This is a genomic window from Sulfurospirillum diekertiae, assembly GCF_002309535.1.
GTDB classification, from domain to species: Bacteria; Campylobacterota; Campylobacteria; order Campylobacterales; family Sulfurospirillaceae; genus Sulfurospirillum; species Sulfurospirillum diekertiae.
Window position 1 is genome coordinate 2476552 of the sequence record NZ_CP023275.1, and the last position, 115343, is coordinate 2591894.

118 protein-coding genes, 5 tRNA genes and 1 riboswitch (1 of these 124 running past the window's edge) are annotated in these 115343 nt (G+C 41.0%); of the genes, 54 read left to right on the plus strand and 69 right to left on the minus strand.

From position 1 onward, the window contains the following. The 10 genes from SJPD1_RS12720 to SJPD1_RS12765 all read right to left on the minus strand — a co-directional run. Positions 1-77, minus strand: partial view of a TorD/DmsD family molecular chaperone gene (locus SJPD1_RS12720; RefSeq protein WP_096047474.1) — the 5' end (the start) only. The gene continues 667 nt to the left of window position 1, outside the view; 77 of the gene's 744 nt are visible here — the first part of the coding sequence; the start codon lies at positions 75-77; its stop codon lies off the left edge, out of view. A 350-nt stretch (positions 78-427) separates the two neighbouring features. Next, the gene (locus SJPD1_RS12725) at positions 428-2425 is read right to left on the minus strand and encodes a TonB-dependent receptor plug domain-containing protein (protein ID WP_168171366.1); all 1998 of its coding nucleotides are present in this window, start codon (positions 2423-2425) and stop codon (positions 428-430) included. A gap of 91 nt (positions 2426-2516) precedes the next feature. Next, positions 2517-3302 carry an ABC transporter ATP-binding protein gene (locus tag SJPD1_RS12730; RefSeq protein ID WP_096047476.1) on the minus strand — a complete coding sequence of 262 codons (786 nt, stop codon included), beginning with the start codon at positions 3300-3302 and terminating at the stop codon, positions 2517-2519. After that, positions 3299-4315 carry a FecCD family ABC transporter permease gene (locus tag SJPD1_RS12735; protein WP_096047477.1) on the minus strand — a complete coding sequence of 339 codons (1017 nt, stop codon included), beginning with the start codon at positions 4313-4315 and terminating at the stop codon, positions 3299-3301. The genes SJPD1_RS12730 and SJPD1_RS12735 overlap by 4 nt, the downstream gene beginning before the upstream one ends. Next, on the minus strand, positions 4312-5328 hold the full coding sequence (locus SJPD1_RS12740; protein WP_096047478.1) for an ABC transporter substrate-binding protein: 1017 nt from the start codon (positions 5326-5328) through the stop codon (positions 4312-4314). Before SJPD1_RS12740 ends, SJPD1_RS12735 begins: the two co-directional genes overlap by 4 nt. Further along, complete coding sequence (locus SJPD1_RS12745) at positions 5325-6359, minus strand: LLM class flavin-dependent oxidoreductase (protein WP_096047479.1); 1035 nt, start codon at positions 6357-6359, stop codon at positions 5325-5327. The genes SJPD1_RS12740 and SJPD1_RS12745 overlap by 4 nt, the downstream gene beginning before the upstream one ends. Then, a complete protein-coding gene (locus SJPD1_RS12750) occupies positions 6356-6901 on the minus strand; it encodes a globin domain-containing protein (RefSeq protein WP_087439496.1) in 546 nt (181 codons plus the stop codon). The genes SJPD1_RS12745 and SJPD1_RS12750 overlap by 4 nt, the downstream gene beginning before the upstream one ends. A 9-nt stretch (positions 6902-6910) precedes the next feature. Further along, the gene (locus SJPD1_RS12755) at positions 6911-7606 is read right to left on the minus strand and encodes an energy transducer TonB (RefSeq protein ID WP_096047480.1); all 696 of its coding nucleotides are present in this window, start codon (positions 7604-7606) and stop codon (positions 6911-6913) included. Then, entirely contained in the window at positions 7603-8010 is a 408-nt protein-coding gene (locus SJPD1_RS12760) for an ExbD/TolR family protein (protein ID WP_087439498.1), read from the minus strand. Before SJPD1_RS12760 ends, SJPD1_RS12755 begins: the two co-directional genes overlap by 4 nt. After that, positions 8000-8446: a MotA/TolQ/ExbB proton channel family protein gene (locus SJPD1_RS12765; RefSeq protein ID WP_087439499.1), complete on the minus strand. Its 447-nt coding sequence runs from the start codon at positions 8444-8446 to the stop codon at positions 8000-8002. The genes SJPD1_RS12760 and SJPD1_RS12765 overlap by 11 nt, the downstream gene beginning before the upstream one ends. 274 nt (positions 8447-8720) lie before the next feature. Here SJPD1_RS12765 and SJPD1_RS12770 point away from each other — a divergent pair, with 274 nt between their 5' ends. The 5 genes from SJPD1_RS12770 (at position 8721) to SJPD1_RS12790 (ending at position 13951) form a co-directional block, all read left to right on the plus strand. Continuing rightward, positions 8721-9494, plus strand: coding sequence for a TOBE domain-containing protein (locus tag SJPD1_RS12770; RefSeq protein ID WP_087439500.1), 774 nt, complete (start codon positions 8721-8723; stop codon positions 9492-9494). Positions 9495-9715: 221 nt separating this feature from the next. After that, positions 9716-10285 (plus strand): globin domain-containing protein, encoded by a 570-nt coding sequence (locus tag SJPD1_RS12775; protein WP_087439501.1) that lies wholly within the window; start codon positions 9716-9718, stop codon positions 10283-10285. Positions 10286-10323: 38 nt separating this feature from the next. Next, a complete protein-coding gene (locus SJPD1_RS12780) occupies positions 10324-11346 on the plus strand; it encodes an ABC transporter substrate-binding protein (protein WP_087439502.1) in 1023 nt (340 codons plus the stop codon). Positions 11347-11424: 78 nt separating this feature from the next. Then, the gene (locus tag SJPD1_RS12785) at positions 11425-13206 is read left to right on the plus strand and encodes a radical SAM protein (protein WP_096047481.1); all 1782 of its coding nucleotides are present in this window, start codon (positions 11425-11427) and stop codon (positions 13204-13206) included. A gap of 70 nt (positions 13207-13276) precedes the next feature. Further along, the gene (locus tag SJPD1_RS12790; protein ID WP_210394375.1) at positions 13277-13951 is read left to right on the plus strand and encodes a class I SAM-dependent methyltransferase; all 675 of its coding nucleotides are present in this window, start codon (positions 13277-13279) and stop codon (positions 13949-13951) included. Between the two features lie 123 nt (positions 13952-14074). On the opposite strand, the gene SJPD1_RS12795 is transcribed toward SJPD1_RS12790, so the two are convergent. From SJPD1_RS12795 to SJPD1_RS12815, 5 genes are all read right to left on the minus strand, one after another. Then, a complete protein-coding gene (locus SJPD1_RS12795) occupies positions 14075-14284 on the minus strand; it encodes a TOBE domain-containing protein (protein WP_096047483.1) in 210 nt (69 codons plus the stop codon). 86 nt (positions 14285-14370) lie between these two features. After that, the gene (locus tag SJPD1_RS12800) at positions 14371-15450 is read right to left on the minus strand and encodes a sulfate/molybdate ABC transporter ATP-binding protein (RefSeq protein WP_096047484.1); all 1080 of its coding nucleotides are present in this window, start codon (positions 15448-15450) and stop codon (positions 14371-14373) included. A 9-nt stretch (positions 15451-15459) separates the two neighbouring features. Further along, positions 15460-16296 carry a sulfate ABC transporter permease subunit CysW gene (gene cysW, locus SJPD1_RS12805; protein WP_096047485.1) on the minus strand — a complete coding sequence of 279 codons (837 nt, stop codon included), beginning with the start codon at positions 16294-16296 and terminating at the stop codon, positions 15460-15462. Between the two features lie 9 nt (positions 16297-16305). Next, entirely contained in the window at positions 16306-17136 is an 831-nt protein-coding gene (gene cysT, locus SJPD1_RS12810) for a sulfate ABC transporter permease subunit CysT (protein WP_096047486.1), read from the minus strand. Beyond that, on the minus strand, positions 17133-18152 hold the full coding sequence (locus tag SJPD1_RS12815) for a sulfate ABC transporter substrate-binding protein (protein ID WP_096047487.1): 1020 nt from the start codon (positions 18150-18152) through the stop codon (positions 17133-17135). Before SJPD1_RS12815 ends, cysT begins: the two co-directional genes overlap by 4 nt. A gap of 372 nt (positions 18153-18524) precedes the next feature. Between SJPD1_RS12815 and crcB the strand changes: the two genes are divergently transcribed. The 3 genes from crcB to SJPD1_RS12830 all read left to right on the plus strand — a co-directional run bounded on the left by crcB (position 18525) and on the right by SJPD1_RS12830 (position 19776). Further along, complete coding sequence (gene crcB / locus SJPD1_RS12820; protein WP_096047488.1) at positions 18525-18914, plus strand: fluoride efflux transporter CrcB; 390 nt, start codon at positions 18525-18527, stop codon at positions 18912-18914. Further along, a complete protein-coding gene (locus SJPD1_RS12825) occupies positions 18911-19222 on the plus strand; it encodes a DUF190 domain-containing protein (RefSeq protein WP_096047489.1) in 312 nt (103 codons plus the stop codon). The genes crcB and SJPD1_RS12825 overlap by 4 nt, the downstream gene beginning before the upstream one ends. Before the next feature lie 101 nt (positions 19223-19323). Beyond that, positions 19324-19776 (plus strand): DoxX family protein, encoded by a 453-nt coding sequence (locus SJPD1_RS12830; RefSeq protein ID WP_226372208.1) that lies wholly within the window; start codon positions 19324-19326, stop codon positions 19774-19776. Positions 19777-19920: 144 nt separating this feature from the next. On the opposite strand, the gene SJPD1_RS12835 is transcribed toward SJPD1_RS12830, so the two are convergent. From SJPD1_RS12835 to SJPD1_RS12860, 6 genes are all read right to left on the minus strand, one after another. Continuing rightward, a complete protein-coding gene (locus SJPD1_RS12835; protein ID WP_096047491.1) occupies positions 19921-20820 on the minus strand; it encodes a formate dehydrogenase subunit gamma in 900 nt (299 codons plus the stop codon). A 10-nt stretch (positions 20821-20830) separates the two neighbouring features. Beyond that, positions 20831-21394 carry a formate dehydrogenase FDH3 subunit beta gene (gene fdh3B / locus SJPD1_RS12840; RefSeq protein ID WP_096047864.1) on the minus strand — a complete coding sequence of 188 codons (564 nt, stop codon included), beginning with the start codon at positions 21392-21394 and terminating at the stop codon, positions 20831-20833. Between the two features lie 10 nt (positions 21395-21404). Next, positions 21405-24230, minus strand: a complete 2826-nt coding sequence (locus tag SJPD1_RS12845; protein ID WP_420855363.1) for a formate dehydrogenase subunit alpha — start codon at positions 24228-24230, stop codon at positions 21405-21407. A 21-nt stretch (positions 24231-24251) separates the two neighbouring features. Next, on the minus strand, positions 24252-24455 hold the full coding sequence (locus SJPD1_RS12850) for a Tat pathway signal protein (protein WP_096047865.1): 204 nt from the start codon (positions 24453-24455) through the stop codon (positions 24252-24254). A gap of 221 nt (positions 24456-24676) precedes the next feature. Then, the gene (locus SJPD1_RS12855) at positions 24677-25390 is read right to left on the minus strand and encodes a TorD/DmsD family molecular chaperone (protein ID WP_096047493.1); all 714 of its coding nucleotides are present in this window, start codon (positions 25388-25390) and stop codon (positions 24677-24679) included. Next, complete coding sequence (locus tag SJPD1_RS12860; RefSeq protein ID WP_096047494.1) at positions 25387-27069, minus strand: 4Fe-4S binding protein; 1683 nt, start codon at positions 27067-27069, stop codon at positions 25387-25389. Before SJPD1_RS12860 ends, SJPD1_RS12855 begins: the two co-directional genes overlap by 4 nt. Positions 27070-27273: 204 nt before the next feature. Between SJPD1_RS12860 and SJPD1_RS12865 the strand changes: the two genes are divergently transcribed. The 5 genes from SJPD1_RS12865 to selB are packed head-to-tail and all read left to right on the plus strand — an operon-like array spanning position 27274 to position 33897. Beyond that, entirely contained in the window at positions 27274-28437 is a 1164-nt protein-coding gene (locus tag SJPD1_RS12865; RefSeq protein ID WP_096047495.1) for an ABC transporter substrate-binding protein, read from the plus strand. Position 28438: 1 nt separating this feature from the next. Then, positions 28439-30070, plus strand: a complete 1632-nt coding sequence (locus tag SJPD1_RS12870; RefSeq protein WP_087439521.1) for a sensor histidine kinase — start codon at positions 28439-28441, stop codon at positions 30068-30070. Beyond that, positions 30051-30725, plus strand: coding sequence for a response regulator (locus tag SJPD1_RS12875; protein WP_087439522.1), 675 nt, complete (start codon positions 30051-30053; stop codon positions 30723-30725). Before SJPD1_RS12870 ends, SJPD1_RS12875 begins: the two co-directional genes overlap by 20 nt. Continuing rightward, positions 30722-32062 (plus strand): L-seryl-tRNA(Sec) selenium transferase, encoded by a 1341-nt coding sequence (gene selA, locus SJPD1_RS12880; protein WP_096047496.1) that lies wholly within the window; start codon positions 30722-30724, stop codon positions 32060-32062. Before SJPD1_RS12875 ends, selA begins: the two co-directional genes overlap by 4 nt. Beyond that, positions 32062-33897: a selenocysteine-specific translation elongation factor gene (gene selB, locus SJPD1_RS12885; protein WP_096047497.1), complete on the plus strand. Its 1836-nt coding sequence runs from the start codon at positions 32062-32064 to the stop codon at positions 33895-33897. Before selA ends, selB begins: the two co-directional genes overlap by 1 nt. A gap of 64 nt (positions 33898-33961) precedes the next feature. Here selB and SJPD1_RS12890 read toward each other — a convergent pair whose 3' ends face one another. After that, positions 33962-34480: a hypothetical protein gene (locus tag SJPD1_RS12890; RefSeq protein WP_096047498.1), complete on the minus strand. Its 519-nt coding sequence runs from the start codon at positions 34478-34480 to the stop codon at positions 33962-33964. A 177-nt stretch (positions 34481-34657) separates the two neighbouring features. Here SJPD1_RS12890 and SJPD1_RS12895 point away from each other — a divergent pair, with 177 nt between their 5' ends. The 5 genes from SJPD1_RS12895 to SJPD1_RS12915 all read left to right on the plus strand — a co-directional run bounded on the left by SJPD1_RS12895 (position 34658) and on the right by SJPD1_RS12915 (position 37884). Beyond that, positions 34658-35113, plus strand: coding sequence for a MarR family winged helix-turn-helix transcriptional regulator (locus tag SJPD1_RS12895; protein ID WP_096047499.1), 456 nt, complete (start codon positions 34658-34660; stop codon positions 35111-35113). A gap of 61 nt (positions 35114-35174) precedes the next feature. After that, positions 35175-35741, plus strand: a complete 567-nt coding sequence (locus SJPD1_RS12900) for a YceI family protein (RefSeq protein WP_096047500.1) — start codon at positions 35175-35177, stop codon at positions 35739-35741. A 178-nt stretch (positions 35742-35919) separates the two neighbouring features. Then, positions 35920-36627: a pirin family protein gene (locus tag SJPD1_RS12905; RefSeq protein ID WP_096047501.1), complete on the plus strand. Its 708-nt coding sequence runs from the start codon at positions 35920-35922 to the stop codon at positions 36625-36627. A gap of 18 nt (positions 36628-36645) precedes the next feature. Further along, on the plus strand, positions 36646-36858 hold the full coding sequence (locus SJPD1_RS12910; protein ID WP_096047502.1) for a CDGSH iron-sulfur domain-containing protein: 213 nt from the start codon (positions 36646-36648) through the stop codon (positions 36856-36858). 111 nt (positions 36859-36969) lie between these two features. Continuing rightward, complete coding sequence (locus tag SJPD1_RS12915) at positions 36970-37884, plus strand: DUF234 domain-containing protein (RefSeq protein WP_096047503.1); 915 nt, start codon at positions 36970-36972, stop codon at positions 37882-37884. Positions 37885-38071: 187 nt separating this feature from the next. Here SJPD1_RS12915 and SJPD1_RS12920 read toward each other — a convergent pair whose 3' ends face one another. After that, positions 38072-39046 (minus strand): HD domain-containing protein, encoded by a 975-nt coding sequence (locus SJPD1_RS12920; protein WP_168171367.1) that lies wholly within the window; start codon positions 39044-39046, stop codon positions 38072-38074. Positions 39047-39074: 28 nt separating this feature from the next. After that, a complete protein-coding gene (locus tag SJPD1_RS12925) occupies positions 39075-39281 on the minus strand; it encodes a hypothetical protein (protein WP_096047504.1) in 207 nt (68 codons plus the stop codon). Between the two features lie 94 nt (positions 39282-39375). Between SJPD1_RS12925 and SJPD1_RS12930 the strand changes: the two genes are divergently transcribed. The 13 genes from SJPD1_RS12930 to SJPD1_RS12990 all read left to right on the plus strand — a co-directional run bounded on the left by SJPD1_RS12930 (position 39376) and on the right by SJPD1_RS12990 (position 50882). Further along, positions 39376-40095: a thioredoxin domain-containing protein gene (locus SJPD1_RS12930; RefSeq protein WP_096047505.1), complete on the plus strand. Its 720-nt coding sequence runs from the start codon at positions 39376-39378 to the stop codon at positions 40093-40095. 58 nt (positions 40096-40153) lie between these two features. Next, positions 40154-41293, plus strand: a complete 1140-nt coding sequence (locus SJPD1_RS12935; RefSeq protein WP_096047506.1) for a PAS domain-containing protein — start codon at positions 40154-40156, stop codon at positions 41291-41293. A gap of 107 nt (positions 41294-41400) precedes the next feature. Further along, positions 41401-42081, plus strand: a complete 681-nt coding sequence (locus SJPD1_RS12940) for a response regulator transcription factor (RefSeq protein ID WP_096047507.1) — start codon at positions 41401-41403, stop codon at positions 42079-42081. After that, complete coding sequence (locus tag SJPD1_RS12945; RefSeq protein WP_096047508.1) at positions 42078-43310, plus strand: ArsS family sensor histidine kinase; 1233 nt, start codon at positions 42078-42080, stop codon at positions 43308-43310. The genes SJPD1_RS12940 and SJPD1_RS12945 overlap by 4 nt, the downstream gene beginning before the upstream one ends. Before the next feature lie 21 nt (positions 43311-43331). Next, positions 43332-43952, plus strand: coding sequence for a DJ-1/PfpI family protein (locus SJPD1_RS12950; RefSeq protein ID WP_096047509.1), 621 nt, complete (start codon positions 43332-43334; stop codon positions 43950-43952). Between the two features lie 77 nt (positions 43953-44029). Next, positions 44030-44344: an ApeI family dehydratase gene (locus tag SJPD1_RS12955; protein ID WP_096047510.1), complete on the plus strand. Its 315-nt coding sequence runs from the start codon at positions 44030-44032 to the stop codon at positions 44342-44344. Further along, the gene (locus SJPD1_RS12960) at positions 44331-45038 is read left to right on the plus strand and encodes a glycosyltransferase family 2 protein (RefSeq protein WP_096047511.1); all 708 of its coding nucleotides are present in this window, start codon (positions 44331-44333) and stop codon (positions 45036-45038) included. The genes SJPD1_RS12955 and SJPD1_RS12960 overlap by 14 nt, the downstream gene beginning before the upstream one ends. Continuing rightward, positions 45035-45901: a lysophospholipid acyltransferase family protein gene (locus SJPD1_RS12965; protein WP_096047512.1), complete on the plus strand. Its 867-nt coding sequence runs from the start codon at positions 45035-45037 to the stop codon at positions 45899-45901. The genes SJPD1_RS12960 and SJPD1_RS12965 overlap by 4 nt, the downstream gene beginning before the upstream one ends. Further along, positions 45898-46587 (plus strand): 3-oxoacyl-ACP reductase FabG, encoded by a 690-nt coding sequence (gene fabG / locus SJPD1_RS12970; protein WP_096047513.1) that lies wholly within the window; start codon positions 45898-45900, stop codon positions 46585-46587. The genes SJPD1_RS12965 and fabG overlap by 4 nt, the downstream gene beginning before the upstream one ends. Next, positions 46587-47120, plus strand: coding sequence for a hypothetical protein (locus tag SJPD1_RS12975; protein WP_096047514.1), 534 nt, complete (start codon positions 46587-46589; stop codon positions 47118-47120). The genes fabG and SJPD1_RS12975 overlap by 1 nt, the downstream gene beginning before the upstream one ends. A gap of 3 nt (positions 47121-47123) precedes the next feature. Further along, positions 47124-47606 (plus strand): hypothetical protein, encoded by a 483-nt coding sequence (locus SJPD1_RS12980; protein WP_096047515.1) that lies wholly within the window; start codon positions 47124-47126, stop codon positions 47604-47606. After that, positions 47590-49704 carry an MMPL family transporter gene (locus tag SJPD1_RS12985; RefSeq protein WP_096047516.1) on the plus strand — a complete coding sequence of 705 codons (2115 nt, stop codon included), beginning with the start codon at positions 47590-47592 and terminating at the stop codon, positions 49702-49704. The genes SJPD1_RS12980 and SJPD1_RS12985 overlap by 17 nt, the downstream gene beginning before the upstream one ends. Before the next feature lie 2 nt (positions 49705-49706). Further along, positions 49707-50882 (plus strand): AMP-binding protein, encoded by a 1176-nt coding sequence (locus SJPD1_RS12990; protein ID WP_226372303.1) that lies wholly within the window; start codon positions 49707-49709, stop codon positions 50880-50882. 33 nt (positions 50883-50915) lie between these two features. Here SJPD1_RS12990 and SJPD1_RS12995 read toward each other — a convergent pair whose 3' ends face one another. The 6 genes from SJPD1_RS12995 to SJPD1_RS13020 form a co-directional block, all read right to left on the minus strand. Continuing rightward, positions 50916-51314 (minus strand): hypothetical protein, encoded by a 399-nt coding sequence (locus SJPD1_RS12995; RefSeq protein WP_087439545.1) that lies wholly within the window; start codon positions 51312-51314, stop codon positions 50916-50918. A gap of 98 nt (positions 51315-51412) precedes the next feature. After that, entirely contained in the window at positions 51413-52735 is a 1323-nt protein-coding gene (locus SJPD1_RS13000; RefSeq protein ID WP_096047518.1) for an alpha/beta fold hydrolase, read from the minus strand. After that, positions 52732-53094: a hypothetical protein gene (locus tag SJPD1_RS13005; protein ID WP_096047519.1), complete on the minus strand. Its 363-nt coding sequence runs from the start codon at positions 53092-53094 to the stop codon at positions 52732-52734. Before SJPD1_RS13005 ends, SJPD1_RS13000 begins: the two co-directional genes overlap by 4 nt. Then, positions 53091-53735: a beta-ketoacyl synthase chain length factor gene (locus SJPD1_RS13010; protein WP_096047520.1), complete on the minus strand. Its 645-nt coding sequence runs from the start codon at positions 53733-53735 to the stop codon at positions 53091-53093. Before SJPD1_RS13010 ends, SJPD1_RS13005 begins: the two co-directional genes overlap by 4 nt. Beyond that, complete coding sequence (locus SJPD1_RS13015) at positions 53732-54841, minus strand: beta-ketoacyl-[acyl-carrier-protein] synthase family protein (protein WP_096047521.1); 1110 nt, start codon at positions 54839-54841, stop codon at positions 53732-53734. Before SJPD1_RS13015 ends, SJPD1_RS13010 begins: the two co-directional genes overlap by 4 nt. Then, the gene (locus tag SJPD1_RS13020; RefSeq protein ID WP_096047522.1) at positions 54828-55079 is read right to left on the minus strand and encodes a phosphopantetheine-binding protein; all 252 of its coding nucleotides are present in this window, start codon (positions 55077-55079) and stop codon (positions 54828-54830) included. Before SJPD1_RS13020 ends, SJPD1_RS13015 begins: the two co-directional genes overlap by 14 nt. 391 nt (positions 55080-55470) lie before the next feature. Here SJPD1_RS13020 and SJPD1_RS13025 point away from each other — a divergent pair, with 391 nt between their 5' ends. Then, complete coding sequence (locus tag SJPD1_RS13025) at positions 55471-57261, plus strand: DEAD/DEAH box helicase (protein WP_096047523.1); 1791 nt, start codon at positions 55471-55473, stop codon at positions 57259-57261. Between the two features lie 85 nt (positions 57262-57346). Here the strand turns inward: SJPD1_RS13025 and SJPD1_RS13030 are convergent, their stop codons facing one another. After that, a complete protein-coding gene (locus SJPD1_RS13030) occupies positions 57347-57880 on the minus strand; it encodes a hypothetical protein (protein WP_096047524.1) in 534 nt (177 codons plus the stop codon). Positions 57881-57951: 71 nt separating this feature from the next. After that, positions 57952-58578 (minus strand): LysE family translocator, encoded by a 627-nt coding sequence (locus tag SJPD1_RS13035; protein ID WP_096047525.1) that lies wholly within the window; start codon positions 58576-58578, stop codon positions 57952-57954. 36 nt (positions 58579-58614) lie between these two features. On the opposite strand from SJPD1_RS13035, the gene SJPD1_RS13040 reads away from it, so the two are divergent. Further along, positions 58615-59040, plus strand: a complete 426-nt coding sequence (locus SJPD1_RS13040) for a DUF7683 domain-containing protein (RefSeq protein ID WP_138070112.1) — start codon at positions 58615-58617, stop codon at positions 59038-59040. Positions 59041-59054: 14 nt separating this feature from the next. Here the strand turns inward: SJPD1_RS13040 and SJPD1_RS13045 are convergent, their stop codons facing one another. The 5 genes from SJPD1_RS13045 to SJPD1_RS13065 all read right to left on the minus strand — a co-directional run bounded on the left by SJPD1_RS13045 (position 59055) and on the right by SJPD1_RS13065 (position 62177). Next, positions 59055-59330, minus strand: a complete 276-nt coding sequence (locus SJPD1_RS13045; protein ID WP_096047527.1) for a heavy-metal-associated domain-containing protein — start codon at positions 59328-59330, stop codon at positions 59055-59057. Beyond that, entirely contained in the window at positions 59327-59659 is a 333-nt protein-coding gene (locus tag SJPD1_RS13050) for a mercuric transporter MerT family protein (RefSeq protein WP_096047528.1), read from the minus strand. The genes SJPD1_RS13045 and SJPD1_RS13050 overlap by 4 nt, the downstream gene beginning before the upstream one ends. 3 nt (positions 59660-59662) lie before the next feature. After that, entirely contained in the window at positions 59663-60751 is a 1089-nt protein-coding gene (locus SJPD1_RS13055; protein WP_096047529.1) for a transglutaminase-like domain-containing protein, read from the minus strand. 185 nt (positions 60752-60936) lie between these two features. Then, a complete protein-coding gene (locus SJPD1_RS13060; protein WP_096047530.1) occupies positions 60937-61152 on the minus strand; it encodes a hypothetical protein in 216 nt (71 codons plus the stop codon). A 47-nt stretch (positions 61153-61199) separates the two neighbouring features. Next, positions 61200-62177, minus strand: coding sequence for a DNA adenine methylase (locus SJPD1_RS13065; RefSeq protein WP_096047531.1), 978 nt, complete (start codon positions 62175-62177; stop codon positions 61200-61202). Positions 62178-62263: 86 nt separating this feature from the next. Between SJPD1_RS13065 and SJPD1_RS13070 the strand changes: the two genes are divergently transcribed. Beyond that, positions 62264-62620, plus strand: a complete 357-nt coding sequence (locus tag SJPD1_RS13070; protein ID WP_096047532.1) for a response regulator — start codon at positions 62264-62266, stop codon at positions 62618-62620. A gap of 45 nt (positions 62621-62665) precedes the next feature. Here the strand turns inward: SJPD1_RS13070 and SJPD1_RS14590 are convergent, their stop codons facing one another. The 18 genes from SJPD1_RS14590 to nspC all read right to left on the minus strand — a co-directional run bounded on the left by SJPD1_RS14590 (position 62666) and on the right by nspC (position 85365). Further along, on the minus strand, positions 62666-63061 hold the full coding sequence (locus SJPD1_RS14590) for an allophanate hydrolase-related protein (RefSeq protein WP_096047533.1): 396 nt from the start codon (positions 63059-63061) through the stop codon (positions 62666-62668). Beyond that, entirely contained in the window at positions 63058-64386 is a 1329-nt protein-coding gene (gene atzF, locus SJPD1_RS13080) for an allophanate hydrolase (RefSeq protein ID WP_096047534.1), read from the minus strand. Before atzF ends, SJPD1_RS14590 begins: the two co-directional genes overlap by 4 nt. Next, the gene (locus tag SJPD1_RS13085; RefSeq protein ID WP_096047535.1) at positions 64383-65264 is read right to left on the minus strand and encodes a DMT family transporter; all 882 of its coding nucleotides are present in this window, start codon (positions 65262-65264) and stop codon (positions 64383-64385) included. The genes atzF and SJPD1_RS13085 overlap by 4 nt, the downstream gene beginning before the upstream one ends. A 10-nt stretch (positions 65265-65274) precedes the next feature. Continuing rightward, positions 65275-68883, minus strand: a complete 3609-nt coding sequence (uca, locus tag SJPD1_RS13090; protein WP_096047536.1) for an urea carboxylase — start codon at positions 68881-68883, stop codon at positions 65275-65277. A gap of 91 nt (positions 68884-68974) precedes the next feature. After that, positions 68975-69598: an urea amidolyase associated protein UAAP2 gene (locus SJPD1_RS13095; RefSeq protein ID WP_096047537.1), complete on the minus strand. Its 624-nt coding sequence runs from the start codon at positions 69596-69598 to the stop codon at positions 68975-68977. A gap of 9 nt (positions 69599-69607) precedes the next feature. Further along, positions 69608-70345, minus strand: a complete 738-nt coding sequence (locus tag SJPD1_RS13100) for an urea amidolyase associated protein UAAP1 (protein ID WP_096047538.1) — start codon at positions 70343-70345, stop codon at positions 69608-69610. Then, a complete protein-coding gene (locus tag SJPD1_RS13105) occupies positions 70342-71121 on the minus strand; it encodes an ATP-binding cassette domain-containing protein (protein ID WP_096047539.1) in 780 nt (259 codons plus the stop codon). The genes SJPD1_RS13100 and SJPD1_RS13105 overlap by 4 nt, the downstream gene beginning before the upstream one ends. Further along, positions 71118-71936 carry an ABC transporter permease gene (locus SJPD1_RS13110; protein WP_096047540.1) on the minus strand — a complete coding sequence of 273 codons (819 nt, stop codon included), beginning with the start codon at positions 71934-71936 and terminating at the stop codon, positions 71118-71120. The genes SJPD1_RS13105 and SJPD1_RS13110 overlap by 4 nt, the downstream gene beginning before the upstream one ends. Before the next feature lie 37 nt (positions 71937-71973). Then, positions 71974-73041 (minus strand): putative urea ABC transporter substrate-binding protein, encoded by a 1068-nt coding sequence (locus SJPD1_RS13115; protein WP_096047541.1) that lies wholly within the window; start codon positions 73039-73041, stop codon positions 71974-71976. Positions 73042-73087: 46 nt separating this feature from the next. Then, a riboswitch (guanidine-I (ykkC/yxkD leader) is annotated at positions 73088-73187 on the minus strand. A gap of 107 nt (positions 73188-73294) precedes the next feature. Beyond that, positions 73295-74581, minus strand: a complete 1287-nt coding sequence (locus SJPD1_RS13120) for an ArsS family sensor histidine kinase (RefSeq protein ID WP_096047542.1) — start codon at positions 74579-74581, stop codon at positions 73295-73297. Next, positions 74574-75245, minus strand: coding sequence for a response regulator transcription factor (locus tag SJPD1_RS13125; protein WP_096047543.1), 672 nt, complete (start codon positions 75243-75245; stop codon positions 74574-74576). The genes SJPD1_RS13120 and SJPD1_RS13125 overlap by 8 nt, the downstream gene beginning before the upstream one ends. A gap of 74 nt (positions 75246-75319) precedes the next feature. Further along, positions 75320-76267 carry an EF-hand domain-containing protein gene (locus SJPD1_RS13130; RefSeq protein ID WP_096047544.1) on the minus strand — a complete coding sequence of 316 codons (948 nt, stop codon included), beginning with the start codon at positions 76265-76267 and terminating at the stop codon, positions 75320-75322. Between the two features lie 118 nt (positions 76268-76385). Continuing rightward, a complete protein-coding gene (locus tag SJPD1_RS13135; protein WP_096047545.1) occupies positions 76386-77069 on the minus strand; it encodes a response regulator in 684 nt (227 codons plus the stop codon). After that, positions 77069-79765, minus strand: coding sequence for a sensor histidine kinase (locus SJPD1_RS13140; RefSeq protein WP_096047546.1), 2697 nt, complete (start codon positions 79763-79765; stop codon positions 77069-77071). Before SJPD1_RS13140 ends, SJPD1_RS13135 begins: the two co-directional genes overlap by 1 nt. Before the next feature lies 1 nt (position 79766). Further along, complete coding sequence (kdpC, locus tag SJPD1_RS13145; protein WP_096047547.1) at positions 79767-80345, minus strand: potassium-transporting ATPase subunit KdpC; 579 nt, start codon at positions 80343-80345, stop codon at positions 79767-79769. 10 nt (positions 80346-80355) lie between these two features. After that, positions 80356-82389 carry a potassium-transporting ATPase subunit KdpB gene (gene kdpB / locus SJPD1_RS13150; RefSeq protein ID WP_210394379.1) on the minus strand — a complete coding sequence of 678 codons (2034 nt, stop codon included), beginning with the start codon at positions 82387-82389 and terminating at the stop codon, positions 80356-80358. 9 nt (positions 82390-82398) lie between these two features. Then, entirely contained in the window at positions 82399-84096 is a 1698-nt protein-coding gene (kdpA, locus tag SJPD1_RS13155) for a potassium-transporting ATPase subunit KdpA (RefSeq protein WP_096047549.1), read from the minus strand. A 141-nt stretch (positions 84097-84237) separates the two neighbouring features. Continuing rightward, on the minus strand, positions 84238-85365 hold the full coding sequence (gene nspC, locus SJPD1_RS13160) for a carboxynorspermidine decarboxylase (protein ID WP_096047867.1): 1128 nt from the start codon (positions 85363-85365) through the stop codon (positions 84238-84240). A 146-nt stretch (positions 85366-85511) separates the two neighbouring features. On the opposite strand from nspC, the gene SJPD1_RS14900 reads away from it, so the two are divergent. Next, a complete protein-coding gene (locus tag SJPD1_RS14900; RefSeq protein WP_096047550.1) occupies positions 85512-87641 on the plus strand; it encodes a methyl-accepting chemotaxis protein in 2130 nt (709 codons plus the stop codon). 23 nt (positions 87642-87664) lie between these two features. Here SJPD1_RS14900 and SJPD1_RS13170 read toward each other — a convergent pair whose 3' ends face one another. From SJPD1_RS13170 to mltA, 5 genes are all read right to left on the minus strand, one after another. Then, complete coding sequence (locus tag SJPD1_RS13170; RefSeq protein WP_096047551.1) at positions 87665-88498, minus strand: SDR family oxidoreductase; 834 nt, start codon at positions 88496-88498, stop codon at positions 87665-87667. Then, positions 88495-88833: a DsrE family protein gene (locus SJPD1_RS13175; RefSeq protein WP_096047552.1), complete on the minus strand. Its 339-nt coding sequence runs from the start codon at positions 88831-88833 to the stop codon at positions 88495-88497. Before SJPD1_RS13175 ends, SJPD1_RS13170 begins: the two co-directional genes overlap by 4 nt. Positions 88834-89016: 183 nt before the next feature. Further along, positions 89017-90231: a saccharopine dehydrogenase family protein gene (locus SJPD1_RS13180; protein ID WP_096047553.1), complete on the minus strand. Its 1215-nt coding sequence runs from the start codon at positions 90229-90231 to the stop codon at positions 89017-89019. Between the two features lie 222 nt (positions 90232-90453). Continuing rightward, positions 90454-91044 carry an RdgB/HAM1 family non-canonical purine NTP pyrophosphatase gene (gene rdgB / locus SJPD1_RS13185; protein WP_096047554.1) on the minus strand — a complete coding sequence of 197 codons (591 nt, stop codon included), beginning with the start codon at positions 91042-91044 and terminating at the stop codon, positions 90454-90456. Between the two features lie 48 nt (positions 91045-91092). Continuing rightward, positions 91093-92163, minus strand: a complete 1071-nt coding sequence (mltA, locus tag SJPD1_RS13190; RefSeq protein WP_096047555.1) for a murein transglycosylase A — start codon at positions 92161-92163, stop codon at positions 91093-91095. Positions 92164-92384: 221 nt separating this feature from the next. On the opposite strand from mltA, the gene SJPD1_RS13195 reads away from it, so the two are divergent. The 5 genes from SJPD1_RS13195 to SJPD1_RS13215 all read left to right on the plus strand — a co-directional run bounded on the left by SJPD1_RS13195 (position 92385) and on the right by SJPD1_RS13215 (position 96665). Next, positions 92385-93701, plus strand: a complete 1317-nt coding sequence (locus SJPD1_RS13195; protein WP_096047556.1) for an MFS transporter — start codon at positions 92385-92387, stop codon at positions 93699-93701. A gap of 3 nt (positions 93702-93704) precedes the next feature. After that, positions 93705-94127 carry a YqaA family protein gene (locus SJPD1_RS13200; RefSeq protein WP_096047557.1) on the plus strand — a complete coding sequence of 141 codons (423 nt, stop codon included), beginning with the start codon at positions 93705-93707 and terminating at the stop codon, positions 94125-94127. Then, entirely contained in the window at positions 94124-94390 is a 267-nt protein-coding gene (locus SJPD1_RS13205; RefSeq protein WP_096047558.1) for a transcriptional antiterminator Rof, read from the plus strand. Before SJPD1_RS13200 ends, SJPD1_RS13205 begins: the two co-directional genes overlap by 4 nt. Positions 94391-94482: 92 nt before the next feature. Beyond that, a complete protein-coding gene (locus SJPD1_RS14460) occupies positions 94483-94926 on the plus strand; it encodes a hypothetical protein (RefSeq protein WP_138070113.1) in 444 nt (147 codons plus the stop codon). 311 nt (positions 94927-95237) lie between these two features. After that, complete coding sequence (locus tag SJPD1_RS13215; protein WP_210394381.1) at positions 95238-96665, plus strand: SLC13 family permease; 1428 nt, start codon at positions 95238-95240, stop codon at positions 96663-96665. A gap of 227 nt (positions 96666-96892) precedes the next feature. On the opposite strand, the gene SJPD1_RS13220 is transcribed toward SJPD1_RS13215, so the two are convergent. The 9 genes from SJPD1_RS13220 to folE all read right to left on the minus strand — a co-directional run bounded on the left by SJPD1_RS13220 (position 96893) and on the right by folE (position 104396). Next, positions 96893-97927 (minus strand): ABC transporter substrate-binding protein, encoded by a 1035-nt coding sequence (locus SJPD1_RS13220; protein ID WP_096047560.1) that lies wholly within the window; start codon positions 97925-97927, stop codon positions 96893-96895. A gap of 44 nt (positions 97928-97971) precedes the next feature. Continuing rightward, positions 97972-98178 carry a CPXCG motif-containing cysteine-rich protein gene (locus tag SJPD1_RS13225; protein WP_096047561.1) on the minus strand — a complete coding sequence of 69 codons (207 nt, stop codon included), beginning with the start codon at positions 98176-98178 and terminating at the stop codon, positions 97972-97974. Positions 98179-98267: 89 nt separating this feature from the next. Further along, a complete protein-coding gene (locus SJPD1_RS13230; protein ID WP_096047562.1) occupies positions 98268-99482 on the minus strand; it encodes a molybdopterin molybdotransferase MoeA in 1215 nt (404 codons plus the stop codon). Further along, positions 99479-99925, minus strand: coding sequence for a molybdopterin synthase catalytic subunit (locus SJPD1_RS13235; protein ID WP_096047563.1), 447 nt, complete (start codon positions 99923-99925; stop codon positions 99479-99481). Before SJPD1_RS13235 ends, SJPD1_RS13230 begins: the two co-directional genes overlap by 4 nt. Positions 99926-99928: 3 nt before the next feature. Further along, positions 99929-100150 (minus strand): MoaD/ThiS family protein, encoded by a 222-nt coding sequence (locus tag SJPD1_RS13240; protein ID WP_096047564.1) that lies wholly within the window; start codon positions 100148-100150, stop codon positions 99929-99931. A 68-nt stretch (positions 100151-100218) separates the two neighbouring features. Beyond that, positions 100219-101208: an iron-sulfur cluster assembly scaffold protein gene (locus SJPD1_RS13245; RefSeq protein ID WP_096047565.1), complete on the minus strand. Its 990-nt coding sequence runs from the start codon at positions 101206-101208 to the stop codon at positions 100219-100221. A 25-nt stretch (positions 101209-101233) separates the two neighbouring features. Further along, on the minus strand, positions 101234-102424 hold the full coding sequence (locus SJPD1_RS13250) for a NifS family cysteine desulfurase (protein WP_096047566.1): 1191 nt from the start codon (positions 102422-102424) through the stop codon (positions 101234-101236). Between the two features lie 92 nt (positions 102425-102516). Further along, a complete protein-coding gene (gene fliI / locus SJPD1_RS13255) occupies positions 102517-103821 on the minus strand; it encodes a flagellar protein export ATPase FliI (RefSeq protein ID WP_096047567.1) in 1305 nt (434 codons plus the stop codon). Then, entirely contained in the window at positions 103821-104396 is a 576-nt protein-coding gene (gene folE / locus SJPD1_RS13260) for a GTP cyclohydrolase I FolE (RefSeq protein ID WP_096047568.1), read from the minus strand. Before folE ends, fliI begins: the two co-directional genes overlap by 1 nt. 128 nt (positions 104397-104524) lie before the next feature. Between folE and tig the strand changes: the two genes are divergently transcribed. The 14 genes from tig (at position 104525) to SJPD1_RS13330 (ending at position 115032) form a co-directional block, all read left to right on the plus strand. Then, a complete protein-coding gene (tig, locus tag SJPD1_RS13265) occupies positions 104525-105823 on the plus strand; it encodes a trigger factor (protein WP_096047569.1) in 1299 nt (432 codons plus the stop codon). Further along, the gene (gene clpP, locus SJPD1_RS13270; protein ID WP_096047570.1) at positions 105823-106413 is read left to right on the plus strand and encodes an ATP-dependent Clp endopeptidase proteolytic subunit ClpP; all 591 of its coding nucleotides are present in this window, start codon (positions 105823-105825) and stop codon (positions 106411-106413) included. The genes tig and clpP overlap by 1 nt, the downstream gene beginning before the upstream one ends. A 20-nt stretch (positions 106414-106433) precedes the next feature. Continuing rightward, complete coding sequence (locus tag SJPD1_RS13275; RefSeq protein ID WP_096047571.1) at positions 106434-107525, plus strand: GGDEF domain-containing protein; 1092 nt, start codon at positions 106434-106436, stop codon at positions 107523-107525. Beyond that, on the plus strand, positions 107522-108037 hold the full coding sequence (gene def, locus SJPD1_RS13280; protein WP_096047572.1) for a peptide deformylase: 516 nt from the start codon (positions 107522-107524) through the stop codon (positions 108035-108037). Before SJPD1_RS13275 ends, def begins: the two co-directional genes overlap by 4 nt. A 2-nt stretch (positions 108038-108039) precedes the next feature. Continuing rightward, positions 108040-109575, plus strand: coding sequence for a YifB family Mg chelatase-like AAA ATPase (locus SJPD1_RS13285; protein WP_096047573.1), 1536 nt, complete (start codon positions 108040-108042; stop codon positions 109573-109575). A gap of 9 nt (positions 109576-109584) precedes the next feature. After that, positions 109585-110982: an NAD(P)H-hydrate dehydratase gene (locus SJPD1_RS13290; protein WP_096047574.1), complete on the plus strand. Its 1398-nt coding sequence runs from the start codon at positions 109585-109587 to the stop codon at positions 110980-110982. Continuing rightward, on the plus strand, positions 110973-111545 hold the full coding sequence (gene purN, locus SJPD1_RS13295; RefSeq protein ID WP_096047575.1) for a phosphoribosylglycinamide formyltransferase: 573 nt from the start codon (positions 110973-110975) through the stop codon (positions 111543-111545). Before SJPD1_RS13290 ends, purN begins: the two co-directional genes overlap by 10 nt. A gap of 9 nt (positions 111546-111554) precedes the next feature. Continuing rightward, entirely contained in the window at positions 111555-112346 is a 792-nt protein-coding gene (locus tag SJPD1_RS13300; protein ID WP_096047576.1) for a thiazole synthase, read from the plus strand. 76 nt (positions 112347-112422) lie between these two features. Next, positions 112423-112500, plus strand: a tRNA-Pro gene (locus SJPD1_RS13305). Between the two features lie 26 nt (positions 112501-112526). Then, a tRNA-His gene (locus SJPD1_RS13310) sits at positions 112527-112603 on the plus strand. Between the two features lie 23 nt (positions 112604-112626). Next, positions 112627-112703 (plus strand) — tRNA-Arg (locus SJPD1_RS13315). A 16-nt stretch (positions 112704-112719) separates the two neighbouring features. After that, positions 112720-112796: transfer RNA gene (locus SJPD1_RS13320), tRNA-Arg, on the plus strand. A gap of 48 nt (positions 112797-112844) precedes the next feature. Beyond that, positions 112845-112929, plus strand: a tRNA-Leu gene (locus tag SJPD1_RS13325). 267 nt (positions 112930-113196) lie between these two features. Continuing rightward, the gene (locus SJPD1_RS13330) at positions 113197-115032 is read left to right on the plus strand and encodes a hypothetical protein (protein WP_096047577.1); all 1836 of its coding nucleotides are present in this window, start codon (positions 113197-113199) and stop codon (positions 115030-115032) included. Positions 115033-115343: the final 311 nt, after the last annotated feature.

Below are 115343 nucleotides of genomic sequence, written 5' to 3' on the forward strand. Positions count from 1 at the left end.
GTTGTAAAAACAAATATTTTGCTCAAGAAGCCATAGTAGAGTGAGCGGGCTTTATTAACAGATTCTTTATTTATCACGGCTTTGTTCCTCATTTCTTAAAGTCAACAAAAGTAGACCGATATAGTCTGAATTCATTGAAATAGATAAAAAAGCTCGAAAACAAGGGAAAACACGGTATCTTTATAGAAACAAAACCCTCTTTTTACGATGCGTTATATAATTTTAGTAAACAACTGTTTACCGATTTCTAGTAAATTTACCACAGATTTGCTTAGGTGAAAATGGTAAAAAAAGAGTAGTTTAAAAACTTAAAAGTAACTTAAATATGTAAATTAAGCATATTACTTGGAGGGTTATAGCAGCGGAGGAAAGTATAGTTCAGAGAACATTAAAGCTCTCTGAACTGTTTTACATGTAAAGATTAATTTTAGAAGCTATAGCGCGCATTAGCATAGTAACTTCGACCTTCTTGAGGATAGCCGTAGCTATAGAAGTAGTCTTTATCAAAGATATTTTTGACACCAACGGCGAGTTCAAGTGCTTTGACTGGGCGATAAGCAACTTTCAAATCCATTAAGAAAAAATCTTTGGTTTGATAATCGCCATATCGGTAATCATTGCTAACATAGCGCTCACTCTCATAACGTACCTGAGGAATAATATCGACCATGGCGATTGGAGAATATTTTAAACGTCCTGCAAAACTATGTTTTGGAATATCAGTCACATAGGGATTTGCAGGATTGTCTTTAATATCTGCATCAATATAAGTATACGATACACTACTGCTTATGTACTCATCCCAAAAAGAGTCTAAAGAGACTTCAACGCCTTTATGCTCTTCTTTCCCTATATTTTGACTTTGCTTGCATTTACCGCCTGTACAAACGCCTACAACATCTGGAACATTCACAGAAGCGATATAATCATCCGATTCGGATAAGAAAAGAGCTACATGCGCCACGTGTGTATCCGTTACTTTTTGGTCAATACCCACTTCATAATTAATAGATCGTTCCGCTTTTAAATCGGGATTGGGAACATATGTACCCAGTTTAGTTGAATATCTATCTTTTAATGTAGGCATATTGCTTTTTTTAGCAATACTTCCATAAAGGGTCGTCGCATCACTTAGCTTATAGTAGAGTGCTGTTTCTGGATTGAACGCATCCGTATCATACTTTGGGAACTCTTTAATGGTTGTGCCACTGCGATATTCTGCTTTATCAATTTTATTCTCATCATAAGAGGCGCCCGTAACCCATGTAATTTGATCAGTCACTTTTAATGAATATTCTAATCCATAAGAAGTTGTTGTCCCTTCAGCTTTAATATCTTGCCCTGGTGAAGCGGAATCAATATCTTTATGATAATCTTTTTTTTGCGTAACCGATAATTTTAACATTTGGGCTTCTGTTAACTTAAAATCTAGCTCAGCATTACCACCTAATGTATAATCATTATACTCCGTTACTTCCGTTATTTTAGAACTTGTTGAAGGTAAATTATTGTACCAATTTATCTTATTATAAAACTCATCTCTGTACCAACGTGTCTTTAACATAATTGCATCATTGAGTGCTGTTTTTGTCAAGAAATAATAACTGGTTTTGTCCCAATCTGGCCAATACCAATGTCTATTTGTTGCCATAGCAACTGGTGCCGTTATATCACTAGCAAAATACGGTTGCCCTTTTTCTCCACGTTGTGCAATATAATTAAAAGCATATTCGTCCGTATCGTTAGGCGTATAACCAACTTTAATATTTATTTTTCGATCTTGGGAATCTGAGTTTTCTCGTTTGCCACCATTTTCATACCCGTTGGCAGTATAATCATTTGATAATTTAAAATAATCTCTTTCGTAGTTTGAAACTGAGATTAACCCATAATATTTCCCTTGATTGGTTCCCATGGTTAAATACTCTTCTTGCCCATTACCGCTAAAAACACCCGCACCCACTTCGCCTTCAAACTCTTTTGTTGGTTTTTTGGTAATCAGGTTAACAGCTCCACCCATTGTATTTGCCCCATACATTGGAGAAACATAGCCTTTTGATACATCAATTTCATCAATATCATAGGTTGTAAAACGACTTAAATCTGTTGTTTTATCATATGGTACATAAACGGGAATACCATCAACATAGATAGGTACACGACTTTGATTAAAGCCTCGGATACGAATACCCGTATCGTTTCTAGCACCTGTTTGTTGAATATACGTACCGGGAATACTTTCCAATGCTTGAGCAACTGTTTTACTCTCTGTATCTTTTATTGTTTGTGCATCGACAAATTCTGTCGTCTGATTTGCACTAATATCTTTTGATTCACTCACTTCAATTTTTCCAAGCTCAAATGTCTCACCCATTAACACGGACGCTGTGATCAATGAAAGAGCCAAACCAACGTTGTATTTCATATTTTCTCCTTTTAAATGTCTACCAAACATAGTATTTAATTTTATATAACGATAAAGATGCTTAACCCGAAAAAGCCCAACCAACCATCTCCTAATGATTCGTGTGAATAAACGAAGGGATACACACAGGATAACCACACGATGTCTGTTTAAGCTCAATATTGGTATGGTAAAGTTCATTGATGAGCTCTTGTGTAATTGTTTTACATGTAAGCCCATGCGCCAAAACGTGACCATCTTTAAGCGCATAGGTATAGCCACCGAGCATTAAAGCATGTTCCGGAAAATGGGTTGATTTTAAGAAGGTGTAGCCTTCCTTAGAGAGATTCATAATGGTTTCTAAAAGACGGAGCTGATTGCCGTAATCCAGCCCAGAAACCGGCTCATCCATCACCAAAATCTTTGCACCTTGTGCTAAAGAACGTGCAATTAAAACCAACTGTTTTTCTCCACCACTCAATGTTTGGAACGTACGTTTTTCCAAATGCAAAATCCCCAACCGCTCCATCGCCTCACGTGCCAAGTGTATGTCAGCTTGACTTGGCTTTTTAAACCATGTCTCAAAAGCAATGCGCCCCATAAGCACAATATCAAGCGCAAAAAAGGCAAACGCCACTTGTGTACTTTGCGGCACATAGCTTACATGTAAAGCGCGCTCTTTGATGGAATAGCTCTGTAACGTTTTGCCTTTTAAGATCACTTCACCACTTTTAGGCGTTAAAAGTCCTAAAAAGAGTTTCATCAATGTACTTTTTCCTGTGCCATTGGGACCTAAAAGCGAGACGATACTGCCTTCTTCAATGCGAAGGTCAACCCCTTGTAAAATAGGCTTGTCATTGTAAGAAAAAAAGATATTTTCCGCTTGGTAAAAACTCATGCAAATCCTTTTTTCGCATTTTTAAGCGCAAAAATAAAAATGGGAATACCAATCAGCGATGTCGCAATACCAATGGGAATTTCAACACTCATAGACGTACGGCACAATGTATCAACGATCACTAAAAATGTCGCACCCAAAAGCGCACACATCGGAAGTAAAACGCGGTTATCGGCACCGACTAAAAAACGTGCAATATGCGGAATGATGAGCCCTACCCAACCAATCATACCCGCAACGACTACCGTGAGCGTACTCAAAAGAGTTGCCAATAAAATCGCACTGTTACGCACCCATGCCACCCGTATACCCAGCGCTTTAGCGTCATCGTCGCCAAGGCTTAAAACGTTAAGGTATTTACCCATTAATGAAAGTACAATCGTGCTCAGAATCAGAGGCATTGCAACACTCGAGAGTGTTTTCATATCGACCGCACTGAAAGAACCCATCAGCCAATAAACAATAGTCGGAAGTTTATTGTAAGGATCGGCAACATATTTCACTGTAGAAAGTAGTGCAGAAAAAAGAGAGCTAGAAATAACACCGCCTAAGACTAATAGAATCGTCTGTGAGCCACTCCTACCGTAAATCTTTGCCACGCCAAGCGCCACTAAAACCGCTACAAAACCAAAGGTAAACGAGAAGAGTTGTACCCCAAGCCAGCTATTGGAAATCATAATGCCAAGAGCGGCACCAAACGAAGCACCCGCTAACACGCCCAAAATTCCAGGTGAAACCAGAGGATTCACAAACATCGCTTGAAATGCTCCACCTGAAACCGAGAGGGCTGCTCCCACAAGAACAACGGCTAAAATACGTGGTAAACGTATGTCAAAAACGATATTTGAAAGGAGTGCTACTTCATGGGGTGCTGTTCCAATGGTAAAAAATTTCCATAAAAGAAGTTGTCCTAATGTCCTAAGGTCAATCTCATAACGTCCCAAAGCCAAAGAGATAAGCAAACTTGCACCTAGCGCCACAATTATCATGCTAAAAAGAAGCGAGTTTTTCATACACGCCCCAAAATGTGATGAAGCTGCGTGTCGTTTAGATCAATGTTTAAAAAGAGTTTGTAAAATTCACGCATCTCTTGCGTAAATTGCTCTGAATTTGGCGTAGTATAAAGGATATGTGTCAACCATTTGACTCCTAAAAGACGCATAAATGATGGTGGTCGGTCGATCCAGTTAAACGGCACTTTGGGCACTAAATAAACCCTACCCTCACGAACCGCTTTGATAGAATTCCACCTCGCATCGCTTTTAACTTTTTCCACAAATTCTCGCTCTTGCGCCACAATGACATCAGGGTTATACAAAATCACCTGTTCTAAAGAGACTTTTTCAAGCCCCATACCACTTTTAGTAGTGCATAAATGAGGGTTGATACCCCCTGCAAATTTGATCGCTTCATAATGAAATGACTGGTCACACTCCGTAGAAAGTCCATCCGCACCCTCAGCATAGTAAACAACAGGGCGTTTAGATGCATTGGCTTTCACGATTTCTTTGGTATGTTCAAGTGCTTTCGTTGCATAGTCTGAGAGAATCTTTGCTCGTTGCTCTCTGCCTAAAACCTCACCAAAAAAGAGATAGGCTTTCGGTAAACTCTCAACACTTTCAAGATCAACATCAATGCTTGGAATTTTGCTACTCTCAAAGAGATACTGTGCTAGTTGACTGGAAGCATCGTTATTCCATAAAAAGACAACATCGGGATGCAAGGAGAGCAAGGTTTCACGGTTCATGCTGTTCCCTCCCCCTTGAAGACCTCCTACAACGGGAAGCGCCATGAAGCGAGGATCGAGCATGTTGGAAGACTCATTATTGCCCCGTGCATGGTTAAAGTTAAGCCCAACAATCAGTGAAGCATCAATCGTATAGATCATGTAAGTTGATGGCGGTGATGTACCAAATACCTTGGTAATAACATCAGGAATTTCAACTTTCTTACCACCCATATCAACTATTTCACGCGCACTAAGGCTTAAGAGTAAACACAAAAGGACGCAGACTATTTTTTTCATACCAATTCCTTTTTTTCATCGCAATAAGGACGTACGACTTCATTGAATGTTCGTAAAAGCGTTATATTTTCAAAAAGATCAACACCGAGTGGTTTCAATGTTATCGTGACATGATCTAAACATGCTTGAATGGCTTTGATTTTAGCAATACATGTTTTTGCATCGCCGATAATGCCACAATCAAAAAATTTCTGCCCATCAAAAAAAGTGCTCCGTTCAGCGATGAGCTGTTTGTATCTATTTTGATCAAAATGGGGTGATTTATGAAATGAAGATGCCGCACGCATGGACTTCGCAAAATGGTCAATCGTAGGACGTGCTTTATAAGCGGCTTCTTCATCACTTTTAGCAACATAAAATGTCCGCAAAAGTACGATCTGCGGTTTAAAACCAGCAATAGCTTCATATGCTTGGCTTACACGTGCACATTCGTCTAAATCAACCCCTTGCGAAAGCATCAGCCCAAAACCTTTTTTGGCAGCAAAGGCGATGGTTTCATCTGAGGCAAACGTTGCAATGTACGTGGGAATCTTCGCTTGAAACGGTTTTGGCTCGATATCAACTTCTGAAAAATGAATAAATTTACCCTCAAAACCAACGGGTTGATCCTTTACATGTAAAAGCTGTGTAACAGCATCCACACACTCAAACATCATCGGGCGCAGGTTTTCTACTGTGACATTAAAATGCTTTGAATCGGGTGCAAAAGCGCCTTTGGCAAAGCCTAGGTTGATTCTACCTTGACTTAAGTGATCTAGCGTTGCAACCTCTTCCGCTAAGCGAATAGCATCATAAAAGGGGGCTAAAAAACCAGCACATCCCAGCCTCACATACTTCGTTCGTGCCGTAGTGTACACTAAAAGAAGTGACGGAGAAGGACAAATACTAAAATCATTAAAGTGGTGTTCCCCCAGCCAAACTTCATCAAATCGCATCGCATCGACCAGTTCAATCAGTTTGAGCTGATTTTCAATCGCTTGGTTGGCATTCACATTAAAGCGCTCAAAGAGGCAAAAAATTCCCCATTTCATACGATTCCAAACTCCTCTTTCATATCTTTATATAAAAAACGCTTCATGGGCGTTGTCAAACTTCGACGGTTCACCATGCGCATCGAAAAAGGCTCAATCCAGTTCCAAAACTCTTCGATCAACTCTTTAGGAAAATTAAGATCATGGAGGGTTTGCTTGTACATCATAAGCCATACTTCCCTACTCTCATCGTCAATGGCAAAGGGAGCATGAGTACGGCACAAAGAGGGTGGACCGTAACTAAAGGTATAGGTTTTCTCGCCCCCTAAGGCCTGAATAAGAAAATGACTTGCTTTGGCAACCCCTTCCAAAAAATGAGCATCATCCGTTGGATACATCTGCGCAATAGCACTTTTTTGCAGTAAACGATGATGATGTAGCACAATTTTGGGAATGGTTTCAGCGCCTACTTTTCCTAAAAAACTGGGCGTTGGGAAAATGATCGGAGGCAATGAAGCTTTGAGATCAAAGCTACTCCATTTAAGAGGTTCACTCTTTTTAGGAGTCGTTAGTTTATGAAGAAAATGATGACCATTACACATAAAATCTCCTTAGGATTTAAGCTTGAACACAACGGGTATTGCAATTTCCAACTCCTCTTTGGGTGGAAGCTCAAAAGGGATGGCATCTAAGACAGCATCGATAGCATTGCGATCTAAAATCGCTTTGCCACTGGACTTTGCAATCTTAATGGACGATGCATCTACCATGCCATTGGAATGAATTAAAAACTGCACCACCGCCTCACCTTCCAATCCCATTTTTTTTGCCATAGAGGGATAACGAAGGCTCTCTTGAATCTTATGCCTTACTTTGGCAAGGTAAATGGAGAGCAAATCATCGCTTTGGTGCGAAGATGATACGGAAGCTTTTTCTTGTGTTTTAGCACTGGCGGGCGCTTCCGCCGTTTGTTCGACAAAAGAGTCACTTGAAGGAGCTGATGACACAATAGGCTCTTGAATGTGTTTTTGAATAGGGACTGTTTTAACAGGCTCTTTTTGAACTTTTTTTTCAGGTTTTTTTTCTACTATCGGCTCAGGTTTAACAGGTTCTAATGGAACTTCATGTTTGATTTCTTCAGCGGCTGGTGTGGGTTTTGGCTCGTCTAAAAAACTCACCTGTGTCACCACAAACTCGCGAATAACAGGCTTTGGAATCATCATACTCCCCATAAAAAGAGCATACGCAATCATTACATGTAAAAACAGCGTACCCAAAGAGGCGGCAAAAAAATGCGATGCTTTCACGTACCTGCCTTGGTCGTTTGAATTGCAAATGTACTAATGCGATGTTTTTTGCAAATGTCAATCACTTTGACAACATATTCAAACGGTGTTTTAGCGTCGCTGCGAAGCACAATATGAGGATCTTTTTCGCCTATCTGTGCCATTTTTGTATCTAAATCGTCTATAGAGAGTGCCACATCATCGTAATACAGTTCTCCCGTTTCACTCAAAGAGAGCGTAATGGGCTTTTGATCCTCTTTATGATTTTCAGCGTTCGTGGCCTGTGGTAAATTCAGAGGAATCTTACCTTGTGTTACAAAGGTAGCTGTCACCATAAAAATGACCAAGATAACCAGCACAATATCAACAAAAGGCGTCATATTAATCTCGGCAATATCACTCTCGTAGACAGGTTCACGCCTCATTGAGTTGTGCTTCCTTCTGTGTTAAAACCACTTTGACGCGTCTTGTGAAATAGTTATAGGCGATAACACATGGAATCGCAACAAAAAGACCCGTAGCAGTTGCAATCAAGGCTTCAGAGATGCCTTGCATAATGGGCTGTACATCAAAAGCATTGGAAGATCCTATCATATGAAATGCTTGAATAATTCCTAAAACAGTTCCAAAGAGTCCTATAAAGGGGGCGTTATTGCCAAATGTGGCTAAAATACCTAAACGCGCTTCAAGACTCAGACGTAATGTATAATAATCAATACTTTGATAGTTTTTTTGAATGGCTCCAAACGCCAAAAAACGCTCGATCATCACGCCAACGGCGATGACACTCATAGAAACCAACACCCAAAGTACAGGGTCAATTCCCACAAGAGCGAATGATAATAATTTTTCACTGAGCATTTTTTCTCCTTACATCAACGAATGCAAAACCCTTTTCGCTCAATCGCTATATACTATACATAATAACGGTTGAGCGAAAAAAAGCAGACAACAAGAAACGAGAACATTATATCGCAATATATTTGCAAATACAACGTAAAATATACACTTTACTGCGTTCATTCTGTTTAAAAAATAGGCATCCTATAATGAAAAGAATGCACGAAGAGCGCTTCATTCGACTTTTGTGCTATACTTATTCCACAATTACACCTCTAAAATAGATAGGAATACCATGTTAGAAGCACGACTTTGGATGAAAAAAAGCGATAAAAATTATCTCGGTAAAGGGCGTATAGAGCTTTTAGAACACATTCGAGAACATGGATCTATTCATGCAGCAGCTAAAGCGATGAAAATGAGTTACAAAGCTGCTTGGGATTCAGTGGATGCGATGAACAACCTTTCTGAAATTCCACTGGTGCAAAAAACAAGCGGTGGTAAAGGCGGCGGAGGAACACTTCTGACACCTAAAGGCGAAGAGGTCATCGCAGCATTTCACAACTTACAAGAAAAACATCAACAATTTTTAGATCTTTTTGCGAACAGCGAAGATCTACTCACGATCGTTCAAACACTTAGCCGCCTCTCTTTGAAACTCAGCGCGCGTAACCAACTGATAGGCACTATTAGTGCTATTAATGAAGATACGGTGAATGTTGCCGTTGAGCTTACGATCAAAGCTGCTGATAAAATTTACGCAAGCATCACCAAAAACAGTTATCAAGAACTCGGTCTGCATCTAGGGGAGAATGCTATTGCTATCATTAAAGCAAGTTCGGTGTTGCTTTCCAAGAGTAAACCCGCTATTGCCTGCGAAAATTTACTCAAAGGGACTATTATTCAAATTCTTAGTGATACCTCCAATACAGAAGTCACATTGGAGCTTGAAAGTAAAAGTACCATCACTGCCACCATTGCCAATGATGCATTTGAGCCACTAAACCTCAAAGTCAATGCGGAGGCCTATGCATTTTTCAAAGCATCTAATGTTATCTTAGGCGTTTAAAGACTATCTTAACGCCTCTTTTGGGCTCTTGGTAACACCACCACATTTTCTTTTAAAATGCTTAAATAGTAACCATTTTATTGCACATAAAATAACTCCTATCTCCTTTTCTCTCTTTAAACTCTTGCCATATAGATTTTTTCGTGCTACCATTATGTTTTAATTTATATAACGAATGCGAGTAAAAATTATCATCTATTTTAATAGTTCAAGGAGACTCTATGCCAGTTATGGTTGATGGTGTTAAAGTACAACTCTTTAGTGAATGTGACCCCAACGCCCCTTTCCCACAAACGGATGAAAATCTAAGACGTGCCCACCCGAAGATTGATGTGATCTTTCCCGAAGTCTTCTTCCCTTCCAACAAAACCTATCTAGCGATTGGAGAAGCCAAAATTCGTGAAGTGGTTAAGTTGCACCATGATCTCGTGCGTAAAAGTAAAATCGGTCATCTTTATCCTCAAGAGGAAGCTGCTTTTATTGCAGCCACAACAAAAATTGAAGATTTTTTTGTACAAATGTTAGGTGGTGCTGATCTGTACACCTCCAAACAAGGTCATCCAAAGCTCAGAGAACGTCATTTTCCCTTTGAAGTCACTGAAACAGGGCGTGACATCTGGCTGATGTGTTTTAAAAAAGCACTCAAACAAGCGCATGTTCCTAAAGAGTTTTTACCCGAAATTTGGAATTGGGTTGAATCCATCTCAATGCGTATGATCAATAGACGTACCAGTATGGAAATGCTCAAACGTTACCCTTATGAGAGTATTCAATCTTATTTTGACGCTTAACGCTCTTTACATGTAAAAACAATCCCAAAGGATTTTTGATGCGCTATTTACTTCTCTTTTTACTTTTTTTTAGTTCACTTTTTGCCAATACAACACGCACATTTACTGATATTTCAGGAAAAAACATCAGCTTACCTGAACATGTCACACGTATTTATGGCTCAGCTCCTCCTATTACTTTTATGCTTTATGTCATCGATGATGCTCCACTCATTGGTGTGAATTTTCCACAGACAAATAAAGACAATAGTGATGGTGAGAAATTTTTAAGCAAACACTTTATGAGCCTTCCTGTATTGGGTGGTTGGCATGGAAACAACACCCCTAACTTAGAGGCGATTATCGCAGTAAAACCCGATGTCATTGTGACATGGGATACGCCACTTCTCAATGAAAAAACGGCCAAAGATTTAGCACGCATCAATATTCCAGCTCTCAAAGTGAATATTGATGATTCACGTCATTATCCTGAAGTCTTTCGCTATCTTGGAAAAGTGATGCACAAGGAAGATCGTGCTAATCAGCTTGCAAATATGGCACAAAATTATTTGGATGAGCTTAAAAATTTTGTAGCGACTGTTCCTGAGCAAGAGCGTACCAAAGTGTATTACGCAGAAGGTGATTTCGGACTTCAAACAGAGTGTGACGTCTCATTTCACTCTGAACCTTTAACGCTTGCGGGAGGAAATTTAGTCCATAAATGTGTTCAAAATAGTGTTATCGGACTGCAAGAAGTCAGTTTTGAGCAGGTTCTCATCTATGCTCCCGATGTCATTATTGTGCAAAACCCCGCTTTTTATAAAACAATTTTTACCGATAAAAAATGGGCTATGCTTAAAGCGGTTCAAACAAAAAGAGTGTACTTAGTACCAAAATCTCCTTTTAACTGGACCGATCGTCCACCTTCCTTTATGCGTATTATTGGGGCACATTGGATTGCCAGTAAACTCTATCCAACACGTTACCCTTTTAAGATTCAAGAAAAAGTGAGAGCGTTTTATCAACTCTTCTTTGGTGTCGCACTGAGTGACGAAGATCTCAAAACTTATTTTGATCTTTAAATACTAAGACTCTCTCATCAACCTTTTAGAGAGTCTCTGGTTTGCAATGAAACCTACTTTTGATTAAAGGAATACCCTATGATCTGCCCAATTTGTGAACGAAGATGCCGTGTTGAAGAGAACAGTGTTGGTGCATGTGGACGTTATCAATGTCACAACAATACCATGCTCGAACGCTTCCCAAACTCGTATCTTGTGGTAGCTCCCATTTCGGCTGAGACGATGCCAGTGCTTCACTTTCATCCCCGTGCAAAGTTTTTGCAAATTAGTACCACTGGGTGTAATTTTGACTGTTTGGGGTGCATTTCAACAGTGGTGGCTAAAGAGATGGATGTGCAAAGTCCTGCACTTAAAAAACTCTCTCCCATACAAATTGTCAACAAAGCATTGGAGCAAGAGTGCGATGGTATCGCTTTTTTAATGAACGATCCCCTCGCCTCTTTTTATAGCTTTCTTGAAATCTGCACCTTAGCCAAAGAGTGTGGGCTGCTGACAGGCTGTTCCACCAATGGCTATTTCACACCCGAATCGCTTAATCTGCTCGCTCCGCATTTGGATTTTGTGAACATTGGGCTTAAAGGTTTGTGCAATGACATCTACAAAAGTTGTGGCGCAAACAGTTACAAACCTGTTTTACGTAACATTGAACTTTTTTACCGAAAAGGCGTTCATGTCGAAGTGGCGTGTATTCATAAAAAAGATAATGATGATGAAGTTCTTGCTATTGCAGATACTATAGCAAAGATTTCGAAAGAGATTCCGCTTCAGATCATGCGGTTTATTCCTATTGATGATGCCAATATTAACCTTGAGCCATCCATCTTAGCTTCGGAAATGCTTTACAAAAAACTCACATCACGCCTTGATTATGTCTACTTGTTTAACTCCCCAGGATCAGAGTGCCTGAACACCTACTGCCCAGAATGTGGTGCGCTCATTTTTGAGCGAGATTTTTACGGCCCAATGGGTTCAAAATTAAGAACAATCAGCCACAACTATCAGAACAATACCTGTTCACACTGTCATCATAAACTTCCTATCGTAGGGAACCCTTGTCAAAAAGTCTTTGATGAAGATGGTTTTGAAGGCGGATACCCACTTACTAGAGCACTCGAAATTGTCGAAGGAACACTCGCAACACTTGGTGTGACAGATCAAAAAGAAGTTACGACATGTTGGGAAGAACTTTTACGTGGGGATGGACTAAAACGTTTACATGTAAACATTCAAAACTTTGAAGATTATGCCACTACCATTCATTATCTTGCCAAAATGACCCACACAGAGACTACCGCCAAAAAACTTCTAGCCTATATGCGAGACAAAATTGCCATTATTGCGCAAGAACTTCCAAAGGTAATAACAAAGCCCCGTGTTTATTACGTCATGGGTAAACCTTTATTTGCACTTGAAGAGGAGCGACTTGAAAATCAATTGGTCGAGATGGCGGGTGGTATTAGTGTCAATAAAACGCTCAGTTTAAAAGGAAGACCCGGACGGAAAATCTCTGTTGAAACACTCAATGAACTCAACCCAGACGTTATGTTTATCTCTTCTTTTTTAGATTGTCCGTTGGACGAGTTTTACACTTTTTGTGAAGAGCAAGGTATTGTTGGCAATGCTGTAAAGAGTAAACGCATCTATACACACCTAGCCCCTTGCTTTGATTTTGGGAGCCCCCGATGGATTTTAGGCTTGATGCACATCGCCAATATGTTGCATCCTGAACTTTATCATTTTGATGTTTTACACGAAGCAAAGGTCTTTTATCAGGAGTTTTATGACACACCATTAAATATACCTTCTATCAATCGCTCCTTTGCAAAACCAAGTCAATACCACAAGATGCTTCATATTTAAGCAGTACCCTCTTGTACTTATGGTTAAATTTCGTTATAGTTACAAGTATATAACGTATAAAGGATGTTTTATGGAACCAGCGTTTAATTTTTGGGACAACATGGCGAAGCGCTACCCACGCTTTAACGATATAACAATGAGTCAAGACGTCAATCATATTTTAAATTGGTGCCAAAATAAAAATGTTTCATTTGAGGGTGCTTCTATTTTAGATATTGGGGCAGGAACTGGAACCATTGCCATTCCGTTGGCACAAAAAGGCGCACAGGTAACTGCTATGGATATTTCAGAAGGAATGTTGGCAGCACTCAATGAAGATGCAAAAGAACAAGGACTCAGTGCAAAAGTTTCTACGCACCAAAGTGATTGGGACTCATTTCCATTAAACCAAAAATACGACATTGTTATCGCTTCAATGACTCCTGCGATTAGTGACCTACAAAAAATTGAAAAAATGCTTGGAGCTACAAAAGGGATAGGTATCTATGTTGGTTGGGGAAAATACCGCATTAATAAACTCGTGGAAGCTCTCGTGAAAGCCCATACAAAAGAAGAAGAGGATTGCGCATCAGGTGGCTGTATCAAAGCCAATCAATTTATTGAAATTTTAAAAGAGAAAAATATTCCTTTTGAGAGCGATTTTTTTGCAACATCTTGGGTCGATATGTACACTTTTGATGAGGCAAAAGAGTATTCTTATGATCAACTCAAACGTAAAGAGATAACCCTGATGAAGAGATTGTAGAATCTATTTTAGTCTCGTTTCTTAAGGACGATAAAGTCCATGTAAAAACGGAAGCAGAAAAAGGGATGGTTTTGTGGAACGTCGCTTAAGAAGATACCCTTAATCGGGTATCTTCTTTTTTATTTATTCTTTAATCAATAAAACGTTAACGGCTTTAACAATGACTTTGACTTTATCACCCTCTTTGAGTCCCATCTCTTCGATGGATTCCATGGTCATAACGGAGCTCATTTTGTTAGCAATAATATCACCAACATCAACCTGACACATCACTTCGCCTTTTTTGATCTTCTTAACTGTTGCTATAATTTCATTGCGTGCGCCGTATTTCATTGTCATACTCCTTGGTTTAAATAGAACAAAATGCTACTCCAAAGCCTTATAACCTGTCAATTCCAAACGCTTTACATGTAAAGATTTTAAATGACATAATCATTCCATAAAGCCTCATTCGTATAGATGCGTGCACTCTCAAAATGGACAAACAAAGCGCCACTTTCATACGCTTTAATTGCTTGCCATTCGGTTTTTGAAATCTCAGCTTCCACCTTTTGGCGCTCATGCAGTGTTTCAAGCTCGACTCTCACACGAGGACCTACCAATCTCCAGCCAATCAGCTTCGCCTCGATGCCACCACCAATGGCATTATCAATACTAATATGAATTTCATGCGGACGAACAAAAAGCGATGCTTCTTTGGAGCTCCCAAGATCGGGCGTATTTAGCTCGGTGTTTTCAAGGTGCAGTGAGCCTTGCTCCACACGGGCGTGAAACAGATTGACATTACCCAAGAAGCCATAGACAAACGGATTAGCAGGTCGGTCATACACCTCTTCGGGCGTGCCGATTTGCTCGATTTTGCCTTGATTCATCACAACGATTTTATCGGAAACTTCAAGTGCCTCTTCTTGGTCGTGGGTCACAAAGACACTGGTAATGTGAATTTCATCGTGTAGATTACGAAGCCACTGGCGCAGTTCTTGGCGCACTTTAGCATCCAGAGCTCCAAAAGGTTCATCGAGCAACAATACCTTAGGCTCCACGGCAAGCGCACGTGCAAGCGCAACACGTTGGCGTTGCCCACCTGAGAGTTGTGAGGGATAGCGATTAGCAATCCAATCCAGCTGAATGAGTTTCAGCAGTTTATGGACCCGCTCTGTAATCTCCTCTTCACTCGGACGTGTTGCTTTGGGACGCACACGAAGTCCAAAGGCAACATTTTCAAACACACTCATGTGACGAAAAAGCGCGTAGTGCTGAAATACAAACCCCACTCCCCGATCACGCACATGCGTTGCGGTCGTATCTTCTCCATTAAAATAAATCGTTCCACTATCCGCCTCTTCTAGTCCTGCAATGATGCGAAGCAGGGTCGTTTTCCCTGAGCCTGAAGGGCCAAGAAGCGCTACAAGTTCACCATCGGGAATGGTCAAATTGATGTTATCGAGGGCTGTAAAAGTATCAAAACGTTTATTAATATTTGAAATCTGAATACTCATTCTTTATCCTTAATGCGCGAGTGAGCGTTTTTTACCGATGCGCCACTCAATGAAACTTTTTAGCACCAACGTTACCAGTGCTAAAAGGGTTAAAAGTGAAGCAACCGCAAAGGCCGCGGTGAAAAGGTACTCGCCGTATAAAATCTCTACATGTAAAGGCATGGTGGTCGTCAACCCTCTGATGTGACCTGAAACAACCGCAACCGCACCAAACTCACCCATCGCTCTGGCGTTACTTAAAATCACACCATACAACAGTCCCCATTTGATGTTGGGAAGCGTCACTTTCCAAAATGTTTGCCAGCCTGAGGCACCGAGTGTTAAGGCCGACTCTTCTTCATCTTTGCCTTGTTCTTGCATGAGAGGAATGATCTCACGTGCCACAAAGGGCGAAGTGATAAACAAGGTTGCGAGGATAATGCCTGGTGTGGCAAACACAATACGTATATCATGCTCACTCAGCCACGCGCCAAACCAACCTTGACTTCCAAATAAAAGCACAAAAATGAGACCTGCAATCACAGGAGAAACCGCAAAAGGAAGATCGATCAGGGTAATTAAAAACCCTTTACCTCGAAATTCAAACTTAGCGATCAACCAAGCAGTGGCAACACCAAAAATAGTATTGAGCGGAACGGTAATGAGCACTACTAAAAGTGTCAATTTAATTGCTGCAATGGCGTCTGGCTCACTGATGGATTCCCAGTAAACTTTCCATCCTTTTGCTAAAGCTTCACTAAAAACTACGCCTAATGGAAGTGCTAAAAAAATGGCTAGGAAAAGAAGTGTAATGCCCAGTAAAAGTGGTTTCAACCACCTCGGTTCTAAACGATGTTCTGTTTGCATCTTCTCTTCCTATAAACTTTTTTCGCGACTGTAAATCTGAATAGCATTAATCAAAAACAAAATGACGAACGTTGCAAGTAACATCACGGTTCCAACCGCTGTTGCGCCCACATAATCATATTGTGAAAGTTTTGTCACGATGATGAGCGGCACGATTTCACTCACAAAGGGCATATTGCTTGAGATAAAAATAATCGAGCCATACTCGCCTAGCGCTCTTGCAAACGAGAGCGCAAAACCTGTTAAAAGGGCTGGCATTAAAGAGGGTAAAATGACCTTTATAAACGTTTGTAGCCATGATGCCCCCAAACTTGTAGCCGCTTCTTCAAACTCTTTTTCAAACTCCTCAATCACAGGCTGAACGGTACGCACCACAAAAGGAAGCCCGATGAAGATGAGTGCGACCACAACACCTGCCCTAGAATAGGCGATCACGATGCCTAAGGGATCTAAAAGTCTACCGATCCAACCACTTTGTGCAAAAATAGCTGCCAGCGCGATACCTGCGACCGCTGTTGGAAGTGCGAAAGGTAAATCTACCAGTGCATCAACAATTTTTTTGCCAAAAAAGTTATACCGAGACAGAGTCCACGCAACGATCAGTCCAAAAAAGAGGTTGACAACCGCTGCAATCAAGCTCGCTCCAAAACTCAGTTTAAACGAAGCCAATACTCTAGGGTCTATAATGACCGCACTAAATTCGCTCCATGAAAGTTTGGTCGTATAAAGCAGTAACCCTCCCAGTGGAATGAGCACTAGGAGGGTTACGTAAGTCAGGCTAAAGCCAAGCGTTAAGCCAAACCCTGGCAAAACACTGGGCTTTCTAAAGCGCCATTTCATCGCTTAATTGAAGCGAAGATTTTGTCAAACTCGCCACCGTCCGCAAAGTGTTTCTTTTGAGCTTCCCCCCATCCGTTAAAGAGTGCATCAATCGTAAAAAGTTTAAGTTTTGGGAATGTTGATTCACTCTCTTTAATAATTTCAGGATCGGTTGGACGGTAGTAATTTTTCGCTGCAATTCTCTGCCCTTCTTTAGAGTAGAGGTACTCTAAGTAGGCGGTTGCTACCTCTTTCGTTCCTTTTTTCTCGGCATTTTTATCAACAACACTGACACTTGGTTCGGCTAGGATACTAATACTGGGAACGACGATGTCAAATTTATCGGGACCTAATTCTTTAATCGACAAGATCGCTTCATTTTCCCAAGCAATTAAGACATCGCCCAAACCTCTTTGAACGAAGGTATTGGTAGCACCACGTGCGCCTGAGTCAAGGACGGGGACGTTGGCGTAAATTTTAGAGACAAACTCTCTGGCTTTCTCTTCACTGCCGTATTTTTCAAGTCCATAACCCCATGCGGCTAAATGGTTCCAACGTGCTCCACCTGAAGTTTTAGGATTGGGCGTTATAACTTTAACATCGGGCTTTGCTAAATCATCCCAGTCATGAATTCCTTTAGGATTGCCTTTTCGTACTAAGAAGACAATGGTAGAGGTATAAGGGGCACTGTTATGGGTAAATCGTTTTTGCCAATTAGGATCAATCGCATGCGCTTTTTCAGCGATGGCATCGACATCGTACGCAAGAGCTAAGGTAACAACATCTGCATCCAAACCATCGATAACACTTCTGGCTTGCGCACCTGAACCACCATGTGACTGACGTACGGTTACGTTGTCACCTTTAATCTCTTTCCAATGTTTAGCAAAGGCTTGGTTATACTCTTTGTAAAACTCTCTGGTTGGGTCGTACGAGACGTTAAGCAAGGAGATATCTGCGGCGTGAATGGAAGGCACGATAAGTGCCAAAACTGCGACGGCTAATGAAAAAAGACGTTGTGTGTATAAGAATTTCATGTTTTTTCTTTCTGATTTTTTTCTGGAGTTCTCAAAGAACTCTTGTGATGACTCCTGAGTCAAGCTCAAAAGCTCTGCTAAACGCTACTTGCATCTTACGCAAAGAAATTTTGCACAACTAAATGCATTTCTTTTTACATGTAAGACGTTTTTTTAGCAACACATCAGACAAAAAACATGAGTACTCTTTCCATGAATAATGGCTTTACTAGACTTCATGGTTCACCTCCTTGTTTTGAATTGACGAAATAATAGCAGATTCTTTTTTTATTGTCAAGAATACCAAGCGATTTACTAATATATAAACATGCCCGCTTCTCTTTTGAAGGAGTTATGTTATAATTTCACCAAATTCCACAAAAGGTTTTGGGGATGGGTTACACTATTTTGGCAATTTTTTCAGGCGCAGGTTTTGGCGCGCTTTTACGCTACTTTTTAGGAACAAAACTAAACAGTATCTATCCGTCCATTCCTCTTGGAACGTTAAGTGCCAATCTCATTGGTGGTTATCTCATCGGATTGTTCATTGCTTTCTTTGCTACCAATACAGCCCTTTCTCCAGAATGGCGACTTTTTATTATTACCGGTTTTTTAGGAGGGCTCACGACATTTAGTACCTTTAGCGCAGAGATTGTTGCCCTCATTCAAGAAGGACGCTTGAGCCTTAGCATCATGGCAGCTCTTTTACATGTAATGGGATCTATTATAATGACACTACTCGGAATTGCCAGTTATACCCTACTTCAAAAAGGAAGCTTATGAAAGGTTTTCAACTTATTTTTTCAACATTGCAAAGCCGAAAACACCCCAATGGTGAACACATCAGCCAATGGCTTGTTAATATGTCTGAAAAAATTGGCATCAAAGGTGTCACCATTTTAAATGCATCTCAAGGGATCGGTCGCGATGGGAAACTCCACTCATCTACTTTCTTTGAGCTTGCCGATGAGCCACTTGAGATTATTATGAATGTGAGTGAAGCGGAATCTGAAGAACTTTTTACTCTTTTAAACGAAGAAAAATTAGGACTTTTTTACACCAAGATTGCCACTGAGTATGGAACGGTTTAATATTTAGCACTTATCCATCATCATTACTGACGAAAAAATACTTTTTATTTACTTTCTGACGTTATACTTTAAAACTTAAATTATCACAAAAAGGAACTATAATGTGTATAGAAAACAAGCTTGCAACTTTGTTAGATGAAAACTGGGGCAAGCTTCTTTTGCGCGTTAGCCTTGGAGCATTAATGTTCTTTCATGGCTTTAAAAAATATTCGGTAGGTATTGCAGGCATCAAAGGATTAATCATCGAAGCAGGATTCCCTGCGGTTTTGGCGTATGGCGTTTATATGGGTGAAATCATTGTACCATGCTTACTTATTCTAGGTTTGTTGACGCGTGTCAGTGCTTTAATTTTTAGCGTCACGATGGCATTTGCAATCTATCTTGTCCATGCTCAAGCTATGTTTGACGTAGATGCACAAACAGGTGGATTGGTCATTGAATTGCCACTGCTCTATCTTTTAGGCGCACTTTCTCTCTCATTTCTAGGTGCAGGTAAATATAGCTTAGACGCTAAAATGGCGCAATGCAAATGTTCCACTAAGGGTTCTTGCTAGAAGATACAAGCCCCATTTCTAGGGCTTGCTCTTTACATGTAAAGCACTTACTCTGCCTCGCAAGAGGCAAGCTTTTCAGATAAACTTCGTTTTGTGCGAAGTCACAACGTAGGCTCTTGAGCTTTGCCCAAGAGTCGTATCAAATCAAAACTTACCTTGATCCCTCAGCTTCTTATACCACGTACTATGAAGAATCTTGACTTCCTCTTCTTCCACATAGCCTGTGATAATACTATGCACTGCTCCTTTAATAGCAAACATAGACATATACACATGGGTAATAAACAGTGCAAGCACTGCAAAGCCCATCACATTATGAATAATGGCTGCTGCTCTTAACATATCTATTTGAGACAGACCTGTTAAATCATGCAACATTTGCATTTTAAAGTCTAGGAAGAACATAAAAGAACCACTTAATATCATGGTGATTCCTCCGAGGATGGCTACCCAGTACCACATCTTTTGACCGGCATTAAACTTCCCTGCTAGGATTGGTTTTTTCTCTTTGGAGAGGTAACCACCTAGGATCATAAACCATTTCACATCATCCATATTAAAGAGAGCTTCTTTAAGCCACATGAGTGCCATAGGAATGACGACGATAGTGAAAGGAATGGTAAAGATGCCATGAAGGTTCTTTGCCATTCTCACAAAGGTTCCACCACCGAAGAAGTCACCAAAGACGATGATAAATCCTGTTGGGATAATCACCAAGAAGCTAATTGCTGCTATTTGGTGAATAATACGGTTATAGAGATTAAAGGCATAGTATTTCTTTGCACTGTGTGGAAAGACTTTTGGGCCTATAATCAGGTAATGGATATAGAAGGCTCCTGGGACTCCGATTAAGACTCCTAGGAATATCCATGCAAAGTATTTATTTTGCAGTAGGGTAAACAAAGGTCCTAAGTGGGTACTTCCCTCTTTTCCGTATTCTAAAATATTTTGTATGCGCATCTCACCCCAGATTTGGCTTTCAGTGGCGTATGCCACTGTTGCCAAACTCAGAGCTGCAATGATCATCATTAGATTCTTTCTCATTGCTGCTCCTTTAAGCACCTTTACCTCGACCTACAACCCTTTTGCGGTAAATTGCAGAAACACTTTCCGCATCACCCACAAGAAGTGCATTGGTAGAGCAGATAGATGCACACATCGGTACTTTTCCCTCAGCGATTCTGTTTTGACCGTAAAGTTCTCGCTCATGAACCGAGTTTGTCTCCAAAGGACCACCCGCACACATCGTACATTTATCCATAGCTCCCTTAGCGCCAAACGCACCATCTCTTGGGAACTGTGGCGCACCAAATGGACAAGCATAAAGACAATAGCCACAACCGATACATTTGTTTTTATCATGAAGCACGATACCGTCTTCACGAATGTAGAAACAATCTACCGGACAGACTTGCTCACAAGGAGCGTCGGTACAGTGCATACATGCGATTGAGGTTGATATTTCTTTCCCCTCAACACCATCTTGCAATGTAATGACCTTACGTCGGCTAATACCTGTTGGAAGATCATGCGCTTCGGCACACGCAACAGAACAAGCAAAACATTCGATACAACGATTCGTATCACAATAAAATTTCATTCTTGATAATTCACTCATCATCCACCCCCTATGCTTTCTCGACGCGGCATAGACCGGCGTTGAACTCTGAAATTTGTGTGATCACATCAAAACCATAGTTTGTGATAGTATTTGAACTCTCACCGATAGCATACGGCTTCGTACCTTCTGGATAATTCGCACTCAAATCGATTCCTTGGAAAATACCCGCAAAGTTGTACGGCATACAGATACGATCCGGCGTTACACTGTGATTATGGTATGCTTTAACCTTAATTTTTGTACCTTGAGGCGCGTGAATCCACATCATATCGCGATCTTTAATGCCATGACTGAGTGCCAAGTCTGGGTGAATGTTACAGAACATCTCTGGCGTAATGGCGGAGAGGTATTTACTGGTTCGCTCTAGCATACCTGCACCAGAAAGATTCACAACTCTCATACTGACCAACATCGTTGGGAACTCTTTAGACCAGTCTTGCTTTTGTTGCTCAGACTTAAATTTTGTCTCAACACGGAAGTTTTTAGGCTGATCTTCATAGGTCGGATATTTCGCGACCAAATCCCAACGTGGTGAGTGGATCGGCTCTCTATGCAATGGCACTGGATCTGGGAACTCCCAAACAATCGTACGTGCTTTTGCATTTCCATACACACAAACCCCTGCTTCACGTGCTTTTTGCTGAATGAGTCCACTAAAGTCCATCGCCCAGCTTCCACCCATTTGCGCTTTTTCTTCCTCTGTGAGGGTAATGCCAAGCACTTTTTCGATGTTCTCTTTGGTTAGTTGTGGATAACCGCCCTCGACTTTTGAGCCCGCAACCGTGACACTCTTATCGGCTAATTGGCTTACACCATTGTGCTCTAAACCAAAGCGATTTCTAAAGCCCATACCGCCCTCAGCCACAGGCACATCACGACGATAAAGAATCGGAGAACCCGGGTGTTTGTCATCCCAACACGGCCATGGAAGTCCATAATACTGACCTTTCATCGGTCCTTGTCCTTCTAGAGTGACAGGATCGAACATGTGCCAGTTCTCTTGGTGTGCACGAAGACGCTCAGGTGTCCAACCGCTTAGACCAATCGATTTGATCGTTCTGGCGATTTCTCTTTGCGCATCATCTGGCCATTTAAAGTCATTTTTCACTTGAACGACTTTGCCATCTTTGACATCCATCTTCATACCCTGAACAAACTGGTCATAGAAGCCAAATTTTTTCGCAAAAAGGAACATAACCTCTTCATCTGTTTTGCTCTCATAAAGAGGCTCAACGACTTTGGTTCTCCATTGAGATGAACGGTTTGTTGCAGTTACGGTTCCTTCAGACTCAAATTGTGTTGCCACTGGAAGAATGTAAATACCATCTTTGCGACTGCTAAGCACAGCGGCTTCATTGACAAATGGCTCTGCAATAACCACAAGATCAAGTTTGTCCAATGCTTCTTTAATTTTCGCTTGTTGAGACATGGAAGTAATACCCGTTCCTTGAATCCAAACAGCGCGAACAGGGCTCGAAGAGTATGTTTTTACCTCTTGAAGAACACCTTGCCACCATTGAGAAAGCGAGTAACCTTTTTCATTCATCCATTTTTTCTCAAAGAATCTGCCTTTGAGCCATTCGTAATCCACACCCCAAGACTGCGCGAAGTATTTCCAAGCACCATCATCAAGACCGTAATAGCCTGAAAGTGAGTCTGCAAGGTTACCCATATCGGTTGCGCCTTGAACGTTGTCGTGTCCACGAATGATGTAAAGACCACCACCTTTTTTACCCATATTGCCAAGAGCAATTTGAAGGATTGGAAGGATTCTAGTATTCGATGAGCCAACACTGTGTTGTGTAATACCCAGTGACCATGCAATAGCGCTTGGAGTATTTTTAGCAAAAAGTGTTGTTGCTTGAATGATTTGATCGACCGGGATGCCTGTAACATCAGAAGTGAGTTCTGGTGTCCATTTAGCAGCTTCTGCACGGATTTGATCCATTGCATAAGAGCGTGTGTCGATAAATTCTTTATCTTCCCAACCATTTTTAAAGATGATGTGAAGCATACCGTACACAAACGCGATATCTGTACCTGAACGAATACGTAGGTAAAGATCTGCTTTTGCAGCACTTCTGGTATAAATTGGATCAACAACGATCAATTTCGTTCCAGCTCGATCTTTTGCTTGTAAGAAATGTTTAAATCCAATAGGGTTCGCAACGGCTGAGTTTGCACCAATCATCATAATGACTTTTGCATTAACCGCATCACCAAATTGTTGTGTCATAGCACCGTATCCAAATGTATTCGCAGCACCTGCGACGGAAGCACTATGTCAAATTCGAGCGACGTGATCTATATTGTTTGTTCCCCACATTGCAGCAAATTTTCTAAAATAGAAAGCCTGTTGCAAGCTGAATTTTGCAGAACCTAAAAACTCTACAATGTCTGGGCCATTTTCGGCGCGCATTTTAAGCATCTTGTCTGAAATCTCGTTAACGGCTTGATCCCAACTGATACGTTGCCATTTTCCATCGACTTTTTTCAAAGGATACTTAATACGTTGTTTGCTCTTAACCAAATCAATCTGGTCAATACCTTTACAACAATGACTACCTTGACTAATCGGGTGATCTTGTGCCACATCTTGGCGAACCCACACACCATTTTGAACTTCAGCGATAATACCGCAACCTGCAGAACAAATACTACAAATCGTTTTGACTTTCTTCGAACCTGGGAATGGATTTTTCACTTCTTCTTCGGTAGCTGGTCTGATTGAATCACTGGATGCAAACGCACTGCCTGCTCCAAAACTCGCTCCGATCGCTGCCATTTTAAGAAATGATCGTCTTCCCATGTGCAAAGAGGCGTCTTTTAACATCTCTTTACTCATCTAATCTCCTTAGACTGCCGCGTGATAATACGCGTCCCAATTAGCTGTTTTTTTGTAGAGAATCTCTTTTTTCTTCGATTTTCCCTTAACAACACCATTACTTCCTGCTATTGTGGCACCGCTTTCGTTAGCAATTGCACTAACGCCAACAGCGGCAACAACAGCACTTGCGCCTAGAGTTTTTTTAAGAAAACTCCTTCTTTGATCTTGCATGGTCATTTTCTCCTTGCAGAATTTCTCTTTGACTTCAAAGAGAGAGCTAAAGAAACCATGATTTCCTTAGCTCAACCTCTTTACATGTAAAGATTTTAACTATGCAAAATAAGCATATTAATAGAACATAGAGCACCAAAGGTGCGTGGGCTTTCTGCTAAAGATTGCCCAGTGTTAACGTAGTCTTTAGAGCTTTGCTTTAAAGACGTGTCAAGAGTTTTTTAAAGGACAAACTCTTCCATATTTTTCTTCGGTCTTGGCGTCAGTGGTTTATGGGGTTTCTTAAACTCTTTGGTAAACACTCTTGGCGCTTCACTCTCGCGTAATGGTTTTTTCACATCCAGATAAAGCCTCTCAAGCGCAACAAACGATTGCATAATGATTGCGACATCTTCGTAAAAATGGCTGTCCTCATGGACATGAAGGGCGGCGATAAACTCATCAATAAAGGGATTTAAAATCTTCTCAAAAACTTCACGTCCTAGTTGTGCGCTCTTCTCATTACCTGCTAACTCATCTTCGATCATTTTTTGCATAAACAAAACAATAAAACCGATGTGATCTTCTAACTCTTTAAATTTCTCGTTATCGCGTCTATAATTGGAACTTAAAACATATTTCACCATTTCTTGACGCATTTTGCCATCGTCTCTGTTTTCTACAAAAAACGAAGCGGTGACAGGAATATACGCTGAATAGGGACTAAAAAAGACTTTGTCGCTCTCCTCTTTTAAAAGCGTATAGCCTCCAGTAATAAGCAAATTTTGCATATTACTAAACGCCAAATGACTCTCTTCATCCAGTGGATTCTGCGCTAGTACATCAATCGTTTTTTGAATCATTCCAAGATCATTGGGATTGTCAAAAAATGTTAAAAGGGAGGCAAAGAGCCCATAATAAACGGCTCTTGCTTTATTGATCGCCTCTTTATTCATACGTTCATTCCTTTCATTTCGTTTTCCATGTGTGCTTTAAACATCACTTTGGGTTTGCATGCCGCACAACAGTAGAGTGTTCGAAGTTTTACCTCATCATTGCCAAAAAGTGGTGTCATGACCGCTGCAATTTTTTCAACGGCTTTAACGGTCGCAAACGGCATTCCACACTCAAGACAGGTAAAAAGTTCGTCTTTTGCCATAATACGTTGGCTAAACCAACTTGGTTTCAAACTGATCTCATCGCGCACAACGGTTAAACACTCTTGCTCAGGACAGGTCACTTCACAATAGGTACAATTTGTACAAATCGAAGCATTAAAACGAAGTGAATTGTCTTCTGGATGAGCCGTTAAAGCGCGAACATTACAAGCACCCACACAACTAAGGCACAATGTACATTTACTCTCATCAATTTTGATGTCGCCGTAATGAACATGCTCACCCGCTTTAACCACACCTAAATCTTCATCACCCACTAAGTGAGCAAGGCGTGCAGAGAAAATTTCACGTTTGCGAAGTCCATCCTCATTGATGCCATACATACACTCAGGAAAACTTTCCATCGTTTCAAAAATACGTGCTAAATCAGCTGTGTCTTCACAAACATAAATCGCTTTTTTATGGTACTTTCGCTCAAAAATTTCATTGATCATGCGAATGACATCACCCGTGCCTTTGGAGATAAAGTCCGTGTAAAAGATGATTGGATTGCCACTGGTTTGCAAAAGCGTCATTAAATGCGCTTCGTGCAAATACTTCTCACCTTCGATCATTAAAGGCAATACGCCCTCATGCAGAGGAATATCAATCAAGCCTAAATCCATTTTATGAGGAATAATCAGCGCCGTTGCACCTTTAAAATACGCACTTAAATGTGAAAAAGCAATGCGTGGCATTTGCGTATAATCAAGCGCGCCACTGGGGCATACGCTAATACATCCACCACATCCATGACAATCAATGTGCGAAAAGACTAAATGCTTCGTTTCATCTTCTTTCAAAATAGCGACGGTGGGACAAACCTCAGCACATTTGCCGCAAATCTCTTCGCGTCTTTCATGATACTGACAAATGGAAGGATCGTAGTTAATATAATTTTTATAGTGGTACTCACCTTTGTTGTCACGAAGCTTTTTGAGCGCACCTTCTAAACCAAGAAGTGCTGGGTCATACACACCACTTTGTTTCATGGCAAAACTAGGAGCATTCCACCAAATGATCTGATCGCACTCTAATTCAAGAAGTTCATCCTCTTTTTTCAGCGTTACATGTAAATCCCCAATGTGTCCATTCACATCTAAAATCATTGCAGGGGAAAGAAGCATGACCGTAAAATCATCCTCTCTTAACTCCTCTTTCAATGCTTCATGGCTTGCATCTTCACTGACGATTAAAACCTTACCGCCGACCTCTTGTGAATAGTCCATATCTTGTGCAAAATCAAATCCAAGCGCACGCATCGCGTAAAGTTTTGTAACATTATTTATTTTTTGTGCAATGGTATCATTGGATTGTTTGAGGTAAAAATTGATCTCTGGCGCGTAAATAATCGCTTCTGCCTCAGGGTGATTAGAGACAAGATACTCGCCTTTAGATGCCGTTTTGACAAGCTCTATCTCTTCACTCAGTGGAAAATCTAAGCCGATGTTATCGTAAAAAATATACTCTTTTTGCATTTTGTTTCCCATATTGGTAAATCATTGTTTACCTAATTGTAAAATGAATTGGTTTAAACCGATCTTAACAAGAGAAAGTTTATCCGCTTGTATATCGTTATATATATATTTATATAACTAATTATAGGGGCTTCTTTCACTATAGGTTGCGTTAATATTCTTCCGCTATAATAAGTATCATCAAATAATGAAGGTGACTTTATTTTGGTAAACAAAAACTTTCTGGTTTTGAGCTTTTTTGCTCTCTTCCTTATTTTATTTTATTTTATGGTTGCGCCACAATATAAGAACTATGAAAAAAATACGATTCTGTTGGGCGCTTCACTTCCACTCAGCGGCATCAATAGTCATTTGGGCAGAGATATCGTTGTGGGCGCAAATACCTATTTTAGTCATACCAATGCCAGAGGTGGCATTCAAGGTAAAAAGATCGAATTTATCCAATATGACGATAAATATGAACCAGAAAACACATTTAGTAACACCATTAAACTCATTACCAAAGACGAGGTTTTTGCTCTTTTTGGCTTCGTAGGAACACCCACGGTTAAACGAGTTCTTCCCATCATTGTGGAAAGCAACATTCCGTTCATTGCTCCTTATACCGGCGCTCTATTTCTACGCACCAAAGATACCGACAACATTGTCAACTTTAGAAGCTCTTATACTGATGAGCTTGATGCCTTGGTGGAGTACCTCACCAGGCAAAAAAATATCACCCGCTTTGCGATCTTCTATCAAAATGATGACTATGGTGAAGAGGGGTACATCGCACTCACAAATGCCCTCTCTAAACGTAACTTGACACTTATTGCTGAAGGCACGTATAAACGCAATACTCTCTCCATTCGTCATGCTATCCATGAAATTGAAGCGGCAAAACCTGAGGCTATCATCTTAGTAGGTGCCTATAAACCAACGGCACGTTTTATTGAGAAAGTCAAAGAATATGGTTCTTCAAAAATTATTTTTTGTCCCATTTCCTTTGTCAATGCAGATGCTTTAATGGGAGAGTTACAAGGAAAAGGCGACAATATTCTCTTTTCGCAAACTGTTCCCTCTTACGATGATTTCTACTCTAAAGAAGCCGTAGAGTATTTGAAAAACCTCGCATTTTACTATCCTGATGAGAAACCTTCTTTGGTCTCATACGAAGCGTACCTTGCAGCAAAAACAACAGTCGCTGCACTCAATTCTATTAATGGAACCATTACCCGTAGCAAATTTTTAGATAAACTCAAACATGTTTCACCTCGCACACTGGATAACATTCCTCTTTTTTACCACAATGCGCAACTTTTAAACCAAGTGTATCTCTCAAACTACGTCAATGGCAAGTTTGAGATTATTCAAAAGTATGAGTATTAAGATGACATTTTTTCAATTTATTAACCAAAAATTAGAAACGATCAAGTTTTCCAATAAAACGAAAATTCTCATCTTTATCATCTTAAGTGGCACGATGACGATTGGTTTTTTGATGTTCGTCTCTATTTTTGCACTCAAATACGACTATGAAACGCTGTTTCAAAAACACACCCAACCTCAATTTGATTTGGAAGAGATTAAAGATAATTACAGAGTCAATATCGCTGAAACACTCCATGACATACGTGAAAAGCAGATTAGCAATGATGATGCTATTGAAGTCATTTACCTGAGTCAACAGATCATCCACAAACAATGGAATAGCTACCAATTCGCTACCAATCGCCATATTGGTGGACTTCCTTATTATGCGAGTAAATGGCTCAGCCTCTTTTTAGTCACGCCAGACATTCCAGAAAAAACGATTTTCCAGCAAGGTATTGTGGAAAAGGTGAGTGTCAAAATGCAAAATATCGATAGTAAAATCAACATTGTGCTTGAACTGTTAAAATACTCTAAAAATGAGCAAGTTGGCTTTTTGATCGACGATATTCTTTTAGAGACCAACTCTTTGAATATCTATCTCTCCAGCCTGATTACTACCCATCTAAAACAGTCCATCACCGAAAAACAGGTCAATGACAGCCTCTTTCAAACCAGCACAGTGATGCTGATTCTTCTCATCGGTATGATCTTCTTTTTTATCACCATGGTACTTCTCATCATCATCAACCATTTTAAAAACCTACACAACTACCTTGAAGAGAACGTCTTGATTAAAACCAAAGAGCTCCGTGATCTCAACGATTCGCTCGAACTTCGCATCAGACGTGAAGTCGAAAATAGCCGTAAAAAAGACAACATTATGTTCCAACAGGCCAGACTGGCAAGTCTGGGGGAGATGCTGCAAAACATTGCCCATCAATGGAGACAACCGCTGGGTTCTTTGATGATGATTATCCAAAGTTTTGAAAGCAAATTTTTTGCCAAAAAACTCGATGAAACCTTCATCGCTTCACGCGTTAAAGACGCTCAACTGCTCTCTTCTACGATGTCAGATACCCTAGAAGATTTTCGCACTTTCTTTAACCCAAACAAAAGTAAAAAAGAGTTTAGTATCAATGCTGTCATTCAAAAAGCGATTGACCTCTCCAAATATCAACTGGAGCGTGAGGAGATTACCCTTGAATTGTTCATCAAAGATGATTTAGAAGTCTTTGGTTTTAAAAATGAACTGATTCATGTTTTGCTCAACCTTATTGGCAATTCTAAAGATATTTTAGCAACCAAAACAGACCAATCTGCCAAGATCATACATATCATTGCCAAGCAAAATTCTGAGCGTATTTATATCAATGTTATTGATAATGGTGGTGGAATAAAAAGTGATATAATACCCAAAGTTTTTGACCCCTATTTTACGACTAAACACAAGAGTGTAGGCACTGGCATTGGGCTTTATATGTCCAAACAGATGGTCGAAAAACATATGCATGGTAAAATAACCTGTAAAAATATTCGCCATAAATTAGGAACAAAACTTTTTTGGGCGTGTACGATGTTTACGATAGAAATACCAAAAAATTACATCAATACAAATGAGGGTGATGACGATGAACAAGCGCAATTTTGAATTACTTGGTAGCTTCACGATTCTTTACATTGAAGACGAGGCTGATCTTCTCAAACACACAACAGCCGTTCTTGAAGATTTTGTGAAAAAAATATACCCTGTTCAAACCATTGACGAAGCTTTAAAAATTATACAAAGTGAAAAAATAGATGTCATCGTCGCCGACATTCACCTCAAATACAGCAATGGTCTTGATTTTTTGCGCACACTCAAATATGACCTTGAAATTGAACTTCCCTGCATTGTAACAACCGCATTCACCGACACAGAATATCTGCTTGATGCGATTAAACTCCATGTCGATAATTACATCATCAAACCCGTCAATATCAAAGAACTTTTAAATTCCTTGCACGATGTACTTTTACCCAAAATTCAAGCCAAAGAGATTGAGCGTTCTTACAATATCATTAAAACCATCTCTGCTGTCACCGATAGCAAGCAAGTGGAAATCATTCGATTTATCATTAAAAACTTGGACTATGAGAACATTCTTAACTACTCCTATAGCGAGATCATGGAGCAAGTTGATGTGAGTAAACCTACGGTGATTAAACTCTTTAAACAACTGAGTGACCAAGGGATTCTAACGAAGATTCAAAACAAAAAATATCTTTTTGATGAAACTAAATTACCGCTTCCGGAGAACGCATGAATGCTTTAAGAACCCTTCCTAAGGTTGACAAGTGCCTTACACACTCCTTATTTGAAGGCTGTAATGCAACCTTGATGATGAAAATTGCACGAACAAAAATCGAAGAAATACGTCAACAACTGATTCACAAAGAGATCGAAAGTTTTAATGAAGAAGCCTTAATGCAGGAGATCAAGAAAGCGTACGATGCCCTTTTTGAGCCTTCACTCAAACCTCTCATCAATGCCACGGGTGTCATTTTACACACCAACATGGGCAGAAGCCTCATCTCTAAAACCTTGCTGGATCGTGCAAGCGACGTTATTTGCAACTACTCCAATTTAGAATATAACGTGGAATTGGGAAGTCGCGGAGAGCGTTATGAACATGTGAGCCGTCATCTGAAAGAGCTTTTAAATGTTGAAGATGTACTGGTTGTCAATAACAACGCTTCCGCCGTCTTTCTCATCTTAAATACCTTTGCTAAAAATAGAGAAGTGGTCGTCTCTCGGGGCGAATTGGTCGAAATCGGTGGCAGTTTTCGCATTCCTGAAGTCATGAAACAAAGTGGCGCCATTTTAAATGAAGTGGGTGCCACCAATAAAACCAAAGTCACTGACTACGCCAACGCCATTAACGAAAATACAGCCATGCTGATGAAAGTGCATCAATCCAACTTTTCTATCGAAGGCTTTAGTGAAGCGGTGGAGTACGAATCACTCAAACAACTGGCATCCAATCATAACCTTTTGGACTATTATGACCTTGGAAGTGGCTATGTGCCTAAATTACCGTATAACTTGGGTCACCGCGAGCATTCCCTTGGCGAAATTCTTACATGTAATCCTTCACTGATTAGCTTTAGCGGTGACAAGCTTTTTGGAAGTGTTCAAGCGGGCATTATTGCTGGGCGCGCTGATTTGATCGCAAAATTAAAAAAGAACCAACTGCTGCGTATGCTTCGCGTCGATAAAATCACGCTGAGCTTGCTCGAAGAGAGTATTAAAGCTTATTTGAGAGAAGAGTACGAGCAGATTCCGACGCTTTGGTTACTCTTTCGAACGACTGAAGATTTGGAGCAGCGAGCTTTACATGTAAAAGAGATTATCGGTGAAAATGCGTGCGAAGTGGTAGAGAGTGAAACCTATATGGGCGGAGGTACACTGCCTAACCGACGCTTCCCCACAATCGCTTTACATGTAAAAGGCAAAGCGACTGCTTTGGAGAGACAATTTCGTGAGAAGCATGTCATTGGGCGTATTGAAAATGATCAATTTTTGCTCGACTTTCGCACCATTCTTCCAAGCATTGAAGAAAAACTCATTGAAATCATCAAAAGTATTGTAGGCAAGCAGTAATGGAATATAGCATCATTGGAACCGCAGGACACGTCGATCATGGTAAAACAGCCCTTATTACAGCACTTACAGGCTTTGAGGGTGACAGTTTAGAAGAGGAGAAACGTCGAGGCATCACCATCAACCTTAGTTTTTCCAGTATGCAAAATGAGACCAAAAACGTTGCGTTTATCGACGTTCCAGGGCATGAAAAGCTTTTAAAAAACATGATCGCGGGAGCATTTGGATTTGACGCAAGCTTGGTGGTGCTTGATGCCAATGAAGGCATTATGCCCCAAACCAGAGAGCATTTAGAGATTTTAAACCTTTTACATGTAAAAAATATTATCATTGCGCTCACTAAGAAAGATCTTGCCACTTCTGAGGTTCTCGAACAACGAAAATACGAAATTACTGAGCATCTGAAATCCCTCAAAAACCTTCATTTGGTAGAAATTATCCCTGTGAGTATTTATGAGCCCTCCTCTATTCAAAAGCTCAAAGACGCACTTTTCGCACTGCCCGTAACGCCTAAAAAAAGTAATGGACTCTTTCGTTACTACGTGGATCGCTCTTTCTCCATTGCGGGGGCTGGAACGGTTGTGACAGGAACGGTACTTGATGGAACCATTAAAGTTGGTGAAAAGCTCTTCGCACCCGAACTAGAGAAAGAGTTTGTCATCCGTAACCTTCAAGTCCATGACCACGATGTTGAGAGTGCTTACTCTTCTCAAAGAACCGCGATCAACCTTCAAAACGCCCAAAAAACCTCTTTTGAAAAAGGAGCACTGCTCTGCAAAAAAGGATTTATTCGGGGATTTGACTGTGCTGATGTCTGGGTTGAGAGTATCGGTGGACATACGCTAAAACACAATGCCAAAGTCATTTTGTACGTGGGTACGAAACAAGTGGAAGCGCGTATTTTGTTTTACGAACATGACGATAAAGCGGACGAAGGTTATGCCAAACTGTTATTTAACCATAAACTCTTTTTAGTCCATGATGAGCCGTTTATCATCTGTTCCAGTGGACGTACCATTGGTGGTGGGCGTGTGCTCAATCCCATCAATGACCCTATGAAAAAAAAGGTCAAACTAGAGCTTCTTAAAGCACTCGATACCAAAGATTTTAAAACGACATTTACCATTTTAGTCGAAATGCACAAGCACGGTTTTGGACTCATCTCCTCTAACCAACGCTTTGGGCTAAACCATGAAGAAGCCAAAGGGATCGCCAATGAGATGAGTGATGTTTTTGTCGATGAAAAGGGCTTAGTGCTCTACCCTATAACGATGCAAGAAGAGTTGGGACGCATCGTTCAAGCCATTTACGCTAAAAATGCGTATGCCCTCCTCTCCGCAAACTCGCTCTCTTTGAAACTTAAATGGGCGAGTGTCGCTTTGGTAGAAAGCGTGCTAGAAAATCTTTGCGATGAAGGGTTGCTTGATTTTGTGGGCGGTATCTATAAAAATGCACAAATTGATATTGCCAATATTGAAACCCTCATCGAAGATAAGCTCTATGACACCTTGCTCAAAGCGGAATTCACACCCGATGCTCCCTATAACATCTACGATGAACTTGATATTGATCGTAAGATGGGTGATGATGCACTCAAGAGCCTCACGCGTGCTAAAAAAGTCGTACGCTTAGAACACAACCTCTTTGTCACCACCATTGCATTAAGTGCCATGATGGCGCATCTAAGAGACATTATGCGCAAAGAAAACGGCATCGACATCAAGGCCTTTAAAGAGCACTTCGACATCAGTCGTAAATACTTAGTCGCCTACCTTGATTATCTCGATAATTTTGAAGATGTGAGAAAAGAGGGAAACAGAAGAGTTTTAGGGTAAAAATTAAGATATTTTTACCCTCATAATGGTATTAAAAAGCTTTACATGTAAAGCTTTCTTTGTCTTACTTTTCTCCTGCTTTAATGCATGTCTCGCATTTTTCTCTCTCCCACTTATGTTTCATCCCTTTGATATAGACAATTAAGATAAAAAAGAGTGCCGAAGTGACGCCTAATACGAGTAAGAGTAGTGTTTCAGAAGGGTCTGTCTCCAATAAAATGAGCTTTCGCACCAACACGACAAATGAAATTTCAAGAAAGGTCACGGCATAATCAAACCCATCTTGAATGAAAAGTGTCTTAACAATCGCTAGAACAATCAAGATAAACAAACCATCCGTCAGAATGATCTTAATCGAATTAAAATCCAGTGCACCTTGTGAAATCGTAAAGGCGATCATCTTATAGCCAAGGCTGATAAAACACTGTCCCAAATAGACAATCATCATGACAATAAAGATATAACGGGCAATATTGAGCACATTGAGCAGTGAATTTTCAACTTTAACTTCTAAAAATTGATTGAAGGCGAACACTTTACTTGAGAGATTTTTACTACATTTTTCATCATTTTTTTCTTCCATACGTTCTCCTAATACCTTTTACTTTGTAAAATGCGGCGAAATTATATAACAATTCCTGTGAATTCAGTCCTCATTTCAGGCTAAAATGACATTTTTGTTCTTTTTGAAGAAAAAATTCATTTTACTCTTGACATTATTACTAATTAGTAATATAATTTCGGCAAAGGAAGGAAAAAGATGAAACTGAGATCAAATGTGAAAAGCTATGGTGAACGCACCGATAGAAGTATGCAAACCTGGATTCAAATCCTACGTGCATTTCAGAAAATCCGTGCCAAAGAGTTGAAGTACATCAACGCATCAGGCTTAAGCATGAATCAATTTGAAGTCTTAGAAGTCCTTTACCACCGTGGCGATTTGAATATAGGTGCTATCACCAAATTGATCGAAAGCACGCCTGGCAATGTCACCGTGGTTGTGAAAAATCTCATACGAGATGGTTTAATCGAAGCACTGCCCTCACCTGAAGATAGCCGTGTACGCATTGTCAGCATTACCGAGAAGGGAAAAGAGCTCATCGGAAGCATGTTTCCTCAGCATGCAAGCAATCTGCAAAGCTATTTTGACGTGTTGAGTGATGAAGAGTTGATCGCATTGTACGATCTGTTACGTAAATTGCAAAAAGCGCAATAGGCTTCGTGTAAGCACGCATTTTTTTGCTCAAATACTACTAATTAGTAAAAAAGGAACTATTATGAAAATTAAAACATTACTCGCATCTTCTTTGTTGGCAGGAACTGCCCTATTTGCCGGAAACTATAACGTTGATCCTATGCATTCCAGTGCAGATTTTAGTGTTAAACACGCCATGATTTCAACCGTCAAAGGAAATTTTTCAACATTTAACGGAAGTTTTGTATACGATGAAGCAACCAAAACGCTTAAATCTCTCAATGGAACGATTCAAGCCGCAACTATCGATACAGGCATTAAAGACAGAGACGATCATTTACGTTCTGCTGATCTTTTTGATGTTGCAAAGTATCCAACCATTACGTTTGTACTTGACGAAGTTAAAGGTGACAAAGCGTATGGAAAATTGACTATGAAAGGGGTTACAAAACCGGTTGTGTTAGCTTTTGAGAACGGTGGCGCTGCAACGGATTTATACGGTAACAAACGTGTAGGACTGGGTCTTACTGGTAAAATCAACCGAAGCGATTTTGGTATCTCATGGAACAAAGCCCTTGAAACAGGCGGTGTGATCGTGGGTGAAGAAGTTAAAATCGATGTAGCTCTTGAAGGTATTTTACAAAAATAGTTTTACAATAGCGTTCTTGCAAAACAGCAAAAACGCTATTGATGAAAAAGCACTCAAAGTGCGTGGACTTTCTGTTTTTGAGAACCTAGTATTAGCGTAGGTTTTCGCAGAAACTTCGTTTTAAAGCTTTGCTTTCAAAACGTATCAAACATCGTTTACATGTAAAGAGGAGTCAACCATGTCATTGTCCATTCATAAAGCCAACCAAAGAGGCGTTGCAGAGCATGGTTGGCTTCACAGCCGTTTTAGTTTTTCCTTTGCTGAGTACTACAATTCTTCCCGTATGGGATTTGGTGCGCTTCGCGTCATCAATGATGACATCATCGAAAAAGGCGAAGGATTTGGGATGCACCCGCATCGCGACATGGAGATCATCTCCATCGTGACACAAGGAGTTTTGATTCACAAAGACTCTTTTGGTAATCATGGTGAAATTCATGCCGGTGAAATTCAATATATGAGCGCAGGCGAAGGGGTATATCACTCCGAATTTGCCTCAAAAGATGAGACAACGGCTCTGTTTCAAATTTGGATACACCCCAATCAAAAAGGCGGAATTCCACTCTACAATCAACGCGATTTTAGAGATGTCACTAAAAAAAATCAATGGGTTACACTGGTTTCTCCTGATGGTAGAGAGAGTTCTATTGCGATCAAACAAGAGGCGTTTATCGCCACCACCGAGTTAGAAGAAGGTAAAACCATTTCCTTAGCACCTTCTACTCCAAATCGTGGTAAACTCGTACTTGTTGTCGAAGGAAGCATTGAAATCGATGGTGTCGTACTTGAGAAAAGAGATGAAGTACAAATGACCGAAAGTAAAGCTTATGAGATAAAAGCGTTGAAACCCGCGTGGGTTTTAGTTTTTGATGTGCCGATGCACTAAATTACGTAAGGAATAAAAATGTCACCTGTTAAAATGTCACTCGAAGCCAACAAAGAGTACCACTTCTGCACCTGTGGTAAAAGTGCAACAAAAGTTTTATGCGATGGTAGCCATAAAGGCTCAGGTTTTACACCCAAAGCGTTCACGGTTACGGAAGCAAAAGAGTACTATCTTTGCGCCTGTAAAAAAAGTGCCAATGCTCCTTTTTGTGATGGAAGTCACGCTAAATAACCAAACGCTCTTGAAGTCGCAAAGAAATCTTTGCGACTCTTCTTTTTCTGCTCCTTTGAAAATCCTTTTATTCGTGTATAATTGTTAAAAACAATACAAAGGTCTCGTTTCATGCCAAAACATCCAACTCTTTTACACCAATTTCGCTCTTTTTGTCTCCAAAATCATGCCGATGATATGGAAAAAGCCATTGAGTATTTTTCTGTATTTGGAGGGACAAGCTGGAAAGTGGATATGCACAAGCCTCTTTTAGAGCTTATGGAGACTAAGATTTTCAAAAATTATCCCTACATTCACAGTGACATTGCCAAAATAACCTTCAGCAACAAGCTCAGTCATACACTTTTAAGCGCTATGGCAACGGGAGATCGTCGGGTGCATTCAACCTTTAAGAGAGCACACATTAGCCGAGAAGAAGGCGAATCTGCACTCGATACCCTTTTAGACAGTGCGCTGATTCGTTTTGAGTATTCACTGGAGCGTCCTGTCAATATCGACGACGATAACTCCGATAAACTCAGTTTCATGACCCCTTTTATGCGCTTTTGGTTTGCCTTTGTCTCACCGTTTTATAAGACGATCAAAGAGGGCGATTACAGTGAAGTTGAAAAATCATTTGCCTCTCGCGAACAAGAATTTTATGAACTTATCTTTAAAAAACTCTCATTTGAGCTTTTGCGAAAACTAATGTCTGATGACCCGATTGTGGAAGTGGGAAGCTATTGGGATAAAAACGCTGAAATTGATATTTTGGCTAAGACAGTCTCAGGAAAACTCATCGCAGGAAGTACCAAATACAAAAATACCAAAGTGAAAAAAACCGAACTTACCAAACTTAAAGAGCAATGTGCCAAAGCAGACTTTGAGCCTGATCTGTTTGTGATTCTTTCCAAAAGTGGATTTACCTCTGAACTTAAAGCACTTAAAGGTGACGATCTAAAGCTCTTCACGATTAAAAGTATGAAAGCGTTGGTGGAAGATGTGAGTGAAAAAGAGTTAATTCCGTGTGAGGGGAAAAAATATTAACACGCATAAAAAAGGGATTTGACTCCCTTTTGATACGATTGCCCTTGATAAATTATCGCGCTAGAACAACACAGGTTGCGACAAAGGCGACGACCTCAGGGGTGTATTTGATATAGTTTATCCATACACGCATGACTCATCCTTTTGTTGTGATATTTACAACCTAAGCATACTTCGTTCCAAAGCGTTACATGTAAAGTGGATATGCCTCAATTTTTTCATGCAGTTTATGGGCTAAATAGTAATGCGCATAGCCAAGTTCGCTCAAAATCAACTTCGCTTCTTCAAGGTATTTTTGTTTTTTTGCTGCATCCCAATGTTTGGGAGGTACACCCAAATTGGTAATGCGATCGGCAAGCTTGACCAGTGCTACGCAGTTTTGACGCTTTTTCAGTCGCTCAAGACTGTCTCGCATCTGCGCCTCTTTAGAAGGCAGGGTTTTATCTTTGGTAAGCGCTTGTACCCCTTTGGCGATCACTTCACGATTGCCTGCTAAAAAACTCTCTTTGGTAATTTGGGTGGTTGTATCTTCATTGACATCATGCAAAAGCGCGCACGCAATGGCAACATTGTTTTCATCGAAACTCAGTGGTTCCATATAAAGAGCGTTAATCACTTCACTAGCAACACTTAAAAGGTGCATCGAGTAAGGCAAGCCGTGTGGGGTTTTTTGCTCACCGTGCGCGAGAAGGGCAAACGCGAGATTTTCTTTAAAAAAATCCACACTAAAAAGCTCTTTAGGCAAAGACTCTTCACTGCGTTTGACCTGTGGTAATGATGGTTTTTTATCTTTTTCGATTTTGGCATAGTGTGCCTCTTCCTCATCCTCGCTGAAGAAAAACAGATAACTGCCTTTTTCACAGACAAACTCCAACTCTTCAAAACGCTCATGCTCACCAACAGTGGCATAAAGGTTTACATGTAAAATCTTTGTGAACATTTCACTCGGAGAATAAGGCATTTTTGCAGGGGGAAGTGGAATGCTGTCGAACTTAAAAAACTCAAAATAGCCCAAAGAACCACCCGCAACATGAAAATTAATGGTGAGGCTTTTAGGTTTCCCCTCTTTGAGATAAACAATTTCGATGAGCGCATGCAGCGTATAAAGACCGATGACTTCACACCCTTCAATGTCGTTTAAATAAGCCCATTTTTTATCCATAAGTGACCTTTACATGTAAAGAGTGTAACTACTTTTTACAGAGTTCATCAAACCATGCGTCATTTTCAGAGGAACGGTTCATTTTAGAGCGTAAAAGCGTTTCGCGTACTGAGACCAAATCGTCTAATTCTAAGAACTCTAACATTGAAAAGGAAGAAATTGGAGCATTTGGATCAGATTCTATCAATTTTTCGATTTCTTCTATAAGTGCCATTTTATCGGCATTCTCTGGCATACATTGACCTTTCGTTAACAAACTATGACTCTTTTTATTGTATAATACCTTACATTTCATGCAGATTAGTTTCTGTAACTTATAAGGAAAATGAATGAAAAAACACATTTTATGGTTAGTTGCGCTTCTTTCTAGCACACTTTTTGCCGCAACAGACGCACAGATTGTTGAACACTTTAAATCAACGATTCAAGTACCCAATATTACCATTGAAGTTGTCTCTCGCAAAAGCGTTGATGGCATTGATGGCATGGATTTCGTGACTCTCAATCTTACCGATGGAACACGTTCACAAAAACTCAGTATCTTTACCAAAGATGATTTGATTTTCCCTGATGTTATCAGCATCAAACAAGGCGGAAGCATCAAAGAGATGATGGAGATGGCAGAGCTTCAGAAAAAGCTTTCAGCAATCTACAAAAAAGAGGAAAAGAAAAATATAATCTCTTTAGGTAATGATCCTAAAAAAGATACCTTGGTCGTTTTTACCGATCCTGAGTGCCCTTACTGCAGACAAGAGCTTGCTCAAATCGAACAAAGACTTACAACTAATAACCTTAAGTTGATTTTCACACCGGTTCATGAGCGAAGCTCTCTTGAAAAAGCAGCTGTTATCTACACGGAAACTGCCAAAGTCAAAACCGATGCAGAAAAAATCAAAATCTTGAAAAAATACTACGATGAAAACATCAAATTTGATCAAAAAGTTAGCGATGCTGAAGTCGCTCACATTGATGAACTTAAAAACAAATACTTTGGTGCTGGCATCAAAGGCGTTCCATTCATCGTTAAAGAGAAAGAGCTTTTAAAATAATCTTCGCCTTTCTATCCCGCTTCTAAAGGCGGGATAACTCTAGTTCAAAGAGGTTTGTATGACAGAGATTGCCCTTTTTGCGTGCATTGGTGTGTTACTGGCTTCTGCTACAACTCTGTTTATACTTCTTCAAAATCAAAAAAAACAAACAATACCTCAGAATGTTGCCTCTTTCGATGATATTTTTCAATCCATTCCCCTTCCCTTTCTCTACAAAAAAGAGAATAAACTTTATTACAATAAAGCGTTTGAAAAAGCGTTTGGATCTTTTTTGAAAGCAACCATAGATCATATTAGTACACTTCCAAAAAGTGGTGAACACCCTCTTCTACTCACCTTTGACAACAATATACCTAAGCAAACAACCGTTCATATGTCAACCCTCTTTGATGCTCAAAATAGTATTATAGGCTTTGCAGCACTGATAGTTGACATCTCAGCACTGCATAAAAGCAAAGAGCTTCTTTTAACGCAAAAAGAGAGATTGGAACTTGCGCTTGAAGGAAGTGATGAAGCTTTTTGGGATTGGGATATGAAAAGCGACGATGTCTTTTACTCTCCAAAATGGAAACAGCTCATGGGCTATCATGAGACTGAAACCCCTTCAACACTCTCCTCATGGCTAAATTTAGTCCATTCTAAAGATATGGCTTTGGTCAACGAACGTCTTAAAGCGCACTTGGATGGTCATAGCGAATACTTCATGGTTGATCATCGCATTCGTCAAAGTGAACCTCTTCGTTGGGTGAAAGTTCGTGGTCGCGTCATTCGTGGGAAAAATGATCGCAATATCCGTATGGTTGGTATTATTCGTGATATAAGCCAACAAAAAGCCAGTGCCGCTCAAGAAACTATAGAACATGAACGGTTTATCGCTTTTGTGGAGCATATTCCCGCTCCCGCCTTTATTAAAAATGCGCAAGGGAAGTATCTTTATATGAACCAAGCGTATCAAAAATTTATCGGCTTCAAAACATGGAAAAACAGAAATGCTGCCGATATTTTTGACTCTCATACGGCAGAAGAAATTGCCGAAACAGACCGTCTTTCTCTTTATGAAGGAATCGTGACACACGATATTAGCTTACCGACGGCAGAGGGAGCTAAGAGTTATTTTCATCTTTATAAATTTGGTATTGAAAGCGAAAATGAAAAATTACTCTGTGGCTTTGGTATTAACAAACCGTTCAAAGAGTAAGTGTATTATTTGACAAGATTTTGGGCAGAGGTCTTCTCCAGCCAAAAGTCTTGGCATAGCAAAGACTTTTGATACATGCCCCTATAAAATCACGATAGGACAAAACCATGCAACCCAACCTTTTGATGATTGAAGATGATGTCGAACTTGCAGAAATTTTATGCAATTTTTTAAAACGCTACAACATCATCGTCACCAACTATGAAGACCCCTATCTAGGCATTAGTGCCCTAAGCCTCACCAAATATGACCTGCTGATTTTAGACCTTTCTCTGCCCGGGATGGATGGATTAGAAATTTGTAAAGAGGTTCGTTCTAAAAGCGATATTCCTATCATCATCTCCTCTGCTCGTAGCGATTTGGAAGATAAAATCATAGGTTTAGAGCTGGGAGCAGATGATTATTTGCCCAAACCTTATGAGCCCAAAGAACTTTATGCACGCATTATGAGTGTACTCAGACGCTATAAAAAAAGTCACTCTACCTGCGAAGACGTCTCATCATCTGCCCTTTTACTGAAAGAAGAGAGTCATACTATTTTATTTAACAACACCCCGCTTACACTCACCCCTGCCGAGTACGATGTCTTAGGTCACCTCATCAAAAAAAATAACTGTGTTGTTTCTCGAACGGAACTCCTCAATAGCACACTTAGCCTGAACGAAGATAACGAAAGCAGAAGCCTTGATGTTCTTATTAGTCGCATCCGAACCAAATTAGGAGAAAGTTCTAAAGAACCTCATTTTATTCACTCGGTACGTGGCATCGGTTATAGGCTTCAAGCATGAGATGGTATCATTCGATTATTACGCGTATTACGCTTATCTTTGCGCTCGCGCTTATCGGCATTGGCGCTATCTTTTTTTCACTCACCATGCATGAGCGAGAGACCAATCTAAGACGCATGCACGATTATTCGCATCTTGCTGTGCGTTCCGCCATTGATCCTTCCACCAAACAACTTGATTTTAGTAAACTTGATGAAATGGGCTTTATTCTCGTAGAAGATAAAAAACTTCGGGAGAAGCTTCTTTCCTTGCCTAAACCGCCTCGTCCTTTTCCTATAATCAGACAAATGGAAGAGAAGATGCGACTGGGGCTCGATGTCATTCCTTATGGCATTCATATCTATGCTATTTTACAAAAAAGAAACGATGAGCCTGTGATCTTAGAAGTGCCTTTTGAAAAAGAGGTTTTTCCTCAAATTCTTTTTCCATTCCTCACCTTTGCCTTTGTGATTTTCCTTTACATTGGCATTATTCGAAGTATTCTTCCTCTTAAAACGCTCAGGGAGAAGATCAAACACTTCGCTAATGGTGATTATGACATTACATGTAATAGTACGAAAAAAGATGAAATAGCTATGCTTGCCAACGAATTTGAAAGTGCCGTCATTAAAATAAAAGCGCTGCGTGATTCACGGCAACTCTTTTTGCGTAACATTATGCACGAGCTGAAAACACCGATTACCAAGGGAAAACTTGCCGCTGAGATGATCGAAGATGCAACCTACACCAAGATATTGCAAAATGTTTTCAAACGCCAAGAAGCTCTGTTAGAAGAGTTCTCGCGCATTGAAAAATTAAGCTCAGATGAACTTAAACTGGAGATCAAACACTATCACATCGAAGATGTGGTAGACTTTGCGCTTGATATTTTAGATGATAAGCAAGAGAACATTACATGTAAACTCACCCCCGTGGAACTCAATGTTGATTTTGAGCTTTTTGGTGTAGCACTGAAAAATCTTTTAGACAACGGCGTTAACTACGCCACAGACCACCATGTCTTCTTGTGCAATGATGCTAAAAGTATCACCATTTCCAACAAAGGTCCTGACTTGGAGTTCTCACTAGAGCGTTACGCAGAGCCTTATTTTTTAGAAGGTAAAAAACAAAAAAGCTCCCGTGGACTTGGTTTTGGTCTGTTTATCACCTGGCACGTCATTCGGTTACATGGCATGAAACTTGCCTATAAACATGAAGGCGATACCAACTATTTTTATATTTACATGTAACGTTAAGAAGGAGAGAAATTTATGGCATATTCAGTGGGTATTTTTATCTTTGACAATGTTGAAGTCCTTGATTTTGCAGGTCCTTATGAAGTTTTTACCACCGCGTCACGTGTCTTTAACAAAACGGCTTCTTCTCCAGAGAACCTTGCTTTTGAAGTCTTCACCGTTGGGAAAACCAAACAATCCATTTATGCAAGAGCTGGGCTCAAACTGCATCCTGATTATTCCATTACTTCACATCCAACACCCGATCTTTTACTGATCCCCGGTGGCGTGGTCACCAAAGAGCTTGAAGACAACGATATCGTTTCATGGATCAGAAGTACCTCGTCTCATACCACGATCACCGCTTCTATCTGTACGGGTGCGTTTTTACTCGCAAAAGCTGGACTCCTAGAAAGCAAATCCTCAATAACCCATTGGGAAGACATTGACGATCTTCGTGCCATGTTTCCCACTTTACATGTAAAAGAAAACAGGCGCTGGGTCGATGAAGGAAACATTGTCACATCCGCAGGCATTTCAGCAGGCATTGATATGAGCTTGCATCTTGTAGAACGCCTGATGGGAAGAGAACTTGCTCTTCAGACCGCCAAACAAATGGAATTTGACTGGATACAAAATGTGCCACTGCTCTCATAAATACACTCTTTTAAGCTCATATTTTAACTAGATTTATATAATACGCTTGTTTGTTTTAGAATCGCTGCAAGGAGTGTATGATACTCAACCATTTATATACGCTTACATGTAAAGAAGGGGCACGCTTTTGTGTGAGACTCAGCGATGCGTCACATCCCATTTTTCAAGCGCATTTTCCTACAAATCCTATTCTTCCTGGGTTTATTTTACTTGATTTAAGCGCAGAAATTTTGGGAATTGAAATTGTAAAAATTCAAAAAGCAAAATTTTTAAAAAATATTACGCCTCTTAGTGTGCTTTGGTTCGACACGCAAACGCATGAAAAAACACTCAAAATTCGTGTCACACAAAATGAACAAAAAGTAGCAGAACTTACGTATGAAAAAAGATGATATCGTTGTTGTGATTCCCACGTACAATAATCCTCTTACCATTGAGAAAGTGGCACAAGACGTTTTAGCACACGGGTATGCTTTGATTATTGTGGATGATGGCTCTGAGATCAACGTAGCTGACATCATTCCAAAACCGCATGAAAAACTCACGATTATCAGGCACCTAACCAACCAAGGTAAAGGCGCTGCCATCATGGCAGGTGCTCACGAAGCTCAAAAACGCGGGTTTGACTCCTTTATCAGCCTAGATGGCGATGGACAACATCTGGCTTCTCAAATTGAAAAGATATGCGACGCCTGTGATGGTAAAGATCAAATTATCATCGGAGCACGTAACTTTGAGATCAACGATGTTCCCAATGGCTCCAAATTTGGCAGATGGTTTAGCAACTTTTGGGCCTGTTGGGACACCGAGCAGAGTATTACCGACTCGCTTTCTGGATTTAGACTCTACCCCACTTCCATCCTAGACCTCATCATCCAAACCAAACGGTTTGACTGGGAAATGGAAGTGCTTGTCAAACACGCATGGAAAGGTCGCCTCATCAAAGAGGTGAGCATTGAATGCTATTACCCTACCCCAGAAGAGAGAGTGAGTCACTTTAAAAAATTTTGGGATACCGCGGCGATTGTTATGGTACATGTCAAACTTTTGCCGTGGAAATTTTTTCTCAAGAAAAAGTACCAATGAACACGAAACAGCGAGGAAGCGGCTGGAGTATCAAACTCGTTTTTACCTTTTACAGACTCTTTGGCTACACGTTTATCTATTACCTAATGTATCCTGTAACCTTTTTCTATTTTTTAGTTGCTGGCAATGTCAAAGAGGCACTCAAAGATTACTATGCACATATCAACCAGCCATTTAACAACGGAATCTATTTTGAACACTTACGTCACTTTGCAATCACCATGTGTGACCGTTTTGTCTCCAAAGTGAGCCCTCAAGATTACACCTTTGAGATAGACAATAAAGAAGCGTTGATGAACCATCTTCATCAAGGTGGCATCTTGCTTTTATCGCATTTTGGCGGTTGGGCGAGTGCTGGTAACTGTTTTTCAGATCTTAAAATCAACATTGTCATGCAAGAATCACTCATTGCACCCATCAAGTGTATTGAAGACAACCTCGAAACCAAAAATCCACATCTCAACATCATCAATCTCTCCAAAGGTGGAGTGTATGTCACCATGAAAATTGCTTCAGCACTTCTCAATAACGAAATTGTAGCGATGATGGCAGATCGTGCAACGGAAGCCAAAAACAGAGAGTTTGTCACTTTTTTTGGCAAAAATGCAGCATTCAATAAAAACCCTTTTAGCATCGCTTATAAAACCGAAAAACCGCTCATGGGTATTGCCTTTAGTTATCAAAAGCCCCAACATTACCGTATCGAATTTATTGAAATCACCATGAACAAAAACAACCATACAGAAGAAGAGATACACAAAGCCATGCAAACTTATGCCGATTTTTTTGCATCGCATGTTCGTGCGTACCCTAATCAATGGTTCAATCTATACCCTTTTTGGAAAGAGGAAGTACCTTTATGAAAAAAGTTTTAGTCACAGGAGCAACCGGTAGTCTTGGCGAGGCCATTGTGCGCTATTTTGCCAAAGAGGGTTACTTTGTGTATATCCACTACAAAAGCCACAAAGAGAAGGCTCTTGCACTGCTTGATGAGATCAAACATGGGGAGATTCTCCAATTTGACATCACACAAAAAGAGGAAGTGAAACTCGCCTTAGAATCTTTACATGTAAACGTGTTGGTGAACAATGCAGGCATCACCAAAGATAAGCTTTTTTTCTTTATGGAAGACGAAGCGTGGAGTGATGTCATGGATGTTAACCTTAACAGCCTTTTTTATGTTACCAAACAAATTCTGCCAAATATGATCAAAGAAAAAGCAGGCTCCATCGTCAATGTCTCCTCCATTTCTGGTCTCGTAGGAAATGTGGGGCAAGTGAACTATTCAGCTGCAAAAGGTGGCATCATCGCTTTTACTAAGGCGCTTTGTGCGGAAGTAGCACGCTATAATATCAGAGTCAATGCCGTAGCGCCGGGTGTGATTGAATCTGAGATGGTTCACGCTGTGGATAAAAACATCACCGATCTGATTCCCTGTAAACGTCTCGGTCGTCCCGAAGAAGTCGCTGAAGTCGTCTTTTTTTTAGGCGATAAAGCAACCTATGTGAATGGTGAAGTGATCAATATTAGTGGAGGAATGGTAAGGTAATGCATATACTTTTTTCGTTTTTATACGCACCCATCGTTGTGGTGCTCCTTGGTTATTTTGATATTAAAACTGTCGCTATAGGACTCTTTGGCTTTGGTGTTCTTTGGCTTTTGAGTCAAAAAAAACGCGAGATCAAAACCACAATTTTTCCTCTTTTTTACATGGCGGTAGCACTAGGAGCCTATTTTTTAGATGACTTTTTGGTGCTCAAATTTCTACCCCTTTTGATTTCTTTGGCATTTATCTTTTTCTTGATTGCAAGCTATTTTGATAACGACTCCATCATTTTACACTTTGCGCGCAAAATCCATAAACGTTCTCTTAGCGTCGCAGAAGAAGCATACGTCAACCGTTCAACGATTTTTTGGATAGCCCTTGCAAGTGTCAATATCCTTTTACACGTTAGCATACTGCTTCTTAAAAATGACCACTATTGGATTATGTACTCTTCCTTTGGCTGGTATTTGGTTTTTATCCTAGGCGGCATTGTGCAGTTCTTGCACCGCCATTTTATCTTTCTAAAACGGTTGTGATCCATGAAAGTCATCGTTTTAGGCTGTCTCTTTTTTCTGTCTCTTTTTGCCAATGACAGCGCTGCTTTCAAAGAGACACGCTACCTCTATGCGCTTGATAAGAACGTCACTTTAGAGGGGTATATCACTTTTGGAGAGCAAAATATCGTCATCGAATATGTCAAACCTGAGCCTAAAGTCTTGACCTATTTTGAAGAAAAGCTCACCATTCAAGATGCCAAAGGCTATCACGTCATTGATGCGCAAAGTATGCCTTCTCTGAACTATTTTTTTATGATTATCAAAGCGGTTCATGATGAAAACACACTCTTGCTCAATTCCTTTTTTGATGCAACAACACAAGGCGATGAGACCCTCTTAACCCCCAAAGGCGTAGCGGCGGAAGTGCTTGAGGAAGTGCGTATTGTACGGCATGAAAAGAAGCTTCACTCTTTACATGTAAAGATTAAAAACGGCGATAGGATCACCATTGAAGTTCTGGACTAAAACCCTCAATCTTCTTCTATTTGCCATCGTTGGCACACTTTTTTTCGTTTATCAAAACACCGTGCATGTTTCCACCAATTTACTCTCTTTTTTACCTGAGAGTAAAGGTAAAGAGGCACTTGAAATCTATTCACAGTTCAAAAATTCTAAAGAAATTTTGATCGCTTCGGAAGGGTTCGATAAAGAGTCTCTTGCCAAAATAAAAACCATCGAAGATACACTGCTTGCTTCCAATCTTGTAAAATTGGAAAGTAGCATAATGCCGAATGCAAAGCTGATCGAATACACCAAAAATAATGCTTTTTACCTCAAAAACCTCAATAAAGACGACTCAGTCAGCATCCACGAGAAGCTAAGATCGCTTTATGAAAAAATGACAAATAATCCCTACTATACGGCGATAGACGCCTCTGATCCGCTGGGGTATTTTACACTCAAAGAGAAACCCATCACGATGAGCATTCGCGATGGTCACTTAGCCTTAGGTGACTTTGGGTATTTTAGTGTTTTTAGCATCAAAGACACTTCCAACACGATAGAGAGTTACAAAACCGTTTACGATCTTGTGCATCAAGAACTCAAAGGTATGCAAAATGTCCGCGTCTTTAGTCCGACCTTTTACTTTGTGGAAAACTCTCAAAAAATTCAAGAGGATGTCAATTTTTTAATTGCTCTCTCGACTGTTTTACTTCTGATACTCTATATTTTCATCATTAAAAACATCTACCTTCTTATTAATACCATTGTGACGCTTACCACCTCAACGCTTCTTGCATTTTTGCTCATGGGTATGATTTGGAGTGAAGTCTCCATCTTTGTGTTAGCCTTTGGTAATGCCATTGGCGCACTGGCGATTGATTACATGTTTCTCTACTATTTTTGCGGTCATTACGAACACAAAAAAGGGTTTAACACCTCCGCTTTTTATGGCTTTTTAACGACATTTGGCGGGTTTATGGTCTTTTCATGGATCAATTTTCCCCTCATCCAACAAGTGTGTGTGTTTGCGATGTTTTCACTCTCGCTCTCTTATCTTCAATTTGTTTTTCTCTTTCCGCGTATTGGGTTTAAAAAAGCGCAACCCTTTGCAAATTTCACCTTCTCATTTCCACTTCCTTACCGCGCCATCGCCTTGCTTTCTTTGGTAGCCATCACCGTTTCCGTCTATTTTTTACAGGTCGATACCAACATCAAAAAACTTGACTACCAAAATACGGCCTTGATGCAAGAGGAAAAATTCTTTAAAGACGCGATTAAAAAAGAGGGCTATACGCCTATTTTAATCGAAGCTAACTCGATTGATGAGCTTATAGCGCATAGTAACACCATCAAAAATCGTTTTAAAAATGCCACCGTTCCGCTCTCCTACTTTTTCGATAAAGCCTTTTACAAAGAGCGAAAACAAGAGCTTGAAGCTTTACATGTAAAAGAGAAAAAAGTGCACATCGAAGAGGAAGCTACGAAGATTGGTTTTCGTGAAGGCTTCTTTAAAAACGCCTATAACGATCAGCTCTTATCTCCAAGTTACCCCAAGCTTGAGCTCGAAACGCTGAATGCGATGGGGTTTGATGTCGTATACAAAGAGGGTCAATATTTCACGTACGCGCTTGTTAAAAACAGTGAGCGAGGGTTATTGGAAAAGCTTGACTTTGCTTACTCCATTGATGCGAACGGGATGTTCCTCGTCGCACTTCAAAAAATCATGCACCAATTACTTCTCAGTGGAGCGTTAAGTGTTGCTTTTAACGCCTTCATACTTTTTGCCGTTTGCCGCAAGACATTGGCACTGAGTTCGAGTTATGTTTTACTCCCTTCTGCCCTTATTTTAATGCTTTTAGGGCTTAATTTTACGATTATTCATCTTTTTATGCTGTTTATTGTGATCTCCTTTGGAATTGACTATGGCATTTATATGGGAAGCAGAAAACATCTTGAAAGCGAGACTAAAAGTACGATCGTAGCTTCTCTCATCAGTGCTTTCGCTGGCTTTGGGGTCTTGGTCTTTAGCAACATTGGAGCACTTCATTATATGGGTTTAGTTTCATGTATTGGCATAGGCGCTATTGTCGTTTTATTAATGGGGAGGACAAGTCATTGAGAATGATCGTACAAAACGATGATGGTAGCAAAAACGTTTACGAGAGTGAGAGCCTCGTTAACACAACACTCAAAAACCAAGTCATCCTTGTTCCCTCCAAAAGCAAAGAAGCAAATGCCATTGAGATTTTTAGAGCTTACCTTTCAGGTGCGAAGCCTATTTTATACGACCAAGAAAATCTCTCACTCAAAGAAAAAATCGAATCACTGGGCGCTGAAACATTCAACAACATTGACTTTGCCGCCATGTTTTTCACCTCAGGCAGTACGGGATTTCCAACGGGTGCTTTTAAAAGTAGAGAGAACATCGAAACCGATATGGAAGCCTTACTGTTAGAATTTGGAAATTTTGAGATTCAAACAGTGGTTGCAACCGTTCCTTTCATTCATATCTATGGTTTTTTAGCCGCCCTTTTGCTACCGCTTAAACTGAATGTCGATTTGCTCTTTAAAGAGCATTTCCTGCCGCACGATCTACTGGCATCTGCCAAACCTCACCACCTTATCGTGACCACACCCCTTTACATCAAATCGCTTTTGAGGTTGGATGAAACCAAAGATTTGAGCCAGACGATTTTCATAAGTTCCACAGGTCCTTTGCCCACTGAAATCGCCAAAGAATTTACCGATAAATTCAACACCACGCTCATTCAACTCTTTGGCTCGACTGAATGTGGAAGTATCGCTTTTAAAAAACAAGACGATACCTTTTGGACACCTTTTCAAGGAGTAGAGATAACGCTCAATGCCGAAGGACTTTTACATGTAAAGTCTCCGTTTATCTCAAAAACCTTGTGGCAAGAGGGTTTGCTGCAAACATGTGGTGAAATTCAGAGCTTTGATTATGCAATCCTTGAAAAGGGAAAGTTTCAACTCATTGGGCGAAGCAGTAACATTGTCAAAATCGCAGGAAAACGTTATGCAACGGCGCAGATCGAAGAGATTTTAGAAGCACTGGAAGGTATTTCTAAAGCGCTGGTACATGTCAAACACAACAATGCGGAGCTGAAAGATGAAATGGTGGTGATTTTCTTAGAAACGACTCAGCCGATCACGCTAAAAACAGTCAAAAGCACGCTTAAACATCGTATTGGAAAGATCAATTTGCCTATCGAATTGCACATTGTCGATAAAATCTCTACCACGCTGATGGGGAAAAAATGTATGCCTCTACTCTAAGAGGATGGCAAGCTTGCCATCCTCTTTGGTGTATTAGAGCAAGCTAAGTTGTACTTGAATGGCCTTGTTAAGGTTTTGAATCCATCCGTTGTAATTACTGTGAATCGTATTGTTTTCCGCGTTATAATCTAAATTAATACTGCTTTCGTAGTTAATGCTATATTCTTGTGTATTGTACGTAATCGCAACCACAGCGGTATGCGTTCTTAAAACAAGCGTACCCTTTAGCAAACCCTCTTTCTCTTTTTTGATAATCCAGCCAAGTCCTCCGCCCGCACGGATAATGGCTTTTTCAACATCAGACATGCTTGCTTTTTTATCTGCTGTTACAGCAATGGCATTGTTATTAACATTATAAACAGGTGGTGTTCCACAACCCAAGAAAGTGACACTTAAGACAAAGGCAATCGTTAACATCAGAAGCTTTTTCATTACCATCCTTTAGAAAAATTTAAATTCATTCTATTGACATTAAGATTAAATTTTACTGAGTTTGTAGTATTTAAAAGCCTAAAATAGGCACTTATCACTTAATGTAGCCCTAAAATTTCTTTTCCATGAATTAGTTTGTTGTTGATTTGACACAGCGAATAAAATACCATCGAGGTAGAGAGTGCCTCAATAGGTTTTCCAAAGGTATCCATCGTAATGCCCAAGAGATGAAGTTTGGTATTTTGCAGTTTAATTCTACCCGAAATATCACTGGCAACAATAAAAACTTTCGCATTTTGAGCCGATAGTACCACCGCTTTTGTACTTTTAATGGTACTGTTGATAATCTTTACATCTGAATTAATAATTCCCAATTCTTCAATCACCGCATCTTTAATGATGATTTTTTGAGAATTAATGATGCTCATATTCCCAATTCTTCCTGTGTAAACTCTACCATCAATATCTCTAATGGTGGCACTATAGTTGGGAGCATTGGGGGGTACGGTAGGTCGCACAATTCCTTCTTGATTTAAAAGATGTGCCTCAAGAAGATTTAAAAAGGTTTCTTCATTACTGATCATAGGAACATGCCCCGTACGTGGGAGTATTTTCAAAGAGGCATTGGGCATCAGTTTATGCAGAACATAGCCTGTTTCTACGGGAGCAACAGTGTCTGTTTCACCCCAAATAATCGTCGTTCTTGTGTTAATTTTTTGAGGAATTCCGTTAAAATTCTCCTCTACCAACGCAACGGCGGCAATGCTATAAGGGCTTCCACCTAGAATGGTAGCACGCAAATCTTCACTGGAGAGAACCACCTCCATATCTAAAGACATTTTACGATCAATTTTTTCTGCGATTTTATCAATAAACGAGGTTACTTTTTGCGTTTGAAGCCCTTGTATCAGACCATTTTGCTCATCAAAAAAAGCATTGACACCATTTTGCACTAAAAAGTTATTGTACTCAGAGCGATGCAGTATCCCCGCCGCATCCACAAGCACTAAACTCTCCACGTCGGAAGGATACATACTGGTATATTTCAGCGCTATCGCCCCACCCATCGAGTGCCCCACCAAATGAAACGGCTTTTTGACATATGTTTGAGTGATGTAGTGAATAAACTTGGCATAATTAAGCGGAGAGTAGAGCTCATTGGATTTACTCGATTGCCCAAATCCGGGAAGATCAAATGTCACCACAAAGTAGTCATCTTTCAACCGCTCAATACTGCCCTCCCAAATGGTAGACGCTTCATCACCCAACCCATGCACTAAAACGACTGCCGGATTATCAGGATTACCGACGGTTTGCAGATAAACAGAAGCATTAAAAATAGGCTCAGTAATAAAAGTTCCACGGAACTCTTCCGCATGAAGTCCTACAATAAAAACCCACATCAGCACAAAAATTTTCATACACTACCCTCTTCAAGCACAACCATCAATGATCCACTCACAGACATCATCCCACCCTCTTTTTCAAACACCTCAAAGTAAAACTCGCTCGCATTTCCAAGCGATGCACGCGCTTCAATGATAATGACACAGGTTAAGCTTTGTACCTTTATATGTAAAGAGACGTCTTTGATCAAAACCAAAAAACCATTTTGGAGTGTATCTGATTTGGCAAAGGCTGATGAGGCTTGAGCGGCGGCTTCTGTGAGCATGGAAAGCGTTGGTAAACATGGAAATTCACACAATACCGTGGCATATTTATCGTTACATGTAAAGACTTCTTTGACAAAACGAATCGGTGGAAGATGGGGCAAATTCATAAATTCACCTCAATAATGGCACGCTCTAATTGCGGTGCATTTTGCGCTACATGTAACATCTCACTGATAGAGTTTGGAATACCTTTCAGTTCACTTTTTTGAAGCCTTAAAGTCGCTTCTCTTTCCGTCACACGCACCACTAACGCCACCCCACTTTCAAGGTAATCAATACAGTGATTGACCTGTTCAATACCTGTAATATCTAAGGTTTCAAAGCATAAAAGAAGCAGTGTATCACCATCCAATGCTTTCAGCGCTCCTGCTTTAAGAACATTAAGTGCCGTCTTATCGCCACTGGAGATGGTTAAAATTTCATTCTGGTTGTGGTACAAAATGGAAAGGTATGAAACTGCGGTATTGTAAACTGAATTTTGAAAATCGGTGGGACTAAGAGGCTCTTCCTTATCGATCGCATTTAAAATATTTGCCGTCGTTTCAAGCTCGCCAAATGCACTCCCACACAAAATACGACCGCCTTCAAAATGCTCTACGCTGTGCAACAACTCTACACATATTTTAGCCGCTTTGGTCAAACGGCGACGCGTCATCATGTGTGGTACAAGTTCTTTAATGCGAGGTAGCTCAATGCTGATTTCGCCCAGCCGATACGCACTGCTCAAAATTTCTAAATTAACTTTCATTGGGGTAGTCCAAAAAGAAGTGCCGTGTTATTGCCACCAAATGCAAGTGAATTGCTCAAAGCGTAACGAAGTGTTTGAGATTTGGCAGCGTTTACCAAGTTAAGCGTTTTATTTTCAGGCTCAAAAAGATTCGTATTAGGTGGAAGTATCTGCTTTTGAAGTGCCATAGCACAAACGATCGCTTCCAGTGCGCCTGCTGCACCAAGCGTATGCCCCGTAATCGATTTGGTGGAGCTGACAGACACTTTGTCTCCAAGCAATCTCGCAATGGCACACGCTTCACTGGTATCGTTTGCCTGCGTTCCAGTACCGTGCGCGTTGATGTACCCTACTTCTGATGGCATAATGTGAGCACATTGAAGCGCTTTTTGCATTGCGAGGAGTGCTCCTTCTCCATCAGGACTTGGGTGCGCCATATGATGCGCATCCGAGCTGTACCCCGCACCCAAAAACTCAATGCTCTCTTTGCAAGGCGTGTTTTGCAGCAACACAACAGCGATGCCTTCCGCCACATTCATGCCATCACGATTCATATCAAAAGGCTGACACGGACGCGAACTTAGCACGCCAAGTGCATCAAAGCCTCGTATGGTTGTCAATGAGAGCGTATCAATCCCTACCACCAAAACACTCTCATACACCCCTTTAGCGATCATCTCATAGCCATACCCCAAAGCATTGGCACTGGAGGTGCAGGCGGTTGAAAAGGAGATGTCATCTTTAAATGTGAAGTGTTGGGAAAGGATGTGCGCGATGGCATCAATCGCATGCAGTTTTGGGTCGATGTTGGCATAGTGATGGTCTCGCAAAAAGAGAAGTTCGCTTCTTTGCATTCCACCGACGGAAGAGCCGATAACCAGGAGTGTATTTTCAAAATTTTCAAGGCTACTTTGGACTAAAACCTTTTTACATGTAACCGCTAAAAGGGATTCAATGGAAAAAGGTTTTTCGATTTTACCTAAAGCGATGGACTTGTTAGGAATGAAATCATTGAAAGATTTTATGCCACTTTGACGCTTACAAATCGCCTCAAACAGTGCTTCACTACTTTCGCCTGCACAGCAAACCGACTCAAAGCAATTAACATAAACATTATTTGTGGGCATTAATAAAATCTAATAAACTTTGAACATTTGCAAATATTTTTTCGTATTCTTTGGAGTCAGAAATTTTGACACCAAATTCTTTGTCAATGGTTAAAACAAGCTCAATGGAATCCACAGAATCGAGCCCTAAACCATTCTCTCCAAAAAGTGGCATCGTGTCATCTATATCTTCAGGTTTCATATCTTCTAATTTCAAATTTTTAATCAAAATCTCTTTCAGTGTTCGTATATCCACCATTGTTTATTGACCTTTAACTATAGCGTTTAATTTTAATTTCAAGTGTACTTTAACCTATCTTGTACTTTTATAAAAAAGCCAATAAATAGCAGGATACTGGCATTTTATGTCACTCTTTTGGCAAGCATTCAGTCGTGAAAAACCAAACCAGTTACAAACCTTAATATTGTTTTAAATAATTTCCACTATAATGCTCGTAATTTCAAGACTTCATTAAGAAACAAAGAACTTCACCTAAAACCTACCAGATTTGAGAAATCCTCAGTGAGTATGTAGGTTTTTGCATACGATATTGACGGGTTCGTCCCCCATTAAAATTTTTATGTACATAAGTTTTGTGCCTAGCCGCACGTTAGTATTGTTTTGGAAAAATCACATACATGGAAAACACATGGAAAATAACACAACCACATTTGAATCATTTGGCTTAAACCCAGAGATTCTTAAAGCCGTCGTAGAGGCTGGCTTTACAGAACCAAGTCCCGTACAAGTCGAGGCGATCCCTTTAGTACTAGCGGGTAACGACATCGTTGCTCAAGCACAAACCGGTACCGGTAAAACGGCCGCTTTTGGTCTCCCAACACTCAGTATGCTCGACCAACACCTTAATAAAGTACAACTTTTAGTCATTACACCAACACGTGAACTTGCAACGCAAGTCAGTGATGAGCTCTACTCACTCGGTCGTTTTTGCGGTATTAAAACCGTTACCATCTATGGTGGTAGTTCGTATTCACGTCAAATTGGCTTGATCGAAAAAGGTGCAAGCGTTATCGTTGCCACACCGGGTCGTATGCTTGATCTTCTTAAAAATGGCAGACTTCCAGGTTTTGCTCCTAAGATGGTCGTTTTAGATGAAGCGGATGAGATGCTTGATATGGGCTTTTTAGAAGACATTGAAGAGATTTTTACTTACCTTCCCAAAGAGCGTCAAACCCTACTTTTTTCTGCAACGATGCCAGATCCTATCAAACGTCTTGCTAGCAAAATCTTACATGAGCCAAAATTTGTCAGCATTACGCCAAAAGATCACACCACCAATGAAGACATTGAACAACTTTACTACGTGATCAACGAGTATGAGAGAGACGATGCAATGATTCGTCTTTTGGACGCTTTAGAGCCTGAAAAATCCATCGTTTTCTGCCGTACCAAAAAAGAGGTTGACAGACTTTCAACCCAACTCATGGCAGTCGGTCATGCAGCCAAAGGGTTGCATGGTGATATGGAACAAAATCAACGTGAGAGCGTGATTAAAGCATTCCGTAGTTCACAAATCGAAATCCTTGTGGCAACCGATGTTGCGGCACGTGGTTTGAATGTTGCTGACATCAGCCACGTCTTTAACTACCATATGCCATTTGATCCAGAGAGTTATGTTCACCGTATCGGTAGAACCGGACGTGCGGGCAAAAAGGGTACAGCAATTACCTTGGTAACCCCAATCGAATTTCACTCCATGCAACGTATCGGTAAAAAAGTCGGTTCTAAAATCGAGCACAGAATTGTTCCAAGTTTACGTGATGTGAAAGAGAACAAGCTCGTTAAAATTGCCGATGATATTAAAAATGCAGAGCTTAACGAAAATGCAAGCAAACTACTTTCGATTCTTGAAGAAGAGATGGATATGTCGCAAATCGCGCTTAAACTGCTCTCAAATCTTCTCAAAGAGAACACTCCAGTCGGTCCTGATAAAATCGGTTTAGATAAAAAGACCTTAGAGTCTGTCGTTAAAAACATCGAAGAGCGTGATGGTGGTCGTGGCGGCAGAAGTGGCGGTTACAGAGGAAACTCTGGCGGCGGTTACAGAGGCTCACGTGATGGTGGCGGTTATAGAGGAAACTCTTCACGTGACGGCGGTGGCTATCGAGGTACATCATCCACAGGTTCTCGTGATGGTGGCGGCTACAAAGGTTCTAACCCACGTGATGGCGGAAGCAGAGATGCTCGCCCTCCACGAGGTGATGGTGTTCCTAGAAGTGATAGCAGAGGCGAAAGCCGTAACCCTTTTGCGAAAGAGGGAAGCAGTTCAGCACCACGCGAAGGCGGATACAAAGGAACTCGTGATAGCGGCGATAGCAGACCACCACGCGCGCCAAGAGCCGATAGACCCAGTGCTCCACGCTCTGATGCAGGACGCGCTCCCAAAGCCGCTCCAAGAAACGCATACAAAAAAGACTAATAACGTCTAGAGTTTGGCTTCGCAAGAAGCTAGACTCTGGCTTGTAATACAATGGCGTGATGTTTATCACGCCATCGCTCCTCGTTTAATTTTCCTTCTCGATCATTGCCTTCAACGCTTCAGCGTTTTCAATATACGCCACTTTTTCAACCTGTTTATTTTTCAGTGTTACCACCGTAATGCCATCCACTTTTGCCCCTTTTTTCAAAGAGGTAGCAATCGTCTCATCCAAAATGAGATTGACACTGTAAGGTTGTGTTTTAAGATCAGGAAGTGCAAACGTATTGCGTATCACCACAGGCATCGGACTGATGTCCGCCACAAACGCCGCATGATGCGTCGTGAGATAATCCGCACTTTGCGCCCCAAGAAACGCTTTAACCGCATGTCCCGTATCTTTTGCAAATACTAAAATGAGCGTATGAATCGAATCATCCAGTGTATGTGCTTTGCCAAATTGATCAAAAAGCGTGTACGAGATCGTCGAGCCGACATTTAGCCCATCGCTCAGCGACACCGAAGACGTATGCCCCTCATACGTATCTTTACCTTTCAACAAAAACAGCACTCCCGCCGCAACGACAAGAAGCGCCAATACGCCCAGTAATATCTTTTTCATATCAAACCTTGTATGCTAAATTTACGGAAGATTGTACCGTAACTCCTCTTTGCTTTTTTTCGCACTCGTAACTACACCCTATCCAGCGCTAATTTAAGACCTAAAATACCGAGTACACTTCCTGCGATTCTATCGATGTATTTCTTCGTGCGCAAGTAAATCTTTTGAGCTTTTTGAGTCGATAAAAGTCCAACAACACATGAGTACCACGAAGCATCAATGATAAATGCGATAAGGCAAATGAACAGCGTTCCAAAAGGCGGTACCTCTTTGGGAAGCAAAGCGGCAAAAATACTTCCGATGATGATCGCCGTTTTTGGGTTGCTCATCTGTGTGGCAAAACCAAATAAAACGGCCTTAAAAAAACTCTTTGGTTTGTGCTCTAAACTGAGCTTAGTCTCTAAAGGTGTGGCGGCGTACTTCCACATTTTATAGGCTAAATAGACAAGGTACATGCCTCCTGCTACTTTTAAAGCGCCGTACAAAAAAGGCACGGTTTCTAAAATGGCGTAGAGTCCAAAAATGGCCAACAGTGAAAACACAACCGCACCCATTCCCAAACCAATCGCCACCCCAAACCCCTCTTTGCGAGACTTGGAAACAGCCGTTTTGACGATCAAGATAAAACTAGGTCCCGGACTCATCGTCCCTAACATAAATACCGTCGCTATCGCTAAAAGAAAAGCATATTCACCCATGATGTGCCTTTACATGTAAAAATTTTAACCAGAATTTTGGCTTATGAAAGTTTAGCATGTGAATGTGGATACGGAGATAAGAGAGGTTGTTTAAATGGTTTTTTTGATAGGATTTCTTGGAAAGTATTTACATGTAAAGGAAATAAAGATAGAACAATGATACATAATATGGTATTTGTTATAGAGTATTATGATAAAGAAAACGATACATTTATAAAAAATGAATTAATTTCTCTATGTACGATTAAAGACGTAAAAAATATTTTGATGGAAGTTTATAATGATGAAAAACATATAGGTATTAGTGTGAATGATGAATATTTAGCGGGAAGCTATCCTATTACAGAGAAAGTAAAAGAAAAAATATATTTAAAATTTGGAATGGATGTGGATATCGAACATTATGATTGTTTTCTATCTCAAGAATATAAAAGTGCTTTAACAAAGAACAATAATATATAACTACTTTGAATAAATTACTCTTTCAAATGCTTACGAGACACCATCACGCCCTTATACCCTGTCGTTTTCACCGCTTCTAAATAAACTTTATCCTCAATGCCATCTTTCGCAACGACTCGCGCCAATTTTGTCTCTAGCGTCACTTTGGCATTTTCCACACCCTCAACGCTTTTGAGTGCTTTTTTCACGGCGGTAGTACACAAAGGACAGTGCATTTCAGCGACTTTGATGACCACTTCTTCTTTGGCAAAGAGCATTAACGGTAAAAGCAAAATTAACCATTTTTTCATTCGTCATTTCCTATGAAAAGATTCGCCACTTCGGGATAGAGTAAAATCACTAGAATTATCCCTAAAATGATGGAGTAAAACCATAAATAGCGTTTTCGCTTTTGAGGATTACATGTAAAGGTGTGATGAGCGTAACTACGCCATGAAAGCCACAAAACAAAGAGCGATAAAAGAGAGAGCGGTATGCGAAACGGGGTGAGGACTTCTAAGAAACTTAGAAATCCAAACGAGATTCCAAAGAGTAAAAACAGCAAAGGTGGCAGACAACATGCCGTGGCGGCAAGGGCTGAGAGCAGCGCTGTGAGTACACCTAGAATCTCTTTTTTCATCGTTTAGAGTTTTTCTTGTGAATTAAAGCTATATGCAAACGATGCAGGAGCGTAGTAGTCTAAGACTTCATCTTCGACTTCGGCGTACGGGTAACCAAACATATTGATCGGTTTTTGCGTCGGTGTTGGAGCAAGTACGAAATCTCTTCCGTGGTTGTAACCCATCCAGTTCATTTCCCAGTTGCCAAAGAAGTAATCGCGCACTTCTTTAATGAGCGGATCATTTAGCGTCATTTTTTCGGTTAAAATGACTTTAGCCACATCGGCAGGATCGCATGGAACCCAGCCTGCGCCATCAATGTAAAATTCACTTCTACAATGCTCTGCTCCCGTAATTTTCGCCAACCCTTTTTCATCGCTGCTTCCGCATGCTTTGGAGTAACGCGAACTGCCTAAACGAATACCAAACACTTCACGAGCCGGCACGCCCACACTTCTCATAAGCGCGACAAAAACAGAGCTGATGTCCGTACATTTGCCGCCCATGATGTTATTTTCGATGGCTTTGCCCGCATCTCCTAAACCACAACCGATGACAGCGTTGTCGCGGTACATATTTTCCGTCACCCAAAGGTAAATTGCTTTGGCTTTTTCAAGCGGTGTTTTAGAAGTAGCTGTGATTTTAAGGGCTAACTCTTTGACTTTACCACTCGTTGGAATGTGCGCCGTTGGTTTGAGGTAGTGTGCAACGTCTTTTGGGTATTTCATTGAGGCGGTTGCTTTGGAAAGATCGCCGTTACGCTCCGACGTGGTAACGGTGTATGTTACTTCTAAAACTTTCTCGCCGCCCTCTTTCCACTCAGCGTAAAGCGTTCGGGCTTTGTAACTGTTTTTGTCGGTCACATACGCATTGGTGGCATTGGAGTTAAATTTAAAATCGCTCACTTTTTGATAACTTGTCTCTTGTGGAAGTGGAACCCAAAGTTTCGTCAAACCATTTTTATTTTCGTGTTTGAGATTGTAACTGTTTGTGACGAAAAAAATACGTGTTTTTGATTTTGGTTCACTCGCTTCTAAAACAGAAACGTGAGGTAAAATAACACTACTTGCACCAAGTGCAACACATCCTTTGATAAAGGCTCTTCTTTGCATTGTAAATCCTTACATGTAAAATGGCACAAAGAGGAGAAAACATAAAAGTAGTTAGAAATGGAGTTAATACGATTATGTTTGTCTAAACCTTAGACGTTGTGCATTGGAGGGATTTTACAGTGGATTAGCTTAAAAATAAACTTAGAAGTTCTGATAATTAAATATTATCAGAACTTACTTAAGCCTTACGCAACTTTAGATGATTTTTTTTTGCTCTTCTTAGAAGCTACGTGATGTTTAGGGGTACTTTTTTTAGAAGCCGTTGCTTTTTTAGCAGTTTTTGCTTTTACAGTTTTTGTTTTTGTTGGTGCTGCATCTTCTGACGAAAGATAGCTTTGAGCAAATACTGATGATGATAAAAATGCAACCATAGCCATAACTAGTGTTAAACGTTTCAACATGTTTTCTCCTTTCTTAGAAATAAAAGCGCTATTGTACAATGTAAAATCTAAATTTTTTCCAAAATGTGTAAATACTCGTAGTTTAGGCGTTTTTTGAGCCTATTTTGATAAGACTTAAAACGTTGATGTGGTATTTTTACATTATTATATTTTCCATATTTTTTCATCATGGAAGCAATCTCTTCACAAGCGATTAATCCCTCATCATTATAACTCAAAAAAATATACGTAAACTGTGCCTCTTGAATCAATTTTTCCAATGCACTCAAAGCCGTTATAGGCTTACAATACGATGAGCTTTCATAACTCCTGACACCGGTTTTACCTTTAGGATGAAACGGATCATAATGTGCAATGGTATTTAAAATATGATAATTTGCGCCATATTGACGACGATTATACGGGGGATCCAGATAGAGAATATCGCCCTTTAGTTTTGAGATGAGCACATTGGCATCTTCGCAAAAAATCTGATGAGGCTTATACGTTGGCTGATACTCCAATGGTTCAAACGATAATGAAATTTGAGCTAAAGGCTTTAAATGCTTTAAAAAAGCGCTGTACACGGAAGCCGTATTGGCAACTTTATCGGCACTGAGCAACAAGGATGCTAACAGAAAAAAGTAGTGTTTTTCATCTTTTTTATACGCTTCAATCCCTTGGCGCAAGGCATCTATTTTTTTGCCATTTTCATCACTAAAATAGTTTCTACCGCTTCCGCTACCGTGACAATAATAGTCATAAATTAGCCCCTCTTTAAGAGGTAATTCATTCAGCGATGCCATGATGTTAGAGACATCATCAAGCACGCCTGTTTGCAAAAGCGCCTGATTGAGGACATAGCTGTAGTATTCAAGATCGTTGCTCAAAATCGTGCACCCTTTTTGCGCAAATGAGTGCCCAACGATGCCGCTACCCGCAAAAAGATCACAAAAGACTGTGGAAGAGAGATCATGCCCCACAAAAGCTTCTATGGTGGCATGAATGAAAGGAAGAAGCTTTGCTTTTGAACCAATATAGTTCATCTCTTTTCCTCAAAATTTTCCATATCATAGCAAAAGTAGAACACTTTTTGCTTAGGGATACGTAAGAATTTTTCAAAGGATAAAACATGCATTTTTTAGTGGTTGATGATAGCTCAACAATGCGCAGAATTTTGTGCAACACCTTAGGCAGTATCGGGTACAGTACAACAGAAGCAGAAGACGGACTGGATGCGCTTAAAAAAATCAAAAATCAAAAATTTGATGCCATCATGACTGACTGGAATATGCCTAAAATGAACGGCTTAGAGCTTGTACGCAACCTTAGAGCCATGGAAGAGTATAAATACACTCCCATCATTATGGTCACAACCGAAGGTGGCAAACGTGAAGTGATTACCGCCATAAAAGAGGGCGTTAATAATTATATTGTCAAACCTTTTACGGCTAATGTTCTTCGTGAAAAACTGAAAGAGATCGTCTAAAATTCTTTCTCTTTTGCTCACGTGAGCAAAAGAGAAAGACCGCTCTTAATCTTTACATGTAAGATAGTTTCGCCATCCCCCATATTGACTGATTTCTTTCGCGCCTTTCAGTGCATCCGCTTCACATAAAAAGCCATACACACTGCTTCCATCTTCTAACACAACCGTACCAATGCACAAAGGAGAAGCGATCTGCACCATAAATGCTCCAAAATTCTCCAGTGGCATTTCCCACACTTCCAGCTCTAGCGCGTATGAGCTCGTGCTGTCTTTGAGCATTCCTGGTCGGGGTGGTACTTTTTCGGGAACATCAAAGAGACGATACCCCGCAAGCGTTTTGCATGCTTTGACAAACACGGCGTCTAGGCTAAGCAGTTGATGATTGAGTGGCAGACCTTGCATATGTGCGCCACATACGGCAATTTGAATGGTTTTTTTCATATGGACTCCTTCATATAGCGTTCACCCATCTCCAGTAACGCTTCGTCGTTAAAATGATCGGCAAAAATCGTAATGCCAAAAGGCAGATGATTGCTGCGTTCTCCTGCTGGCAAAGCATACGCTGCAAGATCGAGAAGGTTCATAAAATTGGTGTAATAGCCCAAATTGCTATTGAGCGTTATCGGGTCAGCTTGAACGGCTTCGATGGTATAAATCGTTCCTGTGGTCGGTGTTACACAAAAGTCCACTTCGGCCAAAATTTTCTCCGCCGCTCTGCGGTAAGCCTTGAGTTGATACTCTGCTTCAAAATACTCACTCGCTTTTTTTGCCTCACCTTGAGCAATAATGGCACGGGTTACCTCTAAAAAGCTCTTAGGCGATGTGTGAAGCAGTGTTTGAGTCGCAACATAGCGCTCAGCAACCCAAGGTCCACTGTACAGGAGATTGGCCGCTTCTAAAAATGGGGTAAAGTCAATTTCCTTAGGCACTCCACCTAAGCCAATCAAACGCTCTATACTCTTCTCAAACAGCACTTTTGCCTCTGTATCGCCAAAAAATTGAAGATCGCCCACCTTGGGAACACCAAAGGTAAAGTTTAAAGGTATCGCACGCTTTTGAGGCGGTAACGCTCTAGCATAGACATCTTTTTCATCAAACGACGCCATAATCTCGAAGATAGTAGACACATCGCTTGCCTCTTTACAAAACAACGAGACACAGTCCAAACTGCGACACGCGGGTACTACACCAGAGGTACTCACGACCCCTTTGCTGGCTTTAAAACCACAGAGATTATTAAACGCCGCAGGCACTCTGCCCGAACCTGCTGTATCGGTTCCTAAAGAAAAAACGACCATATCAAGCGCAACACTCACCGCACTGCCGGAACTAGAACCGCCTGAAATATACGCAGAATCAATGCTGTTTTGACACGCCCCATAAGGTGAACGCGTACCCACAAGTCCTGTGGCAAATTGATCAAGATTGGTTTTGCCGATGGGAATCGCGCCCGCTTCAATCAGTTTTTCGACCACAAAAGCAGATCGCTCTGGCACATAGGTAAAATCAGGACACGCCGCAGTGGTAGGAATGCCCGCTAAGTCAATGTTGTCTTTTATGGCAAAGGGTACACCATAAAGCGGTAATGCTTCCATCGAAGCTTGTTCAAGTTTTGTTAAATAAGGCTCTAACTCCGTATCGCTTAACACATGCAACCAGATAGGATTGTCTGAAAAGTGTGCGATGCGCTCTTTAATCTGCTGCACCAATTCTCGTGGTGTACACGTATTTTGAGCGTAATTTTGCTTTACATGTAAAAGTGTCATGCTCTCTCCTTTGTCTCATCTTCTTGCGTGCGCAGTGCCTCTATTAAGGCTGCACTGAGGATTAAAAATCCACCGATATATTCTCTCAAATCCATCGTTTCACCTGCAATGATGGTTGCCGAAATGGCTGCAGTAATCAGCTCCATAATGATAATAATAGACGAACGCCCTGCTTCCATGTGGGTCACGCCCCATTGTGAACCGATATTGGCGAGAAGTAACCAAATCAGCGCATACGCTCCTAATGCTCCCCACGCATTCATCCCAACATTTACAAAAAAAGGCTCAATATGTCCTAAGAGTAAAAGAGCTGCTAACGCAAAACAACCGTAAAACATCGCCCCTATTTTTGAAGCAATAGGCACGCTTTGCGCAAAACGAAAAAGCAGGTTGTTAAGCGCGAATAAAAGTCCTGAAAGAAGTGCCAACGCATCTATCCATGAAGGCGGTGTCTCAAAGATTTTAAAGCCCCCTAAAATTAAAAAAGCTCCCAAAATTGCGGCAGTAACACCAACCCAACGCCACCTATCAATGCGCTCTTTTAAAAAAAAGTATCCTCCCAAAACGCCCCATACCGGTAAAAGATAAAAAAGTACCATCACCCGAATCACTTCACCATTAATGAGGGCATAAGTAAACGTCAGGTTTGCCCCTCCACCGAATAAGGCAATCCAAAACATCACGTTTCGATGTTTCCACCCTAAAGCTCTTTGCTTCCAAAGCTGCGGACTCATGACCATAGCAATGATGCCATAAGCTCCAAAACTCAAAGCAATACCCTGTATCCCCATCGCATTGATGGCTTTTAAGGGAAGCCATGATAGTCCCCATAAAATAGAAGCCCCAAGTAAAATGATGACGGGAAGGTAGCCTTTCATAGATTTTCCCTTACCCTTTTAAAGGCTCTAAAATGAAAAGTTGTTTGCCTGCATAAATACTCTCACCCTCTTCGCACAAAATGTCGACAATCACGCCATCTTCTGGCGATTCGATTTCGACTTCCATCTTCATCGACTCGACGATGGCTAAAGCTTCACCCTCTTTGACGTGATCGCCCACTTTGGCTAAAATCTTCCATAGATTGCCTTGAATTGGAGCTTCAACGGCTTCTTTATCGTCATCAATCACCACAGAAGCACTCTCATCGTGGTGCTCTTCGTGTGCGCTTTGTGAGGTAAAATTGGCAAGACCCGTGCGCTCCCACATGGTGCGTTCTTCTTCAAATGCGTTTTGTTGCGTGGCTTTAAAAGCTTTAATCGTGCTCTCATTTTCTTCTAAAAATGCTTGGTATTTTTTAAGGCTAAACGTCGTCTCTTCAATGCGCAGCTTAGCGCGTCCTCGTGGGAAATCCTCACGCAAACGCAGTAACTCTTCCGCACTCACTTCGTAAAAACGGATTTGGTCAAAAAAGCGCAATAACCAAGGTTTGCCTTCTGTAAAATCTTCGGTTTGACGGTGGCGATTCCACATTTGAACCGTGCGCCCTACAAACTGATAACCTCCCGGCCCTTCCATGCCGTACACGCACATGTATGCCCCACCAATGCCCACCGCATTTTCAGGTGTCCATGTTCGGGCGGGATTGTATTTAGTCGTGACCAAGCGGTGCCTTGGATCAAGCGGTGTCGCCACAGGAGCGCCCAGATAAACATCGCCCAGCCCCATAACCAAATAGCTCGCTTCAAACAAAATGCGCTTCACCTCATCAATGCTCTCTAAACCGTTGATACGACGGATAAATTCTATATTGCTCGGACACCACGGAGCGTCAGGTCGAACGATTTTCATATACTTATCAATCGCAATGCGTGTTTGTTCATCATCCCATGAAAGCGGTAAATGCACAATGCGCGCAGGCACTTCAATATCTTCAATCGACGGTAAAGAGAGCTCTAAGCGTTGTACCGTTTGCATCAATGCCTCACGGTTGCACAGCCGTGGATTAAAATGAATTTGCAAGGAACGAATCCCCGGGGTTAATTCAATCACACCCTTAATATTGGCATCCATAACGGCTTGCATCAGCACATGTATACGAAAACGCAAGCTAATATCGAGTTGCATTTCACCGTATTCGATCAGTAAGTTACTATCTCCTGATTGGCGAAAGGTCACGCTCGGTAAAAGCACACTACTCTCATCGTGATACAAAATAGGCGAGCCTATTTCTTTTTCGTGGAGCATTGAGCGTTCATCGTATGTGGAAAGAGAGGCTATCGCCTCCTCTTGCAACCGAAGCATTTGCATCGCTTCATCATGGCAGATAGGCACAAACGTGATGGTGTCTCTCGCGCGCAACTGTCCTATCTTCCAAAGCTCTGCACTCACAATCGTCACAGGACAGACAAAACCGCCTAAACTTGGTCCATCAGGCCCTAAAATGACGGGCATATCACCCGTAAAATCCACTGCACCTATGGCATAGGCGGTATCGTGAATATTAGACGGATGCAACCCTGCTTCTCCCCCATCACTGCGCGCCCATGAAGGTTTAGGGCCTATGAGTCTCACTCCCGTGCGATTGGAGTTATAATGCACTTCCCAACATGCTTCGAAAAAGGCTTTGATATCTTCATCCGTAAAAAAATCAGGTGCGCCATGCGGTCCATACAACACCCCAATGCGCCACTCATTTCCAAACGCTCTATAAGGTGTCATGGCTTCAAAATGGGCATCCTTGGCAACCATTGCATCGACATGCAAAACGTCTCCTGCAAGCAAAGCTCTTCCCGCATGCCCTCCAAAAAGACCAAGTGAAAAGGTAGAACGGCTGCCAAGATACAAAGGTACATCAATGCCCCCTCGAACGGCAAGGTAGGTTCGAAAGCCTTTAGTGTGCACTTTTTTAAGTTTTAAAACACTCCCAGCTTTTACATGTAACGCTTGGTTCATCCCCACTTTAATGCCATCTAAAAAAGCATCAATCACCGCACCACACAACGCAATCACCCCTTCGTAATTAAACCGAAGCGTAGGCCCCGCAATGGCAATCTCAAATCCTGCGGCATCTTCACTATTGCCCACAAGGGCATTGGCATAGCGAAAACTGAGATTATCAAATGGACCACTGGGCGGCACGCCAATGTCCCAATATCCGATTCTTCCCGGATAATCTTGTATCGTTGTATGGGTTCCCGGACGTAATACATCAATACTCTGAGGCGCAAAACGAAAGTGATTCAAAAACTTAGTGGTTTGCTTCCCTGCTTGAAAAACCTCACCTTCGACAATCGCACCAAGGTAGTCTATATTGGTTTCAATCCCATCAATGCGTGTCTCTTGAATTGCCTGCGCCATTTTGACTAACGCCTCTTCGCGCGTATTTTCTTTCACAATCAGCTTTGCAATCATCGGGTCGTAAAAGGATGAAACATTCAAACCCGTTTCAATAAAACTATCCACGCGAATGCTGGGGGCAAAATGCACATGGGTGAGCACACCGGAGCTGGGTTGAAAATTTTTCATCGGATCTTCGGCATACACGCGCACCTGAATAGAGTGCCCTTTTGGTGCATGCGTATAGTCGTACAATTCGGGATTATGCCCGTAGGCTTGATTCACCATCCACTGCACCAAGTCGATGCCGCTGACCTCTTCGGTGACACCGTGTTCGACTTGCAAACGGGTGTTAACCTCTAGGAAGTAAAACTGTTCACTTTGCGTATCGTAGACAAATTCAACCGTCCCAGCGGAGAGGTACTTGACCGACTCACACAAAGCACGCGCTGCACTCAAAAGCGCTTCGCGTGTCTTTACATGTAAAAAAGGAGCGGGCGTTTCTTCGATGACTTTTTGATTACGGCGTTGCACCGAACAGTCTCGCTCCCCAAGCGTTGCCACGTAGCCTTTGCCATCACCAAAGACTTGCACTTCGATATGACGCGCATGTTCAACGTATTTTTCTAAGAACATTCCGCCATTGGAGAAGTTGTTTTCACTGAGGCGTTTGACCGAAGCATACGCATCACAAAGGGCTTGTTCGTCATAACACAACTGCATCCCGATGCCGCCACCGCCTGCGGTACTTTTGAGCATTACAGGATACCCAATACGTTTGGCTTCTGTGATCGCTTCTGCCAAATCAAAAAGCAGTGAAGAGCCGGGAAGAAGAGGAACATTGTTAGCTTCTGCAAGAGAACGTGCAGTATGTTTCAGTCCAAAAGCTTCCATATGTTCAGCCCGCGGACCAATAAACACAATGCCCTTTTCTTCACACGCTTTGGCAAACGCGGCATTTTCACTTAAAAATCCATACCCCGGATGAATTGCCTCCGCGCCACTTTTACAAACCACATCAAAAATTTTTTGGGTGTTAAGGTAACTCTCGCTGGCTAAGCCTTCACCAATACAATACGCCTCATCGGCTAAGCTTACATGTAAAGAATCTTCATCGGCTTTGGTGTACAGGGCAACAGAAGCAATGCCCATCTTTTTGAGCGTGCGTATGATACGACACGCAATTTCGCCTCGGTTGGCGATCAGTATTTTTGAAAACATTTCTCATCCTGTATGATGGTTTTGGGTCGTCCCAAGTTCATCTCTTTTCTAGGCCGTCCTAGCAAAGAAGAAGATACGCTCTTCTATGCGATTACTCTTTATCCCAGACGATCATCTGAATCGGTGTTGGATTAAATCCATTGCAGGGATTGTTGAGTTGCGGGCAGTTGGAAACCAAGACTAACGTATCCATCACCGCTGTCATCTCTACATAATCACCCGGTTTGGAGATACCATCCACAATCGCTAAGTGACCATTTTCTTCCACAGGGACGTTCATAAAAAAGTTAATGTTATTGGTCAGATCACGAGGATTCATCTCCAACTCACCGACTTCAAACAAAAAGTTATCACGACAACTGTGCATGTACTTTTTATCATGCCCAAAGCGGACGGTATTGCTCTCAGCACTGCAATGACCACCAAGGGTATCATGATTGCCACAGGTATCTGCCACCACTTCCATCAGCACATTATCATCACTGGAGATCAGTTTTGTTCCTGTGGTGATAAAGATACTGCCTTGCTCTCGTATCGTATCGGATGCACTGTAACGCTCTTCATGATCGTTCGCGTTGTAAAATAGGGTATCGACCGCTTGACATCCTTCCAAATCCACTATGCGCAAAGTTTGCCCTTTATAAATTACTTTTGACCAAGGAATACCTGAGGGCACGTGTTCGTTGTAAATGGCGGTTTGAATTTCTCTTTTCATCACATCTCCTTACGCAAAATAGCGGGCATTGTTCTCAAAACCACGTTTGGCTTCGGGACTAAAATTCATACAAAAATCATCTTCACTCAAAGGAGCACCTTGATAAATCGTGATTTGCACATCACTGGGGTTATAGACTCCTTTTTCCATCACATGCGGTGTGTTGGAGAGCACTAAAAGCACATTCATCTCTGCTCTAAGTTCAATATAACTACACGGCTCTGGGCGCAACGGTGAGAGAGAAAGTTTGCTCCCCTCTTTCACATCGACTTTACGAAACAGATTCAGACACGCAACGATGTCTCGTTTTCCCATACCGTATTTTCCAAGCTCTACCAAGAAATTTTCACGGTCACTTTTGTAGTAGCGGTTGCGAATATCATTAAACGTCCCTTCGCCAAAATTTGCTTTGACAAGGCGTGGATTGCTCATGCCTGCTACTGTATCCATCAGTCCGTTGGTCGTATCTTCGGTAATGGAAAAGAGAATATGTCCAAGTTCTGAAAACAGAACTTTGCCCTTTCCTAAAAATGCGTTCCATTGAATTTTAACCGTATCGGCGAAGTTATAACGCTCGGCGGTGTTATCGGCATTGTAAAAAAGAGCACTGACAGCCCCTTTGCCGTCTTCTGTGCTAATGCGTACTTTTTGACCTCGCTTAATGATTTTAGACCATTTGCCACCACCGGGCAATACTTCATCCAGCACAATGCTCTCTGGCTTAAGATTGAGATGTTTGCTTATCATAATGCTTCCCTCGTTATCGTTTGATTAATTTTTTTAAACACACTCTCCTTCTCCTTTTTATCGTGAAGGGGAATATCATAGGTTATTTTCGCACCAAAGGCATTCGGTGCTTGTGGGTCAAGGCGTACTTTGTCGAACACCAGAAGCCTTGTTCCTAGGTAAAATCCTTCGTGAAGATCATGTGTGACCATCACGACCGTTAAATTATTTTTTTTCCATAAATCCAAAATAAGTGCGTGCATGTCGGCACGAATACCCGGATCAAGTGCACCAAACGGCTCATCGAGCAGTAACAGTTTTGGTTTTTTCACCAATGATTGCGCAATGGAAAGACGTTGTTGCATCCCCCCTGAGAGTGAATCAGGATACTGATGCAACACATCGCCCAAGCCTACCGCTTCAAGCATCGCTATCGCCTCTTCTTTGGCTCTTTGTTTCGCTTTCCCAAACAGTTTTCCTAGAAAAGGTGACTCGCCTAACTCGATGCCAAGCATCACATTTTCTAACACACTGAGGTGTGAAAAGAGCGAATAACGCTGAAAAACGATGCCTCGCTCGGCACTTGGCTCGGCAGGAAATGGTTTGCCTTCAAATAAAAACAGACCTTTTGTCGGACTCTCTTCCCCTAAAAGCATTTTTAAAAACGTACTCTTGCCACAGCCTGAAGGACCAACCAGTGTGCAAAATTCTCCCGCTTCAATGTTTAAGGAGAGGTTTTCCAACACAACCGTTTCACCATAGCGTTTCCACAGGTTTTTAATGGTGATTAAACTCATGCTTTGTCCTTGTTTTCGTACCATGGAAAAAGTTTACATGTAAACTTTTTGAGTAGAAAATCTGCTAAAAAAGCCAACAACGTAATCCAAATAACATAGGGTAAAATCATATCCATCGCCAAATAACGTCGCACCAAAAAGATGCGATACCCAAGCCCCTCCGTTGCAGCAATCGCTTCGGAGGAGATCAAAAATATCCATGCGGTTCCCAAAGTCAATCGCACCGAATCTAAAAGACGCGGAAACATTTGAGGAAGAATAATACGAATCACAAGCGTCCATGTTGAAGCGCCCAACGTTTGCGCTTTAATGAGCTGCTCTTTGGAAAACTCCTCCACACGGTGTTGCAAATCGCGCACAATCAGCGGCGTGACACCGATAACAATGAGTGCCACTTTTGCCACTTCCCCCATCCCAAATATAATAAAAAGGATAGGCAAAATGGCAATCGGTGGTACCATTGAAAAAGCGGCGATAAACGGTGAAAAACCCGCCCTGACCAACGGAATAAGCCCTAGAGGAATGCTAATGATAAGCCCCAAAAGAGCGCTAATTACCACGCCAATGCCTAAACGTTTGAGCGAGGAGAGCGTATCATTGATAAAAATAACCTCTCCTGAGCGCTTGCTAGGAGTTAAGGCCGATTTTTCCATCGTGTCAACCATATGCGAAAAAGAAGGTAAGAGTTTATCATCTTCATTTTCCTGTAGCCTTGCATTCGATGCAAAAACATACATCAACACGATCAGTAAAAAAGGCATCAGTCCTAGCACAAGAGCTTTGGAATGGGAAGGCTTTTGGTTAATCAGTCGCATAGTTCATCCTCTTTGATCGAGAGTTTTAACAAAACCCTTACAGTTTACCTTCACTCGCTAATTTCATATATTCATCGCTAAAACGAAGTTTGATATTGCTTGCACTGCCATACGCTTTTCCATTTGGAAAGGACATACCGACAAACGTTGCATCTTTAGCGCCATCACCTAAAATGCCATGCTCAAAGGAAAACTCACTGACTTTTTGCATTGTTGCAGGCAGTGCCGCACTGGTTGAAAAGGCTAAAGCATCTTTCGCATCGTAAAACATTTTGGTGGTTTTAAGTTGGCTGTTAAAGCCCGCGACATCCGTTCCAGAAGCTTTTGCCATCATGCTAATGGCTTGAGCATCACCTTTTTTCATTTGTGCCATCACTTCATACCATGCACCGGTAAGTGCTTTTGCAAGTTTTGGATTGTCTTGCATTGTTTTGGTGTTTAACACGAGCATATCGATAATTTCGCCGGGGATTTTACTGGAATCAAAAGCCAAGGTTGCACCTTTCATCGCTTTGATTTCGCTGAGTTGTGGATTCCATGTGACTAAAGAGGTAACATCTTTGGAAGAAAAGGCAGCCACGATATCGGCATCAGAGGTGTTGACCACTTTCACATCTTTTTCGCTCATCCCCACTGATTCAAGTCCACGTGCTAAAAGATAGTGAGAGACAGAGAGTTCCACTAAATTGACATTTTGACCTTTGATATCGGAGAGTTTTTTCTTATCTTTGAGGATAATACCATCGTTTCCATTGGAGAAGTCACCAATAATAACCGCGGTAGAATCCACACCACCCGCTGCTGGGATAGTCAAGGCATCCATATTGGTCATTACACAGCCATCAAATTTACCTGCGGTGTATTGATTGATGGATTCGACATAGTCATTGACTTGCACCATCTTGATCTCAATACCGTATTTTTTAGCCCATTTGTCAATAATGCCAGATTGCTCAGCATAATCCCAAGGCATCCAGCCAACGTAAATGGTCCAAGCCACTTGAAATTTATCTTTAACTTCTGCTGCAAGAGTAGAAGCACCAATGGACATAGCCAGCGTTGCGGCAACTAATAACTTAAGGGTGGGTGAGAAGAAAGAGTTCATAAGAGGCTCCTGAGTAGATGAGATTAACACGCCAAGAGGTTGAGAAACCTCCCGGGCTTTTATCCCTCCGTGAACCTCTACTCAAGAGGTTGATAGCTCTCGGACCAGACACAAATTGCTTTGTCGGAACCCTAGCTACCTATTAGTGTGCGAGGCCTCACAGCCTCATGACATGTTTTCTGAAGTAAGTATAACGAAGAGTCGCATAAAAAAGAAGAGCCTGAATGATTAAAAAATAGGCAATTATCTGAATCTATTTTACATGTAACGTATTGGGTGAGAAATGAATCGTAAAATAGTTTTGTCCCTCTACATGTAAATAGCTCAAGCGAAATCCATGTTTTTCAACAATAGCGTTGGCGATGTAAAGTCCTAGTCCTAAACCACTATTCGAGCCTTCAACAGCTCGGTTAAACGCGCGTGAAAAATCGAGTCTTTCATTTGGTATTTTTTCACCAAAACTCCAGATATTGATGCTCTCTTGATCAATATCGACGCCAACATCATCACTTGAGTGTTTAAGAGCATTATCCAGTATATTTTTAATGGCGGTTGCAAACAGTTCAAAGTCGACATTGACCAAAGGCGCCATCTCTTGTGGTGAGATATGAATCCGCTTGGTATCCCCTAAAAGGAGTAAATCCATGGCATGATCAAGAACATCAACCAAACGGTACTCTTGTGTCTGTAAAATCCACTCATCTGAACTGAGTTTTTCGACTTTTACCATCTCTCCCAAAAGGGTTTCCAACCGTTCAAAAATACGCTCCATTTGAGATTGCTGTTTGGTATCAATGATAGAGCTTGAAAGAATCTTACCCTTCATAATAGGCGTTTTAAGCTCATGCAAGATATTGCGTAAGAAAAGGGTACGCGCCTCTTTTAAGAGATGAATTTTCTCCATGGCTAGATTAAATTCTGATGCGATTTCACCTAGTTCATCTTGACTCTCTACATCAATCGCTTGAAATTTTTTCGTATTGCCAAAGGTGCGAATGGCACTTTTCAGATGACTCAGACGCAATACTTTTCGAAGTACAATCCCGAAAAAGAGAAGTAAAAGAGTATTGGTAATGCTTCCTAAAATAATCAATCTGTAAAACGATGTCTCTTCCATGTTTTCTAAAACAGGAGGCTCTTCTCTTCTCATCTTTGGAGGAGGTGGAGGGAAAGGAAATGCTCCTTCTCTTATAAATGGCTCATTAGGTGGTGGCGGATGAGGAGGCTTTCTAGGAACAAGGTAGAGCTTTTTCTCGTATAACATCATATCGGCAAAAGCGTCTTCTAAGATCTTTTCACCTTCTTGAAGCAGAGTATTTTTATCGTGATCACTCATACGAATACCTAGCTTTGCAAGCGTTGCATTACGATCTGGGACATTATCATGCATCATTTTCATCGCGACTAAAAAACGTCGAAAGGTGAAAAATTCTTGGTCACTTATTTGGCGTTTATATTCAATAAAAAAGGCAATGTTTATGACAATGAGGGTCAGTGCAAAAAATACAGAGATAAGCGTAACGATTGATAGTTTACGCATTGACAAATTTATACCCAACGCCTCGCACAGAGAGAATAAAACGAGGTTTTCGAGGGTCATCCCCAATTTTTTGACGGATTCTACCCATAATGACATCGATGCTTTTCAAACTACTTTCGTATTTGATCGAACCGATATTGAGTAAAATCTCTTCTCTTGAAATCACAAAACCCTCTTTTTTTAACATATAAGCCACAATGTCATACTCTGCCATAGTGAGTTTTAACTCATTTTGCCCTCGTTTGATGATGTGCCTCTCTTCATCAAGACTAAAGGTGTGATGCGTGGATTCACTCAGCGTTGAGCCTCTTCGTAAAATAGCACGAAGTCTGTAAGCAAGTTCTCTTGGATCATACGGTTTAGGTAAAAAGTCATCCGCCCCACGCTCAAAACCCATCACTTTATCACCCATGTCAGACCTTGCGGAAGAGATAATAATAGGGAGTGTGGGAATGGCTTCATGGACAATGCGACAAATCTCTAATCCATCAATTTGAGGTAAAGAGAGGTCAAGAACAAGTGCATCAAAGATATCGTGTTGAAGTGCCGTTAATCCATCTAAAGGAGTAAAGGCAAGGATGGTTTCAATCTCCTCCTTGAGAAGAGATTCTTGAAGCAGTTGTGCAAGTTCAACGTCATCTTCAATCATTAAAATTTTAATCATGCTTGATTATAACGAAGATAAAGTAAATGAAAAGTAACACAAAACCACGCCTTGCTTAGAGCGTGGTTTTTAGCTTAGGCACTAAAACTAACAGAACTACTTGAAAGTGTATTTTGCGTAGCGTAATTTGAGATGATTTGTGCTAAAAGCGCTTTCATCAAAGAATTTTCGTTACTACTCTCATCTGTTGTTGCAGAAGCGCTGGTTGTTGTACCAATACTTGCTGCTTTCGTAGAGTCTTGGTACGCCTTTGCTTCAGCAGAGGTTACTTTGCCATCGCCATTGGTATCAGCCGCATCGAAATTTTGAGCCAATGTATCAAAAAGAGAAGCAAGGTTGCTATCGGTCGATGAAGTATCACTCGCCATCGCGGTAAGTTCATCTTTCGTATAACCCGTATCTTCTTGTGTAGAAGAGGACGGTGGCGGAGGAGGTGGGGGCATACTTCCTGACGCTGCAACGTTACTTGCATCGGTTGTTCCACTGGTTGTCGTATCTTGTTGCGTTGATTGCTGATATGCCATAGCTTCAGCAGAAGTCACCTTACCATCACCATTCGTATCAGCTGCTGAGAAATTCGCAACCACTGAAGAAAGTAATGAGGCAAGATTGCTGTCTGTAGATGAAACTTCACTCGCCATAGCGGTAAGCTCATCTGCCGTATAACCTGTATCTGTTTGCGTAGAAGAGGACGATGGCGGAGGAGGTGGGGGCATACTTCCTGACGCTGCCGTAGACTGCTGCGCGGATAGCATAGATGTTAATTCATCTATACTAATCTTGCCGTCTCCATTACTATCGAGTGCTTTAAAAGCGTTATTGACCGTGCTTTCATCAGCATTTGAAAGTTTTAGAGCAGCACTGCTAAACTCAGTACTGTCCACAGAACCACTCGAATCACTATCCAAAGAAGTAAGCAACTCTTCTGCGAATTTTGACATTAACGAGCTAGTACTGTTGGTACTGCTGCCATACGTCGCGTACGATGACGTTCCGTAAAGAGAATTTGAACTTATAGTCATATTCTCCTCCTTTATTTGGCTTGGGGATATCCCAGTAGCAATGCTAACGCTAAAGCAGTAAACAGTGAGTAACATTAGAAAATTTTTTTACATGTAAATACGTGAGCAAAACATAAACTTATCCAAATCGATACCCAACGCCTGAAATCGTAATGAGCAATTTGGGTTGGTTAGGGTCGATTTCAATTTTTTTGCGAATCTGATTGACAAATACACGCAGTATTTTGGTATCGCTTTGATAACCGACACCCCAGACATTTTTGAGGATTTGTGCATGGGTTAGCGCCTTCCCACTATTTTGCATGAAAAATTTTAAAAGGCTAAATTCGAGTGGAGTGAAATGCAATGCACCATCGTTTAGTTTAACTTCTCGTTTTTCAAGATCAAGTTCAAGCGCACCCACTTTAAGCAATGGCGTGCTCTCTTTTTTAAGTGCATGTCTGAGTGCAGAGTTGATGCGCGCAATAAGCTCACCTGTAAAAAAAGGTTTCACCACATAATCATCAGCTCCAAGATTGAGTGAATCTACGATCTCCTGTTCACCATTGCGTGCCGAGACAATAATAATGGGAATGTTGCTAAACTCACGAATTTTTTCTACAAAAAGCTTTCCATCGCCATCGGGAAGCCCTAAATCTAATAAAATCAGATCAGGATTAAACTGAATCATCTGCGACATGCCCTCTTTTTGAGTGCCGCATAGTTTCAGGAGAAACGCATGCTCTTCAAGGCTCACTTCTAAAAGCTTTTGGATCTGTTTATCATCTTCAATGATCAAAATTTTATATTTGGGTTGAGACATTATTCCTCCTGTACGGGGATGTTAAATTCAAAAATCACACTGTTTTCCACGTTCTTTGCCCAAATCATTCCACCATGCGCTTCAACGATTTTTTTGCAGATAAAAAGTCCTAACCCACTGCCATTGATGTCATCGCTAATGCCTTTAATTCTAAAAAACTTTTCAAACACTACCGTAAGGTCTTCTTCACTGATGTGGCTGTCTTCATTTAAAACAAAGATTTTACACCATGCTCCCACTTTTTGAAACCCTAAAGTAATGGCGCTTCCGTGCTGCGAGTATTTGATTGCATTTTCCAAAAGATTGACGACGACACGTTCTATTAAGACACAATCGGCTTTAAAAATGCCCGATTCTTCTTCAATTTTGATGCTAAAATTGCGCTCTTTTAAGATATCTTCAAACTCCCTCGCCGCTTGCGAGAAGATGTCTGCGACATCACACCAATCTTTTTTAAGCACCACTTTATGGCTTTCAAAGCGTGCAGAATCAAGCAAATTGTTCATCAAGCGTTCCATCTTTTTTGCACTAAAAATGACTTGCGAGATGATAACGCGCTTCTTTTCATCTAACCACGTCTCATCTGTTTTCAGCATCGAAATCATCCCTAAAATGGAGGCAAGCGGTGTTCGTAGATCATGTGAAATCGAACCGTACAGTGCATTTTTAAGCTCTTCGCGTGCTAATGTAATCGCATTTTTACTGTTTTTTTCAGAAAGGGATATACGCTCAAAAGAGACCGCCATGACACTGGTGACCGAGTCTAAAAACATTTTAAACTCTGTGTTCATCTCATCTTGTTTGATTTTAATCCCAAGGGCTCCATAAACAACATCGCGGCTTTGAATGGGAATATAGAGCATATCTGAAGCCAAAAAGGTATCCGTACCTGCCCCTGCTATTTTGCCGTTGTCCAAACACCAATCTAACACGGCTTTTTCGCTCGAAGAGATAAAAATGGCCTCTAATTTTTCAAACATCGCATCATGTTTTTTACTGGAAAGTGGGCTTTGGGGATCATAATGTGCATAGAGTTTTGGCATGTCATCACTGTGACGACGTAAGAAAAAGAAGGTTTCCTTGCCGAGTGATTCGGCAATGAGAGGCATGGCTATTTTAATCACCTGTTTTATTTCAGACACCGCCGTCACCCTACGACTCAGTTTATACAGTCGCCTCACCCTCTTTTCGCGCTCTCGTATCACCTCACCGATCAGTTTTAACTTTTTGGCTTGTGACGAGATGAGATACGCCACAATAAAAAAGATGAAAAAACTCCACAAATGCGAGATATCCGTTACAACAAAGGTATAAATCGGAGGCACAAAGAAGTAATTAAAAAGCCCAACACCCACAAACGTAATGAGCATGGACGTTTTCATATCACCCCTTGAGGCGACAATCAACACAGGAATAAGAATCAGCAGTGCAACATTGAGGAGTTCTAAATAGTTTCTAAAAACGATACACCCAAACGTGATGATACCTAGCAATCCCAAACCAAAAAGAGAGTGCCACAAAGGCATCTCCTCTTTTTGCGCTTCTTCTTCGATCGCATACGATTCTAAGGCCTGCTCTTTGGTCTTATTGATGTATGAAATAATGCAAAACTCATCGCCAGCATTGAGCAGTTCATCGGCAATATCCATGCGCCAGAATTTTCCTATAAAATTCTTTTTGCGTTTTGCCACAACGATGTGTGTTACAAACCGCGCTCTGGCATGTTTTAAAATCTCTTCACCCACATCTTGCCCGGAAACCGTGTTGACCTCAGCGCCTAACTCTTCGGCTAAGCGAATATTTTTCGCCAATTTTTCACGGTTATTGGTTGAAAAATCATCGACATACAGTGCAATCCACTCCGCATTCATCTGCGAAGAGAGTCGCTTAGCATAGCGAATCAGATTGGCAGAAAATTCACTGCCATCAATGCAGACCATCACCTTTTCAACCGCTTCCCAACGCTCCAGTTTATTCTCTTTATACTGATCGTAAACGTCTTTACTCACGCGTCCTGCGGCTTGTTTGAGCGCAATTTCCCTCAGAGCATTGATGTTACCCAGCTTGAAAAAATTCATCAGCGCTTTTTCAACACTTTGGAGTTTGTAGATTTTCCCCTCTTTCAGTCGCTCGACCAATTTTTCAGGAGGAATGTCGATGATTTGGATTTTATCAACACGTTCTAAAATGCTATCGGGAACGGTTTCGGTAACCTTCACCCCCGTAATTTGCAATACCAAATCGTTAAGGCTCTCAAGGTGTTGCACATTCATCGTGCTGTACACATCGATGCCATTGTCTAAGATCTCTAACACATCTTGGTAACGCTTTTGATGCCTTGAGGTGGGTGCATTGCTGTGCGCCAACTCATCAATAAGCACCACATCGGGTTTGGCTTCCAAAATCGCATCAATATCGAGTTCATAGAGCGTACTTCCACGGTACACGATCTTTTTAGGAGCGATGGAGGGAATGCCTTGGGTCAAACGCTCTGTTTCAACGCGACCGTGCATCTCCACATAGCCAATGAGCACACGCTTTCCACTTTTGAGCAGCTCTTTGGCATTGCGAAGCATGGTGTAGGTTTTGCCCACACCTGCCAAGGCTCCAAAGAAAAGGGTTAATTCGCCCGTATCACGTCTATTTTTGATCTCTTGAAGAACGGGATCACTCGTTTCTAAGACATCTTCATTCATGTTAAGGATTTAAAACTCCAAAGTTTTTATCTAATGCACGATTTAAAAGAAGGACATTCACCCTCTCCTCGCCTATAAAACCCAAAAATTTTCGCTCAATATGTTGATTGACAAGCTCTAGCATTTGAACGTTGCCCACATGGCGCTCTTTCGCAAGGGTATTTACCTGATAAAGGGCTGCTAATTTCGAGATATGCGGGTCAAGTCCACTGCCTGAACTCATCACCAAATCACTGGGAATGTCACTCTCGCCAAATCTTACATGTAAAGCTTCTTTACTGGCTTCTATTCTATCCAACAAAAGCTTGTTTGTCGGTGCTAAATTACTCCCACTTGAAGAGAGTGCGTCGTAGCCATCATCCCCTGCAGCCGAGGGTCTGCTGGTAAAATAGCCCTTTTTTGAAAAATTTTGACCGATCAGTTCTGAGCCTATCACCGCTCCATTTTCTTTCAGCAAAAGCCCCGAACTCTGTGAGGGAAAAACCCATGCCCCTAAATTGGTCACCACCAGAGGATAGATACCTCCGAGTAAAAATGTCATAACTAAAAGCAATTTAACGGATTGAAGGAGTGTTTTCATGTGCTACCTTTTACAAAAGATTCAGTGTTGCAAGCAACATATCAAGCAGTTTTATGCCCACAAACGGAGCGATAATGCCACCCAAACCATAAATAACCAAGTTTTTTCCTAACACCACATCCGCACCCAAAGCTTTATAGCCAACCCCTGAAATTGCCAGAGGAATCAGTGCGATGATGATGAGCGCATTAAAAATAACTGCCGATAAAATCGCACTGTGAGGTGATGAGAGGTGCATGATGTTAAGCACTTCCATCTGCGGAAACGCTACCACAAAGAGAGCTGGAATGATCGCAAAGTATTTGGCAATGTCATTGGCTAGACTAAACGTCGTCAGTGCTCCTCTGGTCATCAAAAGCTCTTTGCCTGTCTCAACCACTTCGATGAGTTTAGTCGGAGAGCTGTCCATATCCACCATATTGGCGGCTTCTTTCGCCGCTTGCGTTCCGCTGTTCATTGCAAGACCCACATCGGCTTGTGCAAGAGCTGGCGCGTCGTTAGTACCATCTCCCGTCATCGCTACGGTAAAGCCCTCTTTTTGGTAGTTACGAATCAGCGCTATTTTCGTATCGGGTGTTGCTTCGGCGACAAAGTCATCCACGCCTGCTTCGGCGGCAATCGCAGCAGCCGTGATGGGATTGTCGCCTGTAATCATCACGGTTTTAATGCCCATGCCTCTAAACTCGGCAAATTTCTCTTTGATGGAAGGTTTGATGATGTCTTTGAGATGAATCACGCCCAAAACATGACTACCAATACATACGACCAAAGGCGTGCCCCCTTTTTTACCGATTTGCATACACATATCGTGTGCCTCTTTAGGAAACTTTCCACCCGACATGGTGACAAATTTTTCAATAGCATCCACTGCCCCTTTGCGGTACTCCTTGCCATCAAGGTCAAGCCCGCTCATTCTCGTATAGGCACTAAAAGGGATAAACTGGGCACTTTGTAGATTGGCTGGCTCTTTAGCACCATAATGATTTTGAGCCAAAGTGACCGTACTTTTTCCCTCTGGTGTGTCATCGCTGAGTGACGTTAAGAGTGCGGCATACGCCAAGTTATCGATCTCCTTGATGTCAATGGGAAGAAAAACGCTTGCCATGCGATTACCAAAGGTGATCGTACCTGTTTTATCGAGCAATAACACGTTGACATCCCCCGCTGCTTCTATGGCTTTACCGCTCATTGCCAAGACATTCTTTTTGAGCAATCTGTCCATTCCCGCAATACCAATAGCACTTAAAAGCCCTCCAATGGTTGTTGGAATCAAACAGACCAAAAGCGCAATGAGTGAGACAACAGAGATATCTGCGTTTACATGTAACGCCATCGGTTTAAGGGTCAATGTCACCACAATGAAGATCGCGGTCAAGCCCATCAGTAAAATGGAGAGCGCAATTTCATTCGGACTTTTTTGCCTTTTAGCCCCTTCGATGAGGCTAATCATACGATCTAAAAAGGTCTCGCCCGGATTTTTTGTGATCTTGATCGTAATCTCATCACTTAAAACAAGCGTTCCCCCTGTTACGGAGTTACGATCCCCTCCTGATTCACGAATGACAGGCGCTGATTCGCCCGTGATGGCACTCTCATCAATGCTCGCAATGCCCTTAATGACCTCGCCATCGCTAGGAATCACCTCACCTGCGCTGACAATAACCACATCGCCTACGCGAAGGCTCTCAGAGCTGACCTTTCGAAGGGAACCGTCTTCACTTAACTTGTTGGCACTACTGCTTTTTTTGCCCGAACGAAGAGCACTCGCTTGCGCTTTACCTCGTCCTTCGGCTAACGCTTCTGCAAAGTTGGCAAAAAGGACTGTGAAAAAGAGCCACGCAAAGACCCAAAATTCAAATCCCAAAAGAGGGATGTTGCCTTGACTGCTCTCATAAAGCCATATAAAACCGGTAATAAACGTACCCAAATAGACCACAAAAATGATCGGATTTTTGAGCTGTTCTTTGGGTGTTAATTTTGCGATACACCCTTTAAGTGCATCTTTAATAATGGTTTGGTTATAGCTAGAATTTTGTTTTTTCATGTTCATTCCTTAAAAAGTAGTACCATCAAGCATCATCAAATGCTCAATTACAGGGCCAAGTGCGAGTGAAGGGAAAAACGTAAGCGCTCCCGTTAACACGATGGTTGCTACCAAAAGGGTGATGAAAAGCGCACTTTGGGTATTGAGTGTGCCTTTGCCAAACGGAACCACTTTCTTTCGTGCCAAGCTTCCTGCAATGGCAAGCATCGGGATAATCACGCCAAAACGTCCCACAAACATACAAAAAGCCAGCGCGTAGTTATAATAAAGCGTATTACCGCTGAGCCCTGCAAAAGCACTGCCATTGTTTCCACTCGCCGAACTAAAGGCATAAAGAATTTGAGAAAGCCCATGCGGTCCAGGGTTGGAAATAGAGCTGGTGGCATCTGGAATTATAAGTGATAATCCCGTGAAAAGAAGAATGCACAGACCCGGAAGCAACACGGCTATCACGGTATAAGTCATCTCCTTGGCTTCAATCTTCTTGCCCATGTACTCAGGCGTTCTACCGATCATCAGTCCTGCGATAAAAACACTTAAAATGACATATGCCATCATGCCGTAAAACCCTGCGCCCACACCGCCGATGACGATCTCACCGAGCATCATCTGCACCATAGTCACCATGCCTGCGAGTGGGGTAAGGCTATCGTGCATACCATTGACCGCTCCGCACGATGCTGCCGTTGTGGCGACGGAGAAAAGCGAGGTTGAAGCAATGCCAAAACGCACCTCTTTACCTTCCATAGCGCTTTCGCCTACAATGCCTGAAATTTCAGGATTGCCAAATTTTTCAGACGCGTAGTGTGAACCTAGCATCACTACAAAAAGTACGACCATCGCGATTAAGATAGAGCGACCCTCACCGCTTTTTTGGCTCATTTTCCCATAGACGAAAAGCAATGAAATGGGTAAAAAGAGAATGGAAAAGACCTGCACAAAGTTAGAAAGAGGTGTTGGATTTTCAAACGGATGTGCGGAGTTGGCATTGAAAAAGCCACCGCCATTGGTTCCTAACATTTTAATTGCCTCTTGTGAAGCCACAGGTCCCATCGGAATGCTCTGATTGGCTCCTTCCAGTGTCACGGCGCTAATATAAGGAGCAAAGTTTTGAATAACGCCTTGAGAAATTAAAAAGAGTGCATAGACCAAAGAAATAGGAAGCAAAATATAGAGCGTTACACGTACCATATCTGCCCAAAAATTACCGATGGACTCGCTCTCTTTGGTGATGATACCGCGCATAAAAGCCACGGCGACCGCAATGCCTGTTGAAGCGGAGAGGAAGTTTTGCACACTGAGCACAAACATCTGAGAAAAATAACTCATCGTGCTCTCACCACTGTAATTTTGCCAGTTGGTATTGGTGACAAAACTAATTGCTGTATTGAATGCTAACTCAAAAGGTAAAGCGGGTAAGCCTTGCGGATTGAGAGGCAAAAGATGCTGGGAGAGAAGCACGACTAGCACAAGCACAATGCCAGCACCATTAAAAAGCATGAGTGCCAAAGCATACTTTTTCCAGTTCATCTCTAAGAGTGGATTGATACCACATAAACGATAAAAACTCTTTTCTACCGGCGAGAGGATAGGTGTTAAAACGTTTTTCTCACCCACCAACACTTTGGTAAAAAATCCACTGTATGCTTTTGCTGTTCCTATAAGCAAAATCAAAAAGCCTATAAAAAGGGTTATATCTGCAACCATTGTTTTCCTTTTGTGTCATTTAGGAAAATTATAGAGCAGATAAAAATGGGGAAATATCTTGATTTGGGGTTAAAAAATAAGGATTTTGTTAGGATGTAAAAAAGGAAAGAGAGCAGTTTCCTTTTTTACATGTAAAGATTTTTAATTGCGTCTTTTGTACTCTTCATACCCAAAGTGGCTGGTCACTTCGTAACTTCCATCTTTGTGAAGCACGGCTAAATCGGGCAGTTTCACGCCGTTAAAGGTGGTATTTTTCACGATGGTATAGTGAATCATATCTTCAAAAATCAGCTTATCACCAATCTTCAGCGGTGCATCAAAACTGTAATCGCCCATGATGTCACCTGCCAAGCACGTTGGCCCTCCAAGGCGGTACACGTAAGGTTGTTCGCCGACTTCTCTCGCACCGCGAATCTGTGCGCGATACGGCATCGCTAATGTGTCAGGCATATGCGCTTCAGCGGAGATGTCTAAAATGGCAATATCCATGCCATTATGCACGATGTCTAAAACACTTGCCACGAGCGGTCCTGTTTGCCACCCCACCGCTTCACCCGGTTCCAAATACACTTTAATGCCATTATATCGCGCTCTAAAATCGTTAATGATTTTGATAAGTTTTTCCACATCATACCCATCTCGAGTGATGTGGTGTCCTCCTCCAAAATTGACCCATTTCATTTGAGGTATCAAATCGCCAAATCGCTCTTCAAACCCTTGCAAAACCGCTTCAAGCGCACTGGCATCTTGTTCACAAAGGGCGTGAAAATGAAGCCCTTCAATGCCTTCAAGTTTGTCATACTGCATGTTCTCTTTCGTAATACCCAAACGACTGTAAAGCCCACAAGGATTGTAAAGATCGACAGGGCTGGAAGAGACTTCAGGATTGAGACGCAGTCCACAACTCGTTTTACCAAGTGCTTTTGCTTTATATTTTTCCCATTGATGGAACGAATTAAAAATAAGATGGTCACTTAACGCGATCACCTCATCGATGTCCTCTTCTTTATAGGCAGGTGAGTACGTATGAATCGTGCCGTTAAAAAACTCTTTCGCAAATTTAGCTTCATGAAGTCCACTGCAGGTACAGCCACTCAAATAGCGATCGACCAAAGGAGCAAGTGCTTTAAATGCAAAGCCTTTAAGGGCGAGTAAAACGGTAGCACCTGAACGTTTGGCAACCTCTTCTAAAAGAGTCAAGTTTTGTTCTAATAACTGCTCTTCACACACATACACCGGTGTTTTAATCTCATGTAAAATAGTTTCCATACGACTTATTTTTAACATACTTTTCTCCCGAAATTACACATGAAATGTAACATTTTTTGCCTTAATGGAAAAAACACCTATAAATATCATCATTTTGTATCATAATGCCGATAGTATAATAATGATATTCCACTCAAGGATAAGATATGTATCATCTAAGCATTAAAATAAAAGCGCTCTTGTTATTTACACTAACGATTTTTTTTGTTGCTGGGACTTCTTTGCTCGTTATGGCCTATAAATCGAATGAACTTAGAAAAGCACAAACAAAAGATACCGAAGAGCTTATTTTAGATCTCAGCAAAAATGAGCTGAAAGCGTATACGCGTATGGCAGAAAATGCCATTAGCACCTTTTACGAAGCCTCTTCTTCTGAAGCAAACATCGCGCAAAATATTAAATCAGACGCTATGAGTTTGAAAAAGACACTGGATGATGTTTACCAAAACAATAAAGATAAACTCTCCAGTAACGAGCTTAGAACCATGCTTTTAAGCCTCATCAATGGGTATCGTTATAACAACGATATTGGCTACTTTTATGCCTACACAACGGAGGGTATCAATGTAGTCCATCCCATTAACAGAGCGCTTGTCGGCAAAAATCTTATGGATATGAAAGATAAAGAAGGAAACTTTGTCATTAAAGACCTTATCAAAGCTGCCAAAGAGGGAACAGGAGTCACGCGTTTTATTTGGCCTCATCCTGTCACCAAAGTCGATGAGCCAAAGCTCTCTTACAACTTTTACTATGAACCGCTTGATTTGGTGATTGGTACAGGCGATTATGCGTCAAGTATTAAAGAGCGCTACCAAAATGAAGCCATTAAAGTTTTAGAAAAACTCCGTTATGCAGACGATGGTTATTTTTATGCCATCAAAAAAACAGATAAAGGGTATGCCTATGCCTTTCATGCAACAAATCCTTCACAAAAGAACAAAGAGTTTAAACTCGGCATCAAAGATTCCCACGGCAATATGTATCGTGATGAAATCGTTCAAAATGTAGCCAAAAATATGGAAGAAGGTACCTTTGTACCGTACTATTTTGAACATCCTAAAACAAAACAAGATGCTCCTAAAATCGCCTATGCTAAGTATTTTAAAGCGTGGGATTGGATCATAGTTTCAGGTTTATACACGGACTCCATTGAAGCATACACGGCAACACAAGATAAAAAAGTCAACTCCAATATCAATGCTATGCTGATTGGAACGATTGTATCGGGAGCTATTGTGGCACTTTTGGCCATTTTTGCCATTTATTTTCTTATTACGGGACTTATCGCAACACCTCTGCTCAATCTTAAAGCAACCGCCCACAACCTTGCAGAAGGGGATGGTGATCTTACCAAACAATTAGCAATCATACACAACGATGAGATTGGTGGTGCATCCAAAGAGATTAATAATTTTATTGAAAAAGTGCGTGCAACCATTGCGCTTGCCAAAGATACCAGTAGCGAAAATGCTTCCATTGCACATGAGCTCTCTGTCACAACCTTACAAGTCGGTAAACGTGTCGAGGACTCAACCACTATCATTAACCAAACAACACAAATGTCCACTATCATCAAAAAAGAGATCAGTGTGTCAGTGGAAGAAGCAAAAGCCTCTAAAGAAGAGGTCATCAAAGCGAACCAAGAACTAAAAACGGCTCGCGGGTTTGTCCAACAGTTAGGGGAGCGTGTTCAAAACAGTGCCCACACGGAAATGGAACTTGCACAGAAAATCCAACAGCTCAGCAGTGATGCCGATCAAGTCAAAAATGTTCTGACGGTTATTAGCGATATTGCCGATCAAACCAACCTTCTTGCACTCAATGCTGCCATTGAAGCGGCACGCGCTGGGGAACACGGAAGGGGATTTGCGGTTGTTGCCGATGAAGTACGCACATTAGCAGAACGTACCCAAAAAAGTTTAGTGGAGATCAATGCTACCATTAACGTCATCGTACAAGCGATTATGGACAGCAGTGAGCAGATGAATCATAATTCTAAAGAGGTACAAGAACTCGCTGTGATTGCGGAAGATGTGGGTAAAAAAATCAACACAACCGTTGATATGATGAATATTGCGACCAATTTGAACGATAAAACCGTCACCGATTATATTAAAACTGGGGCAAAAATAGAAGAGATTGTCTCCAAAATTGAAGAGATCAATGCACTCTCTACGCAAAACACCAGAAGTGTTGAGGAGATTGCAGGCGCAAGTGAGCATCTCAACTCGCTCACTGAAAAACTCAACGCAATTCTCAATAAATTTAGAACCTGATAAGAGGTCTCTTTTGAGACTTCTTATTCCCCCGCTTTTCTAGCGATCGAATCCATAATACATGTTGGTAAAATCCGCTTTAGCAGGGTAAAAAGCTTGGTAGGAAACGTTACGGGGTAACGAAATTTTGGTTTTTTGGACTCTATGGCTTCAACCAAGACTTTTAAAACTGCCTCAGCGCCTAAAGTAAAAGCGCTGTCACCACTTTTTTGAAGACGCTCAAGTGTTTTTTCATAAATTACTTTGTGAGCAGAACGCTCTTGGTCAATGTTGGCAAGAAACTTTGCCAGCGCATTTTTACGAAAATGGCTACGAATCGGCCCTGGCTCAATCAAAACAACGTCAACGCCACTGCCATGAAGTTCCAGTCGCAACGTATCGGCTAAGCCTTCAATCGCAAATTTTGAAGCGTTGTATGCTCCTCGGTAACTCATCGCCACAAACCCTAAAATGGAGCTGTTGAAAATAATCCGTCCATGCCCTTGTTTTCGCATATAAGGAAGTACTAAATTGGTCAGTTCAACGCTTCCAAAGACATTGGTTTCAAACTGTTCTCGTAATACATCTCGTTTGAGGTCTTCCACGGCTCCTGGTTGTCCAAAAGAGGCATTATTAAAGAGCACATCAATGCGCCCATCAGTTTGTGAGAGCATCCACGCAAGCGCTACATGTAAACTACCGGAATCGCAAAGATCGAGTTTACAAGCATTCAAACCTTCCGCTTGCAAACGCTTCACATCTTCATCTTTTCGACACGTGGCAAAAACATTATAACCTTGCTTTTGCAATCCATGTGCGCAGGTGTAGCCAATGCCCGAAGAACAGCCCGTTATCAGGATAGATCGTGCTTTTTTCATACGCTGAGAATGGTTTCACCAGAGTTGATCCACGCACTCAAAAGTTCGCCCGTGTAATAAACATCAATGCCACAGGTTTGCAAAGGAGTCGTAATGTCCATCGTGTCGGCACATTTCAGACATGCGATCATTTTGACACCATCTTTGATCATCGCTTCCACTTTGGCTCGCACCTCTGCATCTTCGGCAATCAAACGTTGCGAAGCGCCCCAGACGAGCACCTCAACTTCATCCATCCAGCCTTTTAAAAGTGCATTGTGCGCATAAAGGCAAACCATATGCAAGGCGGTTTCTTTGTTATCTGTGGTCCATAAGATTTTTACTTTTTTTGACATGATCATCCTTTACATGTAAAGTTGTCAAAGAGGAGGCTCAAAACTTTACATGTAAAGCTTTGAGCAAGAGACATTATATTTTTATAACGCTTTTTAGGCAAAGCCTAAAAAAGCTACGCTAGCCGCTGTGGCACTAAAGCTTGCCTTTACAAGGCAGAGGTTTCTTGCAATTATGCAAGAAACTTACTTAACTTCGAACGTTTCCTCAGGTTTCATTTCGATGATTTTCCAAGGAAGCCCTTGAGTGTTTAACTCATCCATAAAGGGTTTTGCGTCGAATTGTTCCATATTGAACACACCACGTCCGCTCCATTTACCCTCTAACATCATCTTCGCGCCAATCATCGCAGGCACACCCGTGGTGTAACTCACCGCTTGCGCACCCGTCTCACGGTAGCACGCTTGGTGATCACACACGTTGTAAATGTACACTTTACGTTTTTTGCCATCTTTCAGACCTTCAAAGACACAACCGATGTTCGTAAAGCCAACGGTTCTAGATCCCAAGCTTGCAGGATCGGGGAGCAGTGCTTTTAAGAGTTGGATTGGCACGATTTTCACACCATCGACCTCAACTTCATCAATGCGAAGCATACCCACGTTTTCCAAGCATTTCATATGGGTGAGGTAGCTTTGACCAAAGGTCATAAAGAAACGAATACGCTTCAAACCTTTGATGTTTTGAACGAGGGATTCTAACTCTTCATGGTAAAGTAAATAACTGTCTTTGGGTCCCACTTCTGGGTAATCCCACACCATCTTCACAGAAACGGGCTCAGTCTCGATCCACTTACCCTCTTCCCAATAACGTCCTTTGGAGCTGACTTCTCTAAGGTTGATCTCGGGGTTAAAGTTCGTTGCAAACGCATACCCATGATCGCCCGCGTTACAATCTAAAATATCGATAGAGTTGATCTCATCAAAGAGATATTGCTGTGCGTAAGCGCAGTAAACATTGGTCACGCCCGGGTCAAAACCACTGCCCAAAAGCGCCATAATACCCGCATCTTTAAACGCTTTATCTCTTGCCCATTGCTCTTTGTACTCAAATTTTGCGAGGTCTGGATGCTCATAATTGGCGGTATCGAGGTAAGGTACTTTGGTTTTAATGCACGCGTCCATGATCGTCAAATCTTGATATGGAAGAGCAATGTTCATCACCAAAGCGGGTTTTACTTTTTCGATTAACGCGACCAACGCAGAGACATCATCCGCGTCGATCGCAGCCGTTTCGATGTTTACATGTAAAGACTCTTTGATCTCTTGCGCGATTTGATCGCACTTTGATTTCGTACGACTTGCCAAGACAATGTGTGAAAATACCGCACTGTTCATCGCACATTTTTTGGTGACCACACGGCTCACTCCACCCGCACCAATAATTAATACTGTTGCCATTTCTATCCTTTGAGGTTTCATTATGAGGCTTCTTTAATAAGCGCTATGAACCATAGCCATTATCAAAAAAGCCTAGTCTACTTATTTTTCAATACGCTTTTAAAGCAAAGCTCTAAAAGCTACGCTAACGCTAAGTTCACGTAGACACTGAGCCCACGCACTTTCGTGCTTTTTCTTTTACAAACAAATGTTGTAAAAGTGTAATATGTTTTGATTACTTCTTTATTTCAAACTGTTGAGGACAATGTGCGCAAGCTCTAACGCACGTGCTCGGTGCGAGAAGGCTTTTTTCACACTTTCGTCCAACTCACCCAGTGTTTGTGTGTATCCACAAGGAATGAACATCGGATCGTACCCAAAACCGTTTGTGCCACGCGCATCAGCAATCGCTTCGCCGTGCATCCAACCGTGAACGCAAAATTCACCTTTCGCACAGACAAGCGCAATCGCTGCTGTATAAAACGCGGGCGTTTTCTCGATACCATTCTCTTTTAGGGTCGCAATCAATTTGGCAAGATTTTCTTTAGCATTGGCATTGATCCCAGCATAACGCGCACTGTAAATCCCAGGAATGCCTCCCAGTGCGGGCACACTAATGCCACTATCGTCGCTTAAAACGATGTCGTTTTTGGTGTCCAGTTTTTCATACACGGCACGTGCTTTAATGAGGGCATTTTCTTTAAAGGTTGACCCTGTCTCTTCAATCTCAAAAGGAGGCATAATGTCGCTGTACGCGACCACTTCGTACTCGCTAATCCACGATTGAAACTCTTTGACTTTACCCTGATTGGACGTGGCTAAAACAATTCTCAAATGCTGCTCCACAAAACGAAATAAGGTTTTATTCTATCTATTTTTTGTTTAAAACTTCGGTTGCATGATCCACACTTCAAGCGGAGCCTTGAGCTCGCCTGCTATCCATTGGGCCCTCTCGCCATAACCCATAAACATATCCGCACGGTTGGGTCCTTTGATGGCGCCACCCGTGTCTTGCGCAAAGACAAATGTATCGACTTTGTAGTTGGGGGATTCGCTCTTGATCGCCAAAAGAGAACCTAAAGGAATGTAACTGCGGTCCACCGCGACAGAACGCTCAGGGGTTAGCACCAGTCCTAAACTTCCCGTGGCACGTTGTTCCATTTTGCGAAAGAACACATAACTTGGGTTGGTATTGAGCATCGCGTCGATTTGGCTAGGATGCGCTACTAGCCACGCTTTGATGCTCTGCAAAGAGATATCTTCCAGATTGGTAAAAATACCCCGATTGAACATCTCTCGACCGAGTGATTTGTACGGATGCCCATTAGAGTCCGCATAGCCTATAAAAATGACGTTGCCATTTTCCAGTTCAACCCTGCCAGAACCTTGCACTTCCATAAAGAAAAGATCGATTTTATCGTCCACATAACAGAGTACTTCGGCGTTAATTTTATGCTTTTCGATCTCTGCACGGGTATAGTACGGAAGCATTTTGCCTTTCACGGAGCGTCCACGCATTTTTTTGTCGCGTTCTCCCACAATGGCAACCAAATCTTTGGGCTTGGCATACACAGGGTATTTAAACCGTGCGCTTTTTTTCAGACTGCCATGCAATAAAGGCTCATAATACCCTGTCAGCATTGAGCGTTGCTCATTAGGCTGAATCTTTTTAAGCTCAAACGAGTTTTGAAAAAAGGCTCTGGCATCTTTTACATGTAAGGATTGTTCACAGACATGAGGATACGCTTTTTTAGCCAGCGGTGCGGCGCAATTTTGGCGAAAAAGCGAAAGGAGTTCATCAAAATTTTCATGCTCAGCGAGTGCATTGAAACGTTCATTTTGGGCTTTCAAAGAGGAGACAAAGGCTTCATCTTGAGGCGTAGGAGCAGATTTTGGAGCACAACCGCTCAACACAAACAGTAGACAGATCAAAAGGGGGAGACTATATCGCATCACAATCCATTACAAGAGCTACCCTTAAAGGTATCTCATCATTTTTTTAACTTGTTGAGCTTGACAAAAGCCATTTTAGGAGTATCAAACGCAATAAATGTATCGAAAAATTATAACATAAAACAACCTTGCTCTAAATTCACCCAAAATTATCTATAGAATTTTCAAAGTTTAACAAGGGTAAAATTGTCCTTAATTAATCTTGAGGAATTTTTGCACCTATGTTTAAAACTATTTTTCCCCTTAGCCTTATCATTTCACTCCGTTTCTTAGGTCTCTTCATCGTCCTACCCGTTCTCTCCGTTTACGCACTTCACTTGGAGGGCTCCAACGAATTTTTAGTGGGCATTACCATTGGTGGGTATGCACTCACACAAATGTTTTTGCAAATTCCTTTTGGGATTTTATCAGACAAAATTGGACGTAAAATCACTATTTTTGTGGGGCTCATTGTTTTTCTAATTGGCTCACTTGTGTGTGCGTATAGTACCACCATCTACGGACTGATGATCGGACGCTTTTTACAAGGAGCGGCGGCGATTGGCGCTGTTGGAACGGCGATGATCAGTGACATGGTCAAAGAAGAAGTGCGCGGACACGCTATGGCGATTATGGGAGGCTGTATCGCGGCAAGCTTTGCGATTTCCATGATGTTAGGTTCTGTCATTGGTGGTTATTATGGGGTCGATAAACTCTTCTTTATTACCGCCGCCCTTTCCGTTTTTGCGATGATCGTACTCTACACCAAAGTGCCTAACCCACCCAAGATCATTCACAACTACGGTGCCGATGAGACGCAACTGAGACATATTCTCAAAGATAAAGACCTCATGAAGATGAACATCACCAACATGCTTCAAAAGGGAATGATGACGCTTGCATTTATGGTCATTCCTATCATCATGGTACAAGAGTTTAGCTTTGCTAAAAAAGAGCTTTGGATGGTTTATCTGCCTGCGATGCTCTGTGGTGTGCTTGCGATGGGACCTTCTGCCATTTTGGGAGAAAAAAAACATAAAGCCAAAGAGATGCTGATGATTGGTGTAGCGCTTTTTGCGATCAGCTACGTTATGATGGGCTACGCGCACAAAGCTCCATGGTTTATCGTGGGTGTAGTTATTTTCTTCATCGGCTTTAATATGCACGAACCGCTCATGCAATCCATGGCAAGCAAATACGCTAAAGTTCACCAAAAAGGTGCAGCCCTTGGTGTCTTTAATACATTTGGTTACGGTGGAACGTTTGTAGGTGGTGTATTTGGTGGTTATTTCCTACAACATTTTGGCATTATGGAGATTGCGTGGGTGATCTTTATCATCTGTATTCTCTGGCTCTTTTTGATCGCCAGTCTTAAAAATCCAAGCCACAACAAAAACATTTATTTACCTTATGGCGAATTTGATATTTCACGTGTGGAGCACCTCAAAGGACTTAAAGGCGTTGTGGAGTGGTATCGCAACGAGAGTGAGCACATCTTGGTCGTCAAATACGATGCTAACCTCACCGACAAAGAGACGATTTTAGCGGTCATTTCCTAATCAGTGAGTTATCTCTCTCTTTTTTTAACAAGTTTCGCCTCTGCCACGTTACTACCTGGTGGAAGCGAAGCGCTTTTTCTCTATCTTCTTAGCCTTCATCTAAACCCTTTTTTACTGCTTCTCATCGCAACACTGGGCAATACACTGGGCGCATTTGTTAACTATCTGCTTGGAAAATACGCTACAGACTTCGCCCTTCGCAAAAACTATATGAGCGAAAAACACCTCCAAAAAGCCTCCACTCTTTTTGAAAAATACGGCGCATGGAGTTTGCTTTTTTCATGGCTTCCCATCATTGGCGATCCACTCACGTTTGTTGCAGGTGTCGTACGTTATGCGTGGTGGAAGTTTATCATCATCGTTGGCTTTGCCAAATTGGCACGGTATATTTTTGTTTATCTTGGATTTTTGGCGGTAACACAATGAACTCACCCATCTCCTGCGAATTTTATGACCAACTTATGGTCGCCATAGAACGCAAAATTCCCTCCACCATTGTCTATCTGGAAAACGAGCAAAGCACCACTCTTAAAGGGGTAGTCACAGAATTAATGATGATTGAGTATGAAGAGTTTTTGATGTTAAAAGGTGGAAAAAAGATCAATCTTCAAACAATTTTTTCGTTTAATGGCAAAAGGCATAAAGAGGTTTCGTTTTTACATGTAAAGGGAGATAATTTCACAGAATAATGCCCTATTCGTCAATAATTTACGAATCGTTAACAGAACAGACTTATAATAGATCAAAATAATTTTAAAATATGAATTTTGGAGCTTCAACAATGTTGTACCCTACTAAATCAAAACTAAACAGCCTTTGCATCAGCAAAAGTTTTATGATCACGCTAGGCATATTTTCCCTAATCACTCCATCACTTTTTGGAGCAGGTTATATCTTACCAAGTGGCACAGTTGTATATGACAACACAGCAGACCAAACCATGTACAGAGTCGAGAGAGTTTCGCCTATGCCCCCTTCTTCGCACGTTATCGTAGAAGGATCTCCTATGCAGACTACAACGGTTATGGTTGAAGATAGAGTCGTTACCTATGATCGACCTGTTATTATTAGAGAACGAATCATTGACAGAGGTCCTGTTTATGATGTTGTCGATGCGGCAGGTACTGTCCTCTTTTATGGGCTATTATACGATGCCTTAGGACATGGCTTTTACCATTACGGACCTCATCGACATTATGACCGTTTCGATCACTATAGAAGATAAGTCGACTCAAAAGAGCTAAACGTTTAACGGACATCCTTTTCTTTACATGTAAAGATTTTATCTCCCAAAATTGCGCTTATTTTGAAAATGTGCAATCGGAAGATTAAACGTTTAGCTCCACTCTTTTTCCTCCTAGAAGAACTGGTCATTTCACACCAAACCTCTGAAAATATAACTTTTTTTTATTCCTCAAATTTAAGGATTCTTATCTTATTCTACTTCAAGAATCAAATTTAATATTTTTAATCTTTACTATAAGTAATTTTTCTATTTCTCTCATCTGACATCTAAAGTGTATACCAGGAGGTTATATGTTTAATACGAAGAAGATGATTTATATTGTTTTGGCGTTAGTCGCTATGCTCTCCATGATTTATCTCACACCAGAAATGCCGGGACTCAATTTTAAAGGAAAAGTAGCGCTGGGTGTTGGCATCTTTGCTATCATCGTCTGGATTACACAAGCCCTTGATGATGCACAGAGCGGTTTCTTAATCATTGCTTTTTTAGTTTTGTTTGGTGCAGGAAAAATTGGAGAAGCATTGATCGGTTACTCTTCTACGGGCGTTTGGATTGTTGTTTTGGGCATGATTATGGCAGCGTGTATGGGCGATACGGGACTTTCAAAAAGACTCGCTCTCATTATCGTGAGCAAAATCGGAAAATCTGCCATTAATTTGTATTGGGCGATCTCACTTGTGACGCTAATTATGACCTTTTTTATTCCTTCTCTTGCAGCAAAAACCCTTTTGGTTTTGCCGATTATCACCTCGATGGGTTTGGCATTTGGTGCCGAAAAAGGGCAAAGTACCCTCGTAAAAGGGTTAATTTATATTGTCACTATTGCGGGAACGATGTACTGTATGGGCATTATGACTTCTCATGCCGCCAATCCTATCTCCGTCAGTCTTATCAAAAATGCAACAGGCGTTGATGTTAGCTGGATGGAGTGGTTTAAAATCGGTATGCCACCCGCTTTACTCATGGGTTTAATTGCAACCTATATCATCATTAAGATGTTTCCACCTGATATTGAAGATATATCTGCTGGTCGCGATGTGATGAATCAACAATTAAGCGAGATGGGAAAAATGAGTCCAAAAGAGATTTATGCTTTTGTCATTTTCATCGCAACACTTCTTCTGTGGGCGACCGATAAACTGCACGGTCTCAATGCAACCCTTGTTGCTATGCTTGCCGTTGCCGCAATGATCGCTCCCGTTCCTACACAAGTCATGACATGGAAAGAGGCTGAAAAGAAAGTGCCTTGGAATGTTTTTATCGTGTATGGAGCTGGTTTGTCCATGGGTTCCCTGCTCGTTAAAACGGGAGCCGCCGCATGGCTTGCCAGCACGTTTTTTCATCCGTTACTTAGTCTTGATGTCAAACTTCAAGTCGTCATTTTCATCTGGCTGATGCTGGCACTTCAAGTCTTGTTCACAGGGGCAGGTCCTAAAACAACAGCATTGACACCCGTTGTCATCGCTCATGCCATCGCCGTTGCAGCGCTTCCTGCCAATGCGGGCATGCAAGTCACCGCATTTGTTCTCTTGGTTGCTATGAATATGCTCCACCAATACCTACTCCCCGTCTCCAATCTCCCGAACATCATCGGTCTGGCAACGGAAGAGATCACCTCAAGCGAATTAATCAAAGTGGGTGCGATCATGAGTCTCTTTGGTGCGGTTTTTTGTACGATTATGGTTTACACGTATTGGAGTTGGATAGGGCTATTTTGATACGATTAGCTTAAAATTGGGTGTTCCATTAAAGCCTCTATTTAATGGAACACTATAAAGAAATGAAAAAAGTAGATAAAAAACGTTAAGAAGCTTGCATTCTTAACGTTTACATGTAAAAATTTTGAAGGTCATTATTTTTAATTCCAAAACTAACCTACCATTGAATTTTAAGCTCAATAGGCGTTTGATAAAGGATGCAGTCATCAATCGTCTCAATATCTACTTTATTTTTGCGGAGGAATCCCTTTGATAATCATTTTTGCCTCTTCTTTACTTAACGGATAGTCAAAAAAGCGTGTGTAAAAAGCAATGGTTTCTTGTTCGATGTCAAACTCTTTAAATTTTTCAGGATAAAAAATCTGTGCTGCCCATTGCACTTGTAAAATGGCTTCGGCACTGTATCTGTCCCAGAAAAACATCCCTTTTGGGTTGATGTAGACGCGTTTGGACAAGGTTGCGGAAGTATTTTTAAACATCGGGTTATTGAGAAAATCACTCGCTTGAACCTCACTAGAGGTGGAACCAATGATAACAATATCGGGATTCCATGCAATGATTTGTTCGGCTGAGACGGTTTTACTGGGGCCTTGAAGTGCACTAGCGACGTTAATGCCTCCCGCTAGTCGTATCCAAGAGTCCATCATTGAACCTGCGCCATCCACCACAAATGAGGTGCTAATATTGCTCAGATGCAATACTTTTGGTCTTTGCTGAGCGGGAACATCTTTGAGCCTCTCATCAATCTTTTGCGTGACTTGATCTAAATAGAGCGCATACTGTTCCGCTTTCGCGAATGCGACTTTGCCCAAAATTTTGCCTGTCAGTAAAACGCACTCTCGTAAGGAAGGAAAATCTACAAGCGAAAGCTCGATAATAGGCACGCCAAGGTTTCGAAATACTCCAATATTTTTATTGCCCACAAAGGTGAAAACAACATCAGGTTTGGCTTTTAACAACTCTTCTATGGAGCTCATCGCAACGGTATTATTACTAAAAACAACGGCTGCTTGGCGCATGTGTGGGTTGATCTTATAGAGCCACGGACACATCTGCTCTGTCACAATGGTTGCTACAATTTTATCGCCAGCTCCAAGCATCGTCACAATCGCATTATGCGCAGGCCATGCATCAGCGATGCGTCCAATGGAATCGGGAATATTCGTATGCGTCGTGTTGGCGTTATCGGTAAATGTTTGTTCTGCAAGAAGAGATGTACAGCTTAACGCGAAAATCATCAGTAAATAAGAAAAGTGTTTCATAACGTATCTCCAAATCAAGAGGCTTTACATGTAAAGATTTTATCTTAAAATTCATTGCCCTCTACACGGTTAATACGAACATCCACAGACTCATCATTTTTGGATGCAATGTAAATTTCGATGGGACGACAGCAGACGTAACAGTCTTCAATATAACTCTCGCCCGCTTCACTACTTGGCTCAATAAAAATGGAAAAACTTTCCCAGCAGTAAGGGCAGGTGATGGTTTTGTCAAAAAGGGTGTTATTCATAAAAACCTTTCAGAACACAGCGGTCATAATTCAATTTCTATCTTTACATGTAAAGATAGAAATGAGGTTTTTTGGGTATTGCCAGACTCTTACAAGTCTAGCAATACAATATCAACCATCTCGCCTTTTTCAATTTTTTGGACATCTTTTTCAACGCGTAAAAGAACGGGATTTTCTAAGAGGTTATTGAGGATGGCACTACTGCCCTCTTTTTTGCCTTCTAAATCAACGACAAGCTGACCCTCAATAAATCGAAGATTGCACGCGGTAAATTCCACAAATTTGGAGCGTTTTTTATAGAGCTCGCCCATGTAAGCTTTAATCGTTGGCAAAGCAAACGTTTGTGCGCGCATTTTACGAAGCAATGGAGCGATGAATAAAAAGGTACAGACCGAAGCACTGTACGGAAAGCCTGGGAGCGCGTAGATATATTTGTGACCTGTTTTGACAACACGTATATGGCGCCCCGGTTTCATGTACGAACCATCGATGATATTTTCGATTTTCATATCGGTAAGAATGCTCTGTATAAAGTCAAAATCACCCACACTACCGCCACCTGTGGTAATGACGATGTCACTCCACATCAGCGCTTGACGAAGCTGTTGTTCGATCACATCTCGGTCATCACGAATGAGTTTAAAACGCATACACTCACAACCCAGTTGGCGTAAAATGGCTTCAACCGTCACATGGTTTGAACTGCGAATTTGAGCAAAAGAAGTCTTAGGCTCACCAAAGTCCAAGATTTCATTACCCGTAGAAAGAATGGCGATGCGAGGCTTCATAAAAACTTCAACCTGCACCATACCCACTTCTGCCATCACACCAATTTCCGCAAAACCGATCTTCGTGCCTTTTTTGATGAGCACTTCACCCGCTTTATAGTTCTCTCCCACAGGACGAACCGCAAAGCCTTTCGACACCGCAGAAGTAATGTGAATCTTGCCTTCTTTGACCTCAACATTTTCGATGGGAATCAGCGTATCGCTACCTTCGCTCATCAGTGTTCCCGTAAAAGTTTTAACACATTCACCTTTGTTCACGACACCGTGCGTCTCAGTCCCCGCTGGGATAAAATCACTAATGATCAACGAGCCTAGTTGCTGATCAACAAAGCGAATGGCGTAGCCATCCATCGAAGAAGTTGCATGCGTTGGATTGTTTTCAGGAGCTACAATATCAACGGCAAGAAAGCGACCCAACGCGTCACCAATAAAAATATTTTCAATGCCAATTTCGGTTTTTATAGAGTTTTCAAGCGCCTTCAGCGTCTCATCAAAAGGAGGAAATGTATGGCTCATGCGTCCGCCTTTAATAGACCTGATCCACTCAAAATGTGAGATCGCTCTTTGGCATACACACGTTTTCCGTCCACCAAATCATACTTCCAAATGGGAGCGTTGGCTTTAAAATCTTCGACAAAATCATTAATCATTTTGAGGGCTACCTTTCGTTTGGGAGAAACAACAGCGGCAATATAACTTGAAGTATGGTTAGGTACATCACCACGAGAATGTGCCATAAGAAGATACGCATTTTGCGCTTTGGCTTTTTCTTGCCACGCGTTAAACCAGTTATTTAAAATAGGCTCGTAAATATCAAAACTAAGCCCTTCAATGCCATCTTCATCTCTGACAATTCCCACAAAAGGAATGAACGCACCATAGTTTTTATCGCTAATTTTGGCGTACCAATCTGCCAAAATCGTGTTTACATGTAAAGATCCATTGTGAAGTTCTACCATAGATCAACCTCCACAAACAGGAGGGAGAAGTGAGATTTTATCGTTTTTGGAAAGGGGAATATTGAGGTCGCAAACAAGAGTGTCATTGACAGCGACGGCGCAGATAGCAAGCCAATCTTGAAGTTCTTTGTCTTCTTTAAAAAAGGTTTTGAGTTCACTAAGATTTGAGATATCCACCTCAATACTGGGGCGACCAAGGGGTCCTAAAAATTCGACTTTTGCCACATCTTTTCCTTATTACATGTAAGAAATTTCGAAAGATTAGGAGGGGAGGAAAAACTCCTCCCAATCTTTTAGATAGGTAATATTCGTATATTTTTACTTAATTTCTCTTGTAGGACAGCTTCAATCGCAAAAAGCGTGCCTGTAGAGCTACTTGCACAGCCGCTGCAAGCGCCAAGGTATCGGATATACACATCACTGACACCACCATCACCCTCTTTAATGTCGAGGATTTCAAGGTTACCACCATCCATAACCAGCATTGGACGAATGTTTTCATCAATGATTGATTCAATCGCTTGGAATTTTTTAACGATGGTCAGATCATCAAAGTCAACGGTATTGCTACCTTCGATTTTGGAGTTAGAGATAGCTAATAAATGGTCATGTTCCATTTCCGCTCTGGTATCTCTTAAAATGTCAACCAAGTAATGTTCTCTTGCCTCATGCCCACCTGGTTTGATACACGATTTACAAAACGCACCTGCTTTGGTGTAGTTGGTAATCTCTTCAACCGTTTTAAGGTCATTAATTTTAATCACTTCTTTAATCGTTCCAAGGCTGACACGTGCACATTCACACACAATGATGTCATCTTCAAAGGAAGCCGCATCAACGCCTTTATACGAAGCTGCTGCTGCTTTAATAACGTCGTATGCCATAACCGAACAGTGCATTTTTTGAGGTGGAACTGCAGGAACATCAGGGGTATCGCGCATGGCATGTTCAACATCAATATTGGTAATTTTAACCGCTTCAGAAACCGTTTTACCGATACAGAGTTCTGCCATAGTGTCAGAACTTGCGATCGCTGTACCACAACCAAAACTTTTAAATTTTGCTGCCTTGATGATTTCGGTTGCTTCATCAACGATCCAGTAAAGTCTTACGGCATCGCCACAACTCTCTGCACCAAAATCAGCAATGATGAGCTTGCCACCCATATTTTTTGCATCTTCTTCAGTCAACTCGCCCATATTTTGTGGGTGATTCATTAAATCTTGTACTTTTTGGCTGTATTCCTCCCAAATGGAGCCGCCAATCAAACTATTTTTTGCCATTTTTTTATCCTCTATCGTTATTGAATTATAATTTACTAACGTGCCATGATGGCGCATATGCATACGTGCTTGAAATGGCACGAAGACGTGTTACCGCATTGTTTAAAACTTCTATCGTATAGTCTATCTCTTCTTCTGTTGTAAAACGTGAAAGGGAAAGTCTTAGTGCCGTATGCGCCAAATCAGCCTCTGCGCCGATGGCTTCCATAACAGGATTGGACTCCAGCGCTTCACTGGCACACGCACTTCCTGTACTAGCAGCAATGCCACTTTTATTTAAATCCCATAACATCGCTTCACCTTCAATACCTTTGACACTAACTAAAATGGTATTAGGAACTCTTTGCTCTTTGGTACCAATCACTAACGTTTCAGGAATGAGCGCAATAGCATCTTCCAGTTTATCGCGAAGACGTCGGACGTTATTTTTTTCAAAATCAAGGTTTTCAACAGCAAGTTCCATCGCTTTGCCCATGCCTACGATGCTTGGAACATTCAGTGTTCCACTACGACGTCCACCCATATGCTCTCCACCGTGGAAGAAAGGAGTCAGTTGTTGTCCTCCTCGAATATAAAGTCCGCCAATACCTTTTGGTCCGTGGAATTTATGGGCTGAGAAACTAAGAAAATCAACATTGGCTTTTTTAACATCGACAGGAATTTTACCAATCGCTTGAACGGCGTCCGTATGGAAAAGTACGCCTCGCTCTTTACAAATTGCACCAATTTCTTCGATAGGAAAAATCATACCTGTTTCGTTGTTCGCCCACATAATAGAAACAAGTGCTGTTTTATCGGTAATGGCATTTTTAAGGTCTTCCACATTGATGACGCCATTGCTATCAACCGGCAAATAAGTGACTTTAACACCAAGAGTTTCTAGAAATTTACAGGATGATCCAACAGCGGGATGTTCGACTTCGCTGGTAATGATATGGTCTTTATCACCATTCAAAATATAGTCATTATAGATACTTTTAATCACCCAGTTATTGCTCTCAGTCGCACAAGAAGTAACGACAATATCATCATCATCACTTGCATTAATGCCTGCATAGAGTTGATCCATTGCTTTTCGAAGTGCGGGATGACTCTCACTACCAAATTGGTGCAAAGAATTTGGGTTACCGTACATTTGACAAAAGTAAGGAACCATCTCTGCAAAAACTTTAGGATCAACTATGGTTGTCGCGTTATTATCTAAATAGACTCTCATTGTCTTCTCTCTCCATTTCTATATAGGATAAACTTTATCCTAATTAATTTTTGAATACTATTACTTTCTATATTAAAAAATACTAAAGAAATTTAGGCAATGATCTGTTTTAACTCAGCAACCGTTGCTTCAAATTCAAAAACTTCTTCAGGGGCTTGCTGTAAAAAGCCATTCATCTTCTCTTTTTTATGAATTGCCATATCCAACTCTTTATCGTTACCTTTTTCGTATGCACCGATGCGAATGAGAACTTCGTTCTCTTTCAAAATGGAATTAAGCCGTTTAAAGCGCATCGCTGCTTTTTTGTGCTCACCATCAATGACATCGCCCATAACCCTCGACGCACTGTTTTGAATGCTAATCGGTGGATAAATTCCATAATCCGTCAATTCGCGGCTGAGCACAATGTGACCATCCAAAATACTTCTGGATTGATCCGCAATCGGATCACTCAAATCATCGCCCTCAACCAATACGGTAAAGAACGCTGTAATTGAACCTTTCCCCTCTTCTTTTCCCGCTCGCTCCATCAGTTGCGGCAAAAGTGCCAAAACAGATGGTGGATACCCTTTAGACGTTGGAGGTTCACCCAAAGCAAGACCAATTTCACGCTGTGCCATCGCAAACCGCGTCACAGAATCCATCATAAACAGAACATCTCTGCCTTGATTTTTAAAATACTCGGCAATGCTCATTGCACTGAACGCACCGTATTTTCGCATCAAAGGCGAATCATCACTGGTAGCGACAACGATGACGGTATTTTCAAGGTTACCACCCAAGTTTTTTTCAATAAACTCAGGAACCTCACGTCCACGTTCCCCTATGAGTGCCACCACTTTAATGGATGCTTCCGCGCCACGAACGATCATACCCATGAGTGTGGACTTACCCACACCACTTCCTGCAAAAATACCCATTTTCTGACCCTTACCACACGTCAAAAGACCATCAATGGTTTTTACCCCCACACGAAAAGGCTCATTAATCAACCCTCTTTTCATCGGATCCAATGGAGCTTTCATAATCGGTGCCATAGACTTTGCACCTATCGTTCCTTTGCCGTCTTTTGGGCGAATAAAGGGATCAACCACGCGTCCAAGTAACTCTTCGCCGACAGGGATCATCATGCCTTGCTCGCTAATAAACACTTTATCGCCTGTTTTAAACCCTTCAATAAAGCCAAAAGGTGAGATAAAAAAGGAGTTGCGATCCACCTCTGTGACCATTCCAAGCTCACTTTTTTTACCATCTAAAGAGGCGATTTTGACAATATCACCAATGCTAGGTCTTAGCCCACACGCTTCAATCGTCGTGGAGCTAATTTTGGTAATCGTACCAAACATGGGCGAGAGGCTTTTGCCGTGAAGTCTTTCTTTAAGGCGAGCTAGTGGCATTAGTAACGATTAGCCTGTGGTGCGTTGATAATATCAAAAAATTCTTTCCTCGTATCTGCCTTTAAAAAAAGCCCACGAAGTGCGGATGTTGTGGTATTAGAGTGTGTTTTTTCAACGCCTCGCATCTCCATACACATATGACGTGCTTGAATGACAACACCAACACCTTTAGGCGCAATAACATCATCAATCGCTTTAGCGATTTGTTCGGTCAGTTGTTCTTGGATTTGAAGACGACGTGCAAAGATATCCACCATACGAGGAATTTTGGAAAGTCCCACGACTTTTCCATCGGGAATATACGCCACATGTGCACGCCCAATAATCGGTAAAAGGTGATGTTCGCACATCGAATAAAACTCTATATCTTTAATCAATACCATTTGATTATTGTCGCTATTAAAAAGTGCTTCTCCGAGAACTTCATTGGGACTTTGAGCGTACCCTTGCGTCATATATTCATACGCTTTAAACACACGTTCTGGTGTTTTCAAAAGCCCCTCACGTTGGGTATTTTCCCCAATAATTTCAAGCATTGTTTTGACGGCTTGTTCAAACTCTTCTCTTCGTTGCATTTTGATTCACTTCTGTTAAAATTAAGACGAGATATTTTATCTCCATTTTGCTTTTTAATGGATAAAAAGCGACTTAAAAGCAAATTTTTGCTATATTTGAGCAAAATTTTATATCGAAAAGGGATTTTATGCAAATTAAAGTTAACCGTACAAATAGTGCTAATGCTGCAGTTGAGGCAACCATTTCACCCGCGCTATTGCAAAAAAAAGAAGAGAAGATGATTGCATCTGCGGCTTCAAATATGAAAGTTGATGGTTTTAGAAAAGGAAAAGTTCCTGCACATATCGTTAAAGCACGCTACGGCAAACAACTCAAAGAAGATGCACAAACAGAAGCACTCAGAGAGCTTTTCACCAAAGCATTGACTGAGCTTGACATCAAAGCTGACCTTGTTGTAGGAGAACCAAGTTTTTCAAAATTTGAAGAGAAAGATGGCGGGCTAGAGCTTGTTATGAAACTTTCATTTAAACCAACTATTGTTGTTGAAGGGTACAAAGAGTGTGTGCCTGAGTACAAAACTCCAAAAGTGACCAAAAAAGAGATTAGCGAGCGATTGGATAAAACATTGGCCCTTGTTGCTGAGCTTAAAACAGTAGAAGAAAAACGTGCCGTTAAATCAGGTGATTTTGTTGTGATTGATTTTGAAGGCTTTATCGATGGCGTCGCATTTGAAGGTGGAAAAGCAGAAGGATATACGCTTGAAATTGGAAGTGGTTCGTTTATCCCTGGTTTTGAAGATGGTATTATTGGACTCAAAGTAAGCAGTAAGAGCAAAGATATCCAAGTAACATTCCCAGAAACATACGGAAATAAAGACCTTGCAGGAAAACCAACGGTATTTAAAGTCACTGTTAAAGAGATTAAAGTCAAAGATATTCCTGAAACGCCAAATGAAGAGATGATTAAAAAATTACTTCCTGGTGTTGAGAATCCAACACTTGAAACACTAGAAGGTCAAATTGAAGACGAAATTCGCAATGAGAAATTAGCAAAACTTTTCAATGAAGATGTTAAACCTAAGTTTGTTGAAAATATTTTAGAGAAAATCACATTCGACCTTCCAGAAAACATTGTTGATCAAGAGATTGACCTACAAATGAGAAGCGTTTTTGGCAAACTCAGTGAAGATGAAATTAAAGAATACTCTACTAACCCAGAAAAAATTAAAGAAAAAAGAGAAGAGTTTAGAGCAGAATCAGAAAAAAGTGTTAAACTCACTTTCATTGTTGATGAATTAGCAAAACAAGAGAGTATTAATGTGAGTGATCAAGAAGTGCTTCAAATGATCTACTTTGAAGCCATGCAACAAGGTGCAAATCCAAAAGAATACCTAGAATATTATGAAAAACAAGGTGTTCTTCCAGCGATTAAAATGTCTATTATTGAAGAGAGACTCTTCACAAAGCTTTTTACAAAAGGTAAATAATGAGCTACTATGTTCCTGTCGTTATCGAGAAAACGGGTCGCGGTGAGAGAAGTTATGATATCTACTCTCGCCTTTTAAAAGATCGTATTATTATGCTTAGTGGTGAGATCAATGATGTTGTTGCCTCTTCGATCGTAGCTCAGCTTTTGTTCCTTGAAGCAGAAGATCCTGAAAAAGACATCTATCTTTATATTAACTCCCCAGGTGGCGTTATTACCAGTGGTTTTAGTATCTACGATACAATGAATTATGTGAGACCCGATATTAGCACGATTTGTATCGGTCAAGCAGCATCCATGGGAGCATTTTTACTCAGTTCTGGCGCTAAAGGTAAGCGTTATGCGCTTCCTAATGCGCGTATTATGATTCACCAACCACTGGGTGGTGCTCAAGGGCAAGCAACCGATATTGAAATTCAAGCTAAAGAGATTTTAAGAATGAAACAAGTCTTGAATGAAATTTTGGCAAAAAACTGTTCACAAAAACTCCCTAAAATCATTAAAGATACAGAGAGAGACTTTTTCATGAGTGCCGGTGAGTCATGTGAATATGGTTTGATTGATAAAGTATTGGATAAAAGTTTTAAATAACCTATCAAAGAAGGCAAGCAATGGTTCGTTTTAATAAAGAAAAAGGGAAAACAGGAGTTTATAGTATCGATGCGAAAGATGATGTCGTCGAACCAGCCCCACCTCCACCACCTCTCAAAGAGCCTATTGTAACCCAAGCTTCTAATGTTGAGCTTGAAAAATTTGCCGCATTAGTTTTAAAGGTGTTAGGAGATGAAAGTATCCCTCCAACACCTACTAATTTTCAAATCTATTTCGACAAGCTTTTAGAAAGTAAGCCTGCGGCATTTAAAAAACGTATTAATGACTTTTTAGAATTAGAAAGTACCAATAATGATGAAAATCATGCGCGTATTGAACGCGAAGTCAAAGAGGGATTTGCGCAAATTAAGAACATTATGCAAGTGGTCTCAACCGTTTATCGTAACCTTAACGTTATGCAAGAGATCATTAAAAAAAGAGCTTCGCAGCTAGAGTCTAATACTAATCCACTCTCTATTCAAAATATCATCTCTTCGCTGAGTGAAGACCTTAATAAAATGTTTGGTTTAACCACCAAACAAATTGATCTTTTAAAAGATTATTATCAAAAAACAACAGTGATTTTGCAAGAGGTCGATAACCAATCTATTTTTGACGTAAAGTACGGTGTTTACAATAGACGTTATCTTTTAAAAACGCTTCAAGATGAAATTAAACTGATTAAAAACTATGCCCATTCGAGCTCTTTAGTGCTTGCACGTGTTAAAGAGAGCTCATTGGAAAAAGTCATTAACAAAAAAGATAAAGACACTGTTGTACGCAATATCGCAAAGTTACTGCTCAAAACATCCCGAAGAAGCGATATTGTTGCTCATTTTGGCGATGGAATTTTTGCGATGATCTTGAAACATACAGACATTATTGGTGCTAAAAAAGCATGCGATCGTATCAGTGAATTGGTATATCAAACCAGCTTTTTTGTAGGAACAGGAGAGGTTGAAACCGATATTGAGCTCTCCATTGTTGCGCTCGATACAGATCATAATGCCGAAGAATTTATTGCTGCAACCCTTGAAGAGCTACCACATACAGGAAAAAGGCTTGTCCCTTATATTGTGTGTGTGCCATCTATTCCAAGCGAGGAACAATGATTTTAGATGTATTAGTTTATCCCAATAAGCTTTTACGAGAGTCTTCAAAAGACGTCGTACACTTTGATGCACAACTCCATACGCTCTTAGATGACATGTATGACACGATGGTCATTAAAGAAGGTATTGGACTTGCTGCTATTCAAGTCGCTGTACCACTGAACGTGTTGGTGATTAATCTTGTCGATGAAGAAGGTGTGCAAAAAAGAGAAAATCTCTATGAAATTATCAACCCTGTCATCCTTGAAAAAGATGGTAGTACGATTTACCAAGAAGGTTGTTTGAGTGTGCCTGGTTACTACGATGAAATTGAACGTGCGGAGCATATCAAAATAGCCTATTATGATCGCAATGGTACTAGGTGCGAAGCAGAATTTACAGATCTTATGGCTATTGCTGTTCAGCATGAGATGGATCACCTCAAAGGTCGCCTTTTTATCGAAAAGCTCTCTTACTTAAAACGTAAAAAATTTGACAAAGAGTGGAAAAAAAAGCAAAAAGCAGGTAAATAACGGTGGAAGAAGCAGTTGCTCTATCCAAAGTTAAACATGCAAAATGCGCAACATTATACGGCAATAAAGCCCATGAAGTCGATGTAGAATCAACTTTGGTGCGGGCACTTCCTGGATTTAATATTGTTGGACTTACCGATATTTCTATCCAAGAGTCACGTGAACGCATCAAATCAGCTCTTGCAAGCATCGATTTTCAATTTCCTGCTCAAAAGATTACCATTAATCTCTCACCCTCCGATCTTAAAAAAGAGGGAAGCCATTTTGATTTGGTAACGGCTCTGCTGATTGCCATTCAAAAAGAACGCTTTACATGTAAAGATTTTTTCATCTTTGGCGAGCTAGGGCTTGATGGTAAAATCAAAAAAACTAACTCCATATTCCCTATTATTCTCTCCTTGGCGGCGCATACACCCGATCTTCGAGTTCTCGTTCCTAGTGAGCTATTGCGCAAAGTACAACAAATTCCCAATATTGAGGCTTTTGGGGTTGAAACACTGAAAGAAGCGCTGCTTTTTTTTAAAGAAAAACGCTTTGAAACAGAAGCGCCAATGCCCCACCAAAGTTTTTGTGAAAATCACTTAGACATTGATACCAAACGCTATTTTTACGCTACACAGTTTCCCCTTGATTTTAGCGACGTCTTAGGTCAACACCGCGCCAAACGTGCGATGGTAATCGCTGCTGCTGGCATGCACAACCTTTTGATGGAAGGAAGCCCAGGGTGTGGCAAAAGTATGAGCATCAAACGTCTTCGCTACATTTTGCCTCCTCAAAGCATTGAAGAAATTTTGGAATCAAACGCCTATCAATCACTTCAAGAAGAGGATGTTGAGCTCAGCCCTCTGCGCCCTTTTAGAGCGCCTCACCACACCTCTTCACGCCCATCCATCTTTGGCGGAGGTAGTTCTCAAAGCCGTGCAGGTGAAATTGCCCTCGCTCACAATGGCGTCTTATTTTTTGACGAGTTTCCCAACTTTTCTAAGACCGTTTTAGAAAGCCTGAGAGAACCTTTAGAAGATCATCGAGTCCTCATTTCACGGGTCAATACCAAAGTAAGCTACGCAACCAAATTTCTCTTTGCCGCCGCTCAAAATCCTTGCCCATGTGGGAATCTTTTCAGCCAAACGCATGAGTGCCGCTGCTCTGAAGTCGAGATCAGTCGCTATAAAAACCGTATTTCTGAGCCCATAATGGATCGCATTGATCTTTATATTCAGATGAGCGAAGAGAGTTCAAAAGAGCAAGGTCTTAGTTCACACGAGATGTTTGATCAGGTCTTACAAGCCTTTGTCATGCAAAAAAAACGTGGACAAAATGAGCTCAATGGTAAATTGGATGAGTCCAATACCATGCGTTTTTGCACCCTCGAAGCCAAAGCCAGTGAGAGTTTAGAGATGGTGCAAAATCGCTTGGGGCTGAGTCAGAGAAGCATTCACAAAGTGCTTCGCATTGCGCGCTCCATCGCCGATTTGGCGCAGAGTGAATTGATCTTGCAAGAGCATCTTTTAGAAGCTCTGAGCTTCCGTAAGCGTTAGGAGAAACCGATGCAGTACGTCTATGAAGAGACCGCTAGTCTAGATGAGCGTTGTTACACAACCTTTGGTTTAACCCCTGAAATTTTAATGGAGCATGCAGGATCTGCGCTTGCTCGCGCGGTGAAAAAAAAGCTTACATGTAAAAAAAGTGCACTTTTTATCTGCGGCATGGGAAATAACGGGGCCGATGGCATTGTCGCCGCACGTTTGCTTCATGGTGCGTACAATATCAGTATTTATCTCCCCTTTGAGCTCAAATCTGACCTTGCCAAATGCCAACTTGAACGCGCTAAAAAAGTGGGCGTTGTTATTGTAGACGAACTCATAAATGCCGACATTTACGTCGATGCACTCTTCGGTGCAGGACTCAATCGTCCTTTGGATACGTTTACATGTAAACTGCTTGAAACGCTCAATACGCGAAAAGGTTACAAGATTGCCTGCGATATTCCCAGCGGTATTTTGAGTAATTTAACACTCAGTTCTGTGATCTTTCAAGCCAATGAAACCATCACAATGGGTGCCTTGAAACTAGGGCTTTTAAACGATAATGTTAAAGATGCCGTAGGCGATATCAAAGTCGCCAAGCTTGGTGTTTCCCGCAGTCAATATGAAACGCTAAGTCCTCTCTTTCTGCTTCGTAAAAGCGATCTTAAACTGCCGATTCGTGTCAAAAAAAATGCCAATAAAGGCACCTTTGGACATGTTGCGATTGTGCAAGGTTCTAAAGAGGGAGCGGCACGACTTGCAGGCATGGGAGCATTTCATTTTGGTGCAGGACTGGTAACACTCATAGGTGAAAAACCTAAGAAATTGCCTCTTTATCTGATGAACAGTGAAACACTGCCCAAAAATGCCAATGTGGTCGTTGCCGGCATGGGGCTTGAGATGCCTTTTGATGAAATAGCACTTAAAACACTTTTGCTCTCCAATGATTTACCGCTGGTTATCGATGCCTCATTGTCGCATCATCCACTGATCGTGGAGATTATTGCCTCCCAAAAGCCCGTCGTTTTAACTCCACATCCCAAAGAATTTAGCGCGATTTTAAAGCTTACATGTAAAGAGCACATCAGCGTTGAAATAATCCAAGCTAACCGCTTTGAGCATGCCAAACGCTTCAGCCTTGCCTTTCCCCACGTCGTTCTTGTCCTCAAAGGTGCAAACACCATCATCGCGCACAATGGCGAGCTTTTCATCAACACTTATGGCACACAAGCTTTGGCAAAAGGCGGCAGTGGTGACGTGCTTGCAGGTATGATCGCAGCGCTGATTGCTCAAGGATACAGCCCTAAAGATGCGGCGATCAGTGGCTCTTTAGCGCATGCCCTCGTCTCCCGAGCGTTTACATGTAATAATTTTGCACTCACGCCCTTAGATATTTGTAAAGGTCTTAAATGGTTATAAAGAAAATTGCTATTTTATTTAGTGGAGAAGGGAGTAATTTGGAAAAATTACTTGCCTCACTTCACAACAAAGTCTTTGAACACTGTAAAATTGAAGTGGCTACCACCATTTGCAACCGCCCTAACGCCGCAGGAATTGAAAAATCACGTGCCTATGGTATAGAACCTCTCATCATCGATCACACACTTTTTACGAGCCGTGAGTCCTTTGATAAAGCCCTGGTGGAAGCTATCCACAAAAGCGGTGCTGAACTGACCGTACTGGCTGGTTTTATGCGTTTTCTCACGCCTTATTTTACAGCGCATGTTAAAGCGATCAATTTACATCCCTCACTCCTTCCCCTTTTTAAGGGAGGCAATGCTATAAAAGAGAGCTTTGATTCGCCCATGAAAGTCGCAGGTATCAGCGTTCACTACGTCAGCGAAGAGCTTGATGGCGGTGAGATCATTGCACAACGCTGTTTCGAGAAAGTTGAAGGTATGAATTTGGAAGCATTTGAAGCCAAAATCCACGCTTTAGAACACGATCTTCTTCCCGAAACCGTGAAAAAATTACTCAATTAGGAACGAAAAATGAATGATATCCTCAAAGTAGGCAATATTGAATTTGCAAGCCGTTTGATCGTCGGAAGCGGTAAATACCCTGACTTTCAAACGACGAAAGATGCAACGCTCGCGAGTGGCTCAAAACTCATCACCGTAGCGGTACGTCGTGTCAACATCACCAATCCGAATGAAGAAAATCTGATGGATTACTTCAAAGGTACGGATATTAAGCTACTTCCAAACTCTGCTGGATGTACCACCGCCGAAGATGCTATCACGCTTTTTCGTATGGTTCGAGAAGCGACAGGACTTGATCTAATCAAACTCGAAGTCATCGGCGATACGACCAAAACACTCTATCCAGATGTGATGGAAACCCTTAAAGCCTGCGAAGTCCTCGCCAAAGATGGCTTTACCATCATGACCTACACCAATGACGATCCGATCATGGCAAAACGACTCGAAAATGCGGGAAGTGCTGCTGTCATGCCTTTGGCGTCACCTATTGGCAGTGGTCTTGGTATCCAAAACCGCTACAATGTTCTTTTCATCAAAGAAGCGATTAAAATCCCCGTGATTGTTGATGCAGGCATTGGCTGTGCGAGTGACGCTGCAATTGCAATGGAAATAGGAGCCGATGGCGTACTGACCAATACCGCCATTGCACAAGCTAAAAACCCTATTTTAATGGCGGAAGCCATGAAACACGCCGTACTTGCAGGACGTGCTAGCTTCCTTGCTGGACGCATTGCCAAGAAGCCTTTTGCAACCGCTAGCTCACCGACGGAGGGACTGATCGAGTTTTCCAACAAAGCCTAAAAACTTTTCCTTGACAAAAGGCTGGATTTTGGCTAGAATTTCAGCCTTAAAAAGACCAATAGGTTTTTTTAAATGTCGGGGCGTAGCGCAGTCTGGTCAGCGCACCTGGTTTGGGACCAGGGGGTCGAAGGTTCGAATCCTTTCGCCCCGACCACTTATTTCTCAGAATTAAATTAGATGGTGAGTGTAGCTCAGTCGGTTAGAGCATCAGGTTGTGGTTCTGAGGGTCGTGGGTTCGATCCCCATCACTCACCCCATTGTTTTGTGTGGCGCGGTTTATGCGCTCGTAGCTCAATTGGATAGAGCAACGGACTTCGGATCCGTAGGTTGTAGGTTCGACTCCTTTCGAGCGCACCACCTAAACCGAGAAGATGCGCTCTTAGCTCAGCTGGATAGAGCAACGCCCTTCTAAGGCGTAGGTCACACGTTCGAATCGTGTAGGGCGTACCACCCTTTTAAGACGAAGCTTTTGCTTCGCAAAATTTACTACTGTTGTGTGCGGATATGGTGAAATTGGTAGACACGCCAGACTTAGGATCTGGTGCCGAGAGGCATGGGAGTTCGAGTCTCTTTATCCGCACCATCCCTATTTTAGGGACTTTCAAACAAAAAATTAAAAATTACTTTCATTTCCAAAATCAAAAAAGTACACATTAGGGTACACATTAAAAATCTAATGATATTATTTGTTCCTAGATCTTTAAAAAGTTTGACCAACTTATTGGATTCAAAATTAACCTCTTTACTACTTTTCAGTTTAACTCCAATTATCAACATTAACTACATTTAATACACTTGACATCATTCTTATCGTAAAATATATTTCAAACGAATAGAGGCTAAAATATAAATGTCAGATTGTAAAGAAAATAGTCTTGCGAATTTATTTTTGGATATATCAAAAAAGTTATTTGAAAATTTTTTTGATTATATAGACAATGATAAGTATAATAAATTAATTTCAGAGACAGTATATGAGATTCATGAAAAAATAATATTAATGAATTCAGGAGAAGAGTTAGAAGTTAACTACTTTGATTTTAATAATCCAAAATCTTTAATATTGGACATTCTTGAATCTATGCTAAAAAGAACAGGAGATGGTTATAACTTTAATATAAACTCTTCACCAGACAAAGAACTTCTCGAAGGTGCATTAAGTCGAATATCTATACAATTAACAAATGGTGACTATAATTTTTCCCCTCATGATGACTACAAGTTTAAACAAATACAAAACTCCTACAAGTTACCCAATAAGAATTATGACTTTATATACAAGCAATCCCAGCAAAATTATAAAAAATTTATAAATAAAAAATTAAATCTCCAGATGCAGCATAAGAATGTTTATGATGAACTAGTTCGTCAAGGGATTATGATTTGGAAAGATTGCAAAAATTCTACTTTATATTTTAAGGTAAATCCGTTTGAAAATAATCAAAAAACTGATAAAGCAAAGTTATCTGATTATCTTACAAAATTATTAAATAGAGATATTGAAATTTATGACAGTACAAATGATATTAAACACCCAGAAGCCAAGAAAGACTATTTAATTATCTCATTATTACCTATGGTGAAAATGGAGGTATTTAATCCTTCTATAGGGTGGGAATTTCAAGATATTTCCAACAATACACTATATCAAAATACTTTTGAGTACACAACTTTTTTAAAAAAAAGACATTTAAAGCCAATTGAAACTGTAGATATTAAAAAAGGAATAATCGTTCAATTTATAAAACAACTATCTCAAAATGAAGATCAATTTAGTTTTATCATACATTGGTTAGCCAATTTTTTCCAAAACTTATGTAGCTCAAAAGCGTGTTTGGTGCTTATTGGAGATGAAGAAACAACAAACACATTTATCTATGATATTATCAAACCTATATTTGCATATAGAAATAAATATTTGAGCATAATCAATGATAAAACCCTACAAAATACAAATGATTCTCTTATTAGAGACAAAATTTTTTATCATATTAGCAATATTTCAACATCAAATACTAATCATAAAAGAATTAGCAATTTAGTCTTAGAAATTTTAAGTCCAAAATATAAAACAACTCATGATGCTTGGGAGAATCATGAAAGTTTTATAAATGGTGAGCTCATAGTGACATCTAGTAGTGATACTCCTTATTCCTTTTTAAAAGATAGCTATACACGCTGTGTGGTATTTCAAGTAAAACATTTAGACACTATCTTAAAAAAAATGAATATTAACCGCATTTTGTTAAAAGAAAATATTTTTGATAATTTAGATGATTTTTCTGATATCTTAGCAGTTTACCCTGTAGACAAAAATTATTATAAGATAATTCATACAGAAGAAAAAGATATCTTGTCAACAATGAAAAATGGAATTTTAAAAACAAAAAAACTCAATAAACAAATTGAAGAATTTATAAATGCTATTCGTTCAAATAATTTAAATTCATTTGTAAAAATTGAACAAGAAGATTCTGATTTATATGAAGAATTCCAATACAACTTTCAAAATAAAATGATTGCTCAACCATTGCTGAGTACATATTTTAATATTATGTTTGATGAAATAATTTTTTCGGACAATAGTATCTTCCTAGAAATCTTAAAAGAAAAAGCACCAATGTTTAAAAAAGCACCAAATGACAAAAGTAAATACAAAGGTAAAAAAAGATATCAAATTGTGTAATCTCTATCAACTGTTCTTTTCCTATCCTCCATTTCTGCCCCACTCTTGTATAACCATGACAAAATAGAAATTGAAAACATAATTTATTTTTCTTATACTTATAAAATTCCATACATAATATATTCTATTCCTACTAATGTTTTATGTAAATCCTAATATATTCCTATCAAAGTCCTATATATACAATAATATTTATGATAGGCTTAAAATAAGCATATTATCGATTTTATAACTAAATGTATGTATAAAGTATAAATAATTGGATATCTATACTTTATATACTCAAAATAGAATCCACTAACTTCTAAAAA

Excerpts from the sequence above, each read along its gene's own strand:
- SJPD1_RS12725 (WP_168171366.1), bottom strand. The coding sequence starts at position 2,425 with ATGAAATACAACGTTGGTTTGGCTCTTTCATTGATCACAGCGTCCGTG.
- SJPD1_RS12730 (WP_096047476.1), bottom strand. The coding sequence starts at position 3,302 with ATGAGTTTTTACCAAGCGGAAAATATCTTTTTTTCTTACAATGACAAG.
- SJPD1_RS12735 (WP_096047477.1), bottom strand. The coding sequence starts at position 4,315 with ATGAAAAACTCGCTTCTTTTTAGCATGATAATTGTGGCGCTAGGTGCA.
- SJPD1_RS12740 (WP_096047478.1), bottom strand. The coding sequence starts at position 5,328 with ATGAAAAAAATAGTCTGCGTCCTTTTGTGTTTACTCTTAAGCCTTAGT.
- SJPD1_RS12745 (WP_096047479.1), bottom strand. The coding sequence starts at position 6,359 with ATGAAATGGGGAATTTTTTGCCTCTTTGAGCGCTTTAATGTGAATGCC.
- SJPD1_RS12750 (WP_087439496.1), bottom strand. The coding sequence starts at position 6,901 with ATGTGTAATGGTCATCATTTTCTTCATAAACTAACGACTCCTAAAAAG.
- SJPD1_RS12760 (WP_087439498.1), bottom strand. The coding sequence starts at position 8,010 with ATGAGGCGTGAACCTGTCTACGAGAGTGATATTGCCGAGATTAATATG.
- SJPD1_RS12765 (WP_087439499.1), bottom strand. The coding sequence starts at position 8,446 with ATGCTCAGTGAAAAATTATTATCATTCGCTCTTGTGGGAATTGACCCT.
- SJPD1_RS12770 (WP_087439500.1), top strand. The coding sequence starts at position 8,721 with ATGTTAGAAGCACGACTTTGGATGAAAAAAAGCGATAAAAATTATCTC.
- SJPD1_RS12775 (WP_087439501.1), top strand. The coding sequence starts at position 9,716 with ATGCCAGTTATGGTTGATGGTGTTAAAGTACAACTCTTTAGTGAATGT.
- SJPD1_RS12780 (WP_087439502.1), top strand. The coding sequence starts at position 10,324 with ATGCGCTATTTACTTCTCTTTTTACTTTTTTTTAGTTCACTTTTTGCC.
- SJPD1_RS12785 (WP_096047481.1), top strand. The coding sequence starts at position 11,425 with ATGATCTGCCCAATTTGTGAACGAAGATGCCGTGTTGAAGAGAACAGT.
- SJPD1_RS12790 (WP_210394375.1), top strand. The coding sequence starts at position 13,277 with ATGGAACCAGCGTTTAATTTTTGGGACAACATGGCGAAGCGCTACCCA.
- SJPD1_RS12795 (WP_096047483.1), bottom strand. The coding sequence starts at position 14,284 with ATGAAATACGGCGCACGCAATGAAATTATAGCAACAGTTAAGAAGATC.
- SJPD1_RS12800 (WP_096047484.1), bottom strand. The coding sequence starts at position 15,450 with ATGAGTATTCAGATTTCAAATATTAATAAACGTTTTGATACTTTTACA.
- cysW (WP_096047485.1), bottom strand. The coding sequence starts at position 16,296 with ATGCAAACAGAACATCGTTTAGAACCGAGGTGGTTGAAACCACTTTTA.
- cysT (WP_096047486.1), bottom strand. The coding sequence starts at position 17,136 with ATGAAATGGCGCTTTAGAAAGCCCAGTGTTTTGCCAGGGTTTGGCTTA.
- SJPD1_RS12815 (WP_096047487.1), bottom strand. The coding sequence starts at position 18,152 with ATGAAATTCTTATACACACAACGTCTTTTTTCATTAGCCGTCGCAGTT.
- crcB (WP_096047488.1), top strand. The coding sequence starts at position 18,525 with ATGGGTTACACTATTTTGGCAATTTTTTCAGGCGCAGGTTTTGGCGCG.
- SJPD1_RS12825 (WP_096047489.1), top strand. The coding sequence starts at position 18,911 with ATGAAAGGTTTTCAACTTATTTTTTCAACATTGCAAAGCCGAAAACAC.
- SJPD1_RS12830 (WP_226372208.1), top strand. The coding sequence starts at position 19,324 with ATGTGTATAGAAAACAAGCTTGCAACTTTGTTAGATGAAAACTGGGGC.
- SJPD1_RS12835 (WP_096047491.1), bottom strand. The coding sequence starts at position 20,820 with ATGAGAAAGAATCTAATGATGATCATTGCAGCTCTGAGTTTGGCAACA.
- fdh3B (WP_096047864.1), bottom strand. The coding sequence starts at position 21,394 with ATGAGTGAATTATCAAGAATGAAATTTTATTGTGATACGAATCGTTGT.
- SJPD1_RS12850 (WP_096047865.1), bottom strand. The coding sequence starts at position 24,455 with ATGCAAGATCAAAGAAGGAGTTTTCTTAAAAAAACTCTAGGCGCAAGT.
- SJPD1_RS12855 (WP_096047493.1), bottom strand. The coding sequence starts at position 25,390 with ATGAATAAAGAGGCGATCAATAAAGCAAGAGCCGTTTATTATGGGCTC.
- SJPD1_RS12860 (WP_096047494.1), bottom strand. The coding sequence starts at position 27,069 with ATGCAAAAAGAGTATATTTTTTACGATAACATCGGCTTAGATTTTCCA.
- SJPD1_RS12870 (WP_087439521.1), top strand. The coding sequence starts at position 28,439 with ATGACATTTTTTCAATTTATTAACCAAAAATTAGAAACGATCAAGTTT.
- SJPD1_RS12875 (WP_087439522.1), top strand. The coding sequence starts at position 30,051 with ATGAACAAGCGCAATTTTGAATTACTTGGTAGCTTCACGATTCTTTAC.
- selA (WP_096047496.1), top strand. The coding sequence starts at position 30,722 with ATGAATGCTTTAAGAACCCTTCCTAAGGTTGACAAGTGCCTTACACAC.
- selB (WP_096047497.1), top strand. The coding sequence starts at position 32,062 with ATGGAATATAGCATCATTGGAACCGCAGGACACGTCGATCATGGTAAA.
- SJPD1_RS12890 (WP_096047498.1), bottom strand. The coding sequence starts at position 34,480 with ATGGAAGAAAAAAATGATGAAAAATGTAGTAAAAATCTCTCAAGTAAA.
- SJPD1_RS12895 (WP_096047499.1), top strand. The coding sequence starts at position 34,658 with ATGAAACTGAGATCAAATGTGAAAAGCTATGGTGAACGCACCGATAGA.
- SJPD1_RS12900 (WP_096047500.1), top strand. The coding sequence starts at position 35,175 with ATGAAAATTAAAACATTACTCGCATCTTCTTTGTTGGCAGGAACTGCC.
- SJPD1_RS12905 (WP_096047501.1), top strand. The coding sequence starts at position 35,920 with ATGTCATTGTCCATTCATAAAGCCAACCAAAGAGGCGTTGCAGAGCAT.
- SJPD1_RS12910 (WP_096047502.1), top strand. The coding sequence starts at position 36,646 with ATGTCACCTGTTAAAATGTCACTCGAAGCCAACAAAGAGTACCACTTC.
- SJPD1_RS12915 (WP_096047503.1), top strand. The coding sequence starts at position 36,970 with ATGCCAAAACATCCAACTCTTTTACACCAATTTCGCTCTTTTTGTCTC.
- SJPD1_RS12920 (WP_168171367.1), bottom strand. The coding sequence starts at position 39,046 with ATGGATAAAAAATGGGCTTATTTAAACGACATTGAAGGGTGTGAAGTC.
- SJPD1_RS12925 (WP_096047504.1), bottom strand. The coding sequence starts at position 39,281 with ATGCCAGAGAATGCCGATAAAATGGCACTTATAGAAGAAATCGAAAAA.
- SJPD1_RS12930 (WP_096047505.1), top strand. The coding sequence starts at position 39,376 with ATGAAAAAACACATTTTATGGTTAGTTGCGCTTCTTTCTAGCACACTT.
- SJPD1_RS12935 (WP_096047506.1), top strand. The coding sequence starts at position 40,154 with ATGACAGAGATTGCCCTTTTTGCGTGCATTGGTGTGTTACTGGCTTCT.
- SJPD1_RS12940 (WP_096047507.1), top strand. The coding sequence starts at position 41,401 with ATGCAACCCAACCTTTTGATGATTGAAGATGATGTCGAACTTGCAGAA.
- SJPD1_RS12945 (WP_096047508.1), top strand. The coding sequence starts at position 42,078 with ATGAGATGGTATCATTCGATTATTACGCGTATTACGCTTATCTTTGCG.
- SJPD1_RS12950 (WP_096047509.1), top strand. The coding sequence starts at position 43,332 with ATGGCATATTCAGTGGGTATTTTTATCTTTGACAATGTTGAAGTCCTT.
- SJPD1_RS12955 (WP_096047510.1), top strand. The coding sequence starts at position 44,030 with ATGATACTCAACCATTTATATACGCTTACATGTAAAGAAGGGGCACGC.
- SJPD1_RS12960 (WP_096047511.1), top strand. The coding sequence starts at position 44,331 with ATGAAAAAAGATGATATCGTTGTTGTGATTCCCACGTACAATAATCCT.
- SJPD1_RS12965 (WP_096047512.1), top strand. The coding sequence starts at position 45,035 with ATGAACACGAAACAGCGAGGAAGCGGCTGGAGTATCAAACTCGTTTTT.
- fabG (WP_096047513.1), top strand. The coding sequence starts at position 45,898 with ATGAAAAAAGTTTTAGTCACAGGAGCAACCGGTAGTCTTGGCGAGGCC.
- SJPD1_RS12975 (WP_096047514.1), top strand. The coding sequence starts at position 46,587 with ATGCATATACTTTTTTCGTTTTTATACGCACCCATCGTTGTGGTGCTC.
- SJPD1_RS12980 (WP_096047515.1), top strand. The coding sequence starts at position 47,124 with ATGAAAGTCATCGTTTTAGGCTGTCTCTTTTTTCTGTCTCTTTTTGCC.
- SJPD1_RS12990 (WP_226372303.1), top strand. The coding sequence starts at position 49,707 with ATGATCGTACAAAACGATGATGGTAGCAAAAACGTTTACGAGAGTGAG.
- SJPD1_RS12995 (WP_087439545.1), bottom strand. The coding sequence starts at position 51,314 with ATGAAAAAGCTTCTGATGTTAACGATTGCCTTTGTCTTAAGTGTCACT.
- SJPD1_RS13000 (WP_096047518.1), bottom strand. The coding sequence starts at position 52,735 with ATGAAAATTTTTGTGCTGATGTGGGTTTTTATTGTAGGACTTCATGCG.
- SJPD1_RS13005 (WP_096047519.1), bottom strand. The coding sequence starts at position 53,094 with ATGAATTTGCCCCATCTTCCACCGATTCGTTTTGTCAAAGAAGTCTTT.
- SJPD1_RS13010 (WP_096047520.1), bottom strand. The coding sequence starts at position 53,735 with ATGAAAGTTAATTTAGAAATTTTGAGCAGTGCGTATCGGCTGGGCGAA.
- SJPD1_RS13015 (WP_096047521.1), bottom strand. The coding sequence starts at position 54,841 with ATGCCCACAAATAATGTTTATGTTAATTGCTTTGAGTCGGTTTGCTGT.
- SJPD1_RS13020 (WP_096047522.1), bottom strand. The coding sequence starts at position 55,079 with ATGGTGGATATACGAACACTGAAAGAGATTTTGATTAAAAATTTGAAA.
- SJPD1_RS13025 (WP_096047523.1), top strand. The coding sequence starts at position 55,471 with ATGGAAAATAACACAACCACATTTGAATCATTTGGCTTAAACCCAGAG.
- SJPD1_RS13030 (WP_096047524.1), bottom strand. The coding sequence starts at position 57,880 with ATGAAAAAGATATTACTGGGCGTATTGGCGCTTCTTGTCGTTGCGGCG.
- SJPD1_RS13035 (WP_096047525.1), bottom strand. The coding sequence starts at position 58,578 with ATGGGTGAATATGCTTTTCTTTTAGCGATAGCGACGGTATTTATGTTA.
- SJPD1_RS13045 (WP_096047527.1), bottom strand. The coding sequence starts at position 59,330 with ATGAAAAAATGGTTAATTTTGCTTTTACCGTTAATGCTCTTTGCCAAA.
- SJPD1_RS13050 (WP_096047528.1), bottom strand. The coding sequence starts at position 59,659 with ATGAAAAAAGAGATTCTAGGTGTACTCACAGCGCTGCTCTCAGCCCTT.
- SJPD1_RS13055 (WP_096047529.1), bottom strand. The coding sequence starts at position 60,751 with ATGCAAAGAAGAGCCTTTATCAAAGGATGTGTTGCACTTGGTGCAAGT.
- SJPD1_RS13060 (WP_096047530.1), bottom strand. The coding sequence starts at position 61,152 with ATGTTGAAACGTTTAACACTAGTTATGGCTATGGTTGCATTTTTATCA.
- SJPD1_RS13065 (WP_096047531.1), bottom strand. The coding sequence starts at position 62,177 with ATGAACTATATTGGTTCAAAAGCAAAGCTTCTTCCTTTCATTCATGCC.
- SJPD1_RS13070 (WP_096047532.1), top strand. The coding sequence starts at position 62,264 with ATGCATTTTTTAGTGGTTGATGATAGCTCAACAATGCGCAGAATTTTG.
- SJPD1_RS14590 (WP_096047533.1), bottom strand. The coding sequence starts at position 63,061 with ATGAAAAAAACCATTCAAATTGCCGTATGTGGCGCACATATGCAAGGT.
- atzF (WP_096047534.1), bottom strand. The coding sequence starts at position 64,386 with ATGACACTTTTACATGTAAAGCAAAATTACGCTCAAAATACGTGTACA.
- SJPD1_RS13085 (WP_096047535.1), bottom strand. The coding sequence starts at position 65,264 with ATGAAAGGCTACCTTCCCGTCATCATTTTACTTGGGGCTTCTATTTTA.
- uca (WP_096047536.1), bottom strand. The coding sequence starts at position 68,883 with ATGTTTTCAAAAATACTGATCGCCAACCGAGGCGAAATTGCGTGTCGT.
- SJPD1_RS13095 (WP_096047537.1), bottom strand. The coding sequence starts at position 69,598 with ATGAAAAGAGAAATTCAAACCGCCATTTACAACGAACACGTGCCCTCA.
- SJPD1_RS13100 (WP_096047538.1), bottom strand. The coding sequence starts at position 70,345 with ATGATAAGCAAACATCTCAATCTTAAGCCAGAGAGCATTGTGCTGGAT.
- SJPD1_RS13105 (WP_096047539.1), bottom strand. The coding sequence starts at position 71,121 with ATGAGTTTAATCACCATTAAAAACCTGTGGAAACGCTATGGTGAAACG.
- SJPD1_RS13110 (WP_096047540.1), bottom strand. The coding sequence starts at position 71,936 with ATGCGACTGATTAACCAAAAGCCTTCCCATTCCAAAGCTCTTGTGCTA.
- SJPD1_RS13115 (WP_096047541.1), bottom strand. The coding sequence starts at position 73,041 with ATGAACTCTTTCTTCTCACCCACCCTTAAGTTATTAGTTGCCGCAACG.
- SJPD1_RS13120 (WP_096047542.1), bottom strand. The coding sequence starts at position 74,581 with ATGCGTAAACTATCAATCGTTACGCTTATCTCTGTATTTTTTGCACTG.
- SJPD1_RS13125 (WP_096047543.1), bottom strand. The coding sequence starts at position 75,245 with ATGATTAAAATTTTAATGATTGAAGATGACGTTGAACTTGCACAACTG.
- SJPD1_RS13130 (WP_096047544.1), bottom strand. The coding sequence starts at position 76,267 with ATGACTATAAGTTCAAATTCTCTTTACGGAACGTCATCGTACGCGACG.
- SJPD1_RS13135 (WP_096047545.1), bottom strand. The coding sequence starts at position 77,069 with ATGTCTCAACCCAAATATAAAATTTTGATCATTGAAGATGATAAACAG.
- SJPD1_RS13140 (WP_096047546.1), bottom strand. The coding sequence starts at position 79,765 with ATGAATGAAGATGTCTTAGAAACGAGTGATCCCGTTCTTCAAGAGATC.
- kdpC (WP_096047547.1), bottom strand. The coding sequence starts at position 80,345 with ATGAAAACACTCCTTCAATCCGTTAAATTGCTTTTAGTTATGACATTT.
- kdpB (WP_210394379.1), bottom strand. The coding sequence starts at position 82,389 with ATGAAAAAACAAAATTCTAGCTATAACCAAACCATTATTAAAGATGCA.
- kdpA (WP_096047549.1), bottom strand. The coding sequence starts at position 84,096 with ATGGTTGCAGATATAACCCTTTTTATAGGCTTTTTGATTTTGCTTATA.
- nspC (WP_096047867.1), bottom strand. The coding sequence starts at position 85,365 with ATGGAAACTATTTTACATGAGATTAAAACACCGGTGTATGTGTGTGAA.
- SJPD1_RS14900 (WP_096047550.1), top strand. The coding sequence starts at position 85,512 with ATGTATCATCTAAGCATTAAAATAAAAGCGCTCTTGTTATTTACACTA.
- SJPD1_RS13170 (WP_096047551.1), bottom strand. The coding sequence starts at position 88,498 with ATGAAAAAAGCACGATCTATCCTGATAACGGGCTGTTCTTCGGGCATT.
- SJPD1_RS13175 (WP_096047552.1), bottom strand. The coding sequence starts at position 88,833 with ATGTCAAAAAAAGTAAAAATCTTATGGACCACAGATAACAAAGAAACC.
- SJPD1_RS13180 (WP_096047553.1), bottom strand. The coding sequence starts at position 90,231 with ATGGCAACAGTATTAATTATTGGTGCGGGTGGAGTGAGCCGTGTGGTC.
- mltA (WP_096047555.1), bottom strand. The coding sequence starts at position 92,163 with ATGCGATATAGTCTCCCCCTTTTGATCTGTCTACTGTTTGTGTTGAGC.
- SJPD1_RS13195 (WP_096047556.1), top strand. The coding sequence starts at position 92,385 with ATGTTTAAAACTATTTTTCCCCTTAGCCTTATCATTTCACTCCGTTTC.
- SJPD1_RS13205 (WP_096047558.1), top strand. The coding sequence starts at position 94,124 with ATGAACTCACCCATCTCCTGCGAATTTTATGACCAACTTATGGTCGCC.
- SJPD1_RS14460 (WP_138070113.1), top strand. The coding sequence starts at position 94,483 with ATGTTGTACCCTACTAAATCAAAACTAAACAGCCTTTGCATCAGCAAA.
- SJPD1_RS13215 (WP_210394381.1), top strand. The coding sequence starts at position 95,238 with ATGTTTAATACGAAGAAGATGATTTATATTGTTTTGGCGTTAGTCGCT.
- SJPD1_RS13220 (WP_096047560.1), bottom strand. The coding sequence starts at position 97,927 with ATGAAACACTTTTCTTATTTACTGATGATTTTCGCGTTAAGCTGTACA.
- SJPD1_RS13225 (WP_096047561.1), bottom strand. The coding sequence starts at position 98,178 with ATGAATAACACCCTTTTTGACAAAACCATCACCTGCCCTTACTGCTGG.
- SJPD1_RS13230 (WP_096047562.1), bottom strand. The coding sequence starts at position 99,482 with ATGAGCCATACATTTCCTCCTTTTGATGAGACGCTGAAGGCGCTTGAA.
- SJPD1_RS13235 (WP_096047563.1), bottom strand. The coding sequence starts at position 99,925 with ATGGTAGAACTTCACAATGGATCTTTACATGTAAACACGATTTTGGCA.
- SJPD1_RS13245 (WP_096047565.1), bottom strand. The coding sequence starts at position 101,208 with ATGGCAAAAAATAGTTTGATTGGCGGCTCCATTTGGGAGGAATACAGC.
- SJPD1_RS13250 (WP_096047566.1), bottom strand. The coding sequence starts at position 102,424 with ATGAGAGTCTATTTAGATAATAACGCGACAACCATAGTTGATCCTAAA.
- fliI (WP_096047567.1), bottom strand. The coding sequence starts at position 103,821 with ATGCCACTAGCTCGCCTTAAAGAAAGACTTCACGGCAAAAGCCTCTCG.
- folE (WP_096047568.1), bottom strand. The coding sequence starts at position 104,396 with ATGCAACGAAGAGAAGAGTTTGAACAAGCCGTCAAAACAATGCTTGAA.
- tig (WP_096047569.1), top strand. The coding sequence starts at position 104,525 with ATGCAAATTAAAGTTAACCGTACAAATAGTGCTAATGCTGCAGTTGAG.
- clpP (WP_096047570.1), top strand. The coding sequence starts at position 105,823 with ATGAGCTACTATGTTCCTGTCGTTATCGAGAAAACGGGTCGCGGTGAG.
- SJPD1_RS13275 (WP_096047571.1), top strand. The coding sequence starts at position 106,434 with ATGGTTCGTTTTAATAAAGAAAAAGGGAAAACAGGAGTTTATAGTATC.
- def (WP_096047572.1), top strand. The coding sequence starts at position 107,522 with ATGATTTTAGATGTATTAGTTTATCCCAATAAGCTTTTACGAGAGTCT.
- SJPD1_RS13290 (WP_096047574.1), top strand. The coding sequence starts at position 109,585 with ATGCAGTACGTCTATGAAGAGACCGCTAGTCTAGATGAGCGTTGTTAC.
- purN (WP_096047575.1), top strand. The coding sequence starts at position 110,973 with ATGGTTATAAAGAAAATTGCTATTTTATTTAGTGGAGAAGGGAGTAAT.
- SJPD1_RS13300 (WP_096047576.1), top strand. The coding sequence starts at position 111,555 with ATGAATGATATCCTCAAAGTAGGCAATATTGAATTTGCAAGCCGTTTG.
- SJPD1_RS13330 (WP_096047577.1), top strand. The coding sequence starts at position 113,197 with ATGTCAGATTGTAAAGAAAATAGTCTTGCGAATTTATTTTTGGATATA.